Source organism: Flavobacterium sp. 123 (assembly GCF_003634825.1).
Lineage (GTDB): Bacteria > Bacteroidota > Bacteroidia > Flavobacteriales > Flavobacteriaceae > Flavobacterium.
Map to the genome: position 1 here is coordinate 1716616 of NZ_RBXD01000001.1, position 115343 is coordinate 1831958.

The 115343-nt window shown below is 32.7% G+C and carries 92 protein-coding genes, 1 tRNA gene and 1 riboswitch (2 of these 94 only partly in view); of the genes, 44 read left to right on the top strand and 49 right to left on the bottom strand.

Annotated elements, in window-relative coordinates; all coding sequences use genetic code 11:
• From C8C88_RS07485 to C8C88_RS07515, 7 genes are all read right to left on the bottom strand, one after another.
• On the bottom strand, window positions 1-370 hold the start of the coding sequence (locus C8C88_RS07485) for an alpha-amylase family glycosyl hydrolase (RefSeq protein WP_370453793.1). Its footprint begins 1217 nt before the window's first position; the window shows 370 of its 1587 coding nt (coding positions 1-370); its start codon is at window positions 368-370; its stop codon lies off the left edge, out of view.
• Window positions 371-458: 88 nt separating this feature from the next.
• The gene (locus C8C88_RS07490; protein WP_121337511.1) at window positions 459-2831 is read right to left on the bottom strand and encodes a TIM-barrel domain-containing protein; all 2373 of its coding nucleotides are present in this window, start codon (window positions 2829-2831) and stop codon (window positions 459-461) included.
• A 14-nt stretch (window positions 2832-2845) separates the two neighbouring features.
• Window positions 2846-4723, bottom strand: coding sequence for a glycoside hydrolase family 13 protein (locus C8C88_RS07495; protein ID WP_121337512.1), 1878 nt, complete (start codon window positions 4721-4723; stop codon window positions 2846-2848).
• Window positions 4724-4939: 216 nt separating this feature from the next.
• The gene (locus C8C88_RS07500; protein ID WP_121337513.1) at window positions 4940-7243 is read right to left on the bottom strand and encodes a glycoside hydrolase family 65 protein; all 2304 of its coding nucleotides are present in this window, start codon (window positions 7241-7243) and stop codon (window positions 4940-4942) included.
• A gap of 83 nt (window positions 7244-7326) precedes the next feature.
• The gene (gene pgmB, locus C8C88_RS07505; protein WP_121338606.1) at window positions 7327-7980 is read right to left on the bottom strand and encodes a beta-phosphoglucomutase; all 654 of its coding nucleotides are present in this window, start codon (window positions 7978-7980) and stop codon (window positions 7327-7329) included.
• A gap of 22 nt (window positions 7981-8002) precedes the next feature.
• Window positions 8003-9334 carry an MFS transporter gene (locus tag C8C88_RS07510; protein WP_199711399.1) on the bottom strand — a complete coding sequence of 444 codons (1332 nt, stop codon included), beginning with the start codon at window positions 9332-9334 and terminating at the stop codon, window positions 8003-8005.
• Window positions 9335-9524: 190 nt separating this feature from the next.
• Window positions 9525-10550 carry a LacI family DNA-binding transcriptional regulator gene (locus tag C8C88_RS07515; RefSeq protein WP_121338607.1) on the bottom strand — a complete coding sequence of 342 codons (1026 nt, stop codon included), beginning with the start codon at window positions 10548-10550 and terminating at the stop codon, window positions 9525-9527.
• A 236-nt stretch (window positions 10551-10786) separates the two neighbouring features.
• On the opposite strand from C8C88_RS07515, the gene C8C88_RS07520 reads away from it, so the two are divergent.
• From C8C88_RS07520 to C8C88_RS07535, 4 genes are all read left to right on the top strand, one after another.
• Window positions 10787-13726 carry a TonB-dependent receptor gene (locus C8C88_RS07520; protein WP_121337515.1) on the top strand — a complete coding sequence of 980 codons (2940 nt, stop codon included), beginning with the start codon at window positions 10787-10789 and terminating at the stop codon, window positions 13724-13726.
• 17 nt (window positions 13727-13743) lie between these two features.
• Window positions 13744-15336, top strand: a complete 1593-nt coding sequence (locus tag C8C88_RS07525; RefSeq protein ID WP_121337516.1) for a RagB/SusD family nutrient uptake outer membrane protein — start codon at window positions 13744-13746, stop codon at window positions 15334-15336.
• Between the two features lie 21 nt (window positions 15337-15357).
• The gene (locus C8C88_RS07530; protein WP_121337517.1) at window positions 15358-16464 is read left to right on the top strand and encodes a SusE domain-containing protein; all 1107 of its coding nucleotides are present in this window, start codon (window positions 15358-15360) and stop codon (window positions 16462-16464) included.
• Window positions 16465-16535: 71 nt separating this feature from the next.
• Window positions 16536-19379: an alpha-amylase family glycosyl hydrolase gene (locus C8C88_RS07535; RefSeq protein WP_121337518.1), complete on the top strand. Its 2844-nt coding sequence runs from the start codon at window positions 16536-16538 to the stop codon at window positions 19377-19379.
• 154 nt (window positions 19380-19533) lie between these two features.
• Here the strand turns inward: C8C88_RS07535 and acs are convergent, their stop codons facing one another.
• The 14 genes from acs to C8C88_RS07605 all read right to left on the bottom strand — a co-directional run bounded on the left by acs (window position 19534) and on the right by C8C88_RS07605 (window position 36643).
• The gene (gene acs / locus C8C88_RS07540) at window positions 19534-21441 is read right to left on the bottom strand and encodes an acetate--CoA ligase (RefSeq protein ID WP_121337519.1); all 1908 of its coding nucleotides are present in this window, start codon (window positions 21439-21441) and stop codon (window positions 19534-19536) included.
• 52 nt (window positions 21442-21493) lie between these two features.
• Window positions 21494-23389 (bottom strand): acetate--CoA ligase, encoded by a 1896-nt coding sequence (locus C8C88_RS07545; protein WP_121337520.1) that lies wholly within the window; start codon window positions 23387-23389, stop codon window positions 21494-21496.
• Window positions 23390-23407: 18 nt separating this feature from the next.
• Window positions 23408-23770 carry a response regulator transcription factor gene (locus C8C88_RS07550; RefSeq protein ID WP_121338608.1) on the bottom strand — a complete coding sequence of 121 codons (363 nt, stop codon included), beginning with the start codon at window positions 23768-23770 and terminating at the stop codon, window positions 23408-23410.
• 4 nt (window positions 23771-23774) lie between these two features.
• On the bottom strand, window positions 23775-26477 hold the full coding sequence (locus C8C88_RS07555) for a sensor histidine kinase (RefSeq protein WP_121337521.1): 2703 nt from the start codon (window positions 26475-26477) through the stop codon (window positions 23775-23777).
• Window positions 26470-26664, bottom strand: coding sequence for a hypothetical protein (locus C8C88_RS07560; RefSeq protein WP_121337522.1), 195 nt, complete (start codon window positions 26662-26664; stop codon window positions 26470-26472). Before C8C88_RS07560 ends, C8C88_RS07555 begins: the two co-directional genes overlap by 8 nt.
• 69 nt (window positions 26665-26733) lie before the next feature.
• Window positions 26734-26958 (bottom strand): DUF6814 family protein, encoded by a 225-nt coding sequence (locus C8C88_RS07565; protein ID WP_121337523.1) that lies wholly within the window; start codon window positions 26956-26958, stop codon window positions 26734-26736.
• A 12-nt stretch (window positions 26959-26970) separates the two neighbouring features.
• A complete protein-coding gene (locus tag C8C88_RS12965) occupies window positions 26971-28755 on the bottom strand; it encodes an MFS transporter (protein WP_121337524.1) in 1785 nt (594 codons plus the stop codon).
• 28 nt (window positions 28756-28783) lie between these two features.
• Window positions 28784-30052, bottom strand: coding sequence for a hypothetical protein (locus C8C88_RS07575; RefSeq protein WP_121337525.1), 1269 nt, complete (start codon window positions 30050-30052; stop codon window positions 28784-28786).
• A gap of 108 nt (window positions 30053-30160) precedes the next feature.
• A complete protein-coding gene (locus tag C8C88_RS07580; protein ID WP_121337526.1) occupies window positions 30161-30580 on the bottom strand; it encodes a helix-turn-helix domain-containing protein in 420 nt (139 codons plus the stop codon).
• 590 nt (window positions 30581-31170) lie between these two features.
• Window positions 31171-32886 (bottom strand): ice-binding family protein, encoded by a 1716-nt coding sequence (locus tag C8C88_RS07585; protein ID WP_158588987.1) that lies wholly within the window; start codon window positions 32884-32886, stop codon window positions 31171-31173.
• A 25-nt stretch (window positions 32887-32911) separates the two neighbouring features.
• A complete protein-coding gene (locus C8C88_RS07590; protein WP_121337528.1) occupies window positions 32912-33916 on the bottom strand; it encodes a hypothetical protein in 1005 nt (334 codons plus the stop codon).
• A 24-nt stretch (window positions 33917-33940) separates the two neighbouring features.
• Window positions 33941-34735, bottom strand: coding sequence for a hypothetical protein (locus C8C88_RS07595; protein ID WP_121337529.1), 795 nt, complete (start codon window positions 34733-34735; stop codon window positions 33941-33943).
• Between the two features lie 33 nt (window positions 34736-34768).
• Complete coding sequence (locus C8C88_RS07600) at window positions 34769-35740, bottom strand: hypothetical protein (RefSeq protein WP_121337530.1); 972 nt, start codon at window positions 35738-35740, stop codon at window positions 34769-34771.
• An 830-nt stretch (window positions 35741-36570) separates the two neighbouring features.
• Window positions 36571-36643: transfer RNA gene (locus C8C88_RS07605), tRNA-Phe, on the bottom strand.
• A 99-nt stretch (window positions 36644-36742) separates the two neighbouring features.
• Here C8C88_RS07605 and C8C88_RS07610 point away from each other — a divergent pair.
• From C8C88_RS07610 to C8C88_RS07635, 6 genes are all read left to right on the top strand, one after another.
• Window positions 36743-37477, top strand: coding sequence for a type III pantothenate kinase (locus C8C88_RS07610; RefSeq protein ID WP_121337531.1), 735 nt, complete (start codon window positions 36743-36745; stop codon window positions 37475-37477).
• A complete protein-coding gene (locus tag C8C88_RS07615) occupies window positions 37470-38720 on the top strand; it encodes a hypothetical protein (protein ID WP_121337532.1) in 1251 nt (416 codons plus the stop codon). Before C8C88_RS07610 ends, C8C88_RS07615 begins: the two co-directional genes overlap by 8 nt.
• Window positions 38721-38766: 46 nt before the next feature.
• Window positions 38767-39321: an LPS export ABC transporter periplasmic protein LptC gene (lptC, locus tag C8C88_RS07620; RefSeq protein ID WP_121337533.1), complete on the top strand. Its 555-nt coding sequence runs from the start codon at window positions 38767-38769 to the stop codon at window positions 39319-39321.
• Window positions 39322-39338: 17 nt separating this feature from the next.
• On the top strand, window positions 39339-39533 hold the full coding sequence (locus tag C8C88_RS07625) for a hypothetical protein (RefSeq protein WP_121337534.1): 195 nt from the start codon (window positions 39339-39341) through the stop codon (window positions 39531-39533).
• Between the two features lie 3 nt (window positions 39534-39536).
• Window positions 39537-40796, top strand: a complete 1260-nt coding sequence (locus C8C88_RS07630) for a hemolysin family protein (protein ID WP_121337535.1) — start codon at window positions 39537-39539, stop codon at window positions 40794-40796.
• A 109-nt stretch (window positions 40797-40905) separates the two neighbouring features.
• A complete protein-coding gene (locus C8C88_RS07635; protein ID WP_121337536.1) occupies window positions 40906-43002 on the top strand; it encodes a peptidylprolyl isomerase in 2097 nt (698 codons plus the stop codon).
• A gap of 91 nt (window positions 43003-43093) precedes the next feature.
• Here C8C88_RS07635 and C8C88_RS07640 read toward each other — a convergent pair whose 3' ends face one another.
• The gene (locus tag C8C88_RS07640) at window positions 43094-44008 is read right to left on the bottom strand and encodes a GYDIA family GHMP kinase (protein ID WP_121337537.1); all 915 of its coding nucleotides are present in this window, start codon (window positions 44006-44008) and stop codon (window positions 43094-43096) included.
• A gap of 36 nt (window positions 44009-44044) precedes the next feature.
• The gene (locus C8C88_RS07645) at window positions 44045-45361 is read right to left on the bottom strand and encodes a hydroxymethylglutaryl-CoA reductase, degradative (protein WP_121337538.1); all 1317 of its coding nucleotides are present in this window, start codon (window positions 45359-45361) and stop codon (window positions 44045-44047) included.
• Between the two features lie 177 nt (window positions 45362-45538).
• On the opposite strand from C8C88_RS07645, the gene C8C88_RS07650 reads away from it, so the two are divergent.
• The 4 genes from C8C88_RS07650 to C8C88_RS07665 all read left to right on the top strand — a co-directional run bounded on the left by C8C88_RS07650 (window position 45539) and on the right by C8C88_RS07665 (window position 51519).
• Window positions 45539-47716, top strand: coding sequence for a S9 family peptidase (locus tag C8C88_RS07650; RefSeq protein ID WP_121337539.1), 2178 nt, complete (start codon window positions 45539-45541; stop codon window positions 47714-47716).
• 36 nt (window positions 47717-47752) lie between these two features.
• Window positions 47753-49429 carry a peptide MFS transporter gene (locus C8C88_RS07655; RefSeq protein ID WP_121337540.1) on the top strand — a complete coding sequence of 559 codons (1677 nt, stop codon included), beginning with the start codon at window positions 47753-47755 and terminating at the stop codon, window positions 49427-49429.
• 95 nt (window positions 49430-49524) lie between these two features.
• A complete protein-coding gene (locus tag C8C88_RS07660) occupies window positions 49525-51009 on the top strand; it encodes a peptide MFS transporter (RefSeq protein WP_121337541.1) in 1485 nt (494 codons plus the stop codon).
• Window positions 51010-51060: 51 nt separating this feature from the next.
• Complete coding sequence (locus C8C88_RS07665; protein WP_121337542.1) at window positions 51061-51519, top strand: thioredoxin family protein; 459 nt, start codon at window positions 51061-51063, stop codon at window positions 51517-51519.
• Window positions 51520-51524: 5 nt separating this feature from the next.
• Here the strand turns inward: C8C88_RS07665 and C8C88_RS07670 are convergent, their stop codons facing one another.
• The 4 genes from C8C88_RS07670 to surE are packed head-to-tail and all read right to left on the bottom strand — an operon-like array spanning window position 51525 to window position 55824.
• On the bottom strand, window positions 51525-53561 hold the full coding sequence (locus C8C88_RS07670; RefSeq protein WP_121337543.1) for a ComEC/Rec2 family competence protein: 2037 nt from the start codon (window positions 53559-53561) through the stop codon (window positions 51525-51527).
• A gap of 54 nt (window positions 53562-53615) precedes the next feature.
• Window positions 53616-54728 carry a lipid-A-disaccharide synthase gene (gene lpxB / locus C8C88_RS07675; RefSeq protein WP_121337544.1) on the bottom strand — a complete coding sequence of 371 codons (1113 nt, stop codon included), beginning with the start codon at window positions 54726-54728 and terminating at the stop codon, window positions 53616-53618.
• A gap of 51 nt (window positions 54729-54779) precedes the next feature.
• Window positions 54780-55052 (bottom strand): hypothetical protein, encoded by a 273-nt coding sequence (locus tag C8C88_RS07680; RefSeq protein ID WP_121337545.1) that lies wholly within the window; start codon window positions 55050-55052, stop codon window positions 54780-54782.
• Window positions 55045-55824, bottom strand: coding sequence for a 5'/3'-nucleotidase SurE (gene surE / locus C8C88_RS07685; protein ID WP_121337546.1), 780 nt, complete (start codon window positions 55822-55824; stop codon window positions 55045-55047). The genes C8C88_RS07680 and surE overlap by 8 nt, the downstream gene beginning before the upstream one ends.
• A gap of 213 nt (window positions 55825-56037) precedes the next feature.
• Between surE and C8C88_RS07690 the strand changes: the two genes are divergently transcribed.
• Both C8C88_RS07690 and C8C88_RS07695 read left to right on the top strand, forming a co-directional pair.
• Window positions 56038-58314, top strand: a complete 2277-nt coding sequence (locus C8C88_RS07690) for a carboxy terminal-processing peptidase (protein ID WP_121337547.1) — start codon at window positions 56038-56040, stop codon at window positions 58312-58314.
• Window positions 58315-58436: 122 nt separating this feature from the next.
• Complete coding sequence (locus C8C88_RS07695; protein WP_121337548.1) at window positions 58437-59267, top strand: DNA/RNA non-specific endonuclease; 831 nt, start codon at window positions 58437-58439, stop codon at window positions 59265-59267.
• A gap of 27 nt (window positions 59268-59294) precedes the next feature.
• Here the strand turns inward: C8C88_RS07695 and rodA are convergent, their stop codons facing one another.
• The 6 genes from rodA to purH form a co-directional block, all read right to left on the bottom strand.
• A complete protein-coding gene (rodA, locus tag C8C88_RS07700; RefSeq protein WP_121337549.1) occupies window positions 59295-60530 on the bottom strand; it encodes a rod shape-determining protein RodA in 1236 nt (411 codons plus the stop codon).
• A 17-nt stretch (window positions 60531-60547) separates the two neighbouring features.
• Window positions 60548-62482, bottom strand: a complete 1935-nt coding sequence (gene mrdA, locus C8C88_RS07705; RefSeq protein ID WP_121337550.1) for a penicillin-binding protein 2 — start codon at window positions 62480-62482, stop codon at window positions 60548-60550.
• On the bottom strand, window positions 62479-62985 hold the full coding sequence (locus tag C8C88_RS07710; protein ID WP_121337551.1) for a rod shape-determining protein MreD: 507 nt from the start codon (window positions 62983-62985) through the stop codon (window positions 62479-62481). Before C8C88_RS07710 ends, mrdA begins: the two co-directional genes overlap by 4 nt.
• Entirely contained in the window at window positions 62978-63802 is an 825-nt protein-coding gene (gene mreC, locus C8C88_RS07715; protein WP_121337552.1) for a rod shape-determining protein MreC, read from the bottom strand. Before mreC ends, C8C88_RS07710 begins: the two co-directional genes overlap by 8 nt.
• A 98-nt stretch (window positions 63803-63900) precedes the next feature.
• On the bottom strand, window positions 63901-64929 hold the full coding sequence (locus C8C88_RS07720) for a rod shape-determining protein (RefSeq protein ID WP_086454445.1): 1029 nt from the start codon (window positions 64927-64929) through the stop codon (window positions 63901-63903).
• Between the two features lie 55 nt (window positions 64930-64984).
• Window positions 64985-66511, bottom strand: a complete 1527-nt coding sequence (purH, locus tag C8C88_RS07725) for a bifunctional phosphoribosylaminoimidazolecarboxamide formyltransferase/IMP cyclohydrolase (RefSeq protein WP_121338609.1) — start codon at window positions 66509-66511, stop codon at window positions 64985-64987.
• Between the two features lie 165 nt (window positions 66512-66676).
• On the opposite strand from purH, the gene C8C88_RS07730 reads away from it, so the two are divergent.
• On the top strand, window positions 66677-67927 hold the full coding sequence (locus tag C8C88_RS07730) for an ABC transporter permease (RefSeq protein WP_121338610.1): 1251 nt from the start codon (window positions 66677-66679) through the stop codon (window positions 67925-67927).
• A 66-nt stretch (window positions 67928-67993) separates the two neighbouring features.
• Here C8C88_RS07730 and accD read toward each other — a convergent pair whose 3' ends face one another.
• The 3 genes from accD to C8C88_RS07745 all read right to left on the bottom strand — a co-directional run bounded on the left by accD (window position 67994) and on the right by C8C88_RS07745 (window position 72680).
• Complete coding sequence (accD, locus tag C8C88_RS07735) at window positions 67994-68848, bottom strand: acetyl-CoA carboxylase, carboxyltransferase subunit beta (RefSeq protein WP_121337553.1); 855 nt, start codon at window positions 68846-68848, stop codon at window positions 67994-67996.
• Window positions 68849-68990: 142 nt separating this feature from the next.
• Complete coding sequence (fbaA, locus tag C8C88_RS07740) at window positions 68991-70058, bottom strand: class II fructose-bisphosphate aldolase (RefSeq protein WP_121337554.1); 1068 nt, start codon at window positions 70056-70058, stop codon at window positions 68991-68993.
• A gap of 60 nt (window positions 70059-70118) precedes the next feature.
• Window positions 70119-72680, bottom strand: a complete 2562-nt coding sequence (locus tag C8C88_RS07745; RefSeq protein WP_121337555.1) for a BamA/TamA family outer membrane protein — start codon at window positions 72678-72680, stop codon at window positions 70119-70121.
• A 36-nt stretch (window positions 72681-72716) separates the two neighbouring features.
• Between C8C88_RS07745 and C8C88_RS07750 the strand changes: the two genes are divergently transcribed.
• Complete coding sequence (locus C8C88_RS07750; RefSeq protein WP_121337556.1) at window positions 72717-73457, top strand: RNA methyltransferase; 741 nt, start codon at window positions 72717-72719, stop codon at window positions 73455-73457.
• Between the two features lie 9 nt (window positions 73458-73466).
• Here C8C88_RS07750 and C8C88_RS07755 read toward each other — a convergent pair whose 3' ends face one another.
• The 4 genes from C8C88_RS07755 to C8C88_RS07775 all read right to left on the bottom strand — a co-directional run bounded on the left by C8C88_RS07755 (window position 73467) and on the right by C8C88_RS07775 (window position 76341).
• The gene (locus tag C8C88_RS07755) at window positions 73467-74177 is read right to left on the bottom strand and encodes a porin family protein (RefSeq protein ID WP_121338611.1); all 711 of its coding nucleotides are present in this window, start codon (window positions 74175-74177) and stop codon (window positions 73467-73469) included.
• 22 nt (window positions 74178-74199) lie between these two features.
• Window positions 74200-74931 carry a bifunctional demethylmenaquinone methyltransferase/2-methoxy-6-polyprenyl-1,4-benzoquinol methylase UbiE gene (gene ubiE / locus C8C88_RS07760; protein ID WP_121337557.1) on the bottom strand — a complete coding sequence of 244 codons (732 nt, stop codon included), beginning with the start codon at window positions 74929-74931 and terminating at the stop codon, window positions 74200-74202.
• A gap of 584 nt (window positions 74932-75515) precedes the next feature.
• Window positions 75516-75998, bottom strand: a complete 483-nt coding sequence (locus tag C8C88_RS07770; protein ID WP_121337558.1) for a dihydrofolate reductase — start codon at window positions 75996-75998, stop codon at window positions 75516-75518.
• 16 nt (window positions 75999-76014) lie between these two features.
• Window positions 76015-76341, bottom strand: a complete 327-nt coding sequence (locus C8C88_RS07775) for a 2TM domain-containing protein (protein ID WP_121337559.1) — start codon at window positions 76339-76341, stop codon at window positions 76015-76017.
• Between the two features lie 237 nt (window positions 76342-76578).
• Between C8C88_RS07775 and C8C88_RS07780 the strand changes: the two genes are divergently transcribed.
• Window positions 76579-76875 (top strand): isoamylase early set domain-containing protein, encoded by a 297-nt coding sequence (locus C8C88_RS07780; protein ID WP_121338613.1) that lies wholly within the window; start codon window positions 76579-76581, stop codon window positions 76873-76875.
• A 98-nt stretch (window positions 76876-76973) separates the two neighbouring features.
• Here the strand turns inward: C8C88_RS07780 and C8C88_RS07785 are convergent, their stop codons facing one another.
• The 4 genes from C8C88_RS07785 to C8C88_RS07800 form a co-directional block, all read right to left on the bottom strand.
• Window positions 76974-77798: a thymidylate synthase gene (locus C8C88_RS07785; protein WP_121337560.1), complete on the bottom strand. Its 825-nt coding sequence runs from the start codon at window positions 77796-77798 to the stop codon at window positions 76974-76976.
• Window positions 77799-77855: 57 nt separating this feature from the next.
• A complete protein-coding gene (locus C8C88_RS07790) occupies window positions 77856-78485 on the bottom strand; it encodes a bifunctional nuclease family protein (protein WP_121337561.1) in 630 nt (209 codons plus the stop codon).
• 138 nt (window positions 78486-78623) lie between these two features.
• Window positions 78624-79592 carry an electron transfer flavoprotein subunit alpha/FixB family protein gene (locus C8C88_RS07795; RefSeq protein WP_121337562.1) on the bottom strand — a complete coding sequence of 323 codons (969 nt, stop codon included), beginning with the start codon at window positions 79590-79592 and terminating at the stop codon, window positions 78624-78626.
• A gap of 75 nt (window positions 79593-79667) precedes the next feature.
• The gene (locus C8C88_RS07800) at window positions 79668-80414 is read right to left on the bottom strand and encodes an electron transfer flavoprotein subunit beta/FixA family protein (protein WP_121337563.1); all 747 of its coding nucleotides are present in this window, start codon (window positions 80412-80414) and stop codon (window positions 79668-79670) included.
• Window positions 80415-80656: 242 nt separating this feature from the next.
• Here C8C88_RS07800 and C8C88_RS07805 point away from each other — a divergent pair, with 242 nt between their 5' ends.
• The 5 genes from C8C88_RS07805 (at window position 80657) to C8C88_RS07825 (ending at window position 88233) form a co-directional block, all read left to right on the top strand.
• Window positions 80657-81658, top strand: a complete 1002-nt coding sequence (locus C8C88_RS07805) for a pyruvate dehydrogenase complex E1 component subunit beta (RefSeq protein WP_255415861.1) — start codon at window positions 80657-80659, stop codon at window positions 81656-81658.
• Window positions 81659-81759: 101 nt separating this feature from the next.
• Window positions 81760-84261, top strand: coding sequence for a DUF5686 and carboxypeptidase-like regulatory domain-containing protein (locus C8C88_RS07810; RefSeq protein ID WP_121337565.1), 2502 nt, complete (start codon window positions 81760-81762; stop codon window positions 84259-84261).
• A 37-nt stretch (window positions 84262-84298) separates the two neighbouring features.
• Complete coding sequence (locus C8C88_RS07815) at window positions 84299-84901, top strand: DNA-3-methyladenine glycosylase (RefSeq protein WP_121337566.1); 603 nt, start codon at window positions 84299-84301, stop codon at window positions 84899-84901.
• Window positions 84902-84996: 95 nt separating this feature from the next.
• Window positions 84997-85527 (top strand): inorganic diphosphatase, encoded by a 531-nt coding sequence (locus tag C8C88_RS07820; RefSeq protein WP_121337567.1) that lies wholly within the window; start codon window positions 84997-84999, stop codon window positions 85525-85527.
• Window positions 85528-85641: 114 nt separating this feature from the next.
• The gene (locus C8C88_RS07825) at window positions 85642-88233 is read left to right on the top strand and encodes a sodium-translocating pyrophosphatase (RefSeq protein ID WP_121337568.1); all 2592 of its coding nucleotides are present in this window, start codon (window positions 85642-85644) and stop codon (window positions 88231-88233) included.
• Between the two features lie 75 nt (window positions 88234-88308).
• Here C8C88_RS07825 and C8C88_RS07830 read toward each other — a convergent pair whose 3' ends face one another.
• From C8C88_RS07830 to metK, 4 genes are all read right to left on the bottom strand, one after another.
• Window positions 88309-88707 (bottom strand): hypothetical protein, encoded by a 399-nt coding sequence (locus C8C88_RS07830; RefSeq protein WP_121337569.1) that lies wholly within the window; start codon window positions 88705-88707, stop codon window positions 88309-88311.
• Between the two features lie 164 nt (window positions 88708-88871).
• The gene (locus tag C8C88_RS07835; protein WP_121337570.1) at window positions 88872-89486 is read right to left on the bottom strand and encodes a deoxynucleoside kinase; all 615 of its coding nucleotides are present in this window, start codon (window positions 89484-89486) and stop codon (window positions 88872-88874) included.
• Window positions 89486-90286, bottom strand: coding sequence for a hypothetical protein (locus C8C88_RS07840; protein WP_121337571.1), 801 nt, complete (start codon window positions 90284-90286; stop codon window positions 89486-89488). The genes C8C88_RS07835 and C8C88_RS07840 overlap by 1 nt, the downstream gene beginning before the upstream one ends.
• Window positions 90287-90394: 108 nt before the next feature.
• On the bottom strand, window positions 90395-91645 hold the full coding sequence (metK, locus tag C8C88_RS07845) for a methionine adenosyltransferase (RefSeq protein WP_121337572.1): 1251 nt from the start codon (window positions 91643-91645) through the stop codon (window positions 90395-90397).
• 721 nt (window positions 91646-92366) lie between these two features.
• Between metK and C8C88_RS07850 the strand changes: the two genes are divergently transcribed.
• The 18 genes from C8C88_RS07850 to metF all read left to right on the top strand — a co-directional run bounded on the left by C8C88_RS07850 (window position 92367) and on the right by metF (window position 112796).
• Entirely contained in the window at window positions 92367-92558 is a 192-nt protein-coding gene (locus C8C88_RS07850; protein ID WP_121337573.1) for a hypothetical protein, read from the top strand.
• An 86-nt stretch (window positions 92559-92644) separates the two neighbouring features.
• Complete coding sequence (locus tag C8C88_RS07855) at window positions 92645-92848, top strand: hypothetical protein (protein ID WP_121337574.1); 204 nt, start codon at window positions 92645-92647, stop codon at window positions 92846-92848.
• 201 nt (window positions 92849-93049) lie between these two features.
• Window positions 93050-93157: riboswitch (SAM riboswitch) on the top strand.
• A gap of 78 nt (window positions 93158-93235) precedes the next feature.
• A complete protein-coding gene (locus C8C88_RS07860) occupies window positions 93236-94198 on the top strand; it encodes an alpha/beta fold hydrolase (RefSeq protein ID WP_370453794.1) in 963 nt (320 codons plus the stop codon).
• Window positions 94199-94220: 22 nt separating this feature from the next.
• Complete coding sequence (thrA, locus tag C8C88_RS07865) at window positions 94221-96632, top strand: bifunctional aspartate kinase/homoserine dehydrogenase I (protein WP_121337576.1); 2412 nt, start codon at window positions 94221-94223, stop codon at window positions 96630-96632.
• A 159-nt stretch (window positions 96633-96791) separates the two neighbouring features.
• Entirely contained in the window at window positions 96792-97223 is a 432-nt protein-coding gene (locus C8C88_RS07870) for an OsmC family protein (protein ID WP_121337577.1), read from the top strand.
• 50 nt (window positions 97224-97273) lie between these two features.
• Complete coding sequence (locus C8C88_RS07875; protein ID WP_121337578.1) at window positions 97274-98446, top strand: PLP-dependent aspartate aminotransferase family protein; 1173 nt, start codon at window positions 97274-97276, stop codon at window positions 98444-98446.
• A 91-nt stretch (window positions 98447-98537) separates the two neighbouring features.
• Entirely contained in the window at window positions 98538-98948 is a 411-nt protein-coding gene (locus tag C8C88_RS07880) for an Rrf2 family transcriptional regulator (protein WP_121337579.1), read from the top strand.
• 118 nt (window positions 98949-99066) lie between these two features.
• Window positions 99067-99969 (top strand): sulfite exporter TauE/SafE family protein, encoded by a 903-nt coding sequence (locus C8C88_RS07885; protein WP_121337580.1) that lies wholly within the window; start codon window positions 99067-99069, stop codon window positions 99967-99969.
• Window positions 99969-100670, top strand: a complete 702-nt coding sequence (locus C8C88_RS07890) for a phosphoadenylyl-sulfate reductase (RefSeq protein WP_121337581.1) — start codon at window positions 99969-99971, stop codon at window positions 100668-100670. Before C8C88_RS07885 ends, C8C88_RS07890 begins: the two co-directional genes overlap by 1 nt.
• Window positions 100671-100729: 59 nt before the next feature.
• The gene (cysD, locus tag C8C88_RS07895; RefSeq protein ID WP_121337582.1) at window positions 100730-101629 is read left to right on the top strand and encodes a sulfate adenylyltransferase subunit CysD; all 900 of its coding nucleotides are present in this window, start codon (window positions 100730-100732) and stop codon (window positions 101627-101629) included.
• 114 nt (window positions 101630-101743) lie between these two features.
• On the top strand, window positions 101744-102988 hold the full coding sequence (locus C8C88_RS07900) for a sulfate adenylyltransferase subunit 1 (RefSeq protein ID WP_121337583.1): 1245 nt from the start codon (window positions 101744-101746) through the stop codon (window positions 102986-102988).
• Window positions 102989-103018: 30 nt separating this feature from the next.
• Entirely contained in the window at window positions 103019-105109 is a 2091-nt protein-coding gene (locus C8C88_RS07905; protein ID WP_121337584.1) for a HEPN domain-containing protein, read from the top strand.
• Window positions 105102-105875, top strand: coding sequence for a uroporphyrinogen-III C-methyltransferase (gene cobA, locus C8C88_RS07910; RefSeq protein WP_121337585.1), 774 nt, complete (start codon window positions 105102-105104; stop codon window positions 105873-105875). The genes C8C88_RS07905 and cobA overlap by 8 nt, the downstream gene beginning before the upstream one ends.
• A gap of 76 nt (window positions 105876-105951) precedes the next feature.
• Window positions 105952-106533 (top strand): bifunctional precorrin-2 dehydrogenase/sirohydrochlorin ferrochelatase, encoded by a 582-nt coding sequence (locus C8C88_RS07915; protein WP_121337586.1) that lies wholly within the window; start codon window positions 105952-105954, stop codon window positions 106531-106533.
• 109 nt (window positions 106534-106642) lie between these two features.
• Complete coding sequence (locus C8C88_RS07920; protein WP_121337587.1) at window positions 106643-107695, top strand: NAD(P)/FAD-dependent oxidoreductase; 1053 nt, start codon at window positions 106643-106645, stop codon at window positions 107693-107695.
• 305 nt (window positions 107696-108000) lie between these two features.
• Entirely contained in the window at window positions 108001-109002 is a 1002-nt protein-coding gene (locus C8C88_RS07925; RefSeq protein WP_121337588.1) for a homocysteine S-methyltransferase family protein, read from the top strand.
• 85 nt (window positions 109003-109087) lie between these two features.
• Window positions 109088-111766 carry a methionine synthase gene (gene metH / locus C8C88_RS07930; protein WP_121337589.1) on the top strand — a complete coding sequence of 893 codons (2679 nt, stop codon included), beginning with the start codon at window positions 109088-109090 and terminating at the stop codon, window positions 111764-111766.
• 73 nt (window positions 111767-111839) lie between these two features.
• Window positions 111840-112796 (top strand): methylenetetrahydrofolate reductase [NAD(P)H], encoded by a 957-nt coding sequence (gene metF, locus C8C88_RS07935; protein WP_121337590.1) that lies wholly within the window; start codon window positions 111840-111842, stop codon window positions 112794-112796.
• A 55-nt stretch (window positions 112797-112851) separates the two neighbouring features.
• Here metF and gldA read toward each other — a convergent pair whose 3' ends face one another.
• Complete coding sequence (gene gldA, locus C8C88_RS07940; RefSeq protein ID WP_121337591.1) at window positions 112852-113748, bottom strand: gliding motility-associated ABC transporter ATP-binding subunit GldA; 897 nt, start codon at window positions 113746-113748, stop codon at window positions 112852-112854.
• A 166-nt stretch (window positions 113749-113914) separates the two neighbouring features.
• On the opposite strand from gldA, the gene C8C88_RS07945 reads away from it, so the two are divergent.
• Window positions 113915-114859, top strand: coding sequence for a M28 family peptidase (locus C8C88_RS07945; RefSeq protein WP_121338614.1), 945 nt, complete (start codon window positions 113915-113917; stop codon window positions 114857-114859).
• 335 nt (window positions 114860-115194) lie between these two features.
• Window positions 115195-115343, top strand: partial view of a prephenate dehydratase gene (locus C8C88_RS07950; protein ID WP_121337592.1) — the start only. 679 nt of this gene lie beyond the right edge of the window; only the first 149 of its 828 coding nucleotides appear in the window; it begins with the start codon at window positions 115195-115197; its stop codon lies off the right edge, out of view.

Here is a 115343-nt window from a genome sequence, read left to right on the forward strand (position 1 = left end):
GCGCTTTTTCAACTAATTCAGCCAAATCTTTTTTAGTTCCAAAATTAGGATCTAAAGCAGACCAATCTCTAGCCCAATAGCCGTGAAAACCATAACTTAAACCAGTTCCTTCATCAACACCATCGTGAATTTGTTCCACAATTGGCGTAAGCCAAATTACATTGATTCCTAATTGCTCAAAATAACCATCATCGATTTTTTGAATGATTCCTTTGATGTCTCCTCCTTCAAAACCACGAAGTTTTCCCGTTGTTTTGTTTCTATTAAAATTAATGTCTTTAGAAGGATCTCCATTGTTAAAGCGATCCGTCATCAAGAAATATAAATTTGCTCCTTCCCATATAAAAGGGGCTTTATTCGTTTCTTTCATACTTATATTTTTAGTTGATGAACAACTGGATAATACTATTGATAGTGAAATCAATGTGTAAAGAAGGTTTTTTCTCATCGCGGTTCTGTTAATTATAATTGATTAGTATTGTATTCGTCTGGCCTTTTTTTGAAAGCACAGGGAATGCTATTGTTTTGTCAGTAATTGTATAGGCTATATTTTGGCCGTTACTACTTATGTTTTTTATTTTTTTATTCAAATTGTGAACTATAAAATTAATCTTTTTATCAGTTGATAGAAAGGATTTACCCGTTACTGTTTGAATAGTTAAAGTAAGTGTTTTTTCATTTGAATTGCTTGAGAATTTCAACAACTCAGATTCTCCTTTTTCAAATGCATTAGGAATTGTTCCATTATCGTTGTATAATTTTCCTTCACTTTTGGCTGTTTTTTCGTCATTGTAAAAATGCAAGTCAAAATTATCCAGACTGTATTTTGATGTGTTTTGTATGGTTTTTATCATTGGAATAAAGGCACCACCACGAACAAAAACGGGTATATGATCTTCGACAATAGCGATATTTGAAGTTGTTCCAGCTTCTTGTTTTTGATCAGTATAGAAATCAAACCAATTGTTGTTTTTTGGAAAATAAACAGGAATTTCTTTTAATCCAGGTTTTGTAATTGGAGTTATTAGGAAATCATTTCCCCACAAATACGTTTCACATACGGTTTGTAAGGCTTGATTTGTAGGTTCTTCAAATAGTAAAGGACGCATTAAAGGAGTTCCTTTTTGGTTGTTTTCAAAGGCCAATGTATAGTTGTAAGGCAACATTTGGTAACGCAATTCTATTTGTTTTTTCGCTTTTGCTTTTGTCTCAATATCTTTATAAACAGGCTCTGAAGCAACAGATTCGTCTGCGTGTGGGCGAAAAACAGGTTGGAAAACACCATATTGCAACCAACGAATATAAAGTTCATTGTCAAAATAATCACCGGCAAAACCGCCTAAATCAGAGTGCATATATCCAATTCCTTGCATTCCCATTTGTAACGCAATTTCGGTTTGCGATTGTAAGCCTTCCCAAGAACGGCTGATATCCCCTGACCAAGGAATAATTCCATACTGTTGAGAACCTGAATATCCAGAACGCATCAGGATAAAAGGGCGTTGATTTGGGAAATCTTTTTGGTATCCATTGGCTACTAATTTTGCCCAATTGTGTCCATAAATATTGTGAACTTCATCCGCTTTGCCTTTTGCAGTTATTGCTTCAGAAGGAAATGCTTCGGGCTCGCCTAAATCGCCCCAAAGACCACCAACTCCTTGATTGATTAAGTTTTTATAAATGTTCCAAAACCATTGTTTGCCTTCTGGTTTAAAAACATCTATAATTCCGGTATTTCCAAAATAGAAATCATATATAAAAGGCGCTCCATCTTTATTGACTGCCAAAACTTTTTTGTCAACAGCTTCTTTCCATTTACTTGAAGTTGTCAAAACGAAAGGTTCGGTTATCAAAACTGTTTTGATGTTTTTTGCATTCAAATCAGCAATCATTTTAGTTGGATCTGGGAAGTTGTCTTTGTCCCAATCTAAATTTCCTAATGTTCCTTGAATTGTTTTTCCAAACCAATATAAATCTATAATTATAGCATCAACAGGAATGCTATCATTTTGAAATTTTTGAATGGTTTTTCCAACTTCAGCTTGGTTGTGGTAACCAAATTTACTCGAGAAATTTCCAAAAGTCCATCGAGCGGGTAGTGGTTGTTTTCCAGTTAAATCGGTATAATTTGCAATTATGTCTGTCCAAGAATCTCCCGCTATTACTTGGTAGGTTTTGCGACCAGAAATGGTTTCGTAGGTTATTGTATTGTTCTTTTTGCTGTCTAAATCTAAGTAACCAATGGCAGGATTGTCAAAATGAATAGCATATATTTTTGAAGACATAACCATAGGAATGCAAAAATTTAATAATTCGGCTCTGTTTGAATATCCATATTGCGCACGATTATACAATTGCAAACGGTTGCCACGGCGATTCATTCCTAATACTCTTGATCCGCCACCATAAAGTGCTTCGGAATCATTTATATTGAAGTCTAAAGTCTCCATATTATCCGCCTTTGTGTATCCGTTTTTCTCTGAAAACAACTCTTTGTTTTTATAAGAATAGGATATTTTAAAAGGCGATTTTTCTATTGAAACAGTTATGCCTTTTGTTGTAAAAATCAAAAAATCTTTAGTGTCTTTTACTTTTGAATCTTTCGCTTTTGGAGTCAAAACAACCGCATGCGATTCGGGCTTGAAAGTTTCTCCTTTTGGAACAAAAGAAGTTTCAACTATTTTGTCAGAATACGGTTTTATCAAATAAACACCATCAGAGGTTTTTACTTCTAAAGTGCCGTTTGTTAATTTATGGCTTTTGTATTTCCTGTTTGCATTTTGCGCAAAGCAAAAAGTAGAAAGCAATACTATCAAGGTGAATTTTTTCATAGTATATTTTTAAATTAGTTCAATTCTAAAATATAAGCGGATTGACTATCAATAGTGATGTTGTCTTTTAAATCAATAGTTTTTTGAGTTAAAACCTCTTTACCCGTAGTGTAATTTTGAATGTTTTCTTGGAAACGATTCGTTTTTATGGTTTGAGTTTTATCACTGTTGTTGATGATAACCATCACTGTTTTTGTGTCCGTATATCTAAAATAAACATAAACATTGTCCTCCGGAATGTACTGTGTTGTTTTTCCAAAGTGTACAGCATCATTTGTTTTTCTCCATTGAAACAATTTTGAAGAAAAATCAAAAAATTGTTCTTGTTCAGCTGTTCTTCCGGTTTTAGTGAAGGCATTGTTTGTATCACCTTCCCAGCCTCCAGGAAAATCTAATCGAATGGCAGGATCACCTTCGTTTTTATTTCCAGCCATACTGATTTCTGAGCCATAATAGATTTGTGGAATTCCTCTAATGGTAGCAATCAGTGTCATTGCCATTTGGTATTTTTTAAAATCTTTTTGGTAGATTTCATTGAAACGATTGGTATCATGATTTTCTACAAAAGTCATGATGCTGTTTATATTTGGATATAGAAAATCATTAGCTAAATTCTCGTATATTTTGATTAAACCTTTATCCCAAGTCGCTTGATTTTCATTAAATACAGTCGCGGTAGATTCCATCAAGGTAAAGTCCATTACACTTGGTAAATAAGAATTGTAGTTTTGAATGGCCGCAATTTTGCTGTCTTTTTGCCAATAAGCCATTTGTGCTTGATCGTGCATCCAAACTTCCCCTACAATGTTGAAATTTGGGTATTCGTCAGTGATGGCTTTGGTCCATTCAGCAATTCCTTTTTTATCATTGTAGGAATAGGTGTCTACTCTGAAACCATCTAAATCAGCATATTCTATCCACCAAATTGCGTTTTGAGTTAAGTATTTTAGCAACAAAGGATTTGATTGATTTAAGTCTGGCATTGATTTTACAAACCATCCATCCATACACATTTTGGTATCAATTTTTGACGCATTAGGGTCAAATTGCGTAGTCATGTGGTAATTAGTCTGTGCGTAACCTGGAAATTGATGCAACCACTCATAAGTTGGTAAATCATTCATCATCCAGTGTGCTGCTCCCCAATGATTTGTTACATAATCCATGATAAGTTTCATGTCTTTTTTATGCAATTCAGTAGATAATCTCAGATAATCTTCATTTGTTCCATAACGAGGATCGATTTTGTACACATCTGATTGTCCGTACCCATGGTAGGAACCTCTACTGTCATTGTCTTCGCAAAGCGGTGTTGGCCAAAGTGCAGTTGCGCCTAATTCTTTGATGTAATCTAAATTTTTGATGATTCCTTCAATATCACCTCCGTGTCTAGATCCAGGATTCCTTCTATTTGCTTTTTCAACAACTGATTTTTCGCTGTCATTTTTAGGATTTCCGTTAGCAAAACGGTCAGGCATGATTAAATAAATCAAATCAGAAGCATCATAACTTTTGCGTTGAGCAGAATTTACTTTGCGTTTTTTCAAAGAATATTTTTGGGTAAAAGCTACTTTTTTATTTTTCGAAAAAGAGAAAACAAAATCTTGAGCTTCATTGTTTTTTGTGTCAATTGTTACAAAAATATAATTAGGATTTTCTGTCTTTTTTACTTCTTTGATCAGAATGTTATTTGAAACAGAAACATTGTTTTCTGCAATATTTTTTCCGTAAAATAAAATTTGCAGTTCGGGATTTTTCATTCCTGCATACCAAAATGGAGGTTCAACACGTTGAATTTGTGCGTTTGCATTTAAGGAGATTAGGAATAAGAATAAAAGAGTTATTTGGTTGAAATTTATATTCAAAAAAGAGCGGAATGTATTTGGCTTCATGATCAAATTATTTTTGTTTTACGTTGCTTGTTTACTTTTTTAAAAGATAAAAAAGATTCGAAAAATTAAACTCTTTGACAGTTGCCACAATCCAAGATTTTATTTTTTCGTACTGCTATCAATTAAACAATCCCAATAAAAATTGGGATTGTTTGGATTGCTTAGCGCCTTCAGGTTAATGATAGAATTTAACTACAAGTTCGTATCGATTACTTTTTAAACGGTAACTAAACTGTTTGGAGAAACAACAATTGTTTTTCCATTATTGACAATAGATAATTCTGTATCACCATCGATAGAGAATGTTGTTTCTTTATGTGAAATTGAAACTTTTAGAATTTGATTTCTAAAGTTAATTTTGAAAGAATATCCATCCCATTCTTTTGGAATTTTTGGAGAGAAGTGCAATGTGTTTTCTTTTACACGCATACCTCCAAAACCTTCTACAATACTCATCCAAGTTCCTGCCATAGATGTAATATGACATCCTTCCTCAACCTCTTTGTTGTAATCATCTAAATCTAGACGAGAAGTTCTTAAATAGAAAGTATAAGCCATTTCCATTTTGTCTAATAAAGCAGCTTGAATCGAGTGAACACATGGTGAAAGAGAACTTTCGTGAACAGTAAATGATTCGTAGAATTCAAAATTGTTTTTCAATTCTTCTTTCGAGAAATGATCTTCGAAGAAATAGAAGCATTGTAAAACATCTGCTTGTTTGATATATGGAGAACGTAAAATTCTGTCCCAAGACCATTTTTGATTGATTGGTCTTTGGCTTTTATCTAAATCAGCAACTCTCACTAATTGCTTGTCTAAGAAACCATCTTGTTGTAAGTATACATTATGTTCTTCAGAATATGGGAAGTACATATTGTCCGCTACTTTTTTCCAAGATTGTAATTCAGCATCTGAAATTTTTACTTTCTCCGTAATTCTTTTGTGGTCTGAAGGGTATTCAAGAGACACTTTTTGAATTTGTTCGTGCGTATAATCTAAACACCATTTAGCAATATAATTCGTGTAGAAATTATTGTTTACGTTGTTTTCATATTCATTAGGACCTGTAACTCCAAGGATTACATATTTATCTAAATTAGTAGAAAAATTAGCTCTTTGGTGCCAGAAACGCGCAATACCAATAAGTACTTCTAATCCTTTTTCAGGGATATAGCTGTAATCACCAGTATAACGGAAGTAGTTATAGATGGCAAAAGCAATAGCACCATTTCTATGGATTTCTTCAAAAGTAATTTCCCATTCGTTATGGCATTCTTCTCCATTCATGGTTACCATTGGATACAAAGCAGCGCCATTTGTAAAGCCTAATTTAGCAGCATTTTCAATTGCTTTGTCCAACTGATTGTAACGGTAAGTCAATAAATTTCGAGCTACTTGCTGATCTTTTGTTGCCATGTAAAATGGAATGCAATACGCTTCGGTATCCCAATAAGTAGATCCTCCGTATTTTTCTCCTGTGAAACCTTTTGGACCAATATTCAAACGAGAATCTTTACCAAGGTAGGTTTGATTTAATTGGAAAATATTGAAACGAATTCCTTGTTGTGCTTTTACATCACCATCAATAGTGATGTCTGACATTTCCCAGATTTTCGCCCAAGCTTCGATTTGCTCTTGTAATAATTGGTTGTATCCTTTTGATAAAACAGATTGAATCAATTTTTCGGCAGCAGTTTGAGTATTTTCGTGGTTTAAAGAAACGGTATAACCACCAATTTTTTGAATACTTGATTTTGCGCCTTTAGCGATAATAGTTCCGTAAGAAAATTGAATTTTATCTGAAAATGCATCGATAGATGATGGAGAAATATTTGTGTTTTCGCCATTTGACCAAATGCTGTTGTGCATAAAAGTAGTCACCTTGAAATGCGTTTTGAACGTTTGTGCAGTTACAAAAGCTTCATTTCCTGATTTTTTTACATCCAAAGGTTCCCAGAATTTCTCTTCCCAGTTTGCATCTTCATTGGTTACACCTGCATCAATATAAGGCTTGTAAATTACTTTTACATCTTTGTTCAAAGGTGTAATTTCATAGTTGATGTAACCTACTTCGTCTAAGTTTAAGGAAAGAAAACGACGAATATTTACAGCGATTTCAGTTCCGTTTTTCAAAGTAGCTTCAAAAGAACGGTTGTACCATCCTTCTTTCATATTTAATTCACGACGGAAGTTTTTCACTTCAGTACATGCATTTAAATCTAGTTCTTCACCATTGATTTCAATGTCAATCCCAATCCAGTTTGGCGCATTCAATACTTTAGCAAAATACTCAGGATATCCATTTTTCCACCAGCCTACTTTTGTTTTATCAGGATAATAAATTCCTGCAATGTAGCTTCCTTGGAAAGTTTCTCCAGTATATTTTTCTTCAAAATTAGCTCTTTGTCCCATCGCACCGTTTCCGATACTGAAAAGACTTTCAGATGATTTTACGCTTTCTACATCAAATCCCTCTTCTATAATTGACCAATTATCTGCTTTTATATAATCTTGATTCATTTTACTTTTGTTTAAAGTTTAAAAAGTTTTAAGATTGAAAAAATTTCGTGCAGTTTTTCTAACCTCTTGCTTCTTGTTTCTTTTTATTTTCTAATTAATTGCTCAATAAAACTTTTGTCAATCTGTGTGAAATCTTTAAAGATGTATTGTGCTTCTTCTAAAATGGATTTTTCTCCAATTCCTATGCTTACCATATTTCCAATATTAGCTGCTTGAATTCCAGCAACAGAATCTTCAAAAACAATGGCGTCTTTAGGTTCTGTTTTTAATAATTTAGCCGCAATAAGAAAAACTTCAGGATCTGGTTTTGCATTACTTACATCATTTCCGTCAACAATAGCATCGAAATAATGTAGAATACCTGTTTTTTCAAGAATTGGTCTTGCATTTTTACTCGCTGAACCTAAGGCAATAGGCTGATTTTTTTCTTTCAAAAATTGAAGAACTGGTAAAACTCCCGGAAGAATTTCATTTTGATCCATATCGACTAAATAGGATAAATAGTCTTCATTTTTTTGAATAAGCCATTTGTCTTTGTCTTCTTGTGAAGCTTCAACTTTGCCTAATTCCAGAATAATATCTAGAGAACGCACTCGGCTAACTCCTTTTAATAATTCATTATGTTCGTGTGTAAATTCGATACCTAATCCCGATGCGATTTTTTTCCATGCTAAATAGTGGTATTTAGCGGTGTCAACAATTACTCCGTCAAGGTCGAATATAAATGCTTTAGTCATTTTGTTTTTGTTGTGATATTTATTATTTAGTTGTAGATAAGTTTTCTTTAACAAAGGTTACACCTAATCCAGCAATTAACATTGAAGCACCTGCAATAACAATAATTGCCATAGGTTGTCCACCAAATAAAGCAATTAGCGTACTCCCTAATAATCCGGCTGCAATTTGTGGCAAGGTGATAGTTGCATTAAATAATCCCATGTAAACCCCCATTTTATCAGCAGGTAAAGAGCCAGATAACATAGCATAAGGCATAGCTAAAATAGCGGCCCAAGCTAAACCAACCCCAGTCATTGATGCCAAAAGCAGGTTTTTGTCATGAACTAAGAACATAGAAATCAATCCTAGACCCCCTAAAATAAGAGAGAAGCTGTAGGTTTTTTTTCGTCCAATAGATTTTGCTATTGACGGAATTAACAAGGAGAAGAATGCTGCAATGGCGCTATAGAAAGCAAACATTACACCAGTCCAGTCACCAGCTTCGTTAAATCCAATTGATTTTGCATCCAAAGCTTCAGGACCCCATACTTGATTAGCTATCGCTCTAGTTGTATAAACCCACATTAAAAACAAGGCAAACCAAGAGAAAAACTGAACAAATCCTAATTGCCAAAATATTTTTGGAGCATTTACGATTAAAGTAACAATATTTGATTTCTCTTTCTTTTCAGGAGCATTTAAGTCTATTTTGTTGTATTCGGCATGTTCTTTTGGAGCATATTCTTTTGTTTTAAATACAGTCCAAAGTACACTTGCAAGCAAAATAGCTCCTCCAATATAGAATGACCATATTACAGATTCAGCTACTTTTTCACCAGGTGCTGGTACATTTGCCATTCCTGCTTTTGCTAAAATCCAAGGTAATAATGATCCGAAAACGGCACCAAAATTAATCAAAGCACTTTGCAAAGAATAACCCAGATTGCGTTGTTCATCATTAACCATGTCTCCAACTAATGCTCTGAAAGGCTGCATAGTTACATTAAAAGAAGTGTCCATTAATAAAAGCATTACAGCTCCAAAAAGTAATGGTGGTAATAAGTATGCGAAATATTCTGCATTAGGCATAAAAAACATTGCCGTAGCAGAGACAAGAGCTCCAAAAAATATAAAAGGGATTCTACGACCTAGTCGTGTCCAGGTCTTATCACTTGAAAGACCAATTATAGGTTGAACAACCAATCCTGCTAAAGGGGCTGCTAACCAAAAATAACCAATACTATGAACATCTGCGCCTAAGGCTTCTAATATTCTACTGGTATTTCCATTTTGTAGCGAATATCCAATTTGCACACCTAGGAATCCAAAACTTAGATTCCAAATTTGCCAAAAACTTAACTTGGGTTTTTCCATTATCGTAAATTGTTTTAATTATACGATAAGCGCTCTGCTTATCAAAACTTATCTTATTTTCGAAGTAAAAGTAAAAGCTTTGAAGGGGTAAATATAGAAATATATTTCAAGCTTTTATTTTTGATTCAAAAATTAGGGGACTGTATTTTTCACTACAAGGTTGTAGTGTTTATAAATTAACAAAAAAAAATTAATTTGTTGATTCTCTTTCTATAAGGTGTGTTGAAATAACCTCTGTTCTGTAATTTTCTTCTCCTTCTTCCTCTTCCTCAGACTCTAATCTTTTGATTAGCATTTTGGCTGCTTTAGTGCCCATTTTTTTACCACTTTGACTTACGGTTGTAATGGTTGGAGTAGAGTATTTTGAAATCATTCCGTCAGTAAAAGCAATTACGGCTAAATCATTAGGAACTTTCAGGCCTATTTTATGAGCGGTTTTAACGGCTATTACTGCAAAAAGTTCGTTCACTGCAAAAACAGCATCAATAGCACTATCTTCTAATAATTTTGCTATTGTTATTTCGCATGTATCAACATCTTCAATTTTAATAATTAAGTTCTCGTCAAAAGGAATGTCATTGTCTAACAATGCTTTGATGTACCCATCTGTTCTGAGTTTCCCAACACTAACGTAATCAACGGTAGTAACTAGGGCAATTTTTTTCTTTCCTTTATCAATTAAACTTTGAACCGCTTCATAAGCAGCTGCTTTGTCATCTATAATTACTTTATCACAAAGGATCTCATTAGTAACTCTATCAAACATTACCACGGGCATTCCTTGATTGATAACCTCTGTTATATGATGAAAATCTCCTTTGAACTGCGTCTCTTTTGATAGTGACATTATGAAGCCATCGATGCTTCCGTTAGCAAGCATTTCCATGTTTAAAACTTCTTTGTCAAAAGAGTCATCAGAGAGGCAAATAATTACACTATACCCGTTTTCATTTGCAACATGTTCGATACCATTAATTACCGTTGAAAAGAAATGGTGTACAATTTCAGGGATAATAATACCAATAGTTTTTGTCTTTCGATTCTTTAAACTAAGGGCAATATTATTTGGTTTGTAGTGGTAAAATTTAGCAAATGCTTGCACTTTAAGTCTTGTTTCTTCACCTATTTCAGGACTGTTTCTCAAGGATTTTGATACAGTTGAAATAGATACATCAAGCTCTTTTGCAATTTGTTTAAGTGTTACCTTTCTTTTCATGTTTTGGATATGGGAAAAATTATTTTGATAATAAAGATATATTATATTTTGAATAATGGCAAAATAACAAGTTAAATCTTCAATAATGCAGAAACTTTTCAACACTACCACGTTTTCGTAAAATAACATGATTTTTATCATGCCGAAAACGTTATCGTTTTGGTTAAGTTTGCCATTCGAAGTAAAATTAAAACTTAAAAACGCAACCAAAACTCAAATTAATTTAAACAAACAGTATGAAAACAATTTACAAAAAGTTGTTATTTTTATTACTACTCCTACCTTTTAGTGTTCTGGCTCAGAATACTCTTAGTGGAATTGTTGTTGACAAAGCAACAGGTCAACCAATCCCAGGAGTAAATGTAAATGTACAAGATGCCAATAATGGTGTTTCGACGGATTTTGACGGAAAATTTCAGTTGTCAAATGTTAAAAAAGGAAATAAAGTAGTTTTTTCTTTCATTGGATACAAAAATTTTGTTGTCAATTATGATTCTCAAAAATCAGTTAGTGTTTCTCTAGAAGAAAATGCTAGCGAATTAAAAGAAGTTGTAGTACAAGTAGGATATGGATCAGTTAAGAAAAAAGACGCGACTGGTGCTGTAACGGTATTAACTGCAAAAGATTTTAATAAAGGACCTGTAACTTCTGCGGATCAAATGATTCAAGGTAAAGTAGCTGGTTTGCAAATTGTTAATGGTGGTGGTTCTCCAGGTGAGGGTGCTACAATTAGAATTAGAAGTGGCTCTTCTTTATCTGCAAGTAATGATCCTTTATACGTTATTGATGGTGTTCCAGTTGCGGCTGGTGGAGTTGAAGGAGGTAAAAATCCATTGGCTACAATCAACCAAAATAACATTGAATCGATTTCTGTATTGAAAGATGCTTCTGCAACTGCTATTTACGGTTCTCGTGCATCAAATGGGGTTATCATCATTACTACTAAAAAAGGTAAATCAGGTGATTTGCAAGTAAGCTACAATGGTAATTTACAAGTTTCTCAAATCACTAATAAAGTAGATGCTTTGACTGCTGGTCAATTTAGAGATTTCATTGCTGCTCATGGTTCTGTTGCTCAACAAGCTTTAGTTGGTGCTGCAAATACAGATTGGCAAAATGAAATTTATAGAACAGCTATTGGAACAGATCATAATATTGCTTTAAGTGGAGGTTCAGATAATGTTGCGTATAGAGCTTCTGTAGGATATGCTGATTTAAATGGTATTTTGAAAAGAGATAACATGAAAAGAACTACGTTAGCAGTTTCTTTGACTGGAGATTTCTTTGATAAACACTTGAAAATCCAATTAAACAATAATACATCTTACATTAATAGTAATTATAGTAATAGAGGAGCAATTGGTTCTGCAATTAGTTTTGACCCTACTCAAGTAGTTAAAAATCCTGATGGAACTTATTTCCAATGGTTGACAAATCCAACTCAATTTAATCAATTAGCTGGTAAAAACCCATTGTCATTGATTGAACAACAAAATAATTATGGTGGTTCTTATAGAAGTATTGGTAATATCCAAGCAGACTATAAGATGCATTTCTTGCCAGAATTGAAAGCGGTAGCTAACTTTGGTTACGATCAAATGAGTGGTACTGGAAATGGTGGTACAAATGCAGATTACCTTAATGGTCTTGCTGGTTCAGGTTATAATAATACCTATAAAAATACAGAATCAAGAAATAATAAATTAATGACTTTGTTTTTGAATTACAACAAAAAACTAGAGTCTATTGGTACACAACTTGATGTAACAGGTGGTTATGACTACCAAGATTTCCAAGATTCAAAACACAGATCTTCATTTAATTTTGAAAACAACAAAACAACGGAAGAATTGTTTACTCCAACAAGAATAAACTTGCAATCGTTTTTTGCTAGAACAAATGTTACTATAGCTGATAAATATTTAGTGACTTTGTCTTACAGACGTGATGGTACTTCAAGATTTACTTCAGATTACCGTTGGTCAAATTTCCCTGCAGTTGCTGTAGCTTGGAAACTTAATGAAGAAAACTTCTTGAAAGATGTTGAAAGTATTTCGACATTGAAAGTTAGAGGAGGTTGGGGTATTACTGGTCAACAAAACATTGGTAATCCATATCCTTCAATTCCATTGTATTTAGCGTCTAATAGCAATGCTCAATACCAATTAGGAAATACATTTTACACTACTTATAGACCGCAACCATACAATAGTAACTTGAAATGGGAGCAAACTACAACTATAAATGCTGGTATTGATTATGGTTTGTTTAACAATAGAGTGAATGGTACTGTTGATGTTTACAAAAGAACAACTAAAGATTTGTTATTGTATACTCAAAATCCTTCTTTCTTTGGATTCTCAAACTATGATAATTACAACGTAGGAACAATTGATAATAAAGGAATTGAATTATCTGCTAATGTTATTCCTGTGAAAACAGATAATTTAGAGTGGACAATAGGTGGTAACGTAACGTTCCAAGATTCTAAAATTACTAAATTGACTACTGTTTTAGATAATACTCCAGGTATCAATGTAGGAGGTTATGAAGGAGCTACTGGAAATACAATCCAAAATCATCAAGTAGGATATGCGCCAAGTTCATTTTATGTATACGAGCAAGCTTATGGTGCAGATGGAAAACCTTTAGACGGTGTATATGTTGATAGAAATAAAGATGGTATCATAACTGCACAAGATAAATACCGTTTCCATAAACCAGCTGCTGATGTATTTTATGGTTTCAATACAAGTCTTACATACAAAAATTGGGATATGGCAATGAACTGGAGAGGATCTTGGGGTAATTTTAATTACAACAACGTAGATTCAAGCAAAGGTTCTTACCAAAATATCTTATTAAGAAGTACGGATTTATCTAATGGTGTGGCTAATATTTTAGAAACAGGTTTTACTACTCAAGATACTAAAAGATACGAATCAGATTATTACATCCAAGATGCTTCTTTTATTAGATTAGATAATGTAAGTGTTGGATATACTTTCAATCAAAAACCAGATTCAAAATCATTAGTTAAGGTTACTTTGGCTGCTCAAAACGTTTTATTGATAACAAAATACAGCGGATTAGATCCTGAAATTTCAGGAGGTATTGATAATAACTTATACCCAAGACCAATTACTTTCACGTTAGGTTTAAACGTTAATTTCTAATACAAATAACAAGAAAAATGAAAAAGATACAAATAAAATTATTGGGTATTTCTTTGTTACTGTTGGTGATTTTATTCCCATCGTGTACCTCTGATTTGAATCAAGCACCAGATGCAGGAGACTCAGTAACTGGAGATCAATTCTTTACAGATGCAGCTTCATACAAACAAAACCTAGCGAAACTATATGCAGGTTTTGCTACATCAGGTCAATCAGGACCTGCAGGAACTCCTGATATTTCAGGAATTGACGAAGGAGAAAGCCAATACATTAGAGGTTTTTGGTTAATGCAAGAATTAACTACTGACGAAGCAGTTATTGGATGGAATGACGGAACTATTAAAGACTTACATGCTCAAACATGGACTCCATTAGATCGTTTTATCACAGCTACTTTCGCTCGTTTCTCTTTCCAAATTGTAAACTGTAATGAGTTTTTAAGACAAACTACAGATGAGAAATTAGCGGCTAGAGGTCTAGATGCAGGTTTGGTTACTGAAATTAAAGCGTACAGAGCGGAAGCTCGTTTTTTAAGAGCTTTAACGTACTGGCATTTAATTGACATGTTTGGTGGTGGTTCATTAGTGACTGAGGATTCTCCAAGTTCATTTTACTATCCAGAATATGCTACAAGAGCTGAACTATACAAATTTGTTGATGATGAGTTGACTGCAATTACTCCGGAATTGAAAGAACCAAAAACAAATGAAGCATATAGAGTTGATAAAGCTGCAGCATGGATGTTGCAAGCTAAATTGTACATGAATTCAAAAGTGTATATTGGAACAGATAAATATGCTGAAGCATTGCCTTTAATCAATAATATTATTGCTTCAAGTTATTCATTACATACAAACTACAACCAATTATTCTTAGCAGATAATGACAAAAATGGAGCTCAAAATGAATTCATTTTTGCTATAGCTTTTGATGGTCTTCATACTCAAACATACGGAGGAACTACTTTCTTAACTCACGCACCAGTGGGTGGAAGTATGCCAGTTGAAGAATTTGGTATTAGTGGTGGATGGGCTGGAATCAGAACTACAGCTGCTTTTGTTGACAAGTTTGATGTGAACACTACTGATGCACGTGGACAATTCTACACAGATGGACAGACTAAAGAAATTGTAAACATGGGTAATTTTAATGATGGTTACGCTGTTCAAAAATTTAGAAATGTTGATGTTAATGGTGTTAGAGGATCTGATAAGTCTGGTACTTTTTCAGACGCAGATTTCCCAATTTTCCGTTTAGCAGATGCTTATTTAATGTATGCTGAATGTGCCGTAAGAGGAGCAGGAGGAAGTTTAGGTACAGCATTGACTTACGTTAATGCAATAAGAACTAGAGCTAATGCAACAACAATTTCTCAAGGAGAACTTACTGAAGATTTTATTCTTGACGAAAGAGCAAGAGAGTTTCATTGGGAAGGACAAAGAAGAACTGATTTAATTCGTTTTGGTAAATTTACAGGTGGTAGTTATTTATGGCCATGGAAAGGAAATGTTTCGGGAGGAGCTCCAACGCAACTATACAGAAACTTATTCCCTATTCCTGCAACGGCAATTTCTTCAAACAGTAAATTACAACAAAATCCAGGTTATTAATAATATTAAAAATATATAAAAATGAAAAATATAACGAAATCAATAATTGCTTTATTTGCGGTACTTGCTTTGTCTTGTAGCGTAGAAGATGTACAAGATAGACCAGTAATTCAAGGTATAGATACTCCAGAATTAGTAGCTCCAGAAAGTGATAAATCATTTGTTTTACTTGAAGATAATGCTAATGATGTTGCAGAGCGTTTTGTTTGGTCAGCAGCAACTTACGGTGGAGATGTGGAGATAGGATACAAACTTTTAATTGATGTTAAAGGTGGAGATTTCTCTAACGCAATTGAATTGGGAGGTACTTCAGGTGCTACTCAAATTGAGGTTACTGTGAAAACATTAAACCAAGCTATTATTGCATTAGGTGGTACACCAGAAGAAATAGGTTCTTATGATATTAAAGTGCAATCAAGCTTGAATGGAATTCAAACAATGATTTCAGCAAATCCATTATCTATTCTTGTAACTGCATATACAGGATTAATTCCTTATCCATTTACTGATTGGTATTTAGTAGGAGATGCTACTGCTGCAGGTTGGGATACAAACAACCATAACCAACCTTTATTTAGAAGTGGTTCAAATGCAAATGAATATAAATTTACTGGATTCTTTAAAGCAGGTTCTTTCAAATTAGTTTCAACTCTTGGACAATGGGCTCCAATGTATGGTAAAGGTGATGCGGGTACTATTGTGTTCAGAGGTACAGATGCAGATGCAGATCCAGCTACTTTCAGTATTCCTACAGATGGCTACTATTCTTTCACAATGAATACGGAAGCATTAACTTATACTTTAGTTGCTTATGATGCTTCTTCAGCTGCTGATTACACAACAGTTGGTATCATTGGAAGTAGTACTCCACTTGGTTGGGATGGTTCAACTGCATTGACTCAATCTACATTTAACACACACCTTTGGTCTCTAGATTTGTTAGCATTAAACGATGGTGAAGCTAAATTTAGAGCAAACAACAGTTGGGATGTAAACTGGGGTACAGCTTCAGCATTCTCAGGTGTTGCAACTCAAGGTGGTGCAAATATTCCTGTAACAAAATCAAAATATAGAATTTACTTTAATGATTTAGATGGAAGCTATTTATTGATTCCTAATCAACAATAATAATTTTGTAATACTTAAAAGGGCTATCTTCGTATAGCCCTTTTTTTATCTAATTTAATTAATAGTAAACTATGAAGAAAATTACTCTTTTATTTCTATTGATATCTTCAATAGGTTTTGCACAATTTACAACTACACCTTCGCCAGCAATTGCAAGTGGTATGGTTACTCTTAATTTCAATAAGACTGGAACGCCCTTAGCTAATTATACTGGAACAATTTATGCTCACATTGGCTTAACAGTTGGTGGTACTAGATGGCAGAATGTAAAAGGTAATTGGGGTGATAATTCACTACAACCTGCATTAACATTAGTTTCTGGTACAACTTATAAGTTAGATCTTACACCTGATTTGTATACTTATTTTGGGATTTCTAATACAAGTTCTGTAACTGAAATTTGCGTAGTTTTAAGGAGTGCGGATGGGAATACTCAAACAGCAGATACTTTTTTTAATGTTGGTGCTTTTCAAACAACATTAACAGCTCCAGTACAAAATAGCTCAACTATTATTACTTCAGGACAAAATTTTGCAATAACAGCAACAAACACAAATGGTAACGCTGCTTATAATCTTTTGGCAAATGGAGTTAGCATAAATACAGCTACAACATCCTCTTATAGTTTTACAGATTCAAATGTGACTACAAATAAAAATTACGAACTTCAAATTACACAATCAGGAACTACAATAGTTAAAAAATTCAGTGTAATTGTTAATCCAGGAATAGTTTCTCAAACAATGCCTACTGGTTTAGTTGATGGAATTAATTATAATGCTGCGGATGCAACCAAGGCCACTTTAGTTCTGGATGCTCCCTTAAAAGATTTTGTATACGTAGCGGGAAGTTTCAATGACTGGCAGCCTACTTCGGTTTATTCTATGAAAAAAGATGCTGCTACTGGTAAGTTTTGGTTGGAGTTGACAGGCTTAGTTTCTGGGACAAATTACACCTATCAATATTGGGTTGTTGATGCTACGCCAATATCAGGTACGCCATCATTGGTAAAAACGGCTGATCCCTATTCAACATTAGTATTGTCGCCTTATGACGATCCAACGATCCCATCATTGTCTTATCCTAATCTTCCAGCTTATCCTTCAGGACAGGAAAGAGAAGTTACGGTATTGCAAACAGGACAAACCCCTTATGTATGGTCTAGTGCTACAACTAATTTTGTTAAACCAGAAAAAGAAAAATTAGTAGTTTATGAACTTTTAGTTCGTGATTTTGATGCCAATAGAAATTTTCAGAGTGTAATTGACAGAATCGATTATTTCAAAAATTTGAAAATAAATGCCATTGAATTATTACCAGTAATGGAGTTTGAAGGAAATGAAAGTTGGGGGTATAATACGTCTTTTCACATGGCATTAGATAAATTCTATGGTACTTCAGACAAATTAAAAGAATTGATTGATGTTTGTCATCAAAACGGAATTGCTGTTATTCTGGATGTGGCTTTAAATCATGCTTTTGATAGAAATCCAATGGTTAGAATGTGGATGAACGATCCTGATGGTGACGGATGGGGCGGACCTTCTACTGAAAATCCATATTTTAATACAGTAGCTAAGCATACTTATAGTGTAGGGAATGACTTTAATCATAGTTCTACTTTGACAAAAAACTATGTGAAGCGAGTTGAAAAACAATGGATAGAAGAATATAAAATAGATGGTTTCCGTTGGGATTTAACCAAAGGATTTACACAAAATTCTTCTGCTTCTGATTATACTGGCACTGATGGATATCAACAAGACAGAGTTGATATTTTAAAAGATTATGCTGATTATTCTTGGGGTTTAGACCCAACTCATTATGCTATTTTTGAACATTTAGGTTCAGATGCAGAAGAGCAACAATGGGCGAATTACAGAATTAACGAAACACCAAGTAAAGGTGTTATGATGTGGGGAATAATGAACAGTCAATATAGCGAATTATCAAAAGGGTATGCTGCTAATATTTCTAGAATGAATAGTGCTAGTAGAGGTTTTACTAAAAACAGGTTGATGGGATATGCTGAAAGCCATGATGAAGAGCGCTTAATGTATAGAAATTTAACGGCTGGAAATAGTACTAATGCTTTGCATAATGTTAAGAATCTAAATGTAGCTTTATCACGAATGTCAGCTATTGGAGCGGTTACTTTATTAGTTCCTGGGCCAAAAATGATTTGGCATTTTGGTGATTTAGGGATGGAAAATTCTATCTTTATGTGTACGGATGGAACTGTAAACACTTCAGTAGATGTAACATCTGGGGATTGTAAATTGTCTACAAAACCACAGCCTCAATGGACAGATAATTGGTTAGGTAATTCGGGTAGAAATAAAATTTATTCCGATTGGTCTAAAATGATTGCGATGAAAATAAACGAACCTGTTTTCTCAGGTACTGCAACTATGAATGGTACAAGTTCGTTATATCCAAACATTAAAATCACTAATGCCACTTTGGGCTCAGGTGATCTTAAAGATGTTTTGATTATAGCTAATTTTAATGTGACTACTCAAAATGTACCTACAGGTTTTGTAACCACAGGAACTTGGTATAATTTGTTAGATAATACAACGATTGATGTTACAAATGTGGCAATGACGATGTCACTTTTGCCTGGCGAATTTAGAATTTACGGAAATAAAGTAGCTTCGTTAGCTATTGCAGATTATGAGAAAGCAACAACGATTCGTTTGTATCCTAATCCTGCATCTAGTTATTTTACTTTGAATACAAGCACAACTAAAGTTCAAATTTTTTCTATTACAGGGCAATTGGTAAAAAGCTTTGATGCAAATCAATCTGCATTACACCAATTTGCGGTTAATGATTTAAACAAAGGACTTTACATTGTAAAAGTATATAATGAGAATAATCAAGCTGAGGTTTTAAAGTTTATTAAAAACTAAAATCGAATGCCAAATAAATAGAAAGGCTGTCTGTAAAAAGACGGCTTTTTTTTATGAATAATATTTTTTTACTTCTTTTAGAATTAAAGCAAAAAAAACTGCCCCATTTTCAGGAGCAGTTTCTCTACTACAATTAACAACTAAAAACTAAAAATTATATTTTGCCGTTTTTGATTTCTTCTACAATTTCGGGATTTAGCAAAGTACTAATATCTCCAAAGTTAGAATAATCACCTTCGGCTATTTTACGCAGAATTCTACGCATGATTTTACCAGAACGTGTTTTAGGTAAACCAGAAACAAATTGAATCTTGTCTAATTTAGCAATTGGTCCAATGTGGTCAGAAATATGTTGATTAATCTCTTTACTCAAATTGTCTCTATCACGATATTCACCCGATTCTTTTAGGATTACAAAACCATAAAGTGCATTTCCTTTGATGTCATGAGGGAAACCAACAATTGCTGATTCCGCAACAGCTGGATGCTCATTAATAGCATCTTCAATAGGAGCGGTTCCTAAATTGTGCCCAGAAACAATGACTACGTCGTCCACACGACCTGTAATTCTGTAATATCCAACTTCATCACGTAAAGCCCCATCACCTGTAAAATATTTGCCAGGGAAAGCACTAAAGTAAGTTTCTTTATACCGTTGATGATCGCCCCATATGGTTCTAGCAATACCAGGCCAAGGGTATTTAATACACAAACTTCCAGTGACTTGATTGCCTTCTATTTCGTTGCGTTTTTCGTCCATTAATACGGGTTGTATTCCCGGTAATGGCAAAGAAGCATAGGTTGGTTTTGTAGGTGTTATAAAAGCCAGTGGCGAGATCATAATTCCTCCAGTTTCCGTTTGCCACCAAGTATCAACTACGGGACATTTTTTGCCACCAACATGGTCATTATACCAGTGCCAAGCTTCTTCATTAATAGGCTCTCCTACAGAACCAATTACTTTAAGCGATTGCAATGGGTATTTTTGTACGTATTCTAAATTTTCTTTTGCCAATGCACGAATGGCAGTTGGAGCGGTATAGAACTGAGTAACTTTATGTTTTTCGATGGTTTCCCAAAAGCGACTGAAGTCAGGATAAGAAGGAACGCCTTCAAAAATTACTGTTGTAGCTCCGTTCAATAAAGGTCCGTAAAGGATGTAAGAGTGTCCAGTAATCCAACCAATATCAGCAGTACACCAAAAAATGTCGTTTTCTTCATAACTAAAAACATTTTTGAAAGTATAAGCGGTGTACACCATATATCCTGCTGTGGTGTGAACCATTCCTTTTGGTTTTCCTGTAGAACCTGAAGTATAAAGAATAAATAAAGGATCTTCAGCATCCATAATTTCCGCCACATTGTTATTCAGAGCTTGGTCTAAAAGAGGTTGCAACCATTGGTCACGACCTTCTTTCATTTTTACGTCAGTATGGGTTCTTTTGGCGACTAAAACTTTTGTCACAGACGGACATTTTTCTAATGCATCATCAACTATTCCTTTTAAATCAATGGATTTGTTTCCACGATATCCACCATCCGAAGTAATGATCATTTTACATTCGCTGTCATTTATTCTTGCCGCTACAGCTGATGCAGAAAATCCTGCAAAAACAACCGAATGTATGGCTCCAATTCTCGCACAAGCTAATACTGAAACAGCTAATTCTGGAATCATAGGTAGATAAATACAGACTCTATCACCTTTTTTGATGCCTTGTTCTCGTAATACATTTGCCATTTTAGAAACACGCTCGTATAATTCATTATATGAAATGTGCAACGCTTCTTCATTCGGGTCATTCGGCTCAAAAATAATAGCTGTTTTATCTCCTTTTTTGGCAAGATGTCTGTCAATACAGTTTTTAGTAATATTTACTTTGGCATTGGTAAACCATTTTATTTCGGCTTCAGCCATATTAAAATCGATTACTTTATCCCATTGCTGATACCAAGTGAAGTTTTCGGATGCAATTCGATCCCAGAATTTTCTAGGCTCACGGACTGATTTTTTGTAATGTTTGAAATACTCTTCTAGATTTTCTATTTTGTAATAACTCATTGCTCTTTTTATTAATTCGTTGATAGGTTAATTTGTATTTATAATGTAGATTCTATTTGTAACAACCAATTTGGTATTTTGTGAGTACCTCAATGATTTCATCAACAATAGCTTCGTCATCGATTGTTGACGGAATTTGGAATTCTTCTCCATCGGCAATGCTTCGCATTAATTTTCGTAAAATTTTGCCAGAACGTGTTTTTGGTAAACGATTTACAATTACTACGTTTCGTAAGGATGCTACGGCACCAATTTGCTGACGAACTAGTTTTACAATTTCTTGTTCTAATTGATAATGTTCTATTTCTTCGCCATGTTTGGTAACCACTAATGCGAGTGGAGTTTGTCCTTTTAAGTCGTCATGAATTCCTATTACGGCACATTCAGCAACGGCATGATGTGAGGCAACGATTTCTTCCATTTCAGCAGTCGAAAGGCGGTGTCCAGCTACATTTATTACGTCGTCAACTCGACCTGTGATATAAATGTAATCTTCATCATCTTTAAATCCACCATCGCCAGAGAAATAATACCCAGGGAATTTGTTCAAATATCCAGCCTGAAATCTCGGATTGTCTTTCCATAAATCCAATAAAGTTCCTGGAGGCAATGGCAATTTTAGTACTACATAGCCTTCTTCGTTAGGTCCTAATTCGGTTCCGTTTTCACCAAAAATTTTAATATCAAATCCACAAACAGCTTTCCCTACTGATCCCGGTTTTATAGGCAAATATTCTACTCCCATCATATTGGCAATCATTGGCCAGCCAGATTCTGTTTGCCACCAGTGGTCAATTGCGGGAACAGGAATGTGCTCCTGGTACCATTCTAATGTAGCAACATCACAACGTTCCCCTGCAAGAAATTGTGTTTTTAAGGAGCTTAAATTATATTCTTTTATGAAGTCCCCATTTGGATCTTCTTTTTTGATAGCTCTAATAGCGGTAGGAGCAGTGAACATGATGTTAACTTTATGCTCATCAATCATTCTCCAAAAAGTACTTGCATCTGGAGTTTTGATAGGTTTTCCTTCAAAAATAATAGTAGTATTTCTATTGATTAATGGTCCGTAAACAATATAACTATGCCCTACAACCCATCCTACATCTGAAGCGGCCCAAAAAACATCGCCTTCTTTTGCATTGTATATATGCTTCATCGAGAACTTAAGTGCAACGGCATAACCTCCGCTATCTCTAACAATTCCTTTTGGTTTGCCAGTTGTTCCTGAAGTATACAAAACGTATAAGGGATGTGTTGCGTTCAAAGGTACACAAGGCGCTTCTTCAGAGCCATAAACTAAGGCGTCATAATCAACATCATATTTTTTGAAAGGAACTCTTGCTCCTAATTTTCGGTTGAAAACGATTACTTTTTTTGGTTTGTGATTCGCTAATTCAATAGCTTCGTCAACCAAAGGTTTATATGCAATCAGTCGATCAATTTCGATGCCAGATGAAGCGGTTATAATCGCTCTTGGTTTGCAATCATCTATTCTGATGGCTAATTCATGTGGAGCAAATCCTCCAAAAACAACCGAATGCGTTACACCAATTCTTGCGCAAGCTAACATTGCAAAAGCGGCTTGCGGAATCATAGGCATATAAATAACGGCAGTGTCTCCTTTTTTCAAACCTAAAGATTGCATTCCTCCAGCAAGTTTTGCTACTTCCGTTTTAACTTCCGAAAAAGTATATTTTTTTATGTTTTGAGTTACTGGCGAATCATAAATCATGGCTACTTGATCTCCATAACCGTCTTGTATGTGTTTGTCCAAAGCCAAATAACAAACATTTAATTCTCCATCTTTATACCAAAGTGGGTATCCGTTTTCATCATTAGATAAAATAGTATTTGGCTTATTGTACCATTCAATTGTATCAGCTTGGGCTGCCCAGAATTCTTCAGGCTGATTGATACTGTCTGTATATATTTCTTTGTAATTCATTTTGTGCTTATTTGGAATTTACTGTAATAATTCTTGAACTTGTTCTACTAGTTTTTTTGTTGAAAAGGGCTTGACGACATAGAGATCAGCTCCTAGTGAAATTCCTTTTTCAATGTCTTTTTCCTTGTTTTTTGCCGAAAGGAAAATGACTTTACAGTTTTGTAATCGTTCTTCTTTTTTTATTTGTTCCAAAGTGGCAAAACCATCAACCATTGGCATCATAACATCAAGAATTATAATATCCGGAAGTTGATTTTTCAGAATGTCAAGCGCTTCTTGTCCGTCTCTGGCAATAAAAACTTCAAAATTATTTTTCTTGAAAGTGTACTCTAATGCCATTACAATGTTTGGTTCGTCATCTACAATTAAAATCTTCTTCATCTTTTTACGTGTTTTCTGTTGTATTGTAATTAGGTAAGGTAAAGATGAAAGTTGCTCCATCAGCAACATTATCTTCGGCCCAAATGGTTCCTTTGTGGTGTTCTATAATTTGTTTACAAATCGCTAAGCCCAATCCGCTTCCGATAGGTTTTTTGACATTTTGATTTCTAGATTGATAAAATTTATCAAAGATGGCTTCAAAATCTTCTTTTTTAATTGCTTTGCCGTTGTTGTGAATTTGTACTTCAACATTGTTTTTGTTTTCAATGATTTTTATGGAAATTTCACCTTCGGTTTCAGAACAAAATTTAATCGCATTTGATAATAAATTATGCATCACTTGAATGATTCGTTCCTCGTCATAAAAGGCTTTTATTTCTTTATCGCGGTTAAAATCAATGCTGATTTTTTTGTTTTTAATTAATTGCTTTAACGACTCAAGTGTTTTTTCAATTGTGCTTGTAATGTTATTTCTAGACAGATAAATTTTCTGTTTTCCTGTTTCAAATTTTTCTAAATCCAGAATTTTATCAATCAAACGATTCAAACGATCTGATTCTGAAATTATATTTTGCAAAAACTGTTTTCTTACTTCAGCAGGAATGTCTTCATCGTCATGCAAAATCTCACTTGCAGCCCTAATTGCAGTAATTGGGGTTCTTAACTCATGCGTAACAGTGTCTAGAAATTCATCTTTTTGAATGTCTTTTTGAACTAATTCTTGATTAGCATTTTTTAACTGTTCTGATATTTTCTGCAATTCGGTTGAAGTCTCTGTCAGTTTTTTGTTTACAATAATGTTTTCTTTAGATTCTTCTAGAATTCGCAATACTTCAGGTAAACTGATTTTGTCTTCTTTGACGACACTCGATATTAATATTTTGGCGGAAGCCGTACCAATGTGACCCGTTAATAAATTCTCCGCAAATTTTATAAAGCGAGCATCAGCCGTCGTAACATTTTTATCGATATTGTATTTTAGATTGAAAATACTCAGCGCTCTTTTAGTTCTATCTTCTCCCAGAAAACGCTGTAATACTTTTTGAATATCAGAAACATAAGCCGTTCCTTTCCATACAAATGCATCTTCGTGATTGGTAATGTATTTATCAATATCAACAAACATTTCGGCATAGTTTCGCTCTCTGTAATTTCCTTTGAAACTTACCGAAATAGAGGTGTAGCTAATTACATTAAAAAACAAACTCCAAAAAACGGCATGTGGAATAGGTTGCAAATAATCCAGTCCAAAAAGTTGAAAAGGCTTTAGTAATTCAATTCCCCATGGACCTTCTTGTATAAACAAGCTCGTAGATTTTGTAAGGCCTATAGCATATGGCAACAAAAGGGTGTAAAAGCAAATTAAAAAACCAATAATAATTCCTGTAATTGCTCCTTTGCTGGATCCTCTTCTCCAAAATAATGCGCCGAAAAAAGCGGGGGCTAATTGTGAAATAACCACAAATGAAACTAACCCTATAGAAACTAAAGAGTAGTCAAGAATAAAAATTCGATAGATAGCATAGGCCAAAATGATGAGGGAAAAGATTCCTATTTTTCGACTGATAACAATTCGTTTGCTATTTTTTTTCTGCGATGTGTTTTGGAGAGAACCAATAAATCCATAAGGTATTAACAAGTTGTTACTCAGCATTGTTGCTAAAGCTATAGATGAAACTATTATCATTGATATTGCTGCCGAAAATCCTCCTAGAAATACTAAAACAGTTAGGAAATTATTATTGAAGAATTGCGGAATCAATAGCGAATACGTATCTGAATTAAGTTTTTGTCCTTCAAACAGAATGTTTCCTCCCCAAGCTATTGGGAAAACAAAAATATTGAACAACAATAAATACAATGGGAACAACCACATTGCGGTTCTGATATGAGTTTCTTTATTGTTTTCTACAATTGCAGTGTGGAATTGTCTCGGCAAAAGAAAAACAGCAAACATGGATAAGGTGCATAAAAAGAACCAATTGATTCCGCTTGCAAGATCACCGATGGAGTTTTTTTTGTCAAAATTTTCTAGAACAGCTGCTTTTGTATAGATATCATCAAAGCCATCAAAAACAAAATAGGTTACATAGATTCCGATTATTAGAAAGAAAACTAATTTTAAGATAGATTCCATAGCAACTGCAGTTACAATTCCGCGTCTTTTCTCGGAAGCATCTACATATCGGGTTCCATAATAAGAAGCAAATAAGGCTAAAGCGATGCAAACATAAGTTGTTGTATCTGTAAATATATCAGAACTCGATTGCGTTTTAGTTACAATATGAAAAGTATCAGAAATGGATTTTAGCTGTAAAGAAATATAAGGTAAGATTCCAAAAACACAAATCATGGTAACTAAGGCTCCAAGGAATCTGCTGTTTCCGTATCGTAAAGAAATAAAATCTGCAATACTGGAGATTTTGTTTACTCTAGAAATTCGGATAATTCTCTTGAGAATAATCATCCAAGTAGGAATGATAATTACTGGTCCTAAGTAAATAGGGATGTAGCTTAAACCAGAATCTGCCGCTACCCCAACACTGCCATAATACGTCCATGCCGTGCAATATACCGCTAGCGAAAAGGAATATACATAAGCATTGTTAGTCCATTTAGAATGGATTCTTTTTTCTGCCCAATAGGCAATATAAAAGAGCCCTAACACATAAAGTGCTAAGATTAATAAAAGTCCTGCGCTAGTCATAATATCTTTTTATAATTAAGAAAGTTATGGCTATTGAAAACAACCATGCCGAAAATAAATAGATATATATGATTGGAAAACCAAAAAGCGGTTTTGAACTATCAAATAAAAGCAAAAGCGGAATGTTCAATGCTAATAACATCAGCATTGAGAGAATAACCAACTTTTGTTCATGTCTCTTTTTCATAATAATAAAAATACACAAACGCTGCCAATTTTGACAGCGATTGTATATAGTGTAAGGTTAACTAATTTTTTATTCTTTACTGTCGTAATCACCCATTAGGGAATAGTATCCGAAGATTCCTAAACCGGCAACAATTAATGGAGTAAGTACAAATAGTATAATAATTCCGAAAACTAAATCGTCTTGTTTTCCAGATGCAAATTTTGGTAATCCAAAAGTGAATATACAAAAGTAGGCAGCTGCAAGTGCTAAAGCGATCCATACTAATCCTAAAGCTCTTTTTAATTGATTCATAGCTATATATTTTTAAATGTGATTGTTTTTATCTCTGTTTTTAATGTAAACCATACCCACTACTAAACTCACTGATGCAATAACTATAGGGTACCAAAGTCCTTCTAAATAGAATTCAGATTCACCAGCAGTTTTTGCAGTTGTTACAAAATAAGTTGAGATTGCAGGAAGTAATCCACCGAATATACCGTTACCTACATGGTAAGGTAAAGACATTGATGTGTATCTAATTTTTACAGGGAACATTTCAACTAAGAACGCAGCAATAGGACCGTAAACCATAGTTACAAATATAACTTGAACAAAAATTAAGAATATTAAAGACCATCTTGTGTCAGAAGGGATGTTTTTCACCACAGCAACATTTGGTTTTTCACTGATTCCGTTAATGTGTGATTTGTCTTTAGCTAATCCACTAGTAAATTGGTTCAGCGCTAAAGCTTGAAGTGTATCAACTTTTGCAGGAGCTTCATCTTTTTTAAGATCATTTTTAACTTTAACGGCATTATGAACAATTGCTCCTAATTTGTCTTTGGAATCAAATTTAATCCAAACCTCATTTTTCGCATTTGCTTTACTGTCAAAATCAAGTGATTTAGCTAGGTATAAAGTATCCGTTTTAGTGTAATGAAATTTAGCTTCGTTGCTATATAAAGAGTCTGATTTTTGATCAATGAAAATTCTAGTTTTCACGATGCTAGGATCTGCTTTATCTGCTTCGGTTTTGATAGTTGCTACTGGTCCACCTATTGTTTTACAACTGTCAATTACCATAGTAACGCCACTTTCTTTCATTGCTTTACCATCTGCTAAATGAAACATTTGTCTGTAAATAGGTCTGTATGCAAGAACCGCAATAAGCATACCTGCCATCATGATATATTTTCTACCTAATTTATCACTTAACCAACCAAATACAATAAAAAATGGGGTTCCTAATAACAATGCTATTCCTAATAAGCTATCCACTTGAGAAGAGTCAACAGACATTACTGTTTTCATGAAACTCATCGCGTAGAATTGTCCTGTGTACCAAACTACACCTTGTCCCATTGTTGCTCCAAATAAAGCAAGCAAAACAAATTTTAAATTGTAACGGTGTCCAAAACTTTCTTTTAATGGATTTGTACTTGTTTTTCCTTCTGATTTAGCTTTGGCAAAAACGGGAGATTCATCCATGTTTTTTCTAATCAAATAGGAAACACCTACCATGATGATAGATACCCAGAACGGAACTCTCCATCCCCAAGCATCAAATTCTTCAGGAGTAAGTACATTTCTAGTGGCAAGGATTACCATCAAGGAAATAAATAAACCAACTGTTGCAGTAGTTTGAATCCATGAAGTCCAATATCCTCTTTGTCCTACTGGAGCATGTTCTGCAACATAAGTAGCAGCTCCTCCATATTCTCCACCAAGAGCAAGTCCTTGAAGCATTCTTAAAATTAAAACCAGTAATGGTGCAAAAAATCCAATGGTTTCATAACTCGGAATACAACCTATCAGGAAAGTAGCTCCACCCATTAATAATAAAGTTACCATGAAAGTATATTTTCTACCAATTAAGTCACCTAATCTTCCAAAGAAAAGTGCTCCAAAAGGACGAACTACAAATCCAACCGCAAAGGTTGCTAAGGTTGCTAAAAATGCAGCTGTTGGATTGTCAGCTGGGAAAAATTTAGTTGATATTACTACGGCTAAACTTCCAAAAATATAGAAATCATACCACTCAATCATTGTACCCATTGAGGATGCGGAAATTACTTTCCAAATACCTTTTGTTGATCTGTTACTCATATTTGTTGTTTTTTAAATAATTATTTTATTAAAAGGAATAGACGCATGAAACCATAGCTCTGAAATTACCAACGTCTTTTTTGTTTGTTGTTGCTTTTCCAAATAGATCTGCATCACCCCAAGTGGCAGCAGTATATTCTAATTCAGGAGAAACTCTAAATTTGTTTTTCTTGAAATCTATTCTTCCAGAAGCTCTCCATACATTATCAACAACTCTAGATCCGCCCGCAGCATTTGTACCTCTCATGTAAATAGTGGCTAATGAAGTTGCAGCAGTACCAGCGCCATTGTTTTTTGTTGTTCCAAAGAAGAAACCTGGAGCAATTGATTTGCCATTGCTAGCAATATCCACCCAAAAAGAAGTCGTTTTAGTAGGGTCGTAGGATTGAATTCCTGCTACAGTAGTTCCTGTAAATCCACCTAACATTACTAAGTTGTTTAAATTTCCACCTGAAATTCCGTATGCTTTTATAGAAACTTTATCATTTGAATATTTTGCATATCCAAAAACAGAAGAACTATTTATTTTTTCTTTTGTAACCAAAGTATTTGCTGCATTAACCGTAAGTGGTTGTAATGATTTGTATTCTGCGCCAATACCCATTAATAGATTTTTTCCTTTGTATTGAATTTGTCCATTAAGTGATGGTAAAGAAGAATTTATAGATGCTGAATTTTGTGAACCTGGACCAGGAGCGGTAAATTCACGTTCTTTGTAAGCCGTAAGTGTAAGAGAAACTTCTTTGCTTAACATTTGTTTTAATTTTACTTGAGTTGCCCAGCCAAAAGGATTGAACATAATTCCAGTATTGAAATTTGCAACACCTGGAAAAACCTCAGGGATAAATGTTGGATACCAAGTTTGTCCCATTGTCAAAGAAGTTTTTGACCATTCTAAATTTACATAAGAATGTCTCAATCTGAATAATCCAATAGAAGAACCTTCTACGTTGCCAAAAAAATCGCCCTCTAATACTGCCGAAGTTTTTGCACCCCAAACATTAGGGCCTTTTGCTTTAACTCCTAATCGAGAAGTTACAGAAAGAAAATTGGATTGTCCTGTTGCATTAATATCTTTTCCGTTAGTATCTAATACTTCGTCTGAAGGATATAGGTTTAATTGACCTTCACGAACAGTTGCGGATTTTCTAGTATCCCAAATGTAATCGGTTCTTACAAAACCGTAAAGACTTATGTCCCATTCTTTTTCTGGTGTTACCGGAGTTGGTGCCGGTGTTTGAGAATATCCTTTTAGAGAAGCAAGTCCGACTAAAAGAATAAAATAACATTTTTTCATAAGTAAAATAGAGTTTGGTTAGTAAAAATGGTTGGTTTTAATACTGCCAAATTCCAATTTTTTATCAGTAAAAAAAATTTATGTATATATAAATGTAAAATGATATAGTTAATCCTTAAATCTTTCCCATTTTATAAGCATAAACTTATCACCTAGCTCTGTAATAATCATTCCTGCTCCAGATAATAATGACTTGTTTTTTAAATATTCTACAAGCTCTAAATGACTAAAAATCTTATAAGTAGGATGGTAATCTGCGTGAGAAGGTTTCTTGATATTAAACATCTTTACCCAGTTGCTAATTGTTACGTGGGAAACACCTATAATCCGTTCAATTTCCCTATAACTTAAACCTTCTAAATACAGTTGTAAGGCTTTAGTAACATAATAATCATCTATCTTTTTTCCTATTTTATTAACTGTGAAAAAATAGTTGCATTTTTTGCATAAATACCTTTGTTTGTTGTTGATTACGCCACTTTTTATGATATGATTATTTTGGCATTTTGGGCAAGATAAAATTTCCATATATATAAATTTTGCATAAATATAGTAATTTAGCAAATATCTTTATCGTAATTTCGTAAAAAAAATCAAATAAAATTACGAAAGCCTTATTTTTATTGATAAATTTATGAATGTTTCATAAATATAAGCGTTTTAAAAGATTAGTATTGTTGTTTGTGCGAGGATATTGCAAATAACTATTTATTTCTTGAATTATAACCAAGTAAGAAGAATTAATGTCAATTTTTAAATTTTCGTTTTAAAATAATATATTGGATCTGAATCTTTCATAACTGTTGATACATTAAAATATAGATTAACAGATGTAAGAAAAAAATACAAACTAAACAAATTATTTTTTTAGGGAACGAGAACGAGAACTTGCCGATCAACTATGATTTAATGTTTAAAATAGAATTAAATTTCACAAACGCCATGTACTAATGATAATTCGTAAACATATTACATCATAAAAGCAGCGACACGAATCTAATTTTATTGCAAAAGAATACGTGTGAATTTTATCATTAAAGAGGATTACAAGAAAAATTTATGGATATGAGGACGTTATTAGTTTATCTAAAAAGTGATGGATTCCTATGCATATAATCTTAACGTACTTTAACCAAAGTAAGAATTCTATTTTTAAGTGTTATTTTCCCTGAATCACAACTCCATCTAACATCTATGTTTTGACCTAATGCGACAGTTGCTATTGCTTGTAATGAAATATCTACCGTATTTATAGTACTAGATCTCATTCTCGTTGAATTTGCAATTAACGCACCATTTTGATATAAACTAAATGAGGCGAGGGCACTTCCAAGCAATGAGGTGTAAAAATTTCCAGAAACAATTGACTCATCAAAAGATGCAATTGTAATACTTCCTGTTTTTGTCCCTATATCTCCATAAATAGTTGAACTTCCAGTGTTAGAAACAACTCCTCCATTACTAAAGATGGCAAAAGAAGATATTAAATCCCAATTAATTACAGAAGAACTTCCCGAATTAGTCACATTAGAAGTTGATATACTAATAGCACCCGATTTAATAGCTAACAACTTTCCTTCTAAGAAACATCCTGCTGCCAAATCAACTGCACCACTATTTGAAATTAAACTTCCTTTAATATTTGCATTTGCACCAATTGCTATTGCACCCTCTGCTATCCAAAAAACATTTGAAGAAGTAGCTCCATTTGTCAAAATAATTTTAACGTCTGCTCCCATACTCAAAGCAGCTCCAAATTTAAAAATATAGGTTCCAGCTCCATCTAAAGTAATTATAACACCAGCAGCAACAGTACCTGCACTAGCTCCATCAGTATAAATTCCTGGTGTAAACGTTCTAGTTGCAATAACTGCATCAATAGTTACAGCAGAAGAAGTTAATGCTATTAAATTATTGTAAACAGTGAGTACATCAGTGGCAGCTTGTGAAGTTCTATCACTTGGATCTATATTATATTGAGCATTAAAAGTAACGAAATAAGTACCTCCTAACCCTGATACTAAAGACATTCCAGGTACTACTTCATCTGAAGTAGCCCTAGTAGTTATTTCTTCCGAACTATTAACTGAATAGTACTTATCAGAATTTGCTAAAACAAAAGCTGTTGTCGCAATTTGTTCCGTATTTGTTGACGGGCTTGCGGTTGGTGCCATAGCTAATCCTGATAAAGTTGGAGAATCTGACAAAACAACTTTACTATTTCCCGTTGTTGCAATTTCCTCTACAGACCCTTCTCCCGAAGTCGTTCTTCCTAAAATAGTATTAGACATCACATTCTGAATTTTAGAATAAGTCACGTTAGCATCTGAAATTTTACTTGTAATTACGGCATTATTTGAAATATCTGCTGTGATTATTGTTCCGTCATTTATCATTGAACTAATCACTTTATTAGTACCAATGGTACTTACTCCTGCATTATCTATCGTAACATCACCACTTAAAGTTACAGCTGTTGCTTTTCCATAAGCATTTCCTAGCAAAATATTTTTTTCTGCTAGATTCGAAATCAAAAGGCCAGTCCAAGAATTTTTAACCCAAACCACTATTTCAGAGCCACTTGAAAGCGAACAATCCGAACACCAAAGCATTAAACCTTCTGATGGATTATTAATTAAATCTCTTTGGACTTTGGTCATTCGAGGAAGTAAAAATCCTTTGGTTGTACTTTCAATTTCTAAAACAGCATTATCATTTATAGAATTGGAGTTATCTCCGATTTTCTGCACTATTTGTGCTGAGATATCATTGGTGAAAAACCAAAGTAAAGCGATATAAAAAAATGTTTTAGAAAATGAATTAATATGCATCATTATTTTGAAATATACTTCGAAAAAATTAATCAATGATATACCAATCTGTACCATTAGATTGTACTCGCATTGTTTTTGGATAATCCAAAGAAGAAATAGCTGTACTTTCTGTAAGTTTTAAAGCTGGACTTATGGTCAATAAATTAGCTGTCTCATCTGTTTTACGAATTACATAAATTTTCCCACTAGTAGATGACGCTGAAGGTAATGTCAATTGAAAAGGTCCTGAATTATTATTACATAAAATAGTATAATCGGAAATTGTAGCAGTATAACTTGCTATTATTGTGCTTATAGCATTAAAAGTAGAATAGACGTCAACATAGGTTTTTACTGCTTTTACAGAAGGATATTTAATATCCGAAGTTTGGTCGGTTTTTATATCTATTGATTTATTGGTTTTGTCTTCTTTTGTATCTAATGCTGTTTGTGTAGCCGTAGAAATTGGTTTTAATAAATCTGTTGTATTATCAACATTACCCAAACCAACCATTGTGGCTGTAATTCCCGAAACTGTTCCTGTGAATGTTGGTGAAGCTAACGGTGCTTTTAAAGTCAAATCACTATTACTTGATTTTGTATCTAATGCTGTTTGCGTAGCCGTAGAAATTGGTTTTAGTAAATCTGTTGTATTATCAACATTACCCAAACCAACCATTATGGCTGTAATTCCCGAAACTGTTCCTGTGAATGTTGGTGAAGCTAACGGTGCTTTTAAAGCCAATGCTTCATTATCTGCTAAAGTAGTCCATTTACTTCCTTTCCAAATTTGCAAACCAACTAAGGAACCATCTGTTATAAATACTACCAAACCTTCTGGGAGACTAGTACCCATGGTTGTCTGATTTGCAGCTGTCATTCGAGGAGGTAAAAATCCTTTGGTCGTGCTTTCTAATTCTAAAACTGCCTTAGGATTAATTGTAAACGAATTAGATCCAATTTTTTGCACAATTTGAGCAGAAACATCTGTAATTGAGAAACCTAGTAGAATAAGTACTACTATAATTTTCGAAATTTTTTTGTAATTCATATTATTTTATATTATTAATTGAGGTTAGTTGATAACATACCAGACTTTTCCGTCTGATTGTATCTTAAATGTTTTTGGGTAATTTAATTGTGAAATGGTATTATTTTTTGATAATTGTATTGGTGGATTTATATTTAATTCATTTGAAGTTTCATCTATTTTATTAATAACATATACTTTACCTGGACAGCTACCTACCACTGGTAAATTGATTGTAAATGCTCTCATTTCATTATCACATAAAATGGTATAATCGGTTTCGAGAAGATTATAATCATTAGATATTAAGACAATTGCATGTATTGACTGATTGCCATCTAATTTTTGAATGGCTTGAATAATAGTATCATCAACAGTTATTTTTCCTACTCCACTTTTATATCCAGTTAGTATTTTTGAAATAACTGCGCCATTATCTATACTAATCACTCCCGAATTACTAAGGAATGCTTCTCCAGAAACCTGAAACTCTTTAGCCACACCCTCACTGTTCCCAATGAAAATGGCTCCAGATGATAGATTATTTATGGCTGGAACGCCTCCATTATCTCCAACTAAAATCCAAATAGGATTCGATTTTGTTCCTATATTAATTTCGATTGCCTGTAGTGTAGTATTATATAACATCAAAGCATTAGCTGGATTTTTAATTAAATCCCGTTCATCCGAAGTCATTCTAGGAATCAACAATCCTTTGGCTTTAGAATCAATATCTAAAACCGAAGATTCATCAGGTTTTTTGGTGCCAATGCCTATTTGAGCAACTACAAAACTAGATTGCAGTATTGTTAATAATATCAAATAATTATATATTTTCATTTTTTTTAAGATCGATTTATCAAAAATCAAAATCTACTTTTTATTGATTATTTTCTTTGTAAAAAGTGAGGCACTATTATCCAATTCAATTTTTACAATATATATTTCATCCGCATGATTGAATGGTTTCTCATATTTAAGATTCCCATTTAGCCGTTCCGAAAATATTTTTTTCCCCAGAATATCATAAATAATCAATGCCGTTATTGGTAATGAAGCTTCAATGAATAATCTGCTTTTACTTACATATGCTGTCAATTCTACTTTATCAAATTTAGGAACTAGTAGTTGTTTCGTTGTAGTACCTAATGAAAAAGCAGAATAAGCCGAAAAATCCACTTCTGCATTCGAGCTAATAGATCCAGAAACTAAACTACTTATTTCGCCTAGTATAGAATATTCATCAATTATTGAAGGTATTCTAACCCAAGATAACCCATTCCAGCCTACAATAGTTAAATTAGGTAGTGAAGATGATGTTAAAGTCGAAATAGTACTTGAAGATCTCCAACTAAGCGAAATGCCTGCATTTGTCCCCGCACTCTTTATATTCCAATATTCAACCGAAGATATTGATGAAATAAAGACATCCAAATTACTTCCAATTGTATTTGGTGATGATCGAAAATAGGCCGCATCCACACCTTCATTAGTGGACGGAATTACTTTAATTGGGGCATAAACTCCAGATTGTCCTATCGGTAAAACAAAAGAGGTATTACTATTTGTTTGAGCATACCCATTTACAAAATGCATGTCATTAGCTCCGTTCCAAGTTGCTCCATTTGAAAACGATAAAACTCCATAATCTATTTTCGTCAGGCTAGTTGCTGTTGACCCCAAACCAAAATCAAAGTCGCCAGCTCCTATATAAAATATGCTATTATCACCAATATATAATTCACCAGCATTTTGAACTTGTGCCTGAAGCGTATTTAATTTAAAAAATATTATAGCAAATAAAATATGGACCAAAAATGATCTTAGTTTTTGTCTAAGAATCATTATGAATTTATGAATGAAGTAAAAATTGTTTTTTTAATTAATGAAGGAAATTTGTTTGTTTTTATAGGTGGGGAAATCACAATAATGTTATTTAAATAATTAACTGATTGTTAATATTTTATAAAAGTAGTTTAAACAAAACTCGTTTGACCTAATAAAGAAATAAAACAGTATAAAAGACTATTATATGTGTTTAATATGTGTTTTTACTTACCTAAATTGTAAAAAAAAACTAAATATTTGTTTTTAAAATAGTTAGTTTGGGTTTTATTTGAAAAATATAATCAATAATCACAACTAAAAAGTGTCTATTTTAATCAAACTGGAAGTGGGACTAAAATACTTGTCGTTTTCAATTGTTAACGGTCAGTTAGATTCAAATTTTGCTTCAACTATGGCTTGAATAAAGTCTTATTTCAATTATTTTCAAACCTAATTCTAATAATAGGTCCATCTATTAACATATACTAAAAATGATAAAGTTGATTAAGAATCAGTATAACATTATAAATGAAGAATTTTGAAATTGACAATAAACATAATTATAGTACTAGTGAAACATTATTTTAATTAGCCTAAGTAAAGAAAAAAAAGTGCGTAAATTCAATTACGCAACCTTCTAGAAGAAGTCGGTGGATTATAGTCGTTTCTTTTTGTGTCCTGCCCTCATTTGTAATAAAGAAAAACAAATTAATTTAATTTCTAAATTTAAAGAGATTAATTTAGATTAAATTCATAAGTTTTGGGTATAGAAAACACCCTTAGAGGCACACTGTAAAAACAAAAAATCCCTAACATCTTGAATTTAAGATAATTAGGGAATTTTTTCGTGGTACCTCCAGGGATCGAACCAGGGACACATGGATTTTCAGTCCATTGCTCTACCATCTGAGCTAAGGTACCGTTCTTATTGCGGGTGCAAATATAGGATGATTTTTAATTTATCCAAAACAAATTTTAAAAAAAATCAATTCGTACCTTCGCAAAGTCAAATAATAAATTATGATTCTAACAATAGATGTAGGGAATACTAGGATTAAAGGTGCTGTTTTTGAGGGTGATATCCTTTTGGAACATTTTGTTTTCTTGAAAAAAGAGCACAAAAATAATATTCAAAATATTTTAAAAAAATATAAAAAAGTATCTCATTTAGTGGTTTCATCTGTCGGAGAACTCGAAAAAGATTCTTTTTCTCATTACAATAACCATTTAAAAGTAGACTTTATATCGCACAAAGATCCTTTTCCATTTACTAATGGATATGCGACTCCGCAAACTTTAGGAATTGATCGTATGGTGCTGGCTGCTGGCGCAACGCTTCAGTTTCCAAATCAGAATAGATTAATTATTGATGTTGGGACTTGTGTTACTTATGATTTTGTTGACGAGAATGATGTTTATCTTGGAGGTGCAATAGCGCCTGGTTTGCGTTTACGATATGAATCATTACATAACTACACCGCTAAATTGCCTTTATTGGCTTCGAAAAATCCAGATAGTTTCATTGGAAAATCTACTGCCGAATCAATTCATTCTGGAGTTGTAAACGGGTTCGCCTATGAGATTGACGGTTTTATCGATGAATATAAGGCACACTATTCAAACTTTATAATAATTTTAACGGGTGGCGATACAGAATTTTTGGCTAAACGATTAAAAAATACCATATTTGCCAATTCAAATTTCCTTCTCGAGAGTTTGAATCAAACATTTCAATATAAAATCAAAAATGATTAAAAAAATTATAACAAGCGCCTTCCTGATTTTGTCATTCGTATCTTTTGCTCAAGAAGGAACGGCTTCTCCTTATTCTTTCTTTGGAATCGGTGATGTTAGATATAAAGGAACCTCAGATATTCGTTCAATGGCTGGAATTGCAGTGGAGCAAGATAGTATTCATATCAATATGGATAATCCTGCTAGTTATGCTAATTTAAAAAATACGGCTTTTGCAGTTGGTGGTACTTATAATACAACAAAGTTGAAAACGAGTTCGGAATCAGCGAGTGCTCGTAGAACAACACTTGATTATTTAGCTGTTGGTTTGCCTTTGGGTAAATTTGGACTTGGATTTGGATTACTTCCATATTCTTCTGTTGGATATAAAATAGAATCTTTGGCTACTGATGCCACTCAAAATAATAATAGATTTAATGGAACTGGTGGTTTGAGTAAGGTTTTTTTAGGAATAGGGTATAAAATAACGCCTAGTTTAAGTTTTGGTGCTGATGCGCATTATAACTTTGGAAAAATTGAAACCAGCAGTTTAGAGTTTATTACAGGAGTTCCTGTTGGAACACGAGAGCTTAATAAGGTAGATCTATCTGGAGTTAATTTTGATGCAGGATTAATGTATCAGACTAAAATCAATAAAAAGTTAAGTTTCTTTAGTAGCTTGAATTATACTTTGGAGAGCACTTTGTCTTCAACAAATAAAAGAAGCATATCTACAGTAATGTATAATGCAAATTATGATTTGAGTCTTGTGGATGCAATTGATGATGTAACTACTCAAAAAGATTTAAAATTACCTAGTAAACTAACTATAGGAGTGGGAATTGGAGAAGCTAGAAAATGGCTTGTAGGTGCTCAAGTAAGCATGCGTGATGCAGGTAGTTTAGCAATTAGCTACAATAACTTAGATAACGTTTCCTATGAAAAACAACAAAAATATAGCTTAGGTGGATATTACATTCCTAATTACAAATCCTATACGAGTTATGCTAAAAGAATTGTTTATCGCGGAGGATTTAGATACGAGAAAACAGGTCTAGTTGTCAATTCAGAGTCGATAAATGATATGGGAATTACTCTTGGTATTGGAATGCCAATAACGGGGTCTTTTTCTAATATTAATTTTGGTTTCGAAATTGGAAAAAAAGGAACGACTACCTCAGGTTTAGTTCAAGAAAATTATGCAAACCTTAGTGTTGGAATGTCACTTAATGACAAATGGTTTGTAAAAAGAAAATTCAATTAGAGCCTGAAACAGCTTAGGTGTCTATCATTTTGTTAAATTCCGTATAATGGATTTTTTGAAAAAAAACATACTATTTCCTTTTGTAGCAATTTTTACTTTATTGTTGTTTTTTGGATGTGAAAGTAATTTTAAAGAAGTCCAAAAAATTAACTTCTCAGATTTTGTTCCTAGTAGTGATGCAGAAAATATAAATCTAAAATATACTGATTCAGGCCGAATTACGGCTGCTTTATTAAGTCCTAAAATGTTGGATTTTGCTAGCGTAGATTTTCCTTTTACAGAATTTCCAAAAGGAATTCGGGTTACTATTTATGATAAAAATGGTAAAAAAACATTTGTAAAATCTAACTATGCGGTGTCTTACAAGCAAACCGGAATTATAGATTTACAGGGAAAAGTCAAAATAAGCACAGAAGAAGGACAAAACTTAGAAACGGAGCAATTGTATTTTGATCAAAAAAACGATTGGTTTTTTACGGAAAGGAAGTTTAAATTTTCAGATAAAAAGGGAGCCTCAAACGGACAGGGAATCGATTTTAGTAAAGATTTCAAAGTAATTAATTCCCAGAGAATAACAGGCGAAATTGAATCAGCCGAATAAATTTATATACAAAAATTATGAGTTACCTTAAATTTACGCCTTACATCTATCTTATTTTTGGAGTTTATCTTATTTATGATGGAATTACCAAATTTAATGATCCTAATGAAAATCCTTGGCTAAGTCTTTTGTTTGCTGGATTGGCAATTTTTATGTTTTTCTTTAGAATGAGATTTGCTAAAAAATTTGAAGACAGAAACAAAAAGTCTTAATTAATGGAAATAAGTATCATAATATTGTGTTTAATACTATGTGCCTTTTTTTCAGGAATGGAGATTGCCTTTATTTCTTCGAATAAAATTTATCTTGAAATTGAAAAAAAACAAGATAATTTCATTTCAAAAACGCTTACAAAACTTACCGAACAACCCTCTAAATTTATTGTTGCAATGCTTGTTGGGAACAATATTGCATTAGTCGTATATGGGTTTTTTATGGGGGATTTATTGATGCGCTGGATAGATTCATTTGGCTATCATTTTTTAGGATTGGTGGATTTACTTGTGCAAACTGTTTTGTCGACTTTTATTGTTTTGATAACGGCAGAATTTTTACCTAAAGTATTTTTTCAAATTTATGCCAATTCGTTATTGAAGTTTTTTGCACTTCCTGCTTATTTTTTCTACAAATTATTTTACTTCATTTCTACTTTTTTTATTTGGATTTCAGACTTTTTTCTAAAGAAATTCTTTAAAACGCAAGGCGATCAAGTGCAATTGTATTTTAGTAAAGTGGAACTAGGAAATTATATTACGGAACAGATGAGCACTGTCGAAGATAACGAAGAAGTAGATTCCGAAATTCAAATTTTCCAAAATGCATTAGAGTTTTCTAGTGTGAAAGCAAGAGATGTAATGACTCCTAGAACGGAAATTGCGGCAATTGATATATTTGATTCAGTGGTTGACTTGAAAGAATTGTTTATCAGTACCGGATATTCTAAGATTGTGGTTTATCAAAATTCATTAGATGATATTATTGGGTATGTTCATTCTTTTGATTTGTTCAAAAAACCAAAAAGCATCAAACAAGTAATGATATCGGTTGAATTCGTGCCAGAGACAATTTATATAAAAGACGCCATGAATTTGCTTACTAAGAAGCGAAAAAGCGTTGCCGTTGTTTTAGATGAACACGGCGGAACTTCTGGAATTATTACAATTGAAGATATTGTAGAACAGCTTTTTGGTGAAATTGAAGATGAACACGATTCAGATGAAGAATTAATTGAAAAAGAATTAGAAGAAGGCGTTTTTCTTTTTTCAACACGATTAGAAGTTGAATATTTAAATCAAACCTACAAACTTGATATTCCTGAAGAAGATTCGTACGGAACTTTAGGAGGTTTTATAGTTAATTTCACCAAAAATATCCCTCAAAAAGGAGATCAAATCAGTATAGGAAACTATCATTTTGTTATCGAAGAGGCGACAAATAAGAAAATAGAATTAGTTAAAATGTCAGTACGGGAGTGATTTTTTTTGGAAAATTAAAATTTCTTGCAAAATAAAACGCTACTAGTATTATTATTAATTAGATAATTGTATTTTCGCAAACTGAATATAAAAATTAACAACAATAAAAATGGCAGTTTTAGCAAAAATTAGACAACGTTCCGCCTTATTGATAGCAGCTATTGCAATTGCATTATTTGCATTTATAATACAAGATCTTATCGGTAAAGGTGGTTTTGGTAAAAACACTAAAGATGTAGGAAGCATCGATGGAAAAGATATTTCATTTGAAGACTTTAGAGTAAAAGTGAGCAATGTTGAAAAAAGTGGTCAAGGGATTACTTCAACAGCAGCTGCAAATAGAGTTTGGGATCAAGAAGTTTCTATCGCTTTACTAACATCAGAATTTGATAAATTAGGATTGAGAGTTGGTGAAAAACACCTAATCGAAATTTTAAAATCTGACCAAAATATAGGGAAAAATCCAATTTTCTTGAATGCAGCTGGAATGTTTGATTTGGCTAAATTTAAAGAATATTTTAAATCAAATCCAGAGCAAGCTCAGTATCTAAAAGATAGAGAGAAAGACGCGGAACTTAATGCAAAATTCCAAATTTACAATACCTTAATTAAAGCGGGTCTTTACACTACTGAAAGTGAAGGGAAATTGAAATATGAAATGGAATCTAATAAAGTAAACTTTGCTTATGTTGCAGGTTTATATTCTACAATTAAAGATAGTGATGTGAAAGTTACTGACGATGAAATTGTAGATTTCATGAAGAAAAACGAAAAGAAATATAAAGCAGATGAAACTCGTGAAGTGGAATATGTTTTAATTGAAGACAAAGCTTCAAAAGAAGATGAAGATGAGGTTAAAGCAAAAATAACTGCTTTGTTATCCGGTAGTGTTGTTTACAACCAAGCTACAGGTAAAAACGATACATTGCCAGGATTTAAAAATGCTTCAAATACAGTTGATTTTGTAAACTCAAATTCAGATGTTCCTTACGATTCTTCGTATGTTGCCAAAAAAGATTTACCTGCTATTGATGCAGATCAATTGTATAATTTAGCTCCAGGAGCTGTTTATGGACCTTATAAATTTGGAAACTACTATTGTATTTCAAAATCTTTCGGAAGAAAAGCTGGTGTAAATGCTAAAGCAAGTCATATCTTAATTAGCTACGAAGGAACACAAGTTCCAAATCAAAAAGAGAAAAGAACTAAAGAAGAAGCAAAAGCAAAAGCGGAAGCTATCTTAGCTCAAGTAAATGCAAATCCAGATAGTTTCTTGATGTTAGCATTTACTAATTCTGATGATTCATCAGCACAACAAGGTGGTGATTTAGGATATTTTGGTCCAAACCAAATGGTAAAACCTTTTAATGATTTTGTTTTCAATAACAGTATTGGTAAAGTAGGTTTAGTTGAAACTCCTTTTGGATTCCATATTATCAAAATTACAGATAAGCAAGACGGAGTTCGTTTAGCTACTGTAGCTCAAAAAGTAGAAGCTTCTGAAGCAACTTCTGACAAAGTATTTACTCAAGCTACAAAATTTGAAATGGATGCTATAGCAGGAGATTTTGATAAAGTTGCTAAAGACATGAAATTAGCTATAGCACTTCCAGTTACTGTAAAAGGAATGGATGAGACTTTTGGAACTTTAGGTAGCCAAAGAACAATAGTAAGATGGGCTTTTGAAGATGATACTAAAGTAGGAACGGTAAAAAGATTTGAGGTTGCTAATTTAGGTCACGTAATTGCTAAGCTTCAAAAAATTGATAATTCAGGATTACTTCCTGTAAGTATGGCTAGAAGTTATGTGGAGCCAATCATTAAAAACAAGAAAAAAGCAGAGTTGATCAAAGCTAAAATGACAGGTAGTTCAATTGAAGCAATTGCAAAGGCTACAGGTTCAACTGTACAACAAGCAGCTGGTATTACAATGGAAAATCCAGTTTTAGCAAATGTTGGTCAAGAACCAAAAGTTGTTGGAAATGCATTTGCTTTGTCAGCGAATAAATTGTCAGCTCCAATTGAAGGAAATACAGGAGTTTATGTAGTTAAAAATTTAAGTACAGTAAAAGCTCCAGCTTTAAAAGAACATGCTGCTTATGTTGCTAAATTAAAAGCACAAAGCGCATCTGATGCAGGAAGAGTTGTTCCAGCATTGAAAGATAAAGCTAAGATTGAAGATAACAGAAGATTGTTCAACTACTAATCGTAGTTTACAGTTTAAAATAGAAAAACCCGATACATTGTATCGGGTTTTTCATTTTGTAAAAGTATTGAAAGCAGTAAACATTTTAGACTTACAATATCATTTCGGAATATGGGATAATGGTTTCGTATCCTTTTGAATTGAAATAAGCTTTAGGATTGTCATTCGAAATAACTAAAACAAAATCCCCACCCCAAGCACCAAGGCTTTTTACGATTCCTTTAAAATCTGGAAATAAAGCTTCTTTAACGGTTTTCATTTCTAAAATAGTACTCAAAGCAATTTCATGTTTTTCAATTGCTGCTGCAAATGAATTTAGGTTTTTAGCTTCAATAACAGCTTGTGTTATGGCATCATTTGTTTGGATATTCTTTTCCAAATGATTGTTTTTGTTATTGTAATAAGAAGCAATAGCGACCTTACTACTTTGCTTTTTGTTTAAATAAACAAAGTATAAATGTTCTGTAAACTCCGGATTGAAAGTTACTTTTTCGACCATAGCTTTTCCTTGTTCTAAGGAAAATAAAATTGGACTGTTATTTTGTGCGCAAGCAATATCATAACCACTCCCTCCAAAACTGTTTTGAAGCAATGTAAAAGCATCAATTTGCAACCACTGAGCAATGTTGTTAATCAGGGTAGAAGAGGTTCCTAATCCCCAGTTTTTAGGGAAACTAAGTTCGGTAGTAATCGTATATCCTTCACCGTCGTTTATAAAATTTGGATTTAATTTATAAGCTTCGTGCAGAATTGTAATTAATGTTGTTTTGACCGTTTCAATTTTAGATTCAATAGGATTTGAAATCTCCGAAAATGTAACGATTTCTTCAAACCATACACTGCCGTCAAAATCGTAGCTTTTCCAATGAATTTCTTGGGTTGTTCCTTTTTGAACCACAAGATTTTGACCAAATTTTGTAGGCAATGCAAAGGCTTTGGCGCCGTCTAAAACTAGATATTCCCCTGTGATTAAAAGTTTTCCGTTACTGTAAAATTCTGTTTTCAATGGATTAAATTAAAAAAGGTTGGTATTAATGCGGAATTATTTTCTTATATTTTCAATATAATCAACAACAGCACTATGCGAAACTACATGATGTTTGAAATGTTTTCGAATCAAAACACGTTCTTCTTCAGTAGCCATAAATTGGTTTAAAATATTATTTAAGTGCATTTTCATATGTCCGTCTTGAATTCCAGTTGTTGTCAAGGAGCGCAAAGCGGCAAAGTTTTGTGCTAAACCAGCTACGGCTACAATCTGCATTAACTCCTTAGCAGAAGGTTTTTCGAGCATGTCTAGCGATAATTTTACCAATGGATGCAAGGAAGTTAATCCTCCAACAGTTCCTAAAGCCAAAGGAACTTCTAGCCAAAAAGTAAATATATTATTCTCTATTTTTGCATGAGAAAGACTAGAATAGTGCCCGTTTCTAGAAGCATAAGCATGAATACCAGCTTCAATTGCTCTGAAATCATTTCCTGTTGCTAAAACAACGGCATCAATTCCATTCATAATTCCTTTGTTATGAGTAACTGCTCTGAAAGGTTCAACCTCGGCAATTGTAACGGCTTGAACAAATCGTTCAGCAAATGCTGTTGGATCAGAAATATGTTTTTCTTCTAATTCGTTTATTGGACACGAAACTTCGGCTCTAACGATGCAATTTGGAACATAATTTGACAAAATACTCATGACAACTTGAATGTCTTTCTCTGTTTCTGAAAACGATTCATGCACTTGTGCTTCTTCTTTTAGTATTTTGGCAAATTGCTCTAAACAGGAATTGATAAAGTTAGCGCCCATACTATCAATTGTTTCAAAAGTAGCGTGAAGTTGAAAGTAATTAGGGATTAAATGAGTTTTATCTTTTAGAATAATATCCAGAATTCCACCACCACGCTTCTGCATGTTTTTAGTAATGTTTTCTGTTTCTATGAAAAACTTAGATTTTATTTGGTTAAAAAAATCAGCTAGTTTAGAATGGTCTCCTTTAAATATAAAATGAACTTGCCCTATTTTTTCGGTGTCAATTACAGAAGCTTTAAATCCGCCACGTGTAGACCAAAATTTTGCTGCTTTTGAAGCTGCAGCTACTACCGAACTTTCTTCGATTGCCATTGGTACGGTATAATATTTTCCGTTAATCAAGAAGTTTGGCGCTACTCCAAGTGGTATATAGAAATTTGATATTGTATTTTCGATGAATTCATCGTGTAATTTCTGTAAATTTTCGTCAGAATTCCAGTAGTTTTTCAGTGTCGTTATGGCTTCCTGGGGATTTAAAAAGTATTCCTTGGCAATCCAATTAATTTTTTCTTCTTTAGAAAACTTTGAAAATCCTGCAATGACATTATTCATTCTCAATTGATTATGTTATACTTATTCGCAAAGATACAATTTTAGCCGTTTTGTTTCTACTGTAGCGGATTCAATAAATAGGCTTGAGTAATATTCTTTTAACATTTAACACATCAAATGTGAAATAATTGTAAATTTTTCACTAAAATTGACGGTTTTTAAATCTAAATTATTTTTATGAATTCGAAAAAAATTACTGCCTTACTTTTGTTCTTATGTTGTACGGTTTTTGGACAACAAAAAATTACAATTGACGAAATTTACAACGGAACTTTTCGTGCGGAAGAAATGGATGAATTGCAATCCATGAAAAACACCAATCAATATACGGTTTTGAATTTAGATTATCAATCTAGGTCGATGACTATTGATTTGTATGATTTTGCTACCCTCAAAAAAGTAACTACTCTTATTGATACAAAATCATTTAAGGAATTAGAAAATGGTATTGACAGCTATACTTTTGATGATTCAGAAAAACAAATTTTAATAGCGTGCAACTCTAATAAAATCTTCCGTCATTCTTTTACGGCAGATTATTATTTGTATAATTTGGATAACAAACAACTGACTAAATTGTTTGAAGATCAAGTTCAAGAACCTACTTTTTCTCCTAACGGCAAAAAGATTGCCTATTCTAAAGAAAACAACTTGTATGTTTATGATATTGCTTCAAAACAATCCACTGCGATTACTACGGATGGCAAAAAAAATAGCATCATCAATGGAATAACGGATTGGGTTTATGAAGAAGAATTTGCCTTTGTGAGAGCTTTTGATTGGAGTAAAGACAGTAAAAAAGTAGCTTATATACGTTTTGATGAAACAGAAGTACCTGAATTTTCAATGTCTATTTTTGAAAAAAATTTATATCCAACTATCGAAACGTTCAAATATCCAAAAGCTGGAGAGAAAAATTCATTAGTGTCTTTGCATCTTTATGATGTGGATTCAAAAGGAACTAAAAATGTTAATTTAGGAACGTATAATGATTTTTATATTCCAAGAATAGAATGGACAAATGATGCAAATGTATTGTCAGCTAAAATATTGAATCGTCATCAGGATAATTTAGATTTATTGTTTGTAGATGGTACCACTGGAGCAACGAAAGTTGTTTTAAACGAAAAAGATAAAGCATATATTGATTTTGTAGATACTGATAATCTTACATTCTTGAAAGACAATAGTTTTATCTGGACAAGTGAAAAAGATGGTTTTAATCATATTTACGTATATGATAAAACAGGAAAATTAAGAAAGCAAGTTACCAAAGGAAACTGGGAAGTAACTTCGTATTATGGTTTTGATGAAAAAACCAATACTGTTTTTTATCAATCTACAGAAAACGGTTCTATTAATAGAGATGTATACCGAATAAGTTTAGATGGGAAAAATAAATTGCGTTTATCTAAAAATGTAGGAACAAATGCCGCTACTTTTAGTCCGAATTTTCAATATTATATCAATACCTTCTCGAGTGCAAATCAACCAACAACATATACATTGAACGAAGCTAAATTAGGCAAACAAGTTCAGAGTATAGAAGATAATCAAGCGCTAGCTTCTAGATTAAAAAATTACAATTTGCCTTCAAAAGAGTTTTTTGTAATGAAAACAGCAAAAGGGAATGAATTGAATGCTTGGATTATGAAACCAAAAGATTTTGACCCAAGTAAAAAATATCCTGTTTTTATGTATCAATATTCAGGACCAGGTTCTCAGCAAGTTAACAACGAATGGAATTCATATGATGATTATTGGTTCATGATGTTGACGCAACAAGGATATATTGTTGCTTGTGTTGATGGTCGTGGAACAGGTTTTAAAGGAGCTGACTTTAAGAAAGTAACTCAAAAAGAATTGGGTAAATATGAAGTTGAAGATCAAATTGATGCCGCTAAAGAAATAGGGAATTATGCTTTTGTAGATAAAACTAGAATAGGAATTTTCGGTTGGTCTTATGGAGGATTTATGTCTTCAAATTGTATTTTGAAAGGAAATGATGTTTTTAAAATGGCAATTGCTGTTGCTCCAGTAACAAACTGGCGTTTTTATGACAGTGTGTATACCGAAAGATACATGCAAACTCCTCAAGAAAACCCTAGTGGTTATGATGAAAACTCACCAATTAATCATGTTAATAAATTAAAAGGCAAATACCTTTTGATACACGGTTCAGGTGATGATAATGTACATGTGCAAAATACAATGCAAATGATGGAAGCTTTGATTCAAGCAAACAAACAATTTGATTCGCAAATTTATCCGGATAAAAACCATGGAATTTATGGTGGAAAAACTAGAATACAATTGTATACTAAAATGACTAACTTTATCAAAGAAAATTTATAATTCAACCTTAATTTATACCTAACCAAAATAAATAATATGGCAGAAACTCAAGTGAAAACAGCACATCCAAAAGGACTTTGGGTATTGTTTGGAACAGAAATGTGGGAACGATTCAATTTCTATGGAATGCGAGCCTTATTGACTTTGTTTTTAGTTAATTCGTTAATGATGAAAGAAGAGGATGCCTCTCTTATTTATGGGGGATTCTTAGGACTTTGTTATTTGACTCCTATGTTAGGAGGATTTATTGCGGATCGTTTTTTAGGAAATAGAAACTGTATTTTACTTGGCGGACTAATGATGGCTATCGGACAATTATTATTGTTTGCTAGTGGAAGTATTTTTCCTGCTAATTTAAGTTTAGCTACTACCATAATGTATGGTGGTTTAGGCGTAATCGTTTTTGGAAATGGGTTCTTCAAACCAAATATTTCAAGTATGGTAGGGAGTTTGTATCCAAAACAAGAAAAAAGTAAGCTTGACACCGCTTTTACTATTTTCTATATGGGAATCAACTTAGGAGCTTTTTTAGGCCAGTCTATTTGCCCATTATTAGGTGATGTTAGAGATACAGGAGGTGTTAGAGATATACATGCATTCAAATGGGGATTTCTTGCCGCTTCGATAGCAATGCTTGTTGGGACTTTGATTTTTTACTTTTTAAAAAATAAATATGTTGTTACTCCAGAAGGTAGACCACTAGGAGGATTGCCATCTAAAAATGTAGCTGCCGATTTTGAAGAAGGAGAAGCACAAAAAGCTGTTTTTTCTAAATCATCTTTAATTATTGCGGGAATTGTATTTTTTATTTTAGGAGCAATTGTTCACTTTGTTTTTGGACAAAACTTAATTTACACTTTAATTTATTCTAGTGGATTAACATTAGCAGGATTAATTATCTCTGATTCTTCTTTAACAAAAATCGAAAGAGATCGAATTATTGTTATTTATATTGTTTCCTTTTTTATAATCTTCTTCTGGGCTGCTTTTGAACAGGCGGGATCTTCACTAACTTTCATTGCTGATAATCAAACAGATAGAAACTTTTTTGGATGGCAAATGCCACCTTCAATGGTTCAAATTTTTAATGGGCTTTTTGTAGTAATTTTAGCTGTGCCATTCAGTATGTTATGGGATAAATTAAGAGCCTCAAACAAGGAGCCAATTTCGCCAGTTAAATTAGCAGTTGGTTTATTGTTGATTACTATTAGCTTTTTTATGATTGCTAATCAGGTTAAAGATTTAGGTAATTCAGGGCTATTAGCTATTAAATGGTTGATATTATTGTATTTGTTAAATACTTGTGCAGAATTGTGTTTGTCACCTATTGGATTATCATTAGTGGGTAAATTATCACCAAAACGTTTCTCTTCACTTTTGTATGGTGTGTTTTTCTTGTCGAATGCTTCAGGATATGCTTTGGGAGGTACTTTAGGATCTATTTTGCCAGCAACAGGAGATAAATTTAATAAAGCAAAAGAATTAGGAATTGACTTGCAAGGTATTTTAGATAAAACAATAACGCCAACAGCAGAGCAGTTAAAATTATTAGCAGACCATAACATTAGTGATCATAACAATATTTTTGTTGGTTTTGAAATCCATAATTTATTTGAATTCTTTATGGTCTTTGTAGTTTTAACGGGTATTGCAGCAATTATTTTATTTGCATTGACTCCATTTTTGAAAAAAATGATGCACGGTGTTCGTTAATTTTGCAATGTAAATTTTAGAAACATCATCTTTTTGAACCATTCAAGAAGATGGTGTTTTTTTGTAAAGAATAGTTTTAAAACAAAAAGGATATAATGGAACAAAATTTAAGTTTAGAGCAAATACAAAATTTCAGTGGTAAATACCCAAAACAATTGTGGTATTTGTTTATGGTAGAAATGTGGGAACGATTCTGTTTTTATGGTATGCGAGGCGTTCTTACTTTTTTTATGGTAGACCAACTTTTCTTAAAAGATGAGGCTGCTAATCTACAATATGGAGCAATACAAGCATTTGTTTATGCCTTTACTTTCATAGGAGGAATTTTTGCAGATAAGATTTTAGGATTTAAGAGGTCATTATTTTTTGGAGGTATTGTAATGATTTTCGGAAATCTTCTGATTGCTTTTTCACCGCAAGAAATGTTTTATTATGGAATTGCTTTTTCGATTATTGGAACCGGCTTTTTTAAACCAAATATTTCATCAATGGTAGGGGAATTATATCATGAAGAGGATAGTCGTAGAGATGCTGGTTACGGAATGTTTTACGCAGGAATAAATGTTGGGGGACTTTTAGGAGGTGCGCTATGTATTTATTTAGGTAAATATTATTCGTGGTCTTTATGTTTTCTTTCTGCAGGAATTGTAATGATTTTGGGCTTAGTAACGTTTTTGTTAACCAAAAAACATTTAGGACCAATTGGAGATTCTCCATTATTAAATTTGGATCCAAAGAAAAGGAAAATTAAAGAAATAGCAGTTTATGCAGGTTCGTTATTGAGTATCCCTTTTATATTCATAATGGTGAAAAACACTGATTTCACAGACTATTTCATGTATACAATAGGGATTATTGCGGTACTATATTTTTTATTAGAAGTGTTTAATTTGAAACTAGCTACAGCACGTAAAAAATTATTAGCAGCATTTTTATTTATATTTTTCTACTTTTTATTTAATGCAATTTACGAACAAAGTGGCGGTTCATTATCCTTGTTTGCCAAAGACAATTTAGACTCTAAATTATTGTTTTTTAATATCGATCCAAACGTGGTTAATAATAGTTCTAATTCGTTGTTCGTAATTATTTTTAGTCCAATAGTTGGGCTACTTTGGTTATGGATGGCAAAAAAGAAAATCGAACCAAGTTCAGTTATTAAGTTTGGAATAGGATTTTTATTTCTAGGTGCTTCTTTCTATTTGTTTTATTACACGCGCTTTTTTGCGAATGCAGAAGGAATAACATCATTGAACGTATTTACTTTTGCGTATTTGATAACGACCATTGGGGAGTTGTGTTTAGGTCCAATAGGAATGTCTATAATAACTAAGCTTTCGCCAAAAAGACTTTTCGGAATGATGATGGGATTATGGTTTTTAGCGAGTGCTTTTGGCCAATTTGCAGCGGGTAAACTTGGTGCTGAAATGTCTAAATCAAATACCGGAACAACTTTAGTTTCTAAGTTGCAATCTTATACGGAAGGATATTATCAGCTAGCGGTTTATTCTATTATTGCGGGAGTGTTCCTAATCGTGATGACTCCTCTGATAAAAAAATTAATGCACGGAGTTAAATAATTTAGTATTTTAGGCATTATTTTTGAAGACAAATTAATTAAAATATAAAAGATGAAAAAGATATTTATAACGATTTTTTTCTTTGCTATTTCTTTCGCTGTTGAAGCTCAAGAGTTAGTATGGGAAACCAATGTAAACAAAGCATTAGAAGTTTCTAATAAAACTAAAAAACCATTATTGCTGTTTTTTACGGGTAGTGATTGGTGTGGATGGTGCATTAGATTGCAAAAAGAAGTTTTGAAAACTCCTGAGTTTGCTAAATGGGCAAAAGAAAATGTTGTTTTAGTTGAGTTAGATTATCCAAGAAGAACTCCACAATCTGCTGAAATTAAAAAACAAAATAACGAGTTGCAACAAGCTTTTGGAATACAAGGATTTCCAACTATCTTCTTTGCAAGAGGAACGACAAAAGATGGAAAAATTAATTTTCAAGGTATAGGAAATACGGGTTATGTGGCCGGTGGACCTACAGCATGGTTAGCTGTTGCTGATGGAATTTTGAAAAAATAACAATTCTAATTTAGGATATAAAATCCCTTTTCACTAGTAGCGTGAAAAGGGATTTTTTGTTTCAAGCAACTCGTCTTCCAAAGTTTTTGAACAGTTTTGTAATTTGAGGCATCTGCAACAACAATTTTTGGTTTTATAGTTTCGAATAATCGATCTAAATTTATTTTAGGGGATTGCGTTAAAATCAAAATGTCTGGATTAGAATTCTTCGGATAAATTCCCAAACTGTCCAAAATAAGAATTTTGTTTCCCTTAAAAAACGAAAGGTTCCGAATTGTTTTTTTATGTTTTAAACTACTAAAATTACCTACTAAATAAGCATTTAGCAGAATGTTTTTTGAAGCAGTGTTTAAACTTTTGTTATTGGTGTATAGTGTAACTTCTTTTCCCATGCGTCCTGTTATTAAGGTGTTTTTTTTCGAATTAAAAACAATCCATTCTTGTTGATTATTTACTTCCCAGTTGTTTTGTATGAATGTAATTTGCAACAGGATAATTGAAAATAATATAAAAATTAATCTGTTGAAATGAGGTTTTTTAAACCAGATAATTGTGCAAATTATTAATAGATAGCTGTTTAATAATAGCTGTGTATTAAAAGGAATATCTCTTATAATGAACTCTTCTATAGAAGCTATTTTATTGATGATTGTGTTCATAAAATAAATACTCCATTCTAAGGTTTTAGTTAGGAATAACGGAATACAATTGATTGCGGCTAATCCCATAACTAATACGCCTAAGACCATTATAAATCCCATAAAGGGTAGGATTATTAAATTTGTTACAAAGAATAAACCTGGGAATTGATGAAAGTAAAATAGGCTTAATGGCAAGGTGCCAATTTGTGCTGCAAAGGAAACAGTAAGAATATCCCAAATGTATTTTTTGATTTTGTTTTTTGGTTCCCAAAGTGAAGCCAAAAGCGGCTGAAACCAAACTATGAAAAACAATGCAATATAGCTCAATTGAAATCCTACATCAAATAAAAACGAAGGTTGAACTAACAAAATAAGCAATATTGAAACCAACAAAGTATGATAAATATTAACGCTTCTTCGCAGATGATTGCCAATAGCTACAATTGAAAACATAGTCACAGATCGAACGACTGATGGAGCAAGTCCAGCTAAAATTCCGAATAAGGATAAAGAAACTAGAATTGCAATTAACTTTATAAAGGAACCCTTTCTGGTGTTAGGAATTGGTTTTAATACAAAGGTTATAAAAATCAAAATGAAACCTATGTGTAAACCAGAAACCGATAAAATGTGTACGGCTCCTGCATATTGATAATCCCGAATTATTTCAGGTGAAATATCTTGTTGTTGCCCCAGAATTAATGCTATTGCAACATTCAACTCGGTTTTGTTAAAGTTGCTTTTCTCTAAATTGCTTATGATTCTTGTTCTTAATACGGAAGTATAATACCAAATGTCTTTTTGGATATAGTTGCTAACCTTTATTTCATCGATGTCAGCATATAATTGCGCATAGATTTGTTTGTTTTCAAGATACTTACTGTAATCAAATTGGTTTGGATTTTTGGTGTTGTTGTTTTTATATAAAGTACTGTTTATTTGCAATTGTGTTCCTATTTCAAACGGATGATTCAAGCTGTCTTTATGAATATTGACAATAATTCTACCAGAGTATTTTGAATGATCAATACTGTTGATTAGTGCAATATATCGGTTGCTTGAGGTTGAGTTTTTCAACTTTTCTCTTAGTGTGAGGCTTATGATATGTGGTTTTTCAAAAGCATCTTTATTATGGATGTAATTGTTTTTCTGGTAGGAATCGGTATGGGTTATTTGTGTAATTATACCAATTGCAAAGGCTAATAAATAGGTGGTTATACCAAAATAGATTGTTTTAGTAAATTTTTTTCTAAGTAAAAAATAGGCGATGCTAAAACTACTTATAGAAATTACAAGTATTATTTTTGCCAATGCTGGTTCAAGCTTTAGATAATTGCTGATTAAAATTGCAGAAACAAAAACTAACGTAATTCTTGCCAAAGGAAATTGTAGTACTTTCATAAAACTAAAGTACTTATTTATTTGTAAGAAATAACTTTATTTGTAAGAAATAATTTAGTTTAAATCTGCAACAATCAGTTTAGCAGTTTTTTGGCTGGCACCAATTCCGCCTAATTTTTCTTCTAGTAGATCATAATTATGTAGAATGACTTTACGATGGTTAGGCTCTAGAATTTTTTTCAGTTCTTCGGAGATGCGTTTTGGATTGCATTGCTCTTGAATTAACTCTGTGACTACCTCTTCGTCCATAATTAGATTGACAAGTGAAATGTATTTTAGTGTTATAATACGTTTTGCAATTTGATAAGAAGCCCAACTGCCTTTGTAACAAACAACTTCGGGTACTTTAAAAAGAGCTGTTTCAAGCGTTGCAGTTCCTGAAGTAACTAATGCTGCCGTAGCATTACGCAATAAATCATATGTTTTATTGGATATAAACTTTATATTTTTATTCGAAATAAAATCTTGATAAAACGAAAATTCCTGACTTGGCGCTCCAGCAATTACAAACTGATATTCGGGGAAATCATTTACTACACTCAACATAACGGATAGCATTTTGATGATTTCTTGTTTTCGGCTGCCAGGTAAAATAGCAATAATAGGTTTTTCGTTTAGTTTATTTTCAGTTCTAAAAACACTTGCGTCAATTTCGGGATAATTATGAATAGCATCAATTAAAGGATGGCCAACAAATGAAACGGGATACTGATGTTTGTCCTCATAAAAGCTTTTTTCGAAAGGTAAAATGACATACATTTTATCAACATCTTGTTTGATATCTTTGATTCGGCTTTCTTTCCACGCCCATATTTGAGGTGAAATATAATAATGTGTTTTTAGTCCTAATTTTTTGGCCCATTTGGCTATTCGCAAATTAAAACCTGGATAATCAATAAAAACCAATACATCGGGTTGAAATTCAAGAATGTCTTTTTTACATATTTTGATGTTATTCAAAATAGCTTTTAAATTGAAAAGCACTTCAACGAATCCCATAAAAGCTAATTCGCGGTAATGTTTTACTAAAGTGCCCCCTACATTTTGCATTAAATCACCACCCCAAAATCGGATGTTGGCTTTAGGATCTTCTTTGTATAATGCTTTCATTAAATTTGAACCATGCAAATCTCCTGATGCTTCTCCCGCTATAATGTAGTATTTCATTTTTTTCTTTAATGACTTTTATAAAACTTCGAATCTAACAAAGGTATAAACTTAAACAAACAAAGTTATAATTGTCAGTATAATAACTGCCAAAATTACGCCTCTTGCCATCATTTCTTTGTTTGTCTTTAACAAAATTGCAAATATAATTAAGTCAAGAATAGATCCTAAAGTTACAATTTTGCCCAAATGACCTTGTAATCGCATGGTTTGTATTCCCGTAATGAAATCAAAATCAGTAAAGAAAGTAATAAAAATAAAAGTTCCCAATACTGAGGCTATTAGCCCAATTATTACGCCGTATACTAAGTCTATTTTATTCATTCCATTTCCAGTTGTTAAGTAATTTAATACTGTGGTAGGCAGTTAAATCAAATTGTACGGGCACTACTGAAATATAATCATTATCTAATGCCCATTCATCCGTATCTTCGCCTTTATCTTCGTTTACAAATTCACCGGCTAGCCAGTAATAATCTTTTCCTTGTGGGGTTTTTCGTTTGTCAAATTTTTCTACCCAAAGTGCTTTTGCTTGGCGGCAAATTTTTATTCCTTTAATGTCTTTTTCTTTTAGTTTTGGAAAGTTAACATTCAAAATAACACCTTCAGGCAAACCGTTTTCTAAAACTTCCAAACTGATTTTTTTGACAAAGGATTTAATAGCCTCGAAATCTGCATTCCAATCATAATCCAATAAAGAAAAACCAATAGCGGGAATTCCTTCAATTCCAGCTTCCACAGCCGCACTCATCGTTCCGGAATAAATAACATTTATAGAGGAATTAGATCCGTGATTGATTCCTGAAACACATAAATCAGGCTTTCGTTTCAGGATTTCATTTACAGCAAGTTTTACACAATCTACGGGTGTTCCAGAGCAACTGTATTCTGTAATGGTATCGGTATCTTTTGAAATTTTATTTAAATACAAAGTACTATTAATAGTAATGGCGTGACCCATAGCGCTTTGAGGTTTGTCAGGAGCAACAACGACAACGTCTCCAATTTCTGACATAACTTCAATAAGTGCTCGGATTCCTGGCGCTGAAACACCATCGTCATTTGTTACTAATATTACAGGTCTAGTTCCTTTCATTTTATAAGGGTTAAATGAGGGTTGTTAATTTAAGATTTTAATCGAAATGTTCGATGACAAAATAGCAATTCTTGAACAAAGAAAGCAAAATTTACCAACTTGAATCATTAATCTTAGGACAAAAAGAACAATTTTATATCTTTAACAAAAAATTATGTAGGCCTTGTAAATGTTGGCATAGTTTTTACCGTAAATTAGATTTAAAAAGAATTGATGAATACTATTATTACCTATATGAAAAGAAATTATAAAATACTCCTTGTAGTTGCCTGTCTTTCATTAAGCTTGTTTGCTTTTAAGATGAACTCGGGAAATCAAAATACAAATGACCCTGAAAAAGATAAATTGCTTTTGGAATTATTGACTTTTGTAATTGAAAAAGGGCATTACAATCCAGCAGCAATTGATGATGCTTTTTCAAAAGGAGTTTATAAAGATTATATTCAGGCTTTAGATCCTTCAAAACGTTTTTTCCTTCAGTCAGATATCGATGAATTTTCAAAATATGAAACGCAATTAGACGATCAGTTATTGAATAAAGATTTGACTTTTTTTGATCTTACTTATGAAAGATTAATGAAAAGAATGGAAGAAAGTAAAGTGATTTATAAAGAAGTCTTGAGTAAGCCTTTTGATTATTCAGTTGATGAAACTTTTAATACAGATTATGAGAAAGCACCTTATGCTAAAAACACAACTGAATTAAAAGATAAATGGCGTAAGCAAATTAAATTATCAACTCTTTCTTCATTAGTTGACCGCATGGAAATGCAAGACAATAAAAATAAAGTAGTTAGTAAGGATACGAAAGAAACAGTAGCGCCATCAAGTCAGGATGTTAGTCTTAAAGAAGATTTCTATGATAAAACTAAATCTAGTACTACTGTTGATACTGGAAAAATCAAGACTTTTCAAGAATTAGAAAAAGAAACAAGAGATAGTTCTTCAAAATCATTAGATGAATATTTTGGTTTTATAAAAGATTTAGATCGTAACGATTGGTTTTCAGTATACATTAATTCGATTACAGCACGTTTTGATCCGCACACAAATTACCTTGCACCAGAAGAAAAAGAACGTTTCGATGTGAGTATTAGTGGTAAATTAGAAGGAATTGGAGCGCGTCTTCAAAAGAAAAATGATTTTACTGAAATTTCTGAGTTGATTTCTGGGGGTCCGGCTTGGAGAGGAAAACAATTGGAATCAGGTGATTTAATTATGAAAGTGGCTCAAGGGAATAAAGAACCTGTGGATGTTGTAGGAATGCGCCTTGATGATGTTGTTAAAAAAATAAAAGGTCCTAAAGGTACCGAAGTTCGACTTACAGTTAAAAAAGTGGATGGTACTATTACGGTTATTTCAATCATAAGAGACATTGTTGAAATTGAAGAAACCTATGCTAAATCAAGTATTGTTGATAAAGACGGTTTGAAATATGGAGTGATTTATTTACCTAAATTTTATATCGATTTTGAAAACAAAGACGGAAGAGATGCTGGAAAAGATATCGCTATTGAAGTGGAACGCTTGAAAAGTGCGGGTGTAAATGGAATTGTATTAGATGTTAGAGATGATGGTGGAGGATCTCTATCGACGGTTGTTGATATTGCAGGATTATTTATTGAGCAAGGTCCAATTGTGCAAATTAAATCTGCTGGTAGAAAAAAAGAAGTATTATACGATAGAGATAAAAAAATAGAGTGGGATGGACCTTTAGTAATTATGGTAAATAGTTTTTCGGCATCAGCATCGGAGATTTTGGCAGCAGCCATTCAAGATTATAAAAGAGGAATCATCATTGGTAGTAAACAAACCTATGGTAAAGGAACGGTTCAAAATGTAATTGATTTGAATCAATTTGTAAGAAGCAGTTCTATGGGAGATTTAGGGGCGCTAAAAACCACTACTCAAAAATTTTATAGAATAAATGGAGGTTCAACTCAGCTCGAAGGTGTAAGTAGTGATATTGTTATGCCAGATAGATATGCTTATTTAAAAATGGGTGAACGTGATGTTGATAATGCAATGCCTTGGGATAAAATTGATCCTGCGGAATATGGGATTTGGAAAAACAATGCTAATTTCAACCAAGCAATACTGAATAGTAAAGCTAGAATTGCCCAAAACTCACAATTTCAATTAGTAGAAGAAAATGCAAAATGGATTGACAGTCGAAGCGATGAAAACACATACAGTCTAAATATTGATAAATTTAAAATTGCTCAGAAAGAAATTGAAGGCAAAGCAAAAAAATACAAACCTATTTTAGATTATAAAAACAGTTTGAAGTTCACTTCTTTGCCATATGAACAAGAAGCGATTGTTAAAGATGCTGCTTTGAAAGAAAAAAGAGAGCGTTGGCATGAATCATTATCTAAAGATATTTATGTTGAAGAAGCATTGAATGTTTTGGATGATTTACAGCCAAAAGGATTAGTTAAAAAACATGTTCCGGCTAAATTAAAAAAAGAGAGTTTAGCTAAGTCGTAAACATTTTATAGTATATAGAAATATTGGTTAATTTTCTAAAAGCGCACCAGAGAATATATTTTTGGGGCGCTTTTAGTATTTAATTTAAGTAATGATTTGGTTAACAATTTTAATAAGTAAGTATGAAAAAGAGTAGTTTGTTTTATTGTATAGGTCTTTTAATTAGTATTGTTCTTTTATGTTCTTATACAAATTGTTTTGATAATGAAAGTATTGTTGCTAATAATGCTCCAGAAAGCAAGTCTTATGTTGATTCATTTCAGAAGAATTCTTTTAATTTTTTGCCTTCTTCTACAACAAATCAAATTGTGAAGCATGATTATTATACGTTATCATATAATGAAAAATATGAACAAGCAGAATGGGTTGCCTATGAGTTGAAGGAAGAATATTTGACAAACAGTAATTTTAAAAGACCTTTTTTTATTCAAGATCCATACGTACAAACACAATCAGCGGATTGGCGAAACTATAAAAAATCAGGTTATGACAAGGGGCATCTTTGCCCAGCAGCGGATATGGAGTTTTCTCTAGCGGCATATAATGATACTTTTTTCACCTCTAATATTAGTCCACAAAAACATTATTTTAATGGAGGTATTTGGAGTAGATTAGAAAATAAGACTCGGTATTGGGCTAGTAAATACAAAAGAATTTATGTAATTACTGGAGGTGTTTTAGAATCAGGATTAAAAACCATTGGAAAAGAAAAGGTGTCTGTTCCTAATTATTTTTATAAGATTTTGCTTGATGATTCCAGAGGCGAATATAAAATGATTGGGTTTTTAGTACCAGCAGTTAGTAGCAAAAAACCATTGTATGATTTTGTTGTTTCTGTCGATAAAATCGAACAAATGACGGGAATTGATTTTTTTCCGAAACTAAACGATAAGATAGAAAATCAACTTGAAAAGAACAGTGATTATAAAAGCTGGAGTTTTGATAAATTTTAATAAAAGCTAACTTTTAAATCCTACTTTTTACCATTCATTTACTTTATTAGCATCCATTTTTAGGAAGATGAAAAGCAAGATGGTAAAGCCCCATAATCCAGATCCACCATAAGAGAAAAATGGAAGAGGAACCCCAATTGTTGGAAAAATCCCTACAACCATAGCAATATTTACAAAGAAGTGTATAAATAAAATACCCGCTACACAATATCCATAAACTCTACTGAATTTAGTTTTTTGTCTTTCAGATAAATATATTAATCGAAGAAATAAAACAACAAATAAGGCAATTACAAAGAGCGAACCAAGGAATCCCCACTCTTCGCCCACGGTTGTAAAAATGTAATCAGTATGCTGTTCTGGTACGAAACCACCTTTGGTTTGTGTTCCTTCTAGAAATCCTTTTCCAAACCATCCTCCAGATCCAATAGCTATTTCCGACTGATTGGTATTGTATCCAATTCCTTTCATATCTACAGATTTACCTAATAAGATATTGAAACGATCTCGGTGATGTTGTTTGAAAACATGCTCAAAAACATAGTTTACTGATAAAACAAAGCCAGACATTAAAACTAAAAGAATAGCGCTCAAAACAATGTTTCTATCAGCTAATCTTGATTTGAAATGTACAATTACAAGTGTCAGTAGTATAATTAAAATTACATATTGAGGTTGTAAAAGCAATGTCATTACAAATAGGAGTATGGTTATAAATCCAGTCCAAACATACCAAGACGGTAGCCCTTCTCTATATAAAACAATAATAAAGATACTATATATTAATGCACTTCCAGGGTCAGGTTGAGGTAATATTAACATCACGGGTAAAAAAACGATAGCTAATGCTTGTATCTGTCTATTTACATCCTTTAAATTGATTTGAGTGTCGCTTAAATATTTGGCTAAAGCCAATGCAGTAGCCGCTTTTGCAAATTCAGAAGGTTGAAGGGTAAAGCTGCCAAAACCATACCAACAACGTTGTCCTGCAATTGTTTTACCAAAGGCAAATAATCCCAGTAAGGAAAGCAATGAGATTCCGAAAATTATTGTGGCATATTTTTCGTAGAATTTTCCGTCAACATAAAGGACAACAAAAATCAAAGGAATAGTTAAGACAATGAATATAAGTTGTTTGTCTGAAATTCCTTCCATAGACGATAAAGAAGAGGAATAAATGTTTAACCATCCCATTAGCACTAATAAGCTATAGATGATGACACATATCCAGTCAATATTACTCGTTATACTTTGATTTTTCATTTGAAATGAATTGTCTTTTAATTTTGTTTAGTAGTGTCTTTTTTTATTTTCGGAGCTATTATTTTGCTTTTCTCTATTGAGTCTTTTTTTCTCATTTGTGCTTTCACAATTTCTGAAAGACCTCCTAGTTTAGCATACTCACCTTGTAAACTTTTATTTAAAATTCTAGTTTCTAAATCTGTTCTTGTAATTTTATGTCTTAAGTATTTCTCAATCATTAAACTCGCAATTGGACCTGCAATTGTAGCTCCAAATCCACCATTTTCAACCATGACAGCAATAGCTATTTTAGGATTGTCTTTTGGTGCAAAAGCAACAAATATCGAATGATCCTCTAGTTGCGTTCTTACTCCATTGATTTTAGCAAAGTTTTCCGCGGTTCCTGTTTTTCCACAAATATCAATACCTTCCACCTTTAAATAATAGGCAGTTCCTAGATTATAAACATCAAATAAACCGCTAATCATAGGTTTGAAATACTTTTTATCTATAGTTGTAACGTGTTTAGTAGTAAATTTTTTGTCTATTTTTTGTCCTTCAATCTTTTTTATGATGTGAGGAGTATAGTAATATCCTTCATTAGCAACCGTAGCCATCATATTTGCAAGTTGGATTGGAGTCATTGAAACCTCACCTTGCCCAATAGCATTTGAAACAATAGCTGTGCTACGCCATCCACCATTTGGATACATTTTTTTATAGGTTTTTGAGTCAGGAATATGCCCTTTTCTACCAGTAGGTAAATCATACCCCATAAATTGCCCTAAACCAAAACTTTTGACATGATTACTCCAAACATCAACTGCATAAGAGGGTTTTACATATTTGTTTATAGTTCTCATATAGGCAGTGCCAAAATAAGCATTACAAGATTCATAAATTCCTCTGTGTAATTGAAGTGCTCCACCATGACAGTGGCATCTCATAAATCTACCTCTTGCATAACTAAACCCGTGATGACAAAATACAGTTGTTTGCTCATCTACCACGCCTTCCTGAAGGGCAACTAAACCTGTTAATATTTTGAAAGGAGAACCAGGAGCATATTCGGCTAATAAACCTCTGTCATAAAGTGGTTTTGCAATCGAATCATGATATAGTTGTGTGTAATTTTTTGATCGTTTTCTTCCAACCAGAATGGAAGGATCGTAAGAAGGTGCGGTAACTAATGATAGAATTTCGCCAGTTTTAGGTTCAATAGCTACAATTCCACCTCTTTTATTAATCATTAATTCTTCACCATATTTTTGAAGTTCAGCATCAATAGTAAGGTTGATATCTTCTCCTTGCACAGCAATAGTATCGTATTTTCCTTCTTTAAAAGAACCTATTTCTCTATTGTATTTGTCTTTTTGGAGGTATTTAACCCCTTTTATTCCACGTAAAATTTCTTCGTAGCTTTCTTCAACACCTTGTTTTCCTATTAAGTCGCCACTGTTATAATAAGGGTTTTTGGCTACTAACTTTTCATTTACTTGAGTGATAAATCCAAAAACATTTGCGCCAAAATCTACTTCATAATCACGTAAAGAACGTTTTTGAAAATAGAAACCTTCGAATTTTCTGATTTTTTCTTGAAAAGCGGCAAATTCACTTTTATTTAATTGTGGTAAAAAAACAGAAGGTAATCTAGGGCTATAGATTTTAGCCTTTTCCATTTTTTTAATAAAGTCTTCTTTTGTAATATTTAATAGCGTACAGAACTCTAATGTATCTGTATTCTTTACTTCACGGGGAATTACCATGATATCATAAGAAGCTTGATTCGCTACTAATAATTTGCCATTTCTGTCATAGATATACCCTCTCTCTGGATAGTCATATTTTATTTTAATGGCATTATTGTCTGACTTTAACTTGAAGGAATCATCGATAATTTGCAAATAAAATATCCGTATCACTAGCAATGATGCTGCGATAATAATTAAGGAAGGCAGCAAGACTTTTCTCATCTTTTGTTTGGCTTAATAAGGTATATTATTATGATGCAAAGAATTATTGTAAAGAGTGTACTTAGAATTGTTCTTAAAAGTACATCCAAGAAAAAACTAAATTGGAACGCTTCTAAAACAAATAAAATAAGATGATGAATTAAAACCGAAACAAATATGAATGAAAACCGTTCAGGAGTAAGTACATCATTTAATTTTACAGTTTGATATTCATAACTAAGGCCAAAAGAAAACTTAAAAATAAAGGGTCTAAAATAAGCTAATAATAAGCATGATGTTGCGTGAATACCGCCAGAATTACTGAACATGTCCATAATTAGTCCTAATAAGAAACTGGCTACTAACAAACCAGATTTGTTTCCATTTACAGGATATAATATGATGAAAAGTATATACGGAAATGGACTTATGTATCCAAAAAAATTCATATTGTTAAAAACAATAATTTGTATTGCTAACAACAGGATAAATCGAAAGATATTAACTATTAAAGCATTATTCATCTTCTTCCTTTTTTTCTAAATTGATTAGCTCTTCACGATCTTTACTTTTTATGATATAAACATGACCTAAATTAGTCATGTCATTAAAAAGTTTTATGTCTAAAGTGTAGAAATTAGTTTGATTGTCAGTGTAAATTTTTTCAATAGTTCCAATGTTTATATTTTCAGGAAATATTACAGATTGACCTCCAGTTACAATAGTGTCTCCTTTACGGATGGCTGCTAATCTTGGAACGTCTATCAATTGGACAAAACCAGTGCTTTTCCCATCCCAAATTAAAGATCCAAAATGATTTGATTTTTTGATCTTAGCATTGATTAGAGATTTTTTATTTAAAATACTAATTACTGTTGAATAATGAGGAGAAGTATTGTCAATAATCCCAACAATCCCTAAGCTGTTTACAACTCCCATGTCTGGTTTTACACCTTGTAATTCTCCAGAGTTTAGGGTTAAATAATTTTCATAAACATTATACGAATTGTGAATTACTTTTGAGACAATAATATCAGAGGGTTTTACTCCTTTCAGACTGTCTAATTTTTTTACCTGTGTAGTGTCTTTTTTATTAAATAAAAGACTTTTTAAGTTCGCATTTTCTAAAGCTAATGCTTCATTCTGAGTTCTTAAATTCAAGTATTCATTGATATTGCTCACTTTTTCGTACACACCACCACTCAAAAAATTAGCAGAACTAATTATTTTACTTCTATGAAAAGAGTGGGACTGAATGGTAAGGGTAAACGAAATACCTAAAAGCAGCAAAAACAGTAAGCGATTACTGTTTTTAAAAATAAAATTAAATATTTGCTGCATTTTTTAAATGTATAATGTAAATGATTGTATGTTTTATTTAGAACCGAATTGCCTTCTTTAGATTTTAAATCCAAAGTTAACAAACTTAGAGTTCACGATTACTTAATCAAAATACTTTTAAATTTTACAATGTTTTTAAGTGCCATACCAGTTCCTCTAACTACTGCTCTCAATGGATCTTCAGCAATGTAAACAGGTAAATCTGTTTTTTGAGAAATTCTTTTATCAAGACCTCTTAACATAGATCCTCCACCCGCAAGGTAAATACCTGTATTGTAGATATCCGCTGCTAATTCTGGAGGTGTTTGAGATAAAGTTTCCATTACAGCATCTTCAATTCTTTGAATAGATTTGTCTAATGCTTTAGCAATTTCTCTATAAGAAACTTCAACTTGTTTTGGTTTACCAGTAAGTAAATCTCTACCTTGAACAGACATGTCTTCTGGAGGAGTTTCTAAATCTTCAATAGCTGCACCAATTTGTATTTTTATTTTTTCAGCAGTACTTTCTCCAACAAAAAGGTTGTGTTGTGTACGCATGTAATATACAATGTCATTTGTAAATACGTCACCAGCAATTTTTACCGATTTGTCACATACAATTCCACCTAAGGCAATTACGGCAATTTCAGTTGTTCCTCCACCAATATCAACAATCATGTTTCCTTTAGGTTGCATAATGTCAATACCAATACCAATAGCCGCAGCCATAGGTTCGTGTATCAAATAAACTTCTTTACCATTTACTCTCTCACAAGATTCTTTAACGGCTCTCATTTCCACTTCAGTAATTCCTGAAGGAATACAAACAACCATTCGTAATGCGGGAGTAAACATTCTTTTTTTCAATGCAGGTATGCTTTTTATAAACATACTAATCATCTTTTCGGAAGCATCAAAATCGGCAATTACACCATCTTTCAACGGTCTTATCGTTTTAATGTTTTCATGTGTTTTACCCTGCATCATGTTGGCTTCTTTACCAACAGCAATGATTTTTCCGGAGATTCTGTCTCTGGCAACTATCGAAGGGCTATCAATTACAACTTTGTCATTATGTATGATTAAAGTGTTAGCGGTACCAAGGTCTATCGCAATATCCTCGGTCATGAAATCAAAAAATCCCATAAGTTTTTTAAGGGTTTAAAACGTTAAAAATATGTAATGTGCAAAGTTAAACAAATTAATGTTTAAAATGACGTGTTCCTGTAAATACCATTGCAAGTTTATTTTCATTGCAATAATCAATACTTAATTGATCTTTAATAGAACCTCCAGGTTGAATAACAGCTGTTATTCCAGCTTTTTTTGCTATCTCAACACAGTCAGGGAAAGGGAAGAAAGCATCACTTGCCATTGAAGCACCGTGTAAGTCAAATCCAAAAGTATTTGCTTTTTCTATAGCTTGTAATAAAGCATCAACACGAGAAGTTTGACCTGTTCCAGATGAAATTAAGGTTCCGTTTTTTGCAAAAACAATTGTATTTGATTTGGTATTTTTACAAACTTTCGAAGCAAAAATCAAATCTTCAATTTCTTGTTCAGTAGGAGCTGTTATAGTAACGGTCTTTAAGTCTGATTTATTGTCAGTAATATTATTTCTTTCTTGAACTAAAATTCCGTTTAAGCAAGTACGAACTTGTTTTTTAGGTAATTCCACTTCATTTTGAATTAATATAATTCTGTTTTTCTTTTCTTCCAAAATAGCAATAGCTTCATCATCATAAGATGGTGCAATAACTACTTCGCAGAATAATTTATTAATTTCGGTTGCAGTTGCAACATCAATTTTTGTGTTCGAAATCAAAACACCTCCAAAAGCAGAAGTTGGGTCACATGCTAAAGCAGCTAAATACGCTTCGCTAATTGTATTTCTGCTTGCTAATCCACAAGCATTGTTGTGTTTTAGAATAGCAAAAGTAGGTCCGTCATTTTTGAATTCATTAATTAAATTCACAGCAGCATCTACATCAAGTAGGTTATTGTATGATAATTCTTTTCCGTGTACTTTATTGAACATTGCTTCAAAGTCACCAAAGAAATATCCTTTTTGATGTGGATTTTCTCCGTATCGTAATATTTGACCGTTAGCAATACTTTCTTTATAAATGGTTTCGTCAGTATTGAAATAATTAAAAATGGCACCATCGTAATGCGATGAAACATGAAACGCTTTTGTAGCTAACAGTTTTCTGTCAGCAAGTGTTGTTGCTCCATTTTGTTTTGTAATTAAGTCTAAAAGCAAGCTGTATTCGTCTACAGAAGCAATAATTACAGTGTCTTTAAAGTTTTTAGCAGCAGCACGGATTAATGAAATTCCACCAATATCAATTTTTTCAATAATAGCTGACTCACTTGCTCCAGAAGCAACTGTTTTTTCAAATGGGTATAAATCAACAATTACTAAATCAATCTGAGGAATGTTGTATTCCTGCATTTGTTGCACATCACTTTCATTATCTTGACGATTCAGGATTCCTCCAAAAACTTTAGGGTGTAATGTTTTTACTCTTCCACCAAGGATTGAAGGGTATGAAGTAACATCTTCAACAGGGATTACAGGAATTCCTAAATTTTTTATAAAATCTTCAGTACCTCCAGTAGAGTATAAGGTAACGTTTTGTGAATGTAGTTTTTGTACTATTGGTTCAAGTCCTTCTTTTGAAAAAACCGAAATTAATGCTGATTGAATTGTTTTTGTTGTACTCATTGTGTTGTTTGAATTATAAAGTGCAAAAATAGTTTTTTTTTGATTATAAAATCCAATCAATTTGTGTAACATTCTCTTAAAAAATCACACCAATGTCTATGTAGATTTTTATTAGGTTTTTGAATAAAATTTATGGAATTTTACCTTAACACAAATTTAAAGAATATGCTGGTCTATCTTCGGTTATTAAAAGAGAGTTTTGGTTTTGCGATGAACGCATTACGCAATAATAAATTAAGGACTTTGCTCTCTTTGTTAGGGGTTACAATTGGTATTTTTTCAATTATAGCAGTTCTAGCAGCTGTCGATTCTTTAGATAGAAAGATTAAAAAAGATTTGAGCAGTTTAGATAAAAATACGATTTATTTGATGCGATTTTCTTTTGGTCCTTCTGAAATTCCCCAATGGAAAAGAGAACAGTTTCCGGATGTGAAGTATGATGAGTACGAATATCTGAAAAGTTCCGTGAATAATTTAGATCAAATGGGATATCAGTTATTCGTTAGTCGAGAGTCAATGAAGTTTGAATCTGAATCTGTAAGTGATGTAAATGTAGTTCCAGTATCTCATGAATTTATAGATATTCAAGGGCTTGAATTTGAAAAAGGAAGGTTTTATAATGAATCCGAATCAAATTCTGGTGCTGCAGTAATTGTATTAGGATATGAAATTGCAAAAGGGCTTTTTGGAGAAAGTGAACCTTTGGGTAAAAATATTCGTTTGTATGGACAGCGTTTTACTGTAATTGGTATGTTGAAGAAGCAGGGAGCAGGAACTTTTGGGGATAGTAATGACACATCGGTTTTTATTCCAGTCAATTTTTTAAGACGTCTTTACGGTGATAATAACGATGCGATGACGCCAGTTATTCTTGTAAAACCACAAAAAGGTGTTGACATGGATGCTTTTAAAGCCGAATTAGGGCAAAAACTTCGAAATTATAGAGGTATGAAAACGGATGAGATTGATAATTTTTTCATCAATGTATTGTCTGGATTTACGGATTTAATTGATGGTATTGTTGGCCAAATGAATTTAGTGGGTTGGGTGATTAGTGGTTTCTCATTACTTGTAGGTGGTTTTGGAATCGCTAATATTATGTTTGTTTCTGTGAAAGAGCGAACGAATTTAATTGGAATTCAAAAATCATTAGGAGCCAAAAACAAATTTATCTTATTTCAGTTTTTATTCGAAGCAGTTATTCTTTCCGTAATTGGTGGAGTAGTAGGGTTGTTATTGGTTTGGATTATTTCTGTTGTTTTGACAAAAGCCTTGGATTTTGAGTTTGTTCTAGGAATGGGAAATATTCTTTTAGGAACAGGATTAGCTGCAATAATAGGTTTGGTATCAGGTATTTTGCCAGCAATCACAGCGTCTAAATTAGATCCTGTTGAGGCAATTAGAACTGGAATGTAGTTTTGTAGAAAATGTGAAAGTGAAATGATATAAAATAAAAAATCCCGATATTATCGGGATTTTTATTTATCTAATACTATTGTTTTGAATTAAATCTATGTACAAGTTAATCTTGTCTTTCAATTCTTTTCTCGGTGTTATAAAGTCTAGGAAACCATGTTCTAGAAGAAACTCAGCAGTTTGAAAACCTTCTGGTAAATCTTTTCCTGTTGTATCTCTAACTACTCTTGGTCCAGCAAAACCGATTAAAGCACCTGGTTCAGAAATATTAATGTCACCAAGCATAGCGTATGATGCAGTCGTTCCTCCCGTTGTAGGGTCAGTACAAAGTGAAATATAAGGAAGTTTAGCTTCGGCTAGTTGCGCTAGCTTAACAGATGTTTTTGCTAGTTGCATTAATGAATTTGCAGCTTCCATCATACGAGCTCCTCCTGATTTTGAAATCATGATGAAAGGCATTCTGTTTTTGATAGCATGGTCAATTCCACGTACTATTTTTTCTCCAACAACACCTCCTATTGATCCACCGATAAAAGCAAAATCCATACAGCAGATTACAACATCTTTACCTTTTGATTTCCCCACTCCAGTACGCACAGCGTCTTTGAGTTTTGTTTTTTCCATCACGTCTTTTAAACGGTCAGAATATTTTTTGGTGTCAACAAAATGTAATGAATCTTTTGACGTCATATTTTTATCTAATTCAACAAATTCATTATTGTCGAATAAAATTTCAAAATAAGTATCACTTCCAATTCTTACGTGAAAATCGTCCTCAGGACTCACATATAAATTGCGAGCTAATTCTTCGGCATCAATAATTTTTCCAGTTGGAGACTTGTACCATAGTCCTTTTGGAACATCCATTTTGTCTTCGGTAGCAGTCGTAATTCCTTTTTCTTTTCTTTTAAACCAAGCCATTTTTTGAATTTTAGAATGTAGATTTAGATTTTAGATTAAAAAATAGATTTCAGAACGAGTCTAAAATCTATTTTTTTAATGGATTTAAAATTCAAATTTCAGATTCCATTAGAATCTAAAATATGAATTTTGAAATCTAAAATTATAGTGTATTTACGTTATTCAAGTCAGCAAAAGCTTGTTCAAGTCTTGCATTGAATGTAGCTTCACTTTCACGTAACCATTTTCTTGGATCGTAATATTTTTTGTTTGGAACATCAGAACCTTCTGGATTACCAATTTGAGTTTTTAAGTACTCAATGTTTTTAACCATATAATCACGGATACCTTCAGTAAATGCAAATTGTAAGTCAGTATCAATGTTCATTTTCACAACACCGTAACCAATAGCTTCTCTAATTTCTTCTAGAGTAGAACCTGATCCACCGTGGAAAACGAAATCAACTGGGTTATGACCTGTTTTGAATTTGTCTTGAACGTAATCTTGAGAATTTTTAAGAATTTTTGGAGTTAATTTTACGTTTCCTGGTTTGTAAACACCGTGAACGTTTCCAAAAGAAGCAGCGATAGTAAATTTAGGGCTTACTTTTGATAATTCTTCGTAAGCGTAAGAAACTTCAGAAGGTTGTGTGTATAATTTAGAGCTATCAACATCAGAGTTGTCAACACCATCTTCTTCTCCACCTGTAATACCAAGTTCGATTTCTAATGTCATTCCCATTTTGCTCATTCTAGCTAAATACTCTTTACAGATTTCGATGTTTTCTTCGATTGGCTCTTCAGATAAATCAATCATGTGAGATGAGAATAATGGTTTTCCTGTTTCAGCAAAATGTTTTTCTGAAGCATCTAATAAACCATCAATCCAAGGTAATAATTTTTTAGCACAGTGGTCAGTATGTAAAATTACTGTTGCACCGTAAGCTTCAGCTAAAGTATGAATATGTAAAGCTCCAGCTATTCCACCAGCGATTGCTGCTTTTTCACCTGCATTAGAAAGTCCTTTTCCTGCATTAAATTGCGCTCCACCATTTGAAAATTGAATGATAACTGGAGCATTTAATTTTGCTGCAGTTTCAAGAACTCCATTGATAGTATTTGATCCAGTTACGTTAACAGCTGGAAGTGCAAATCCTTTTTCTTTTGCATAGTTGAAAATCTCTTGTACCTGATCTCCTGTAGCAACGCCCGGTTTTATGTTATGTGCCATTGTAATTTTTTTAAATTGTTTTTTTAGTTTTTAGTTTGCAAAAATAAGAATTAATTAGCATTAGAATGGATAATTTATTCCAAAATTTAAAACGGAGTGCCCAAAATTATATTCTTTAAACCATCTTTCGCCTGTTTTTTCAGCTGGATTGTACGTTTTAAATCCTAAATCAAAACGAATTACAAAAAAACTTAAATCATATCGTAAGCCAAATCCACTACCCAAAGCAATGTCCTTTAAATCTCCTAATCCAGTAAAAGTTGATTTCTCATCCGTTACGTTATCAAGTACATTCCAAATGTTTCCTGCATCAGCAAATAGCGCTCCTTTAAGATTCCCAAAAATGTTGAATCTAAATTCGCTGCTGAGTGCAAGTTTCATATTTGCCTCATTAAAGTCGTTTACTGCTCCAGTACTTCCTGGTCCTAAACCATAAGGTTGCCAAGCTCTGTTATCATTTGAACCTCCTGCATAATAACTCCTAGAAAAAGGGATGTAATCAGAATTTCCAAAAGGAACTGCTATTCCAAAAAAGCTTCGTACAGCCAGAACTTTATCTTTTGACAAACTCCAATGTTTGATATACTCAAATTCTGTTTTGAAGTATTCAGAATATTCTAGGTTGAATAGTTCGTGGTTTCCGTTTTGATTTCTTGGCAAACTAGCTGCATTTGAAATCAAAGATAAAAGCGACCCTGCAGATTCTACTTTGGTTCTGAAAAGATAAAAAGTATTATCGGTTAAGTCCTTTTTAGTGGTTTTTGAAAAAGTAAAACTAGTGGCTAAAATAAAATCATTCTCAGTAAGTCTAATTCTTCTTTCTTCGATACTTTCTACGGATTTATAAAGTGCATCACTTGGATTCAAATCAGTATTTCCAGATAGTACATTTTTGGTGAAACCAATTGTGCCAGACTCGATGATTAAATTTTTATCCTCAATATTGTCAAAATAAAGTTCGTTTTGATTGTATGTTTTTCCAATAGCATTTAATGCTTTATAGGAAGAACTATATACATTGAAATAATTTTTTGGATTAAGATTTCTAACAAATTGCGCATTAAAAATGTCAAATCGTGCAGTGTTATTTTTCTTTGGAGTCCAATTATAGGATAATGCTCCCGTAAAATTTTCTTTGTCTAATCCAATGTTTCTTTGTTTAGCAAAACCAGTTGTTATAAGAGTAGAAGGAATCATACTTTTAGGAATGATTTTTTCGGTTTTGAAAGGCATGAAAATCCTTGGGAAACTTAGTTTTAAATCTACACCGTATTCCGAAACATTAAAAAAGTTGTTGTTTGGATTTGCTAAATCTTTTGATGAACCAATGTTTACTCGCGTTCCTATTTCTAGTGTTTCTGCACCGTTGAATACATTTCGAACCGTTTCCGAAACACTGGCTCCAATTCCAAAATCTTGGATATTAGAATGAGTTACGTCAAATGTCGTTCCAAAACTGTATTTTTTTCTTGGCGTTAAATATATTTTTGCAATCAAAGATTGGGCTGTAGTATCTTTTGGATCCACTTCATATTGTATGGATGGATAATTAAAAATTTTTAGATTATTTAAATAACGTGTGGTCAAAACCGTTTTGTTATCAGCAAATAAGCTTCCTTTAGTAATAAATATAGCGTCAGTTATTGCGTGAGGTTTATATTTTAGCTTCTTGTTGCTGTATAAATTGAAATTATTGAATGTTGTGCTATCCGTAATTTTAAGGTATTTTTCTGTTGGCGAATAATCGGTATAAATATTTACAGCACTTATTTTAAATATTTTAAAAGGTTCTGTTTTGCTTGAATCGTTTTCTTGATAGGAATAATTATTTACAATTAAATTGACATTAGCTTGATTTACTTTCTTAATGGTGTCAATATCAAAAGTTACATAATTAGGCTGAAAATAATACACCCCATTATTTCTAAAATGAGTTGTAATTCGGTTTTTTTCATTTTCAAAATCTTCTGTTTTATATTGATTTCCAGATTTTAAAAACGATGCAGATTTTGTAACTTCATACAGCGAATCCAAAACAGGAGTCAAAATAGATGTTTTTAGTGTGTCTAGGGTGTATGGTTTCCCGGTTATAATAATGTATTTTAATTTTGCTTTTTTTGTGCCTGCAGCATCTATTTTAGAATTAGCCGTAACATTAAAATAACCATTATTGAAATAATAATATTTCAGTCTTAATAATGATTTTTCTGTTTTTGTTGAATCAATAATTACAGGAGGCTCGCCAGTTTTTTTCAAAAAATCATGAATACCATGATACCAAAAAGATTTTCCTAATTGGTCTACTTGTTTGGCAGAAAGCCATTTTGCTTTTCTTTCGTATTTTCCAGGATGATTTGTAAATTTTGCTTGATAAGTTGAGTCAGGATTTAAGTTTGCCATGTTGTACATGTTCAATCTTAATCGGAAGCCTAATAAGGTTCCGTTAGGTTTTTGGTACAATTGATTAAAAACATTTTCGTCTTTAATTTTCTTATTATTTACAGAAATTTCATTTTTAGTAAGTAATAATTTTCCATTCGGAACCCTCTTTACGGCATTACATGCGCAAATTAATATTGCTATTAGAATAAATGCTGTTATTTTTGTGGAAATATTTTTCAAGTGTTCTAAAAATTTAATTCAAAAGTACATTATTTTATGGTTAGTAAAAACCAAATAAAGCTTATATCGAGTTTACATCAAAAAAAACAACGAATTGCTAATCAACTCTTTTTTGCAGAAGGGGTAAAAGTAATTCAAGAACTTTTGCAATCTAATTTTGAATTAGAACATTTGTATACTACACTTGATGATTTTAGCGAAGTTTCAAATGCTAAAAAAACAGTGATTAACGATAGTGATTTAAAAAAAATCAGTGCTTTAGCTACTCCAAATACTTGTTTAGCGGTTTTCAAAATACCCGCTGAGAAAAACAGCGATGAATCAGGTTTAATCCTAGCGTTAGATAGTATTCGTGATCCCGGTAATTTAGGAACTATATTGCGTCTATGTGATTGGTTTGGAATTCATCAATTGTTGTGTTCCAATGAAACGGTTGATATTTACAATCCTAAAGTGGTTCAGGCAACTATGGGTTCCATTGCTAGAGTAAATGTAAAGTATGTTGATTTGGATGCTTTTATTGCTAAAACGAAACTTCCTGTTTTTGGTACTTTTATGGATGGTAAAAATATCTATACTTCTAAACTCCCAAAAGAAGGAATTATTGTAATGGGAAATGAAGCGAATGGAATTTCAGAATCTATCGAAAAACTAATCTCGCAAAGGCTTACTATTCCTCGTTTTGGTGATCTACAAAAAACGGAAAGTTTAAATGTGGCAACAGCAACAGCAATTATTCTTAGTGAGTTCCGTAGGGGAGCTTTTTCTTTAGATTAATTTAATTTTTTAATGAAAAGTAAAATTAATAAAGACTGCTCTTGATTTCATAGATTCAATATTGCTGGTCCAAGGACTGTTTGGGTCTTTGTCTCGAATCAACTCGTCATTAATACCAAAAACACCTCTGATTGAAGGGGAAAATATAAAATATTCTGAAAATAAATCTATCCCAAGGCCTAATTCATAATTAGTAGTCCAAGATTTTACTCTAAAACGTTGTTCTAAATTATCATCCAATGATTTTGCATTACTGGATAAATTTAAAGTTGCAGATGCTCCTCCTAATAGATAAGGACGGACATTTCCAGTTCTTAAAGATGAAAATTTTAAAAGAAGTGGAAAATGAATATAAGTGCTATTTACTTCTCTTATCGCGTCATTTTCTGTAGCAAAATTAGGATAGTATAGGTCTCTCTTCGTATAGTAAAGTCCTGGTTCAAAACGTAAGTTTATGTATTCTTGAAGTTTTAAATCAGCAACTAATCCTAAATTGAATCCAGTTGTTTTTTTAGTTTGAATATCCGGTCCTACGGTTTTATAATCTATTTTGAAGTCAAAAGAATTGAAGCCTAAATAGAATCCAAAATATAGTTTTTGTTTCTGCCAATTTTCCAAATTAATGATGGGGTCTTTGCTGAACATGCCTTTTGAAAATTGAGCATGCCCTTTTGTCGTTATAGACAGTAGGACTAAGACTAAAAAAACTATTTTTTTCATATTTGGCTGAAAATTATCAGTATTATTTCTTTGAAGCGGAATAGATAGTAGCAACTCCAAATGTTTGTGGCATGGCAACTACATCTATAAACCCAGTTTTTCTCAAAATATTGTTTAACGCTTCGCCATAAGGAAATGCAGCAGCGGATTCTGATAAATATCCATAGGCTACATTATCTTTAGAAAATAATTTACCAATAACAGGCAGTATGTTTTTACTGTAAAAATTATAACCTTGTTTATAAGGAGTTTTGTCTGGAACTGAGGTTTCTAAAATTACAAATAAGCCATTTGGTTTTAAAACTCTAAGAATTTCAGTCAATCCTTTTTCTAAATTCTCAAAATTTCGAACACCAAAGGCAACTGTTATTGCATCAAAATAATTGTCTTCAAACGGCATATTCTCTGAATCAGCCAAAACCATTTCAATTGTGTTCGATAGGTTTTTTGAAGCTATTTTTTTCTTTCCTACTTCTAGCATTCCAGAAGAAATATCCAACCCAATAATTTTTTCAGCATTGGTTTCTGCCATTAATATGGCTAAATCTCCTGTTCCTGTAGCGATATCCAAAATAGTCTTAGGATTGGATTTAGAGACCATTTTTAAAACTTTCTTTCTCCATTTTACATCAATCCCAAAAGAAATAACTCTATTAAGATTGTCGTAATTTCCAGAAATAGTATCAAACATTTTGGCAACTTGTTCTTTCTTACCTAATGTGGAATTTTTGTAGGGTGTGATTTTTTCAGACATTTTTTTTCTTTGCACAAATATAATACAAACTATGCAAAGTATAAATGGCTTTCAGAATTAGAGAGAAATTTTATTTTTTGCTTTAAAATCAGGTTTAAATAGAGAAATGAGTAGAGAAATGTATGTTGTTTTTTGAAAAAATCACTAAAAGTGGGTATTGTGTTAAAGTTTTTTATTGATGATTTTTACATTTCAAAAGATTAATTTTTTTTCAATGATTATAAGGGATTTAATGACCCAAATCAAATGGATGGTTCTTGTGCTACTTATCACATTTGTTCTTGTAAGTTGTTTCGAAAATACTGCTTTTTTTAGCAGAGGATTCTTTAAAGCGCATAATACGTTCTTAGGATTAAATTTGTTTTTGGAAATTTTAATTTTTTTTGTCTTTAGTACCTTCGTGGTATTTGGTATTAGAGGCTTTTTTGAGATGTACTCTCAGAAATCTTCAAATATTATAATCTTCGCTTCTGGAGTATTATTAATATTTGTTATTTTTTTTTTATGTTATCAGATACTCTTTCAAGAGTAGGTCATTGCCCTTAATCATTGAACAAAAAAACATCCTAATTAGGATGTTTTTTTTATTTTCGAACGTAAGTTTGATAGGTATAATCAAATAGATGTTTCTCATCTTTTAGATTGAAATCAGATTCAATTATTTCCCATTCTAAAGGATTTATTTCAGGGAAAAAGGCATCCGCTTCAAAATTATCATGGACTCTTGTTATTTCAATTTTATCTGCAAAAGGAAGTCCTAGATTATAGATTTCACCACCTCCAATGATATATATGGTTTCGTTTTCTGGGCAAACTTCTATGGCGTTTTGTAAGCTATTGACAACAATGCAACCTTCGGGATTGTAATCTTCCTGTCGGGTTATTACAACATGAGTTCTATTAGGTAAAGGTTTTGGAAAACTTTCAAATGTTTTTCTTCCCATAATAATGTAATGGCCAGAAGTAAGTGTTTTAAATCTTTTGAAATCATTTGGTAAGTGCCAAACTAATTCATTGTTTTTGCCGAGAGCATTATTTTCGGCAACTGCTGCAATCATTACAATCATTGATCTAGTTTTTATTTTAAATTTCGTTTTTGATTTTTGTTTGTAGTTGGTCTATTTTTTTTTCCTGTTGGGAAACTAGACGATCAATTTGCTCTCTTTCCCAATTTTTATTCATAAAACGGTCTGTAATATATACTTTGATAAAGTGTAAAATGAAAATAAAAAACCAAAAAGTAATTAGCCAAATATGCCAATTTGTGTTGGGGTTAAAATCAAAAAAATTATGAGCTACAAATAAAAACAAACTTCCTATAAGTAGCAAAACAAAATGAAAATAGAGTCTTTTTTTTTGTTTGATTCTCCTTCTGGCGTATTCGTAAAGTTCATGTTGCTCTTTTTCCATGTATATTTATTTAGTTTATAAAGGTAAAATTTATTTTTTAAACATATTCTTTTGATTATTAAATATTTAGTCCGAAAAGGATTTCTTATTTGGGATACAAAAAATTAAGAGGCATAATATAAGAATACTTCTATAAATTAAGGAAGTTTTTGTCATTATCCTAAAAGTTCCTTAAGTTCTTTGTGGGTTCAAATGATTTTACTTCCTTTGCCTCATAAATCTAAAAATGAAATAGTTATGTCAATAAAGAAACAATTTATAAAAACAAAACCAGTTTGTAAGGTTACTTTCTCAGTAGATGCAAAAGATGCTTCAGCAGTATCTGTAGTTGGAGATTTTAATAATTGGGATCCTACAGTAGGAGCTTTGAGTAAGTTAAAAAACGGAACTTTCAAAGGAGCTTATGATTTGAATAAAGATGCTTCTTATGAGTTTAAATATGTAATTGATGGGGCGTTTGTTAATGAGCCTGAAGCAGATTCTTTCAAATGGAATGATTTTGCAGGAGCAGAAAACAGTGTTTTATCTGTATAAATAAATAATTAAAAATCCGCTGCAAAGCGGATTTTTTTATATTATCTAGTGACCTAATTTAAATTGAATAATCAATTTGGATTAAATGTTTTAGCTATTTATACGGCTACATTTCCTTTTATTAAGGCGTGTGGCTCATAACCTTCTAAAGTAAAGTCTTCGAAATCAAAATCGAAAATGTCTTTTATTTCTGGATTCAAAATCATTTTTGGTAATGCTTTTGGTTCACGAGATAATTGCAATTCGAGTTGTTCGAAATGATTGTTATAGATATGTGCGTCTCCAAAAGTGTGAATAAATTCTCCAGGGGCTAAATTGCAGACTTGAGCAATCATCATTGTTAGTAGGGCGTAAGAAGCTATATTGAAGGGAACACCTAAGAATATATCAGCACTACGTTGGTACAATTGACAAGAAAGTTTTCCGTCAGAAACATAAAATTGGAAAAAAGCATGACACGGAGGTAATGCAGCTTTGTTATTTGCTACATTTTCGTCGAATGATTTTGATGTGTCCGGAAGAACAGAAGGATTCCACGCAGAAACCAACATTCTTCGGCTGTTTGGATTTGATTTTAATTCTTTGATTAGCTCAGAGATTTGGTCAATTTCTTCACTGTTCCAATTGCGCCATTGATGCCCATAAACAGGTCCTAAATCTCCATTGGCATCAGCCCAAGCATCCCAAATTTTAACTCCGTTATCTTGAAGGTACTTAATGTTTGTGTCTCCTTTGAGGAACCAAAGCAATTCATAAATAATAGATTTTAGATGTAGTTTTTTAGTAGTGACCATCGGGAAACCTTCGCTGAGATCAAAACGCATTTGGTAACCAAATACACTTTTTGTTCCTGTTCCTGTTCGATCTCCTTTTTGACAACCGTTTTCCATGACATGTTGTACTAAATCTAAATATTGCTTCATTTTATATTGGATTAATGAGTCAATCGTTGTTTTGTTAAATCAAAAAATGATCTAATATTACGATTCTCTTTTTGAAATTTCGTCTCTAATTTTAGCCGCTTTTTCGTAGTCTTCATGTTCAACTGCTTGAGTAAGCAATTCATTTAACTCTTGTAGGCTGTGCTTTGAATAGGTTTGTCCTGATTGATTACTTTCAACTTCTTGACCAAAAGTTTCAGGGTTTGAAAGAACATCGTCTATTTCTTGGGAATCTTTATTGGCTTCCGTAAGATTTGATTTCAGATAAATTCCTGCTTTGTCTAAGATATTTTTGTATGTAAATATTGGAGCATTAAAACGCAATGCCAGAGCAATAGCATCTGATGTTCGAGCATCAATTATTTCTTCAATTTTATCTCTCTCACAAATGATACTAGAATAAAAAACACCATCAACCAGTTTGTGAATTATTACTTGTTTTACAACTATGTCAAAACGATCAGCAAAATTTTTAAATAAATCATGAGTCAAAGGGCGGGGAGGTTTTATTTCTTTTTCTAAAGCAATAGCAATAGATTGCGCCTCAAAAGCACCGATGACAATTGGCAGTTTTCTTTCGCCGTCAACTTCATTTAAAATCAAAGCATAGGCTCCGTTTTGAGTTTGACTATAAGAAATTCCTTTTATGGATAATTTGACTAAGCTCATGTTGGTTTAAAATGGGTAAGTACAATGGTACTTTTTTGATAAAAATCCAGTAGTTTCTTTTTGTTAAAAAAAGATGCTACTTAAAGCAAAGATACAAATATCTTGTTTTTAAGTAGCAAATAAATTTATTAATTAGTCTTATGAATGTTGTGCTTTGAATGCTTTTAGTTTTTCAATTAAGCGCGGTACAATGTCAAAGGCATCGCCAACTATTCCATAGTCAGCAACTTTGAAGAAAGGAGCTTCTGGATCACTGTTGATTACAACTTTAACTTTGGATGAGTTTATTCCTGCAATGTGTTGGATTGCTCCTGAGATTCCTATGGCGATGTACAAATTTGTTGCTACAGGTTTTCCAGTTTGTCCTACGTGTTCTCCGTGAGGTCTCCATCCTAAATCAGAAACTGGTTTTGAGCAAGCGGTTGCTGCTCCAAGAACACTAGCTAGTTCTTCAATCATTCCCCAGTTTTCAGGCCCTTTAAGACCACGTCCTCCGGATACTACAATATCAGCATCAGCTATAGAAACTTTTCCAGATCCTTTTTCTACTGATTCTACTTTTACGCCAAAATCATTTTCTCCAATGCTTGGATTGAAATCTTCTTGAGTTAATGCGGATGGGTTTTCAAAAATCCCGTAGGTGTTTTTTGAAAGACCTAGTATTTTTATATCAGTTGTTATTTCTGTAGTATTGAATGCTTTATTTGAAAATGCCGTTCTTTTTACTTGAAAAGGAGATGTGCTTACAGGTAGTCCAACTACATTCGAAGCAAAACCAGCTTCTAATGCAACTGCAACAAGAGATGATAAATAAATACTATCTGTAGTAGATGAAAGTAAAATTAATTTAGCATTTTCTTTTTGAGCAGCTTGTTTAATTACATCAGCATATGCTTTTGCTGTAAATCCAGATAATTTATCGTTGTTCACTTTTAAAACTTTGTCTACTCCGTATTTTGATAATTCCGAAACATCCCCAGCATTTACCGTTACGGCTGTAACAGTTGTTCCTAGTGATTCAGCTACTTTTTTTGCATATGAGGCCAATTCTAAAGCTACTTTTTTGAATTTTCCTTCTGCATATTCTGCATATATTAATATTGACATAATTTTTTATTTTAAATTTTGAATTATAAATTTTGAATTAATTTAAAATTCAGAATTTATAATTTATAATAATTTTTAGATAACTTTTGCTTCGTTGTGCAATAAATCGATAAGCTCATCTAAATTATCTGCAGATATTAACTTCACTGCCGATTTAGGAGTTGGTTTTTCAAATTTCACCGCTTTAGTATTTACATTTGAAGCAATTGGCTCTACAATTGTCAAAACTTTTGTTCTAGCAGTCATAATTCCTCTCATGTTTGGGATGCGTAAATCTTTTTCTTCAACAAGCCCTTTTTGAGCACCAATAATTACAGGAAGTGAAGTGCTTACGGTTTCTTTTCCACCATCCATTTCGCGAACTGCTTTTACATTTGTTCCTTCAACAGTAATTCCTACGCAAGAATTTACAAAGTTGTATCCTAAAAGACCAGCAATCATTCCTGGAACCATTCCGCCATTATAATCTAGCGATTCTTTTCCTGCAATAATGATATCATAGTTACCATTTTTGATTACTTCGGCTAGTTGTTTTGCAACGAAAAAACCATCTGTTGGGATAGCGTTTACACGAATTGCTTCATTAGCTCCTATCGCTAGTGCTTTTCTTAAAGTTGGTTCTGTTTCAGGTCCGCCAACATTTACTACAGTTACGGTAGCACCTTGTTGTTCTTGGAACCAAATGGCACGTGTCAAACCGAACTCGTCATTAGGATTTATTACATATTGAACGCCATTAGTATCAAATTCTGAATCGTTATTGACGAAATTAATTTTGGAAGTAGTATCAGGAACGTGACTGATGCAAACTAATATTTTCATAAGTTTTTATTTTGATTTTCTGAAATGCTTGACAAATTTAAAATATTATTCTGAATAATATACTATGCACGCATAATATTTTTTAAAACTATTACGTTTTCGTAAATGGAATAAAAATAACAACTTTTACTTACTTTGTTTAAACAAGTAAAGATAAAGGCTGTAGCCAGAATAGCTACTAATTAATTTAAAGAAATTTATGCTTTTAAATGGTATAAAATATTTATTTTTGCTTTTCGAAAATTAGACACACACAATATACAACTATGAGAACGATACAATTTAGAGAAGCCATTTGCGAAGCAATGAGTGAAGAAATGCGTCACGATGAATCCATTTACTTAATGGGTGAAGAAGTTGCAGAATATAATGGTGCTTATAAAGCGTCTAAAGGAATGCTAGCCGAATTTGGCGAAAAAAGAGTAATTGATACTCCTATTGCAGAACTTGGTTTTACAGGTATTGCTGTAGGATCGGCTATGAATGGTTGTAGACCAATTGTAGAATATATGACTTTCAATTTCTGTTTAGTAGGGATTGATCAAATTATAAATAATGCTGCCAAAATGCGTCAAATGACAGGTGGACAATTTAATGTGCCAATTGTTTTTAGAGGTCCAACTGCTTCTGCAGGACAATTAGGAGCAACGCATTCACAAGCTTTAGAGAACTGGTTTGCTAATACTCCGGGACTTAAAGTGGTGGTTCCATCAAATGTTTATGATGCTAAAGGGTTGTTGAAATCAGCAATTCGTGATAATGATCCTGTAATTTTTATGGAATCAGAGCAAATGTATGGTGATAAAGGCGAAGTTCCTGAAGGAGAATATACGATTCCTCTTGGTGTTGCAGATATCAAACGTGAAGGAACTGATGTAACAATTGTTTCTTTTGGTAAAATTATTAAAGAGGCTTATATTGCTGCAGATGAATTAGCTAAAGAAGGAATTTCATGTGAAATTGTGGATTTAAGAACGGTTCGTCCGATGGATCATGAAACAATTTTAACTTCTGTTAAAAAAACAAACAGATTAGTAATTCTTGAAGAAGCTTGGCCTTTTGCAAGTGTTTCTTCTGAGATTGCTTATATCGTTCAAGAACGTGCTTTTGATTTTCTTGATGCGCCTATACAACGTATTACAACTGCTGATACGCCAGCACCTTACTCTCCAGTATTGCTAAAAGAATGGTTGCCAAATGCTGGTGATGTTGTTAAAGCAGTAAAGAAGGTTATGAATAAATAATTAACATTTGCCAATTGCTAATTAACAATTGCCAATTGATAAAATACCTATATTTGAAACTTCATCATTTATTATATGATGAAGTTTTTTTTTGAATGATTATGAAAAAGCCCCTATTTTTTATCTTGTTTTTTTTGTTCGCAGCTGCAAATATTCTTTTGGCGCAAACCAAAGTGAGCGGAATTGTAACGGATAAAGCAAATCAACCAATTCCTTATGCTAATGTTGTTTTTAAAAATTCAAATATTGGAATAGTCACAAATGAAGATGGTCGTTTCTATATTGAATCTCCACAAACCTATTCTACATTAGTAATATCCTCTGTGGGGTTTTCTGAAAAAGAGATTGCATTAGACAAAGCAGTTAATTATAATTTTAAAATTCAGCTTAATGAAGCCGAAACATTAAAAGAAGTAGTTGTCTTTACTGGAAAAACATCTAAAAAAAATAATCCTGCTCTTGATATTCTTAGAAAAATTTGGGAACGAAAACGTAAAAATGGACTGAATCTTTTTGCTCAATACCAAATGGAAAAGTATGAGAAGGTTGAGTTTGATATGAACACGATTGATAGTGCTTTTATGAAAAATAAAATTTTCAAAGGCATGGAGTTTATTTTTGATAAGGTTGATACTTCTAGAATTACAGGTAAAACATATTTGCCTATTTTTATTAATGAAGCACTTTATGATGTTTATGGAGATACTAAACTCAAAAAAATAAAAGAGAAAATAAAAGCAAATAAAACTTCTGGTTTTCAGGGGAATCAACAAATTTTGGCTTTTGTAAAAGATTTATATTCTGAATATAATATTTACGATAACCACCTTACTTTTTTCGATAAAAGCTTCACCAGTCCTTTGTCAACAACAGGAATTGATGTGTATAATTACATATTAAGAGACAGTGCTTATGTTGATAAAAAATGGTGTTATAATATTGTATTTTATCCAAGACGCAAAAATGAATTAACTTTTAAAGGAGATTTTTGGGTGAATGATAGCACGTTTGCAATCAAAAAAATCAATATGGCTGTAACTAAAAGTGCCAACATTAACTGGATAAAAGACATCTATATTGAACAGGAATTTGACGTAATGAATGATTCTGTTTTTCTGTTAACACGGGATTATATGATGTCTGATTTTGCCTTAAATAAAAAAGAAAAATCAAAAGGAGTTTACGGTAAGCGAACAACTTTTTATAGAAATCATGAATTTAATAAAGAAAAACCGCTTGCTTTTTATAAAGATGAGGTTAATTATATTGATAATGAAGTTTATAACAAATCTGATGAGTATTGGGAAGAAAACCGTTTCGAGAATTTAACTAAGGATGAATTAGGGGTTTACAAAATGCTTGACACTTTGCAAACGGTCAAAAAATTTAAGCAATTATATAGTTTAGTTTCTATTTTAGGGAGCGGATATGTTGAGTTCAAGAATTTTGATTACGGACCTATATTTTCATCTTTCGGATTTAATGAAGTTGAAGGTGTTCGATTAAGAGCAGGAGGTAGAACTTATTTTGGGCCAAATGATCCTTGGCGATTACAAGGATTTACAGCATATGGTTTTGATGATAATAAATTTAAATATGGTGTTTCTGGCAAATGGATGGTCGATAAGAAAAACCGAATTATTTTATCCGGAGGAAATAGGCGAGACATAGAGCAAATAGGAGCTAGTTTGACGACTACAAATGATGTTATGGGTAGAAGTTTTGCTTCTTCAGCATTATTTACCACAGGAAGCAATGGGAAATTAACGAATATTAATTTGACAAATCTTGCTTTTGAAATGGAACCTATTAAGAATTTGACCTTTCAAACGGGACTTTCTTATCGAACATTACAGTCCGCTTCATCTGTTTTCAGTCTAGACTATTATACAACTTTACCTAGCACAACAAATCCTTCTGGAGTTGTTAAAAGTGATGTGAAACAATCTGAGGCAAATATTCAAATTGAATATACACCTAACAAAAAAACAATCGGTTTTGGTGTTGAACGCGATATAGTTGATAGTCCATACACTCGATTTTTTGTAAATTACAGCCACGGATTTAAAGGGGTTTTAAATTCTGATTTTCAATATGAAAAACTTCAATTATTTTATAAACAACCTATTATTATAGGGCCTTTAGGAAGAACAAATATTATTCTTGAAGCTGGAAAAACTTTTGGAACTATTCCGTTAGGATTAATGAGTGTGATTCCTGGAAATCAGACTTATTTCAGCATTGAAAACACGTTTAGTAACCTTAATTTTTATGAGTTTGTTACCGATCAATATGTCACTTTGCAGTGGAATCATAATTTTAATGGTAGGCTATTTTCAAGAATTCCGTTTATGCGCAAGCTTAATTGGAGAGAAATTATAGGGGTAAAAAGTGTTTATGGAACTATTTCGGATGCCAATAGAGCCATTAATGCATCGGGATTGCCATACAATGCTCCAGAGAATATCTATTGGGAATATAGCGCAGGAATTGGAAATATCTTCAAGGTTTTCCGAATCGATTTTGCTTGGCGAGGAAGTTACTTGAATACGCCTGACACGCAGAAATTTTCAGTAAAAGGATCGTTTGGGTTTTATTTTTAATTGAGTATTATTTAATCTGAACTAAAAGAATCAGCTTATGGAGGACGCAATTCAACATCTTACACAGAATGATATTGTTTTTAAAAACATCATCAATAAATATGGATTGCCAACTATACCTAAACGCTCAGAGGGTTTTGAAACCTTGGTTTTATTGATATTAGAACAACAAGTATCTATTGATTCAGCCAAAGCTACTTTTTTAAAATTAAAAGAAAAAGAACCCGATTTCAATCCCGAAAAATTACTTTCCCTATCAGATGAAAACTTTAGATTGCTTGGTGTAAGCCGACAAAAAACTTCCTATATAAAAGCTTTGTCAACGGCAATTTTAAATAATGATATTGAGTTGTGTACTCTGAAAAGCAAAACGGCTCAAGAAGTTCGAGAGGAATTAATCAAAATTAAAGGAATAGGGAATTGGACCATTGATATCTACTTGATGTTTTGTTTGCAAGAACCAGATTTACTGCCATTAGGCGATATTGCTGTTGTAAACACGATGAAAGAGTTGTTTGATATTCATGAAAAAGAAGCTATGGAAGTCTATGCTCAAAACTGGATTCCGTATCGCTCCATGGCTACTTTTTTGTTGTGGCATTATTATTTAAATAAAAGAAATAGAACCGTAATTTATTAATACAATTTAATGTAGAGATAACATTGATTTTTCATTGTAAAAACGTATACTTTGCTTATTTTTGCACACGAATTATAGAAAAAGATAAAATAAAAATGACTGCAGACAAATTAAAGACTTTCGATGTATTAATCGAAATACCAAGAGGAAGTAGAAATAAATACGAATATGATTTTGCCATAAAAAGAATGCGTTTTGATAGAATGTTATTCTCTTCTATGATGTATCCTGCTGATTACGGATTTATTCCAGAAACATTAGCATTGGACGGAGATCCACTAGATGTTTTGGTATTAGTTAACGAGCCTACTTTTCCTGGATGTGTAATGGAAGTTAAACCAATCGGGGTTTTCCATATGGCTGATGATAAAGGACCAGATGAAAAAGTGATTTGTGTTCCTGTTTCTGATCCAATTTGGAATTCATTAGAAAACCTATCAGATATTAACCCTCACTTATTAAAAGAAATTGAGCATTTCTTCCAAGTGTACAAAGATTTGGAAAACAAACAAGTTGATGTAGAAGGTTGGGGAGATGTAAATGAAGCGTATGCCATCATAAAAGAATGTACGGAGCGTTTTAATCAAATTGAGAATAAACCAGAGGGATTATTTAGTATAAAATAAAATACCCCCATAAATTTTGTAAAAAAAGCAATATTCTGTAATGAGTATTGCTTTTTTTGTTTAAATTCGTTACATAACATTGTAATATTACTAATCAAATAACCAATTTTTTTTATGAATACAATTATGATTTATTTGCCAATTGTAATGGCAATTATTGGGCTTTTGTTCATGTGGATTAAAAGAGCCTGGGTGCTCAAACAAGATGCTGGTGATGGTAAAATGAAAGAGATTTCAGATTATATTTACGAAGGTGCCTTAGCATTTCTTAAAGCAGAATACAGGTTGTTAGCTATCTTCGTTTTAGGAGCTAGTGTAGTTTTGGCAGGAATTACTTTTTTGCCAGGTGTTAAAACAAATATTTTAATTGTAGTTGCTTTTGTTTTCGGAGCTTTCTTTTCTGCTTTGGCTGGAAATATGGGGATGAAAATAGCTACTAAAACTAATGTTAGAACAACGCAGGCAGCTCGTACGAGTTTACCACAAGCCTTGAAAGTCTCTTTTGGTGGAGGAACCGTAATGGGATTAGGAGTTGCTGGTTTAGCTGTTTTAGGATTGACAACATTCTTCATTGTTTTCTTCCATTTATTCATGGGCGGAGTTTGGCAATGTGCCTCTTTTGATGGACAAATGAGAACACCTTCTGAATTAATGACAATTGTTCTTGAAACACTTGCAGGTTTCTCTCTTGGAGCTGAGTCTATTGCTTTATTTGCACGTGTTGGAGGTGGTATTTATACAAAAGCAGCTGATGTTGGAGCCGATTTAGTAGGTAAGGTTGAAGCTGGAATTCCAGAAGATGATCCACGTAATCCTGCAACTATTGCGGATAATGTTGGAGATAATGTAGGTGACGTAGCTGGAATGGGTGCTGATTTATTCGGTTCTTATGTTGCTACAGTTCTTGCAGCGATGGTTCTTGGTAACTATGTAATTAAAGATATGGGTGGAAATATTCAAGATGCTTTTGGAGGAATTGGACCTATTTTATTACCAATGGCAATTGCAGGTTTTGGAATTTTGTTTTCAATCATTGGAACTACTTTGGTAAAAATATCAGATGATAATGCTAAAGAAGCACAAGTTCAAAAAGCTTTAAATATAGGGAATTGGGCTTCTATTATTCTGACGCTAATTGCATGTTATTTTTTAGTACAATATATGTTGCCTGCTACTATGAAAATGGAATTCTACGGTGAAGGTTTAAAGGAAATTTCATCTATGAGAGTTTTCTATGCTACAATTGTAGGATTGATTGTTGGTGGTGCTATTTCATCAGTAACGGAATATTATACAGGTTTGGGGACAAATCCAGTTATGGCAATTGTTCAAAAATCAAGTACTGGTGCAGGAACAAATGTAATTGCAGGTTTAGCAACAGGAATGATTTCTACATTCCCAACAGTTTTATTGTTTGCAGCTGCAATCTGGTCTTCTTATGCTTTTGCAGGATTTTATGGTGTTGCTCTGGCAGCTTCAGCGATGATGGCAACAACTGCTATGCAATTAGCAATTGATGCTTTCGGGCCAATATCAGATAATGCAGGAGGTATTGCAGAAATGAGTGAATTACCAAAAGAAGTACGTACAAGAACGGATATTTTAGATTCAGTTGGAAATACTACAGCAGCAACAGGAAAAGGTTTTGCGATTGCTTCTGCAGCATTAACATCATTAGCTTTGTTTGCAGCCTATGTCACATTTACAGGAATTGACGGAATCAATATTTTCAAAGCACCAGTTTTGGCGATGTTGTTTGTGGGTGGAATGATACCAGTAGTTTTCTCTGCATTGGCAATGAATTCTGTTGGAAAAGCAGCTATGGATATGGTGTATGAAGTGCGTCGTCAGTTTAAGGAAATTCCAGGAATTATGGAAGGAACTGGAAAACCAGAATATGCTAAATGTGTTGATATTTCTACAAAAGCCGCTTTGCGTGAAATGATGTTGCCAGGAATCATGACTATTGGTTTTCCTATTGCAATTGTTCTTTTAGGAAAGTTAGTTTATGGAGATAACAACCAATTAATTGCCGAAATGTTAGGTGGTTATATGGCTGGAGTTACTGTTTCAGGTGTGCTTTGGGCTGTTTTTCAAAATAATGCTGGAGGTGCTTGGGATAATGCCAAAAAATCTTTTGAAGCTGGGGTTATGATTAATGGTGAAATGACATACAAAGGTTCTGATGCGCACAAAGCCGCGGTAACTGGAGATACTGTTGGAGATCCGTTCAAAGATACTTCTGGTCCATCAATGAATATTTTAATTAAATTGACTTGTTTGATTGGATTGGTTATTGCTCCTATTTTAGGAAGTGGAAGTAGCGATATGGTTACTAAAACTGTAAAAATGGAATGTGCAATGGGAGAAGGAGCAATGATGATGGGCAAATGCGACATGTCTAAATGTGCAACTATAACTAAAGAAGAGTGTGCTAAAATGTGTGACAGCTTAAAATGTACTCCAGAGCAAAAAGAAATGTGTTTGTCTCATTATGATAAAGACGGAAAATTTGTTGAACCAAAAGGAATGTCTTGCTGCGCTAAAAAAGGAGAACTTAAAAAAGAAGTTAAAGTTCAAATTATAAACAAAGACGGCAAAGCCAAAGCAACCGTTACTACTTCAGAAGGTGGAGGAAATGAAAACGTTCAGGTTTTTGAAGGTTCGCTGGAAGATGTTAAAGCAAAAGTTGAAGCTTTGAAATAGTTTTAAGCTTATAATATAAATGAAGATGCCCTGATAGTTCAGGGCATTTTTTATTTTTAAAATGAAATTGAAAAATTACAATCCTTCGCCAAGTCCAACATTGAAATCTTGAAGTTCAATAGCTACAATAACAATAAAAACAACTCCTAAGGAACCGATGACAATAAAGACATTTCCTAATGTTGAAGCTGATTTGTTTTTAATACGAATACTTTTGATATCATTTTCACTTAAAGGTATTTTTTCAATTCCTTTTTTCGTTTTAATTTCACCAAAATAATTTCCGTCAATTTTTTCGATTTTGATAAGTTTAAGTTTTTCATCATTGGTTTTTACCACTAAAACTTTAGCTTTTGAATCTACAGCTTCATTAATAGTTGAAGGTGTTTTTTTATAAACTACACAACTTTGTAAAAGAAGTGCAAAAGTAACGAGTAAACAAATAGATTTGTTTTTAAGACACATAACATTCATGGCTTTTAGATTTAAATTAATAATCAGAAAATCCAGTAATTTAGTATAATGTGGGTATGATAGATTTTAGGTTGTAAAAAAAATACTTTACAAAATAAATGTAAAGTATTGATTAGTAAAGGTATGTATTATTTTTATTCAAATTTGATTTACGGAATATATTTCTAAAATAATCCGTTTAGTTCTGCATCAATTCGGTTGAATATATTTCCTAAATCTTCTGGATTATCAACAAAATTAATATTGTCGACATCTATAATTAGTAATTTTCCTTTGTTGTAAGTGTGAATCCAAGCTTCGTAACGTTCATTCAAACGACTTAGATAATCAATTGAAATTGAATTTTCATATTCGCGACCACGTTTGTGAATTTGTCCCACTAGGTTAGGGATTGAGCTTCTTAAATAGATTAATAAATCAGGTGGCTGAACCAATGATTCCATTAATTCGAAAAGAGAAGAATAATTTTGAAAATCACGATTTGTCATTAAACCCATTGCATAAAGATTAGGAGCAAAAATATGTGCATCTTCATAAATGGTTCTATCTTGAATGATTTTTTTTCCGCTTTCGCGAATTTGCATCACTTGACGAAAACGGCTATTCAAGAAATAGATTTGTAAGTTAAAAGACCAACGTTCCATTTGATGGTAAAAGTCATCTAAATAAGGATTGTCTACTACGTCTTCAAAATGAGGTTCCCACTTAAAATGTTTAGCTAATAAACGAGTCAATGTAGTTTTTCCTGACCCAATGTTTCCTGCTACTGCTATGTGCATTACGGTTTTGTGATTTTATAATTTGTAATTCCTTCGGATGTAAAAATAGATAAAATTTGGTCTTTGTAAGAGAAATTTTGTAACGTTTTTTCTAAAATCTCAATTTTTATTAACATTTCCTGATTTGGTAATTTATAATCTCCAAAATAAAGGATGTTGTTTGTAGTAAAAATAAATTGATTCTCATTTAAGATTTGAATCATTTCAAAATTTGGAATTTTTCCTATTCGAGTTATTTTGCCATACATATCGCAAGAATACGAGTCGTTTTTATCGTCAATCCAATACAATTTATTAGAATCAGATTGATAATGTTTTATTTTATTTGGAATTGGCGTTGAGATACTTTTAGAAGTTTTTTTCAGGTAATCGTAAAGTTCAATTTGTTGATTTAAACTATTTAAAACCCACAATTTATTTTGTGATGCAATACCAATTGCTGAAACTAGTAATGGGGTTATGCTTTCTGAAAAGTTAATTTTCTGAGATTCATTTAATTGATTGTCTAATAGAATTGCAGTGTTGAAATCTTCATAAAACAAAACTATTTTCAGAGGGTTTTGAAAGTTTACTTTTGTGATTTTTCCTAAAGAAGGATTTTTATACTGAAACGATTCGTCTTCTTTTGTTTTTGATAAAGTATTATCTTTAATGGAATAGTAAAAACCAAATTGGTCATAACCTAAGAATTGATCAGTTTTGACAGGAATGTGATTTAATTTTGAAACCAGTAGTTTTTGGTTTTGTCCAAAAGTAATAGACAAAGTGCTTAAAAATAAAAGTACAATCAGGTTTTTCATAATTTCAGCAAATTACAAAAAAAAGTATCAAATTTTATTTTTTGAATTATTAAAAAAAAACCATTCGTACTTGCCGAATGGTTTTTTGTATAAAATAAGTTGAGATGATTACAATCCGAAAGCAGCCTTTACTTGCGCCACAAAATCTAATTTTTCCCAAGTGAACAATTCAACTTCAAGCGTTTTAGTTTCGCCTCCTGGAGCTGAAAAAGTCTTAGTTACGGTTTCTGGAGTACGCCCCATGTGTCCGTAAGCAGCAGTTTCACTATAAATAGGATTTCTTAATTTTAAGCGTTGCTCAATAAAGTAAGGACGCATATCAAAAATAGCTTCTACTTTTTTAGCAATTTCACCATTAGTTAAGTTTACTTTTGATGTTCCGTAAGTATCAATAAAAATACCCATTGGTTTTGCAACACCAATTGCATAAGAAACTTGAACTAAAATCTCATCTGCAATACCTGCAGCAACTAAGTTTTTAGCAATATGACGAGTAGCATAAGCAGCACTTCTATCTACTTTACTTGGATCTTTTCCAGAGAATGCACCACCACCGTGAGCACCTTTTCCTCCGTAAGTATCTACGATGATTTTTCTTCCTGTCAATCCAGTGTCTCCGTGAGGTCCTCCAATTACGAATTTTCCTGTTGGGTTGATATGGTATTGAATTTTATCATTGAATAAATGAGCGTGAGCTGGATTTTTTGCAATAATTCTAGGAATTAAAATTTCAACAATGTCTTTTTTGATTTTTGCAAGCATAGCTGCTTCTTCATCAAAATCATCGTGTTGAGTTGAGATAACAATCGCATCAATACGAGTTGGTTTATTATCATCACTATATTCTAAAGTTACTTGCGATTTAGCATCAGGGCGTAAATAAGTGATTTCATTGTTTTCGCGTCTTAAAATAGCTAATTCTTGCAATAATTTATGAGATAAATCAAGTGCCAATGGCATGTAATTTTCTGTTTCGTTAGTTGCGTAACCAAACATCATTCCTTGATCTCCAGCACCTTGTTCTTCTGGATTTGCTCTATCAACACCTTGATTGATATCAGCTGATTGTTCATGAATAGCAGAAAGAATACCACAAGAATTGGCTTCAAACATATATTCACTTTTAGTATAACCAATTTTGCGAATCACATCGCGTGCAATTTGTTGTACATCAAGATACGTGTTTGACTTTACCTCACCAGCTAATATTACTTGACCAGTAGTTACTAAAGTTTCGCATGCTACTTTTGAGTCAGCATCAAATGCTAAAAAGTTATCAATTAATGCATCCGAAATTTGATCTGCAATTTTGTCTGGATGTCCTTCACTTACAGATTCTGACGTAAATAAATAAGCCATAATAATTTATTATTTTAAAATTAAGCGAGGAAAAATAATTGCTGGAAAATACTAAAGAAGAGTTTCTGCTTTAGCATTTTTTTATACTGAAAATTTTCAGCATCCATAATGAATTTGTTTCATTATGAAGAGGTTGCAATCAGTTCAAATTTTTCCTCTTGTATTCGGGTGCAAATGTATGAAACCATTTTGAATTCCAAATTAATCTTAACTTTTTTTTTATCTTTAAATTAGGTTCTATATTCTTGATGTCTCAAATGAGTATTAATTAACGGCGAATTTTTTAATGTTATTTTTTTGAAAAATATTAGGATATATAAATAATTGTTTGCAAATTTGTTCAACAAAAATAGAGAAAATGAAATTTAATGTATGCAATATGTCTAAAGCCATTCAGGAAAATTCCTGCGTGTCGTCTATTGCTTAAATTAAAATAAAATAATATAGCAAAAGCCTCCCGCAAAACGGGAGGCTTTTTTTTTGAATCATATTTAATCACAAATTCTATATATCATGAACAACTTAAAACAAAAACAAATGAACTCATGCAATGTCAAATCAATGATTTGTGCAAAAGCCATGATGTGTGTTTGTGTCAGTTGATTCCGAAAGTATAAGTTTATAACACAACTTAAAACCCTTTTGGATATGTTTCTAAAAGGGTTTTTTATTTACTATTAAATCTTAAAAAATTAAAAATAACTAAAAAAAATAAAAAATTATGAGTACTCAAAAATTCGCAACAAATGCATTGTACAAAGGGCATGGCCTAACAAAGGCAAAAGGTATTATACGTCAACAACTATCAGATGCAGAACAGGTCACAACTAGATTTGCAAAATCGGTTGGGCTAGAAGATATTGAAGATTTGAAAGCGGATTTGCAAACAGTATTCGAAAAACTAACAAGCTAAACACATAGATTCTTAGGAAACTGAGTTTTATGTGTTGGAAATTTTAAAAGAGAGAAAAAATAAAATAACAACTAAAAATTAGTATCATGAACACCTCAAAATATATATCAAAAACGATTCAGTTTCTAAAAGATTCTATAACAAGAACGAACAAGGAAAGTCAATTAAAAAACGAATTGATTCATCCAAGGTTTGAATTGACAACCACTAATGCTTCAATAAAAAAAGAAGTTCCAGACACATTATTATTTTTAATGTATTCTAAAGAAAACGAAGCACTTTTTATTTAAGTAAAGTAACTTTTATCCAAATTGTTCTTCCGAGTGAAGAGGCAAACTATGTGAGCGGTTTGCCCTTCGCCGAGAGGAACAATTTATAAGATCATTTTGTGCAGTTTTTTAAAAAGTGAAATAAAATCAATTCTCCAAAAAATTTGTTTTTTCGAGAAATTAGTAGTTAATTTGTGCCTTTAAGTTCACAAACGTATTGAAATGTTATAAAGAAAGGCAGAGGGATTAGACCCGATGAAGCCTTAGCAACCCTTCGGTAAATCGAAGAAGGTGCTGCATTCTACCACGCTAAACGTGGAAAGATAACACAAAGAATTCTTCTAGTTTATTTCTAGCTTTCTTTCTAATATTTCCAGACACAAATCAAAAATTACAACAGATTTGAAATTGGAAAATAAACCAACTCATATTGCATTACAAAATTTCACTACCGAAAGGGGTGCTTTTTATGCTAGCATAAATTTAAGTTTTCAAGTTTTTGGCCAAGCATTGCATACAGCGCCAATCGTTTTAGTTAATCATGCCTTGACAGGGAATTCACAAGTTATTGGGAAAACCGGTTGGTGGAATGATTTAATTGGTGAAAACAAAACTATAGATACTCGTAAATATACCATTTTAGCGTTTAATGTTCCCGGAAATGGATTTGATGGTTTTCTACTAGAAAATTATTCAGATTTTACAACCAGAGATATTGCTCGAATTTTTATTGACGGAATCAAATGCCTTCGTATTAGACAATTGTATGCCATTATCGGAGGGTCAATTGGTGGAGGAATTGCATGGGAAATGGCAGCATTGGAACCAAGAGTTACCCAACATTTAATCCCAATTGCAACGGATTGGAAAGCGACAGACTGGTTAATTGCCAATTGTTTTTTGCAAGAGCAGATTCTGAATAATTCAAATAATCCTATTGAGGATGCGCGAATTCATGCCATGTTGTGCTACAGAACGCCAGAATCATTCAAGTTTAAATTTCAAAGAACGACTAATGAAGAACTGGCAGTTTTTAATGTAGAAAGCTGGCTGGGACATCACGGAAGTAAATTGCAGAAACGCTTTCAACTTTCATCATATCGATTGATGAATCAGTTGTTGAAAACGATAGATATTACAAGAAATAAAGGCTCTTTTGAAGAAGTAGCTTCTAAAATTGAAGCAGATATTCATATTATAGGAATCGATTCTGATTTGTTTTTTACAGCAGAAGAGAATAGAGCTACTTATGAAGAATTAAAAAAATATAAAGAAAATGTTTCTTATCAAGAAATTGTATCCATTCATGGACATGACGCTTTTTTGATAGAATATGAACAATTAGATAATTTGCTGGCGTCTATTTTTTAGACGTAACATAAAAAATTACAAAATGAAAATATTAAAATTTGGGGGTAAATCATTATCCAATGGTGAAGGGTTAAATAAAGTAGTTACTATTATTACTGATAAAGTAAATCAAGGCGAAAAAATAGCAGTTGTTGTTTCAGCCAGAGGAAATGCTACTGATGAATTAGAAGAAATTTTAGGAGTGGCTTCTAAAAATGGGCCATATAAACCCTTATTTGAAAAATTTAAAGAAGAACAACAATCGGATTATCCAGAAGTTGATTTATCAGTTGAGTTCAATGTATTGGATAAGCTTTTTGAAGGAGTTAGCTTGATAGGGGATTACAGCGGTAAAATAAAAGATCAAATTTTATCGAAAGGTGAATTGCTTTCGGCTAAATTGCTTACAGCTATTTTAGTAAAAAATGGAATTAATGCTCATTTTGCGGATTCTAGGGAGTTAATCAAAACGGATTCTAAATTTGGTGATGCACAACCATTGGAACAAGCTTCTAAGAAAAACGTGATTCAATTCTTTAAACAAAATAGTGAAACGGTAAATATTATTACAGGTTTTATTGGGTCAAACTCAAAAAATGACACCACAACTTTAGGAAGAAACGGAAGTAATTATACCGCTTCTTTGATTGCTAATTATCTAGATGCCGAAGAACTTCAGAATTATACGCATGTTGATGGAATTTATACGGCTAATCCTGATTTAGTTCCTGATGCTAAAAAAATTGATTATTTGACTTTTAATGAAGCAAATGAGTTGGCCAATTTTGGAGCTACTATATTACACGCAAAAACGATTATTCCTTTATTGGAAAAAAATATTCCGCTTCGTATTTTGAATACATTCAATCACGAAAATAAAGGAACATTAATTCGTTCTACTGCCAGCAAAGAAGGAATCAAAACACTATCTGTTTTAGAGAATGTTTCTTTGGTAAATTTAGAAGGAAGAGGATTACTTGGAAAGACAGGAGTTGATGCCCGAATTTTTAGAGTAATGGGTGATAATGACATCAGTGTAAGTATTATTTCGCAAGGATCTTCTGAAAGAGGAATCGGATTAGTGGTTGACGCGGATAAGGCTACAAAAGCAATGATTGAATTAGAGAAAGAATTTGAAAATGATTTTTACTCTAAAGATGTAAACAAAATTTCGGTAACGGATGATGTTTCTGTAATATCAATTATTGGTCAGGATTTAAGCACTTTTCATAAACCATACACTGCTTTAATTAAAAATAAAATTGTTCCAATTCTTTTCAATAATACTGTTACGGGTAAAAACGTGAGTTTAGTAGTGAAAAAATCACAATTAAACAGAGCGTTAAATGTTATTCATGGAGAGATTTTTGGGGTTTCTAAAAAAATAAACATTGCTATTTTTGGACACGGATTAGTTGGTGGAACATTGATTAATCAAATATTAGAGTCAGCTGCGACTATTGAAAAAAGAAAAGATGTTCGATTAAATGTTTTTGCAATTGCAAATTCTAAAAACGTATTGTTGAATAAAAATGGAGTAACTCCAAATTGGAGAAATGAAATTCAAAATAATGGATTCTCTTATAAAATTGAAGATATTATTGCTTATGCAAACGAGCATAATTTAGAGAACTTAATTGCTATTGACAATACTGCAAGTGCAGATTTTGTGGAGAATTATATTCCTTTGATTGAAAGTAGTTTTGATTTGATTTCATCTAATAAAGTGGCGAATACATTGAGTTATAGTTTTTATAAAAAACTACGTAAAGTATTAGCGGATAATCAAAAGAGTTATTTGTACGAAACAAATGTTGGAGCTGGATTACCATTGATTGATACCATAAAATTACTGCATCTTTCAGGTGAAAATATTACGAAGATTAAAGGCGTTTTTTCAGGAACATTGAGTTATTTATTCAATAATTTTTCTGCAAAAGACGTTCCGTTTAGCGAAATATTAAAAGAAGCTATTGATAACGGATATACGGAGCCAGATCCAAGAGAAGATTTATGCGGGAATGATGTTGGTAGAAAATTATTAATTTTGGCAAGAGAATTAGATTTGCAAAATGAATTTGAAGAAATTAAAATTCAAAATTTAATTCCAGAACATTTACGCGAAGGAAGTGCTTCAGAGTTCTTAACTAAATTGAAAGAATTTGATTCGGTTTATGCCAAAATAAAAAATGAACAAGAACCGAATCATGTTTTGAGATATATTGGAGAATTATCAGGAGATTTGCAAAGTGATAAAGGAAATTTAGAAGTTAAATTAGTTTCTGTTCCAGCAGATACCGCATTGGGTGGGTTGAAAGGTTCTGATTCTTTCTTCGAGATTTACACAGAATCATATGGTGACCGACCTATCGTAATTCAAGGTGCAGGTGCAGGATCAGCTGTTACCGCTAGAGGTGTTTTTGGAGATATCTTGAGATTGTCAGATAAAGGGTAAAAATAGTGTTCAGTGATCCGTTGCAAAGATTTGGGATTAGTATCAGATAAAAAATATAAAATCTGTTTTATCCGCGTCTGAACAAATATAATTAATTAAAAAAGGGACAGCCTCCAGTCATGATTCCTTCCTCTTCGAGGAGGTTTGGGAGGAGAAAAAATGAAAATAACATTAGATAGAGTAAACGAAAATTTTCACTTTCAATTAAAAAATGATCGTGGCCATATAGTAAATCTAGATGCTAGACCTGATTTTGGTGGAAATGATATGGGACCAAGTCCAATGGAGTTAGTATTAATGGGTGTTGCAGGCTGTAGTGGAATCGATATGATTTCGATATTAAAAAAGCAACGTCAGAACATTACCTCTTTCAAAGCTGAGGTTGAGGGCGAACGCGTTCAAGTTGGCGAAGCAAAACCATTTAAAGATATTTATGTGGTTTTCTATTTAGAAGGGCCAATCAATGAAGATAAAGCAGCAAGAGCAGCACAGCTTTCTTTTGAAAAATACTGTTCCGTTTCTAAAACATTAGAACCAACGGCAACTATACATTATAAAGTAGTTTTGAACGGAGTGGAATTACCAAAATAACAATTACACAACTTTAAACCTCAAACTTTAAACTTTTTTAATAAAAAATAATGAACGAACAAGAATTTGGTTTTGAAACTCAAGCCATACGCAATCAATTAGAACGCACTCAATATTTAGAGCATTCCGTGCCTTTGTACTTAACTTCTAGTTTTGTATTTGAAGATGCCGAAGATATGCGTGCTTCATTCGCTGAAGAGAAAGATCGAAATATTTATTCTCGTTACAGTAATCCAAATACGAACGAGTTTATCGATAAAGTTTGCCAAATGGAAGGTGCGGAATCTGGTTTTGCTTTCTCATCCGGAATGGCGGCGGTATATTCTACCTTGGCTGCTTTGTTAAACTCAGGAGATCATATCGTTTCTGCAGGAAGTGTTTTTGGTGCAACACACTCTTTGTTTATGAATTATTTTCTAAAATGGGGAATTGAAACCACTTATTTTGATATTAATAAACCCGAAACTATTGAAAGTTGTATCAAACCAAATACTAAAATTCTTTTTGCCGAATCACCTACGAATCCTGCAATTGATATTATCGATTTGGAATTGCTTGGTGATATTGCTAAAAAGCATAATCTAGTTTTGATTATCGACAACTGCTTTGCAACGCCATATTTGCAACAACCTATTAAATGGGGAGCGCATTTGGTGGTACATTCAGCAACAAAATTAATGGACGGTCAAGGTAGAGTTCTTGGTGGAATAACTGTAGGTGATGCTGAATTGATTCAAAAAATCTATTTGTTTTCTCGACTTACAGGGCCTTCTTTATCACCGTTTAATGCGTGGGTATTGTCAAAAAGTTTAGAAACTTTGGCAATTCGTTTAGACAGACACTGCGAAAATGCGATGAAAGTAGCTGAGTTTTTAGAACAGCATCCTAACGTAAATAAGGTAAAATATCCGTTCTTGAAATCGCATCCACAATATGAAATTGCTCAAAAACAAATGAAATTGGGTGGTAATATTGTTGCTTTCGAAATCAAAGGCGGTCTTGAAGCCGGAAGAGCTTTCTTAGATAAAATAAAATTATGTTCGTTGTCACCTAATTTAGGAGATAGTAGAACTATTGTTACACATCCTGCTTCTACAACACATAGTAAATTATCAGTCGAAGAGCGTTTGGCTGTAAGTATTACGGATGGTTTAGTAAGGGTTTCTGTTGGATTAGAAACGGTAAAAGATGTAATTGCTGATTTGGAGCAAGCACTTTCGTAAAATTACAGATTTCAAAACACCGATTTTCAATTGTAGATTTGACACCAATTGAAAATCGGTATTTTATATATCTTACTTAAATATTTTTTAAATGCTTTCAAAGAAAACAAAATACGGAATTAAAGCACTAACTTTTTTGGCACGCCAAGAAGATCAAACGCCTGTGCAAATTGCTGAAATAGCAAAAAGCGAAAATATTTCGATTAAGTTTTTAGAAAGTATTTTATTGCTTTTGCGTCACTCTGGTTTTTTGGGAGCTAAGAAGGGCAAAGGTGGAGGATATTACTTAATAAAAGATCCTAAAGATATTAATATGGCTCATGTCTATCGAATTCTCGAAGGGCCAATTGCTTTATTGCCATGTGTGAGTCATAATTTTTATGAAAAATGTGATGATTGTATTGATGAAGCTAGCTGTTCTGTACATAAATTAATGACAGAAGTGCGTGATAATACCTTGATGATTTTAGAGAATAACTCTCTTGCAGACATTTCTTTTTAGTTAATAAAAGTTAATTAAGTTTTGTAATTAGTAAAAAAATATTATTTTTGCACTTTAATCCACTATTCCGATAGGGTAATGGATTTAAAAAATAAATTAATAGTTGAATTTTTTTAAAATGAGTAAAGAATTGAAAGAAAATAATGTTGCAATTAAAACAGAAACTACTTTTGTAGAACGTTTATGGGTTTTGATACCGGTAATTTTATTGGTAGGGTTATTGTCGACATTAGTGTATAACCATTATAATGAGTTTTCTTGGAATGGCTTTATAGCAGGTTTTAATCAAGAATTTTTAATCTTTTTTGCTATTGGTGTTTTTGCACAATTAGTAGATGGTACTTTAGGAATGGGTTATGGTGCAACTTCAACTTCTTTTTTATTAGCATATGGAGTTCCTCCAGTTATTAGTAGTACAGGAGTTCACGTTGCTGAAATGTTTACTACTGGAGCTTCGGCTATTTCTCATCACAGATTTGGAAATATAAATAAAAAATTAGTAAAACATCTTTTGATTCCAGGCGTTTTAGGTTCTGCAACTGGAGCTTATTTATTGTCGGATGTAATTGATGGAGATGTAATTAAGCCATTTATTGCAGTGTATATGATTGTTTTGGCAATTATAATCATGAAAAAAGCATTGAAAAAGAATATTGTTAAAAAGAAAACAAAAAGTTTGGATCTTTTAGCTTCTTTCGGAGGATTTATGGATGCCGTTGGAGGAGGAGGATGGGGACCTATTGTTACGTCTACATTATTAGGACGTGGTAGAAATCCTCGTTATACAATTGGTTCTGTAAATGCGGCGGAATTTGCAGTTTCTTTTGCAAGTGGAATCACATTTATGCTTTTTGGAGGAATTCACGGATGGCAAGTAATTATTGGTTTGATTTTAGGTGGAGTTATTGCAGCGCCACTAGCAGCTTTTTTAGTAAATAAAATTCAAAGAAAGCCAATGATGATTGCAGTAGGCTTATTAATTATCGTTTTGAGTTTAAGAACATTATCTAAATTATTATAATGAGTGTAGCAATTGCAAATACTTTATTAGATAAAACGAAAGGGTTTAGTATTGAAGAGACACTTTCATTTTTAGCTAACGAATACAAAGACAAAGTAGTTTTTTCAACTTCTTTTGGTCAAGAAGATCAAGTGGTTACGGCTTTAATCGCCAAAAATGATTTGCCAATTACCATTTTTACTTTGGATACAGGAAGATTGTTTCAAGAAACCTATGATGTTTTTCATAAGACACTGAAAAAGTATAAAAAAGAAATCAAAACGTATTTTCCTGAAGCGTCTCAAGTAGAAGAATTGTTGAATAAAAAAGGACCTAACAGTTTCTATGAATCAGTTGAAAATAGAAAAGAATGTTGTTTTATTCGTAAAGTAGCACCTTTGACCAAAGCATTGAAAGGAAACACAATTTGGATTACTGGACTAAGAGCAGAGCAGTCTGAAAACAGAAGTGATTTAGATTTTTTTGAGTATGATGCCCATTTTGATATCATCAAATTCAATCCGCTATTGAAATGGACTTTAGAAGAAGTTCAGAAATATATAGACGAAAACAATGTGCCGCAAAACACATTACATAAACAAGGTTTTGTAAGCATAGGTTGTGCGCCATGTACCAGAGCAATTGCACCTGGAGAAGATATTAGAGCAGGAAGATGGTCTTGGGAATCAAGTCATAAAGAATGTGGTTTGCACCAGAAATAATTATAAATTATAAATGATTGTTGAAATTTTTCAATCATTTAAATCTTTAAATAAACACGATGAGTTCAATATTAAAAACAAATGCTTTAGAAAGCGAAGCGATATACATTTTCAGAGAAGTAATTTCTCAGTTTGATAAACCAGTTTTGCTTTTTTCAGGTGGGAAAGATTCAATTACATTGGTGCGTTTAGCGCAAAAAGCTTTTTTCCCTGCGAAAATTCCTTTTCCTCTTTTGCATGTTGATACAGGACATAACTTTCCTGAAACAATAGAATTTAGAGATAAATTAGTGGCGGAATTAGGATTAGAATTAATCGTTCGTAATGTGCAAGATGCTATTGACGAAGGAAAAGTTGTTGAAGAGTCAGGAAAATATTCTAGTAGAAATAGTTTGCAAACAACTACACTTTTGGATGCAATTGAAGAATTCAAATTTGATGCTTGTATAGGTGGAGCACGTAGAGACGAGGAAAAAGCAAGAGCTAAAGAACGTATTTTCTCTGTTCGTGATGACTTTGGTCAATGGGATGAGAAAAACCAACGTCCTGAGTTGTTTGATATTTTGAATGGAAAAATTGAAAATGGTCAAAATGTTCGTGTGTTTCCAATTTCTAACTGGACTGAATTAGATGTTTGGAGTTATATTGAACAAGAACAAATTGAAATTCCATCAATTTACTTTTCACACAAACGTAAAGTATTCTTAAGAGATGGATTAATTTGGTCACACTCTCCATTTGTTTACCAAGAAGAAGACGAAGAAGTTGAAGAAAGAATTGTTCGTTTTAGAACCGTTGGAGATATGAGCTGTACGGCAGCAGTTGAATCTTATGCAGCAACGATTCAAGAAGTAGTAGGTGAAATCAGATCTTCGACTATTTCAGAAAGAGGAGCCAGAATTGATGATAAGCGTTCTGAAGCCGCAATGGAAAAAAGAAAACAACAAGGATACTTTTAGAATTATTTTAAATGTTGAATTTTAAATTTTAAATGAATGAAAGTGACATTAAAATTTAAAATAATCAACAGCATTTAAAATTCAAAATTTATAATTTAAAATAATAAAAAACTGATGGAAGTTTTAAAAATAGCAACAGCAGGTAGTGTAGATGACGGAAAGAGCACATTAATCGGGAGATTATTATACGATACAAAATCGTTGACTACCGATAAAATTGAAGCAATAGAAAAAAGCAGTAAGCAAAAAGGATATGATTATTTAGATTTTTCATTGGCTACTGATGGTTTAGTTGCGGAGAGAGAACAAGGAATCACAATTGATGTGGCTCATATTTATTTTTCGACTGCAAAGAAAAGTTACATCATTGCAGATACTCCTGGTCACGTAGAATATACGCGTAATATGGTTACGGGTGCTTCTACTTCGCAAGTATCTATCATTTTGATTGATGCTCGTAAAGGAGTAATTGAGCAAACATACCGTCACTTTTTTATCAATAATTTATTGCGTGTAAAAGAGGTAATTGTTGCAATTAACAAAATGGATTTAGTGGATTACTCTGAAGAAGTATTCAACAAAATCAAAACTGATTTCCAAGAATTGAACAGCAAAAGTTCTTTCAAAGAGCAAAACGTAAGTTATATTCCGTTGAGCGCTATCAATGGAGGAAATGTTGCTGATAAATCGGAGAATATGCCTTGGTATACAGGACAAACTGTATTAGAGCATTTAGAAGCTTTAGAGCCAGAAGATGTTTTTGAAACAGGTAAAGCACGTTTCCCAGTTCAAACGGTTATCAGACCAAAAACAGAAGAGTATCATGACTTCAGAGGATATGCTGGAAAATTGTACGGAAACAATATTAAAGTGGGAGATGCAGTAACGGTTCTTCCATCTTTGACAGAGTCTAAAGTGACTAATATTCACTTTTTTGATCAACAATTTGACGAAGCAACTGCAGGTTCTTCTATCACTATTGAATTAGATAATGATATCAATGTGACTAGAGGGGATATGATTGTAAAATCAAATGAGTTGCCTAAAATTGAGAAAGATATCAATACAACTATTTGTTGGATGGACAGCAAAAAGTTAGTTGCGGGGACAAAATATTTAGTACAACACAACACCAACAGAGTTTTAGCAAAAATTGAAAGCGTTAAAAATGTAATTGCAACTGATTATTCAGGAGTGACACCAGCGACTCAATTGAGCATTAATGAAATAGGTGAAGTGACTATTAAATTAAGCAAAGCTTTGTATTTTGATGCCTATAATGACAACAAATCGAACGGCGCTTTTATTTTAATTGATGCTGCAACCAATACAACTGCTGGAGTTGGATTTATAAAATAAATCTAGCTTTTGCTAAAAAAATAACTACAGATGCAAAGTTTTAGAACCGAAATAGAAGATCCGATTGTCCAAAAAGACATTATCGATTTAGAAAGAAAAATTGCTTTATTCCGTGACGGAAAAATTGATGATGAGCGTTTTCGTAGCCTTCGTTTGGCTAGAGGTGTTTATGGTCAACGTCAGGAAGGTGTACAAATGATTCGTATCAAATTACCATTTGGTAAAGTGACTAGCGAACAATTGTTGCGTATTACTAAAGTTTCTGATGAATATTCAACAGGACGTTTGCACATAACAACACGTCAGGATATTCAAATCCACTATGTGAGTTTAGATAGAACACCACAACTTTGGGCAGAATTAGAGAAAGATGATGTTACGCTTCGTGAAGCTTGTGGAAATACCGTGAGAAATATTACGGCTAGTGAAACAGCAGGAATTGATTCAGAAGAGCCTTTTGATGTGTCGCCTTATGCACATGCTTTGTTTCAGTTTTTCTTGAGAAACCCAGTTTGTCAGGAAATGGGACGTAAATTTAAAATGTCATTTTCTTCTTCAGATAAAGATACAGGTTTGAGCTATTTACACGATTTAGGATTTATTCCAAAAATTGTAAATGGCGAAAGAGGTTTTAAAGTGATGTTAGGTGGTGGACTAGGTTCTCAACCAAGTCATGCCGAATTATTATCGGAATTTATTCCAGTAAACCAAATTATTCCTACTACGGAAGGAGTTTTGAGAATTTTTGACCGCTATGGCGAAAGAGCAAAACGTTTGAAAGCACGTATGAAATTCCTAATCAAAGAGTTGGGAAGAGACGAGTTCTTACGATTGGTTGAAGAAGAGAAAAAAGCGTTGTCTTACCAAACAGTTGAAATTGACACTACTGCTTTTGATGGTGAAATTCCAGCTCCTTTATTAGAAGCACCAAAAGTAGTTATCGAAGATACAGCTGCTTTCGAAGCTTGGAAAAAATCAAATGTAATTGCGCAAAAACAAGCGGGTTATGTTGCTATTGGAATCAAGGTTTTATTAGGAGATTTTTATACAGATAAAGCGAGAGCATTGGCTGAATTAATCAAAAATTATGCAGCTAATGAATTGCGTTTTTCTTTGAGACAAGATATTTTAATTCGTCACGTAAAAGAAGAAAACCTACCGTTTTTCTACCAAGAATTAGCCAAATTAGATTTTGTTGCATTGGGTTACAATACCATTGCAGATATTACAGCTTGTCCAGGAACAGATACTTGTAATTTAGGAATCGCAAGTAGTACTGGAATCGCAGTAGAACTAGAAAGAGTTTTAGAAACGGAATATCCACAATACAGCAACAATCAAGATATCACGATTAAAATCAGTGGTTGTATGAATGCTTGTGGACAACACAATATGGCTGAAATAGGATTTCAAGGAATGTCTATCAATGCTGGAAAATTAGTAGCTCCTGCGCTTCAAGTGTTATTAGGAGGAGGAAATTTAGGAAATGGAAACGGAAGATTTTCGGATAAAGTAATCAAAATTCCTAGTAGAAGAGGACCTGATGCTTTGCGTTTTATCTTAAATGATTTTGAAGCAAATGGAAACGGACAATCGTTCTTAGAATATTATGACGCTAAAGGCGAGAAATATTTCTATGAATTTTTAAAACCATTAGCTGATGTTACTAATTTAACCGAAGCAGATTTTGTAGATTGGGGTAATGCTGATAACTACGTAAAAGCGGTTGGTGTTGGAGAATGTGCAGGTGTAGTAATTGATTTAGTAGCTACTTTATTATTTGAAGCTAAAGATAAATTGACTTTTGCACAAGAAGCTTTTGAAGAAGGAAAATGGGCAGATGCTATTTATTTAGCTTACGCAGGATATGTAAATGGTGCAAAAGCATTATTACTTGCTGAAAAACAAAAAACAAACCACCACGCTGGAATTATCGATTTATTTGATACCGTTTTTGTTGAAAGCAATAAAATTAAGTTGAATGGAACTTTCAAAGCTTTGGTTTACCAAATCAAAGAAAATGAGCCTTCGGCTGAATTTGCAAAAAAATACATTCAAGAAGCAGTTTCATTTTTTGAAACTATCGAAGACTATAGAGCCAAAGATTTAGCTAATGCATAAAACAATACAACCCAAAGTAACTTTAGTTGGCGCTGGTCCTGGTGATCCAGATTTGCTTACTCTGAAAGGAGTAAAAGCACTTGCTGAAGCGAATGTGGTTTTGTATGATGCCTTGGCCAATGAAGAAATAATGACTTACACTCCTAAAAAAGCGATTCGGATATTTGTTGGAAAAAGAAAAGGCTGTCACGAATATACGCAAGATCAAATCAATCAGTTGATTGTAGATAATGCGCTTACCTATGGGCATGTCGTTCGATTGAAAGGTGGTGATCCGTTTATTTTTGGTCGTGGAAGTGAAGAAATTGAATATGCTGAAAGTTTTGGAATTCCTACCTTTGTTGTGCCTGGAATTTCATCATCGATTGCAGTTCCTGCTTATCAAGGAATTTCTTTGACAAAAAGAGGAACTTCTGAAAGTTTTTGGGTAATTACAGGAACAACTTCTGATAGGAATTTGTCTGATGATGTGGCGTTAGCAGCGCAATCTTCAGCAACTGTTGTGATTTTGATGGGAATGAGTAAATTAGCACAAATAGTTTCTTTGTTCCAAAAGGAATCCAAAGGAGAAACGCCCGTTGCAATTATTCAAAATGGAACTACTCCACAAGAAAAAATTGGAGTTGGAACTATAAATAGTATTCAAAAAGTTGTTGCCGAAAATAATTTGAGTTCTCCAGCCATTATTGTTATTGGTGAAGTAGTCAAACAAAGCAATAAATTAAAAGGGTTTTACGAAGAGTTTATTTTAAGTAGAATCGCATAAAAATTAAGTAATAAATTATTCCAGCCCTGGCTCCCTCTCTTTCGGAGAGGGTTGGGGAGAGGAAAATAAGATAACAATGGAAAGAAATGAATTATATCCTGTTTTTTTAAAACTACAAAACCTTAATGTGTTGATTGTAGGCGGAGGAAACGTGGGTTTAGAAAAATTGTCTTTCATGTTGAAATCGAGTCCAAATGCTAATGTTGAGGTTGTGGCACCAAAGTTTTTACCAGAACTAGAAGCTTTAGTACAAAAACATCCTTCGGTAAAATTGACCTATAAAAAGTTCAATCGCTGGATGCTTCGCAAACGCCACATGGTAATTGCTTGTACGGATGATTTGAAAGTAAATAAAAGAGTATTCGACTTGTGCCGAAAAAGGCATTTGATTTGCAACATAGCGGATACGCCAAATTTATGTGATTATTATTTGGGTGGTATTGTGACCAAAGGAAATGTGAAAATTGCTATTTCTACCAATGGAAAATCGCCAACTACAGCCAAAAGATTACGCGAGTTTTTTGAAGAAATCATTCCGGACGATATTAATAAAATGGTCGAAAACCTAAATGAATATCGCAAAACGCTAAAAGGAAATTTCGAGGATAAAGTTCAAAAGATGAACGAAATCACCGAAGCATTAAAAAATAAAGAATAAGTTGCAATTTTAAGCGAGTGATATTTATCACCTTATGAAATAAAAATCATTCGTTCTTTTGCATTTGAATATAAAGAAGCATAATTATAAAAGAGTAAAATTAAATATAATGGTTAAAACAGACATACTTATAATAGGAGCCGGACCAACAGGTTTATTTGCAGTTTTTGAAGCAGGATTGTTAAAATTAAAATGCCATATCCTTGATGCATTACCACAAGCTGGTGGGCAACTTTCGGAATTGTATCCAAAAAAACCTATCTATGATATTCCAGGTTTCCCGGAAGTATTAGCAGGTGATTTGGTTGATAATTTAATGGAACAAATCAAGCAATTCGAACCAGGATTTACTCTTGGAGAACGTGCTGAAACAATCGAAAAACAAGAAGATGGAACTTTTATAGTGACTTCAAATAAAGGAAAAAAATTCCATGCGCCAGTAATTGCTATTGCAGGTGGATTAGGAAGTTTTGAACCAAGAAAACCACTTATTGAAGATATCGAGTTTTATGAAGATAAAGGAATTAAATACTTTATCAAAAACCCAGAAAAATTCAGAGACAAAAGAGTCGTAATTGCAGGAGGTGGAGATTCCGCTTTAGACTGGAGTATTTTCTTGTCAAATGTTGCTTCTGAAGTAACGTTAATTCACAGAAGAAACGAATTTAGAGGAGCTTTAGATTCTGTTGAAAAAGTTCAAGAATTAAAATCAGCTGGAAAAATCAAAATGATTACTCCAGGTGAAGTTGTTGGATTGAATGGAGCAGAACATTTAGAATCTGTTGATGTGGATATTGACGGAGCACACAGAAATATTCCAACAGATTATTTCATCCCACTTTTTGGATTAACACCAAAATTAGGACCTATTGGAAACTGGGGATTAGAAATTGAGAAAAATGCAATCAAAGTAAACAACGCTTTAGATTATCAAACAAATATCCCTGGTATTTTTGCCATTGGTGACGTAAATACGTATCCAGGTAAATTAAAATTGATTCTTTGTGGATTCCACGAAGCAACAATAATGTGTCAGGCAGCCTACCAAATTATTAATCCAGGTAAAAAATATGTATTAAAATATACAACCGTTTCTGGAGTAGATGGATTTGACGGTACTCGTAAAGAAGCGCCAAAAGCAGTGGTAAAAGCCATCGTCTAATACAAATTAGCATACAAGCAAAAAGCGCTATTACTTCATAAGTTTTAGCGCTTTTTGGTTGTTAGGTATAGAACCAAGCCTTTTTTTTGCTCCGAAAATCTAATTTTTTTAAAGGATAGTATTTTATATTTTTTTAAAGCGAATGAATGGCGTATTTTTGCCAAGATTTTTTCCTGCTGTACGCTTTATCTTTTATGCCAAACACTGGCATAAAAGGATGTCGCTCCCATCAGGGCTAAAAGTAAAAATTTGTTATTTTTTGGTTGCATTTTAACCATCAAAACACAACAATTAAAACACACAAAATGTCAACAATTCAAGAAGCCATTAAAAAAAATATACTCGTACTCGATGGAGCTATGGGAACCATGTTGCAACGCTACAATTTTTCGGAAGAAGATTTTCGTGGCGAACGTTTCAAGGATTTTCCATATTCTCTAAAAGGGAATAACGATTTATTGTCAATCACTCAGCCTCACGCAATAAAAGCCGTGCATGCAGCTTATTTTGAAGCAGGAGCTGATATTGTAGAAACCAATACTTTTTCGGGAACTACAATCGGAATGGCGGATTATCATCTGGAAGATTTAGTGTATGAATTGAATTATGAATCTGCAAGATTAGCCAGAGAAGTAGCAGATGAATTTACGGCTAAAAACCCAGATAAACCCCGTTTTGTAGCAGGTTCAATAGGACCAACAAACCGTACAGCAAGTATGTCGCCAGATGTAAATGATCCGGGATACAGAGCGGTCACTTTTGATGATTTGCGTATTGCTTACAAACAACAAGTGGAAGCTTTGATGGATGGAGGTTGTGATTTGTTATTGGTGGAGACAATTTTTGATACTTTAAATGCAAAAGCAGCTCTTTTTGCTATCGAAGAAGTTAAAGACGAACGTAAAATTGATATTCCTGTAATGGTTTCAGGAACAATAACAGATGCATCAGGAAGAACGCTTTCTGGTCAAACAGTTGAAGCATTTTTGGTTTCGGTTTCACACATTCCATTGTTGAGCGTAGGTTTTAATTGTGCTCTTGGAGCTGATTTGTTGAAACCGTATTTGCAAACCTTGTCGCACAATACTTCTTTTAATGTTTCGGCGCATCCTAATGCAGGATTGCCCAATGCTTTTGGAGAATACGATGAAACACCAGAACAAATGCAAGCGCAAATACGCAGTTATTTAGAAGATAATTTAGTCAACATCATAGGTGGTTGTTGCGGAACAACACCAGAACATATTAAGTTGATTGCTGATATTGCAAAGGACTATAAGCCTAGAGTATCAACAGCAACAATGTAATCGTAAAGACGCGTTTATCGGGTCTAAATTATAGCAACGAATTCAGAAATTGATTTTCAAATTCGAGGCAAAACAAAATAAAAAAATGGCACAAGCAGAAACTAGAAGAAACCTTGTATTATCGGGATTAGAACCTTTAATCATTACGCCAGATAGCGTATTTGTAAACATTGGTGAACGTACGAATGTAACAGGTTCTAGAAAATTCCTTCGATTAATCAAGGAAGAAAAATATGACGAGGCACTTGATATTGCTAGACAACAAGTTGAAGGGGGCGCACAAATCATAGATATTAATATGGATGAGGGGATGCTTGATGGTGTTTATGCCATGACAAAATTCCTGAACTTGATTGCTGCCGAACCAGATATTTCTAGAGTGCCAATTATGATTGATAGCTCTAAATGGGAAATCATTGAAGCAGGTCTGAAAGTAGTTCAAGGGAAAAGTGTTGTGAATTCAATTTCTTTAAAAGAAGGCGAAGAACGATTTATTCATCATGCTAAATTAATCAAGCGTTATGGAGCTGCTGTAATTGTTATGGCTTTTGATGAAGTAGGTCAGGCTGATAATTACGAAAGACGTATCGAAATATGTAAACGTTCTTATGATATTTTGGTAAACAAAGTAGATTTTGCTCCACAGGATATTATTTTCGATTTGAATATATTTCCAGTGGCAACAGGTATGGAAGAACACCGTTTGAATGCGTTGGATTTCTTCAGAGGGACAAAATGGGTTCGTGAAAATTTACCACATGCGCATATCAGTGGCGGAGTAAGTAATGTTTCTTTCTCTTTTAGAGGAAATGATACGGTTCGTGAGGCGATGCATTCTGTTTTCTTATATCATGCCATCAAAAACGGAATGACAATGGGAATTGTTAATCCAGAAATGCTTTCTATTTATGACGAAATTCCAAAGGACTTATTAGAGCATGTTGAAGATGTAATTCTGAATCGTCGTGATGATGCAACCGAACGATTGTTGGACTTTGCCGAAAATGTAAAAGGGGATGTTAAAAACAATGAAAAAGCAGTTCAAGAATGGCGCTCAGGAACTATTCAAGAAAGATTAACACATTCCTTAGTAAAAGGAGTGGATGAGTTTATAGAAATTGATGTTGAAGAAGCTCGACAAGCAGCAGAAAGACCCATTGAAGTTATTGAAATTAACTTGATGGCCGGAATGAATGTTGTAGGAGATTTATTTGGTTCAGGAAAAATGTTTTTGCCTCAGGTAGTAAAATCAGCACGAGTAATGAAAAAAGCCGTAGCGTATTTATTGCCGTTTATTGAAGCAGAAAAAGATGGAGTTTCGAGTTTTGCAGGTCGTATATTAATGGCTACTGTAAAAGGAGATGTACACGATATTGGGAAAAACATTGTATCGGTAGTTTTGGCGTGTAACAATTATGAAATCATAGATTTAGGAGTAATGGTTCCGCCCGAAAAAATTATTGCTGCAGCTGTAGAACACAATGTTGACATTATTGGATTGAGCGGGTTGATTACACCTTCGCTTGACGAAATGGTTCATTTAGCTAAAGAGTTAGACAAGCGCAATATAAAAATCCCAATTATGATTGGTGGTGCTACAACTTCACGTGCGCACACAGCAGTGAAAATTGCACCACAATACAGAGAAACAGTAATTCACGTTAATGATGCTTCAAGAGCAGTTACGGTTGCTGGGAATTTATTGGACAGTAATAAAAAAATATACGCTAGTGATATTAGAGCTGAATATGATGCGTTTAGAGAAACATTTTTGAACCGTTCGCGAGACAAAAATTTCCTAACCATTGAGCAAGCTCGTGTGAATAAACTGAAATTAGATTGGGAAAATTATAACCCAACAAAACCTAATTTTATTGGAACAAAAACAATCGAAGTAGCTCTTGATGTTTTGGTTCCTTACATCGACTGGACACCGTTTTTTAGAACATGGGAATTGTTTGGAAAATATCCCGCTATTCTTACGGATGAGGTTGTTGGAGAACAAGCTACTTCTGTTTTTAGAGATGCACAAGCGATGCTGCAAGTCATTTTGGACGAAAAGAAATTGACAGCCAAAGGTATTTACGGAATTTTTCCGGCCAATCAAGTCAACGATGACGATATTGAATTGCGTGATGAAAGCGGGAAAGTGTTAGAGAAATTCTTAACCTTACGTCAACAATCACAAAAAACAAAAGGCGCTCCAAATATGGCTTTGTCGGATTTCATAATGCCAAAAGATTCAGGTAAAACGGATTATATGGGTGCGTTTTGTGTAACAACAGGTTTTGGAGTTGATGAATGGGCGGCTGAATTTGAAAAAGACTTAGACGATTATAATTCAATCATGGTCAAAGCATTAGCAGATCGTTTTGCGGAAGCTTTTGCTGAATATTTACATGAAAAAGTACGTAAAGAAATTTGGGGATATGCTTCGGATGAATCTTTAAGTGCAGAAGCAATGATTGCCGAAGATTACAAAGGAATTCGTCCTGCACCAGGTTATCCAGCTTGTCCAGACCATTTAGAAAAACCAACTATTTGGAAATTACTAAATGTAGCGGAAGAAATAGGAGTGACTTTGACGGAGAGTATGGCGATGTGGCCAGCTTCATCGGTTTCAGGATATTATTTTGGAAATCCAGAAAGCAAGTATTTTGGACTTGGAAAAATAAAAGAAGATCAGGTTATTGATTATGCTAAACGTAGAAACATTTCTACAGATATGGCAATGAAATGGCTAAATCCAAATATAGCAGATTAAAAAAAGTTTAATGTTTAAGGTTTAAAGTTGCTCGTGAGAACTTTAAACCTTAAACTTTCAACAAAAAAATAAGATGAAAGTAACACAACATATAGAAAATGCTAAAGGAGAAACATTATTCTCTTTTGAGATTGTTCCGCCTCAAAAAGGCAAAAATATTCAGGAATTATACGATAATATTGATCCGTTGATGGAGTTTAAACCTCCTTTTATTGATGTAACTACTTCTCGTGAAGAGTATATTTATGTGGATAAAGGCAATGGTTTATTGAATAAGCAATTAACTAGAATGCGCCCTGGAACATTGGGAATTTGTGCTTCTATCAAACATAAATATCAAGTAGATACTGTGCCGCATTTAATATGTGGTGGTTTCACTAGAGAAGAAACAGAGTACATGTTAGTAGATTGTAATTATTTAGGAATTAACAATGTGATGGCTCTTCGTGGTGATGCAATGAAAGACGAACAATCTTTTGTGCCTAAAGAAGGAGGGAATAAATATGCTGTTGATTTAGTAGATCAAATTTATCAATTGAATCAAGGTAAATATTTACATGAACTAATGGATATTGATAACAAGGCTGATTTTTGTATTGGTGTTGCGGGTTATCCTGAAAAGCATTTAGAATCTCCTTCCTTGATTTCAGATTTGAAAAGATTGAAAGAGAAAGTAGATGCAGGAGCGGATTATGTGGTAACTCAAATGTTTTTTGACAATACTAAATACTTTGAATTTGTAGCTAAAGCAAGAGAAATTGGTATCACGGTTCCAATTATTCCTGGAATTAAACCTATCGCTGTTCAAAGACATTTGCAAATATTACCTCAAATATTTAGAATTGATTTACCCGAAGATTTGATAAATGCGATTGATAAATGCAAAACACCTGCTGATATCAGACAAGTAGGAATAGAATGGGCAATTCAACAATCATTAGAATTGAAAGCAGCAGGAGTTCCTGTGCTGCATTATTATTCTATGGGAAAATCAGAAAACATCCGACAAATAGCAAGTAAAGTTTTTTAACTAAACTTTAAAAGATAAAAAAAGCTTCCAATGGAAGCTTTTTTTATTCGTACTATTATTTTGTTATCTCTCTAAAAACAGTTTCTAAATTCTTGTTTTTCTGATTGAGTTGTAAGGTTTTCAAACCATTTGAATTGGCAAAATCAAAAACTATTGGACGCATGTCTTTGTCGGTTTTGAATGTTAATTCCCAAATCATTTCGTTCGTGTTTTTATAAGAAGAAAGATTTTCAATTTTTGCAATAACTTGTTCGGCTACTTTTTTATCAAATTCAACTTCAATAATTTGTTCTGTAGCTTCGGTAATTAAGTTTTCTAGTTTTTTATCGGCTGCAATTTTTCCATTATTAATAATAATAACGCGGTCACAAATGGCTTCGACTTCTTGCATAATGTGTGTAGAAAGAAAAACAGTTTTGTCTTTCCCTACGTTTTTAATCAGATTCCTGATTTCGATTAATTGGTTGGGATCTAAACCTGTAGTTGGTTCATCAAGAATCAAAACATCTGGATTATGGAGTAAGGCATTGGCAAGACCTACACGTTGACGATATCCTTTGGATAATTGTCCTATTTTTTTATGACTTTCAGAAGATAAACCAGTTAATTGAATTACTTCTTCAATTCTAGATTTAGCAACTTTATAAACATCAGCATTAAAAGCTAAATATTCTCGTACATATAAATCCAGATATAGCGGGTTGTGTTCTGGTAAATATCCGATGGATTGTTGTACAGATTTGGCTTGTGTGTTGACATCAAATCCATTTACTGTAGCAGAGCCTTCATCAGCTGCAATATAAGTTGTCAATATTTTCATTAAAGTCGATTTTCCAGCGCCATTTGGCCCTAAGAAACCTACCACTTCGCCTTTTTTTACAGAAAAGGAAATGTTGTCCAATGCTTTTTGGGCACCGTAACTTTTAGAGATGTTATTTACTTCTATTGACATGATTTATTATTTGTTGCAAAAGTAAACAGAAAAACTATTGATTTATTGTTTTTATATACGACTGTTGTAAAGTTTTAATTTTTCTGTGGGCTACTAAGAATGTTAATTAGATTTATATATTTACAACATATAATTTCAAATGGGGTTTAAAACGAATTTAAAGAATATGAAAAATAAAAGTATTTGGTTGTTTTTGTTTTTAGGTTTTTTAGCGCATGCACAGGAAAAACCAGTAATTCTTCAAAAAGAAATTGTGAGAATTGAAACGGAGTTGGCTTCAGATAAAATGATGGGAAGAGCAATTTTTACAGAAGGAATAGGTTTAGCTTCTACGTTTATTGAAAATGAATTTAAAAAGACGGGTCTTGTTTATTTTAAGGATTTAAAAAATTACCGACAAGCGTTTGTTGTTGAAGAGAAAAACGCAAATAATGTCATTGGGATTCTTCCTGGAAGGTCAAAGCCAGAGGAATATGTTGTTTTTTCGGCGCATTACGACCATTTAGGTTTAGTTGATGCAGTTAATGCTGGTGATGATGTTGTTTATAATGGTGCAAATGATGATGCTTCAGGGACAACAGCTGTGATAGCTTTGGCAAAGTATTTCAAAGAATTAAATCAAAATGAACGCACTATAGTATTTGTAGCTTTTACTGGTGAAGAGGTTGGTGGTTTTGGTTCCGCTTTTTTCTCCAAAAATATAGATCCGAATAAAGTAGTTGCCATGTTTAATATTGAAATGATAGGCACGGAAAGTAAATGGGGCAAAAACTCCGCATATATTACTGGTTTTGAGAAATCAGATTTTGGAGCTATTTTACAGAAAAACTTGAAAGGAACTGCTTTTAATTTTAATCCAGATCCATATCCGCAAGAACAGCTTTTCTATAGATCTGATAATGCTAGACTGGCAGCTTTAGGAGTTCCTGCGCATACAATTTCAACTTCAAAAATGGATATTGAGCCTAATTATCATAAATTGAGTGATGCGGTTTCTACTTTGGATTTAGATAATATGACTGAGATTATAAAAGCAATCGCAATGAGTTCTTGGTCAATTGTGAACGGAGAAGAAGCTCCTTTGAGGGTTAAAAAGCTAAAAATGAATTGATTTTCTTTTCTTTAGATTTTGAAATCAATAAAAAAAGGGAATGTCAATCTATTTTTTTTCGATTTTATTTAATAAAAAGTGCTTTTAACAAAGAATTCTTTTTTTGTTACATAAAATCATATTTTTTTTTGTGTTGATTTGAAATATGTTCTACATTTGCAATGATATTATTTAAAAAATCAACGAACACAATGTCTAATAACCGTTTTTATTTTAGCAACACTTTTTATTTCTTCTTTAGGAAATAAAGGATTGTGCTATGGTTATTTGAAAAATAAGAAACAAATAAAACTAATATACAATCCTGATGAAAATCAGGATTTTTTTTTGATTAAATGAGAACAAAAATTGCGATACAAGGTATAAAAGGATCTTTCCATCATCAGGTGGCTCAAGAATACTATCAAAAGAATGTTGACGTAGATGAGTGCTTGTCGTTTGAAGAATTGGTTTCCAGTTTGATTTCAGGTAAATCAGATCAGGC

Coding starts and splice junctions, on each gene's coding strand:
- C8C88_RS07490 (WP_121337511.1), bottom strand. CDS start 2,831: ATGAAAAAATTCACCTTGATAGTATTGCTTTCTACTTTTTGCTTTGCG.
- C8C88_RS07495 (WP_121337512.1), bottom strand. CDS start 4,723: ATGAAGCCAAATACATTCCGCTCTTTTTTGAATATAAATTTCAACCAA.
- C8C88_RS07500 (WP_121337513.1), bottom strand. CDS start 7,243: ATGAATCAAGATTATATAAAAGCAGATAATTGGTCAATTATAGAAGAG.
- pgmB (WP_121338606.1), bottom strand. CDS start 7,980: ATGACTAAAGCATTTATATTCGACCTTGACGGAGTAATTGTTGACACC.
- C8C88_RS07510 (WP_199711399.1), bottom strand. CDS start 9,334: ATGGAAAAACCCAAGTTAAGTTTTTGGCAAATTTGGAATCTAAGTTTT.
- C8C88_RS07515 (WP_121338607.1), bottom strand. CDS start 10,550: ATGAAAAGAAAGGTAACACTTAAACAAATTGCAAAAGAGCTTGATGTA.
- C8C88_RS07520 (WP_121337515.1), top strand. CDS start 10,787: ATGAAAACAATTTACAAAAAGTTGTTATTTTTATTACTACTCCTACCT.
- C8C88_RS07525 (WP_121337516.1), top strand. CDS start 13,744: ATGAAAAAGATACAAATAAAATTATTGGGTATTTCTTTGTTACTGTTG.
- C8C88_RS07530 (WP_121337517.1), top strand. CDS start 15,358: ATGAAAAATATAACGAAATCAATAATTGCTTTATTTGCGGTACTTGCT.
- C8C88_RS07535 (WP_121337518.1), top strand. CDS start 16,536: ATGAAGAAAATTACTCTTTTATTTCTATTGATATCTTCAATAGGTTTT.
- acs (WP_121337519.1), bottom strand. CDS start 21,441: ATGAGTTATTACAAAATAGAAAATCTAGAAGAGTATTTCAAACATTAC.
- C8C88_RS07545 (WP_121337520.1), bottom strand. CDS start 23,389: ATGAATTACAAAGAAATATATACAGACAGTATCAATCAGCCTGAAGAA.
- C8C88_RS07550 (WP_121338608.1), bottom strand. CDS start 23,770: ATGAAGAAGATTTTAATTGTAGATGACGAACCAAACATTGTAATGGCA.
- C8C88_RS07555 (WP_121337521.1), bottom strand. CDS start 26,477: ATGACTAGCGCAGGACTTTTATTAATCTTAGCACTTTATGTGTTAGGG.
- C8C88_RS07560 (WP_121337522.1), bottom strand. CDS start 26,664: ATGAAAAAGAGACATGAACAAAAGTTGGTTATTCTCTCAATGCTGATG.
- C8C88_RS07565 (WP_121337523.1), bottom strand. CDS start 26,958: ATGAATCAATTAAAAAGAGCTTTAGGATTAGTATGGATCGCTTTAGCA.
- C8C88_RS12965 (WP_121337524.1), bottom strand. CDS start 28,755: ATGAGTAACAGATCAACAAAAGGTATTTGGAAAGTAATTTCCGCATCC.
- C8C88_RS07575 (WP_121337525.1), bottom strand. CDS start 30,052: ATGAAAAAATGTTATTTTATTCTTTTAGTCGGACTTGCTTCTCTAAAA.
- C8C88_RS07580 (WP_121337526.1), bottom strand. CDS start 30,580: ATGGAAATTTTATCTTGCCCAAAATGCCAAAATAATCATATCATAAAA.
- C8C88_RS07585 (WP_158588987.1), bottom strand. CDS start 32,886: ATGATGCATATTAATTCATTTTCTAAAACATTTTTTTATATCGCTTTA.
- C8C88_RS07590 (WP_121337528.1), bottom strand. CDS start 33,916: ATGAATTACAAAAAAATTTCGAAAATTATAGTAGTACTTATTCTACTA.
- C8C88_RS07595 (WP_121337529.1), bottom strand. CDS start 34,735: ATGAAAATATATAATTATTTGATATTATTAACAATACTGCAATCTAGT.
- C8C88_RS07600 (WP_121337530.1), bottom strand. CDS start 35,740: ATGATTCTTAGACAAAAACTAAGATCATTTTTGGTCCATATTTTATTT.
- C8C88_RS07610 (WP_121337531.1), top strand. CDS start 36,743: ATGATTCTAACAATAGATGTAGGGAATACTAGGATTAAAGGTGCTGTT.
- C8C88_RS07615 (WP_121337532.1), top strand. CDS start 37,470: ATGATTAAAAAAATTATAACAAGCGCCTTCCTGATTTTGTCATTCGTA.
- lptC (WP_121337533.1), top strand. CDS start 38,767: ATGGATTTTTTGAAAAAAAACATACTATTTCCTTTTGTAGCAATTTTT.
- C8C88_RS07625 (WP_121337534.1), top strand. CDS start 39,339: ATGAGTTACCTTAAATTTACGCCTTACATCTATCTTATTTTTGGAGTT.
- C8C88_RS07630 (WP_121337535.1), top strand. CDS start 39,537: ATGGAAATAAGTATCATAATATTGTGTTTAATACTATGTGCCTTTTTT.
- C8C88_RS07635 (WP_121337536.1), top strand. CDS start 40,906: ATGGCAGTTTTAGCAAAAATTAGACAACGTTCCGCCTTATTGATAGCA.
- C8C88_RS07645 (WP_121337538.1), bottom strand. CDS start 45,361: ATGAATAATGTCATTGCAGGATTTTCAAAGTTTTCTAAAGAAGAAAAA.
- C8C88_RS07650 (WP_121337539.1), top strand. CDS start 45,539: ATGAATTCGAAAAAAATTACTGCCTTACTTTTGTTCTTATGTTGTACG.
- C8C88_RS07655 (WP_121337540.1), top strand. CDS start 47,753: ATGGCAGAAACTCAAGTGAAAACAGCACATCCAAAAGGACTTTGGGTA.
- C8C88_RS07660 (WP_121337541.1), top strand. CDS start 49,525: ATGGAACAAAATTTAAGTTTAGAGCAAATACAAAATTTCAGTGGTAAA.
- C8C88_RS07665 (WP_121337542.1), top strand. CDS start 51,061: ATGAAAAAGATATTTATAACGATTTTTTTCTTTGCTATTTCTTTCGCT.
- C8C88_RS07670 (WP_121337543.1), bottom strand. CDS start 53,561: ATGAAAGTACTACAATTTCCTTTGGCAAGAATTACGTTAGTTTTTGTT.
- lpxB (WP_121337544.1), bottom strand. CDS start 54,728: ATGAAATACTACATTATAGCGGGAGAAGCATCAGGAGATTTGCATGGT.
- C8C88_RS07680 (WP_121337545.1), bottom strand. CDS start 55,052: ATGAATAAAATAGACTTAGTATACGGCGTAATAATTGGGCTAATAGCC.
- surE (WP_121337546.1), bottom strand. CDS start 55,824: ATGAAAGGAACTAGACCTGTAATATTAGTAACAAATGACGATGGTGTT.
- C8C88_RS07690 (WP_121337547.1), top strand. CDS start 56,038: ATGAATACTATTATTACCTATATGAAAAGAAATTATAAAATACTCCTT.
- C8C88_RS07695 (WP_121337548.1), top strand. CDS start 58,437: ATGAAAAAGAGTAGTTTGTTTTATTGTATAGGTCTTTTAATTAGTATT.
- rodA (WP_121337549.1), bottom strand. CDS start 60,530: ATGAAAAATCAAAGTATAACGAGTAATATTGACTGGATATGTGTCATC.
- mrdA (WP_121337550.1), bottom strand. CDS start 62,482: ATGAGAAAAGTCTTGCTGCCTTCCTTAATTATTATCGCAGCATCATTG.
- C8C88_RS07710 (WP_121337551.1), bottom strand. CDS start 62,985: ATGAATAATGCTTTAATAGTTAATATCTTTCGATTTATCCTGTTGTTA.
- mreC (WP_121337552.1), bottom strand. CDS start 63,802: ATGCAGCAAATATTTAATTTTATTTTTAAAAACAGTAATCGCTTACTG.
- C8C88_RS07720 (WP_086454445.1), bottom strand. CDS start 64,929: ATGGGATTTTTTGATTTCATGACCGAGGATATTGCGATAGACCTTGGT.
- purH (WP_121338609.1), bottom strand. CDS start 66,511: ATGAGTACAACAAAAACAATTCAATCAGCATTAATTTCGGTTTTTTCA.
- C8C88_RS07730 (WP_121338610.1), top strand. CDS start 66,677: ATGCTGGTCTATCTTCGGTTATTAAAAGAGAGTTTTGGTTTTGCGATG.
- accD (WP_121337553.1), bottom strand. CDS start 68,848: ATGGCTTGGTTTAAAAGAAAAGAAAAAGGAATTACGACTGCTACCGAA.
- fbaA (WP_121337554.1), bottom strand. CDS start 70,058: ATGGCACATAACATAAAACCGGGCGTTGCTACAGGAGATCAGGTACAA.
- C8C88_RS07750 (WP_121337556.1), top strand. CDS start 72,717: ATGGTTAGTAAAAACCAAATAAAGCTTATATCGAGTTTACATCAAAAA.
- C8C88_RS07755 (WP_121338611.1), bottom strand. CDS start 74,177: ATGAAAAAAATAGTTTTTTTAGTCTTAGTCCTACTGTCTATAACGACA.
- ubiE (WP_121337557.1), bottom strand. CDS start 74,931: ATGTCTGAAAAAATCACACCCTACAAAAATTCCACATTAGGTAAGAAA.
- C8C88_RS07770 (WP_121337558.1), bottom strand. CDS start 75,998: ATGATTGTAATGATTGCAGCAGTTGCCGAAAATAATGCTCTCGGCAAA.
- C8C88_RS07775 (WP_121337559.1), bottom strand. CDS start 76,341: ATGGAAAAAGAGCAACATGAACTTTACGAATACGCCAGAAGGAGAATC.
- C8C88_RS07780 (WP_121338613.1), top strand. CDS start 76,579: ATGTCAATAAAGAAACAATTTATAAAAACAAAACCAGTTTGTAAGGTT.
- C8C88_RS07785 (WP_121337560.1), bottom strand. CDS start 77,798: ATGAAGCAATATTTAGATTTAGTACAACATGTCATGGAAAACGGTTGT.
- C8C88_RS07790 (WP_121337561.1), bottom strand. CDS start 78,485: ATGAGCTTAGTCAAATTATCCATAAAAGGAATTTCTTATAGTCAAACT.
- C8C88_RS07795 (WP_121337562.1), bottom strand. CDS start 79,592: ATGTCAATATTAATATATGCAGAATATGCAGAAGGAAAATTCAAAAAA.
- C8C88_RS07800 (WP_121337563.1), bottom strand. CDS start 80,414: ATGAAAATATTAGTTTGCATCAGTCACGTTCCTGATACTACTTCCAAA.
- C8C88_RS07810 (WP_121337565.1), top strand. CDS start 81,760: ATGAAAAAGCCCCTATTTTTTATCTTGTTTTTTTTGTTCGCAGCTGCA.
- C8C88_RS07815 (WP_121337566.1), top strand. CDS start 84,299: ATGGAGGACGCAATTCAACATCTTACACAGAATGATATTGTTTTTAAA.
- C8C88_RS07820 (WP_121337567.1), top strand. CDS start 84,997: ATGACTGCAGACAAATTAAAGACTTTCGATGTATTAATCGAAATACCA.
- C8C88_RS07825 (WP_121337568.1), top strand. CDS start 85,642: ATGAATACAATTATGATTTATTTGCCAATTGTAATGGCAATTATTGGG.
- C8C88_RS07830 (WP_121337569.1), bottom strand. CDS start 88,707: ATGAATGTTATGTGTCTTAAAAACAAATCTATTTGTTTACTCGTTACT.
- C8C88_RS07835 (WP_121337570.1), bottom strand. CDS start 89,486: ATGCACATAGCAGTAGCAGGAAACATTGGGTCAGGAAAAACTACATTG.
- C8C88_RS07840 (WP_121337571.1), bottom strand. CDS start 90,286: ATGAAAAACCTGATTGTACTTTTATTTTTAAGCACTTTGTCTATTACT.
- metK (WP_121337572.1), bottom strand. CDS start 91,645: ATGGCTTATTTATTTACGTCAGAATCTGTAAGTGAAGGACATCCAGAC.
- C8C88_RS07850 (WP_121337573.1), top strand. CDS start 92,367: ATGAGTACTCAAAAATTCGCAACAAATGCATTGTACAAAGGGCATGGC.
- C8C88_RS07855 (WP_121337574.1), top strand. CDS start 92,645: ATGAACACCTCAAAATATATATCAAAAACGATTCAGTTTCTAAAAGAT.
- thrA (WP_121337576.1), top strand. CDS start 94,221: ATGAAAATATTAAAATTTGGGGGTAAATCATTATCCAATGGTGAAGGG.
- C8C88_RS07870 (WP_121337577.1), top strand. CDS start 96,792: ATGAAAATAACATTAGATAGAGTAAACGAAAATTTTCACTTTCAATTA.
- C8C88_RS07875 (WP_121337578.1), top strand. CDS start 97,274: ATGAACGAACAAGAATTTGGTTTTGAAACTCAAGCCATACGCAATCAA.
- C8C88_RS07880 (WP_121337579.1), top strand. CDS start 98,538: ATGCTTTCAAAGAAAACAAAATACGGAATTAAAGCACTAACTTTTTTG.
- C8C88_RS07885 (WP_121337580.1), top strand. CDS start 99,067: ATGAGTAAAGAATTGAAAGAAAATAATGTTGCAATTAAAACAGAAACT.
- C8C88_RS07890 (WP_121337581.1), top strand. CDS start 99,969: ATGAGTGTAGCAATTGCAAATACTTTATTAGATAAAACGAAAGGGTTT.
- cysD (WP_121337582.1), top strand. CDS start 100,730: ATGAGTTCAATATTAAAAACAAATGCTTTAGAAAGCGAAGCGATATAC.
- C8C88_RS07900 (WP_121337583.1), top strand. CDS start 101,744: ATGGAAGTTTTAAAAATAGCAACAGCAGGTAGTGTAGATGACGGAAAG.
- C8C88_RS07905 (WP_121337584.1), top strand. CDS start 103,019: ATGCAAAGTTTTAGAACCGAAATAGAAGATCCGATTGTCCAAAAAGAC.
- cobA (WP_121337585.1), top strand. CDS start 105,102: ATGCATAAAACAATACAACCCAAAGTAACTTTAGTTGGCGCTGGTCCT.
- C8C88_RS07915 (WP_121337586.1), top strand. CDS start 105,952: ATGGAAAGAAATGAATTATATCCTGTTTTTTTAAAACTACAAAACCTT.
- C8C88_RS07920 (WP_121337587.1), top strand. CDS start 106,643: ATGGTTAAAACAGACATACTTATAATAGGAGCCGGACCAACAGGTTTA.
- C8C88_RS07925 (WP_121337588.1), top strand. CDS start 108,001: ATGTCAACAATTCAAGAAGCCATTAAAAAAAATATACTCGTACTCGAT.
- metH (WP_121337589.1), top strand. CDS start 109,088: ATGGCACAAGCAGAAACTAGAAGAAACCTTGTATTATCGGGATTAGAA.
- metF (WP_121337590.1), top strand. CDS start 111,840: ATGAAAGTAACACAACATATAGAAAATGCTAAAGGAGAAACATTATTC.
- gldA (WP_121337591.1), bottom strand. CDS start 113,748: ATGTCAATAGAAGTAAATAACATCTCTAAAAGTTACGGTGCCCAAAAA.
- C8C88_RS07945 (WP_121338614.1), top strand. CDS start 113,915: ATGAAAAATAAAAGTATTTGGTTGTTTTTGTTTTTAGGTTTTTTAGCG.